The organism is Niveibacterium microcysteis (genome assembly GCF_017161445.1).
Classification (GTDB): domain Bacteria; phylum Pseudomonadota; class Gammaproteobacteria; order Burkholderiales; family Rhodocyclaceae; genus Niveibacterium; species Niveibacterium microcysteis.
In genome coordinates this window covers 2,120,576-2,235,918 of the sequence record NZ_CP071060.1, presented here as the reverse complement: position 1 = coordinate 2,235,918, position 115,343 = coordinate 2,120,576, and the positions used below count along the sequence as shown (strand labels likewise).

The 115,343-nt window shown below is 64.1% G+C and carries 99 protein-coding genes and 1 tRNA gene (2 of these 100 running past the window's edge); 51 read left to right on the top strand and 49 right to left on the bottom strand.

The genetic code is table 11. The features are described 5' to 3' along the window. Window positions 1-211 carry the end of a bifunctional aconitate hydratase 2/2-methylisocitrate dehydratase gene (gene acnB, locus JY500_RS10125; RefSeq protein ID WP_206256263.1) on the top strand. The gene continues 2,381 nt to the left of window position 1, outside the view, so the window shows 211 of its 2,592 coding nt (coding positions 2,382-2,592); the start codon falls outside the window, past its left edge; it ends in the stop codon at window positions 209-211. A 64-nt stretch (window positions 212-275) separates the two neighbouring features. Here acnB and JY500_RS10120 read toward each other — a convergent pair whose 3' ends face one another. The 9 genes from JY500_RS10120 to folE all read right to left on the bottom strand — a co-directional run bounded on the left by JY500_RS10120 (window position 276) and on the right by folE (window position 11,548). Beyond that, window positions 276-1,490: a CaiB/BaiF CoA transferase family protein gene (locus JY500_RS10120; RefSeq protein WP_206256450.1), complete on the bottom strand. Its 1,215-nt coding sequence runs from the start codon at window positions 1,488-1,490 to the stop codon at window positions 276-278. 136 nt (window positions 1,491-1,626) lie between these two features. Continuing rightward, on the bottom strand, window positions 1,627-2,667 hold the full coding sequence (pstS, locus tag JY500_RS10115) for a phosphate ABC transporter substrate-binding protein PstS (protein ID WP_206256262.1): 1,041 nt from the start codon (window positions 2,665-2,667) through the stop codon (window positions 1,627-1,629). Between the two features lie 48 nt (window positions 2,668-2,715). Then, window positions 2,716-3,750: a sulfate ABC transporter substrate-binding protein gene (locus JY500_RS10110; protein ID WP_206256261.1), complete on the bottom strand. Its 1,035-nt coding sequence runs from the start codon at window positions 3,748-3,750 to the stop codon at window positions 2,716-2,718. A gap of 36 nt (window positions 3,751-3,786) precedes the next feature. Next, window positions 3,787-4,233, bottom strand: a complete 447-nt coding sequence (locus JY500_RS10105) for a chemotaxis protein CheX (RefSeq protein WP_172199588.1) — start codon at window positions 4,231-4,233, stop codon at window positions 3,787-3,789. Then, entirely contained in the window at window positions 4,226-4,603 is a 378-nt protein-coding gene (locus JY500_RS10100) for a response regulator (protein ID WP_172199586.1), read from the bottom strand. Before JY500_RS10100 ends, JY500_RS10105 begins: the two co-directional genes overlap by 8 nt. After that, window positions 4,603-6,750, bottom strand: coding sequence for an ATP-binding protein (locus JY500_RS10095; RefSeq protein WP_206256260.1), 2,148 nt, complete (start codon window positions 6,748-6,750; stop codon window positions 4,603-4,605). Before JY500_RS10095 ends, JY500_RS10100 begins: the two co-directional genes overlap by 1 nt. Window positions 6,751-7,416: 666 nt before the next feature. Continuing rightward, a complete protein-coding gene (locus JY500_RS10090; RefSeq protein WP_206256259.1) occupies window positions 7,417-10,059 on the bottom strand; it encodes an alpha-amylase family glycosyl hydrolase in 2,643 nt (880 codons plus the stop codon). Window positions 10,060-10,401: 342 nt separating this feature from the next. Further along, window positions 10,402-10,827 (bottom strand): BLUF domain-containing protein, encoded by a 426-nt coding sequence (locus JY500_RS10085; protein WP_172199577.1) that lies wholly within the window; start codon window positions 10,825-10,827, stop codon window positions 10,402-10,404. Window positions 10,828-10,834: 7 nt separating this feature from the next. Next, entirely contained in the window at window positions 10,835-11,548 is a 714-nt protein-coding gene (gene folE, locus JY500_RS10080; RefSeq protein ID WP_172199574.1) for a GTP cyclohydrolase I, read from the bottom strand. 293 nt (window positions 11,549-11,841) lie between these two features. On the opposite strand from folE, the gene JY500_RS10075 reads away from it, so the two are divergent. Beyond that, complete coding sequence (locus tag JY500_RS10075; RefSeq protein ID WP_206256258.1) at window positions 11,842-13,047, top strand: hypothetical protein; 1,206 nt, start codon at window positions 11,842-11,844, stop codon at window positions 13,045-13,047. Between the two features lie 19 nt (window positions 13,048-13,066). On the opposite strand, the gene JY500_RS10070 is transcribed toward JY500_RS10075, so the two are convergent. The 6 genes from JY500_RS10070 to JY500_RS10045 all read right to left on the bottom strand — a co-directional run bounded on the left by JY500_RS10070 (window position 13,067) and on the right by JY500_RS10045 (window position 22,753). Next, complete coding sequence (locus JY500_RS10070) at window positions 13,067-16,201, bottom strand: error-prone DNA polymerase (protein ID WP_206256257.1); 3,135 nt, start codon at window positions 16,199-16,201, stop codon at window positions 13,067-13,069. Continuing rightward, complete coding sequence (locus JY500_RS10065) at window positions 16,198-17,589, bottom strand: Y-family DNA polymerase (protein WP_246479856.1); 1,392 nt, start codon at window positions 17,587-17,589, stop codon at window positions 16,198-16,200. The genes JY500_RS10070 and JY500_RS10065 overlap by 4 nt, the downstream gene beginning before the upstream one ends. A gap of 83 nt (window positions 17,590-17,672) precedes the next feature. Further along, window positions 17,673-18,431, bottom strand: a complete 759-nt coding sequence (gene imuA / locus JY500_RS10060) for a translesion DNA synthesis-associated protein ImuA (protein ID WP_172199562.1) — start codon at window positions 18,429-18,431, stop codon at window positions 17,673-17,675. Window positions 18,432-18,693: 262 nt separating this feature from the next. Then, window positions 18,694-19,041 carry a GFA family protein gene (locus JY500_RS10055; protein WP_172199558.1) on the bottom strand — a complete coding sequence of 116 codons (348 nt, stop codon included), beginning with the start codon at window positions 19,039-19,041 and terminating at the stop codon, window positions 18,694-18,696. 105 nt (window positions 19,042-19,146) lie between these two features. Continuing rightward, complete coding sequence (locus JY500_RS10050; RefSeq protein WP_246479855.1) at window positions 19,147-21,264, bottom strand: carboxy terminal-processing peptidase; 2,118 nt, start codon at window positions 21,262-21,264, stop codon at window positions 19,147-19,149. Window positions 21,265-21,436: 172 nt separating this feature from the next. Continuing rightward, window positions 21,437-22,753 (bottom strand): hypothetical protein, encoded by a 1,317-nt coding sequence (locus JY500_RS10045; protein ID WP_206256254.1) that lies wholly within the window; start codon window positions 22,751-22,753, stop codon window positions 21,437-21,439. A gap of 306 nt (window positions 22,754-23,059) precedes the next feature. Between JY500_RS10045 and JY500_RS10040 the strand changes: the two genes are divergently transcribed. The 7 genes from JY500_RS10040 (at window position 23,060) to JY500_RS10010 (ending at window position 28,695) form a co-directional block, all read left to right on the top strand. Beyond that, window positions 23,060-25,216, top strand: coding sequence for a YgiQ family radical SAM protein (locus JY500_RS10040; RefSeq protein ID WP_218044787.1), 2,157 nt, complete (start codon window positions 23,060-23,062; stop codon window positions 25,214-25,216). A 19-nt stretch (window positions 25,217-25,235) separates the two neighbouring features. Then, complete coding sequence (locus JY500_RS10035) at window positions 25,236-25,589, top strand: YkgJ family cysteine cluster protein (RefSeq protein WP_206256252.1); 354 nt, start codon at window positions 25,236-25,238, stop codon at window positions 25,587-25,589. 39 nt (window positions 25,590-25,628) lie between these two features. Further along, window positions 25,629-26,273, top strand: coding sequence for a Crp/Fnr family transcriptional regulator (locus JY500_RS10030; RefSeq protein WP_172199394.1), 645 nt, complete (start codon window positions 25,629-25,631; stop codon window positions 26,271-26,273). Between the two features lie 157 nt (window positions 26,274-26,430). Then, window positions 26,431-27,156, top strand: coding sequence for a GNAT family N-acetyltransferase (locus JY500_RS10025; protein ID WP_206256251.1), 726 nt, complete (start codon window positions 26,431-26,433; stop codon window positions 27,154-27,156). A 193-nt stretch (window positions 27,157-27,349) separates the two neighbouring features. Beyond that, window positions 27,350-28,000, top strand: coding sequence for a GNAT family N-acetyltransferase (locus JY500_RS10020; RefSeq protein ID WP_206256250.1), 651 nt, complete (start codon window positions 27,350-27,352; stop codon window positions 27,998-28,000). A 43-nt stretch (window positions 28,001-28,043) separates the two neighbouring features. Further along, complete coding sequence (locus JY500_RS10015; protein ID WP_172199385.1) at window positions 28,044-28,292, top strand: hypothetical protein; 249 nt, start codon at window positions 28,044-28,046, stop codon at window positions 28,290-28,292. A 193-nt stretch (window positions 28,293-28,485) separates the two neighbouring features. Then, on the top strand, window positions 28,486-28,695 hold the full coding sequence (locus JY500_RS10010) for a hypothetical protein (RefSeq protein WP_206256249.1): 210 nt from the start codon (window positions 28,486-28,488) through the stop codon (window positions 28,693-28,695). Here JY500_RS10010 and JY500_RS10005 read toward each other — a convergent pair. Then, complete coding sequence (locus JY500_RS10005; protein ID WP_206256248.1) at window positions 28,692-30,569, bottom strand: patatin-like phospholipase family protein; 1,878 nt, start codon at window positions 30,567-30,569, stop codon at window positions 28,692-28,694. The two genes, JY500_RS10010 and JY500_RS10005, sit on opposite strands and share 4 nt — an antisense overlap. Before the next feature lie 335 nt (window positions 30,570-30,904). Between JY500_RS10005 and JY500_RS10000 the strand changes: the two genes are divergently transcribed. Together JY500_RS10000 and JY500_RS09995 are read left to right on the top strand one after the other, a co-directional pair. Continuing rightward, entirely contained in the window at window positions 30,905-31,732 is an 828-nt protein-coding gene (locus JY500_RS10000; RefSeq protein WP_206256247.1) for a crotonase/enoyl-CoA hydratase family protein, read from the top strand. 96 nt (window positions 31,733-31,828) lie between these two features. Beyond that, complete coding sequence (locus JY500_RS09995) at window positions 31,829-33,079, top strand: hypothetical protein (protein ID WP_206256246.1); 1,251 nt, start codon at window positions 31,829-31,831, stop codon at window positions 33,077-33,079. On the opposite strand, the gene JY500_RS09990 is transcribed toward JY500_RS09995, so the two are convergent. Beyond that, complete coding sequence (locus JY500_RS09990; protein ID WP_206256245.1) at window positions 33,057-33,815, bottom strand: pseudouridine synthase; 759 nt, start codon at window positions 33,813-33,815, stop codon at window positions 33,057-33,059. The genes JY500_RS09995 and JY500_RS09990 overlap by 23 nt on opposite strands. On the opposite strand from JY500_RS09990, the gene JY500_RS09985 reads away from it, so the two are divergent. The 5 genes from JY500_RS09985 to JY500_RS09965 all read left to right on the top strand — a co-directional run bounded on the left by JY500_RS09985 (window position 33,814) and on the right by JY500_RS09965 (window position 40,129). Next, window positions 33,814-34,575: a DUF4136 domain-containing protein gene (locus JY500_RS09985; protein ID WP_206256244.1), complete on the top strand. Its 762-nt coding sequence runs from the start codon at window positions 33,814-33,816 to the stop codon at window positions 34,573-34,575. The genes JY500_RS09990 and JY500_RS09985 overlap by 2 nt on opposite strands. 164 nt (window positions 34,576-34,739) lie before the next feature. Beyond that, entirely contained in the window at window positions 34,740-35,609 is an 870-nt protein-coding gene (locus JY500_RS09980; protein WP_206256243.1) for a putative selenate ABC transporter substrate-binding protein, read from the top strand. Between the two features lie 69 nt (window positions 35,610-35,678). Further along, entirely contained in the window at window positions 35,679-36,494 is an 816-nt protein-coding gene (locus JY500_RS09975) for a phosphonate ABC transporter ATP-binding protein (protein WP_206256242.1), read from the top strand. Then, on the top strand, window positions 36,485-38,092 hold the full coding sequence (phnE, locus tag JY500_RS09970; RefSeq protein WP_218044786.1) for a phosphonate ABC transporter, permease protein PhnE: 1,608 nt from the start codon (window positions 36,485-36,487) through the stop codon (window positions 38,090-38,092). Before JY500_RS09975 ends, phnE begins: the two co-directional genes overlap by 10 nt. 165 nt (window positions 38,093-38,257) lie before the next feature. Next, the gene (locus tag JY500_RS09965; protein ID WP_206256241.1) at window positions 38,258-40,129 is read left to right on the top strand and encodes a DUF3857 domain-containing transglutaminase family protein; all 1,872 of its coding nucleotides are present in this window, start codon (window positions 38,258-38,260) and stop codon (window positions 40,127-40,129) included. Between the two features lie 78 nt (window positions 40,130-40,207). Here the strand turns inward: JY500_RS09965 and JY500_RS09960 are convergent, their stop codons facing one another. After that, complete coding sequence (locus JY500_RS09960) at window positions 40,208-41,530, bottom strand: sigma-54 interaction domain-containing protein (RefSeq protein ID WP_206256240.1); 1,323 nt, start codon at window positions 41,528-41,530, stop codon at window positions 40,208-40,210. A 367-nt stretch (window positions 41,531-41,897) separates the two neighbouring features. On the opposite strand from JY500_RS09960, the gene JY500_RS09955 reads away from it, so the two are divergent. Further along, window positions 41,898-42,521 (top strand): Crp/Fnr family transcriptional regulator, encoded by a 624-nt coding sequence (locus JY500_RS09955; RefSeq protein WP_206256239.1) that lies wholly within the window; start codon window positions 41,898-41,900, stop codon window positions 42,519-42,521. After that, window positions 42,407-43,333 carry a cupin domain-containing protein gene (locus tag JY500_RS09950; RefSeq protein WP_425493199.1) on the top strand — a complete coding sequence of 309 codons (927 nt, stop codon included), beginning with the start codon at window positions 42,407-42,409 and terminating at the stop codon, window positions 43,331-43,333. Before JY500_RS09955 ends, JY500_RS09950 begins: the two co-directional genes overlap by 115 nt. Window positions 43,334-43,343: 10 nt before the next feature. Here JY500_RS09950 and JY500_RS09945 read toward each other — a convergent pair whose 3' ends face one another. Then, entirely contained in the window at window positions 43,344-44,045 is a 702-nt protein-coding gene (locus JY500_RS09945) for an ABC transporter ATP-binding protein (RefSeq protein ID WP_425493198.1), read from the bottom strand. Between JY500_RS09945 and JY500_RS09940 the strand changes: the two genes are divergently transcribed. Then, entirely contained in the window at window positions 44,044-44,649 is a 606-nt protein-coding gene (locus tag JY500_RS09940) for an arylesterase (protein ID WP_206256236.1), read from the top strand. The two genes, JY500_RS09945 and JY500_RS09940, sit on opposite strands and share 2 nt — an antisense overlap. 15 nt (window positions 44,650-44,664) lie before the next feature. Here the strand turns inward: JY500_RS09940 and selD are convergent, their stop codons facing one another. Next, a complete protein-coding gene (gene selD / locus JY500_RS09935) occupies window positions 44,665-45,702 on the bottom strand; it encodes a selenide, water dikinase SelD (protein ID WP_206256235.1) in 1,038 nt (345 codons plus the stop codon). 67 nt (window positions 45,703-45,769) lie between these two features. Here selD and mnmH point away from each other — a divergent pair, with 67 nt between their 5' ends. After that, window positions 45,770-46,825 (top strand): tRNA 2-selenouridine(34) synthase MnmH, encoded by a 1,056-nt coding sequence (gene mnmH, locus JY500_RS09930; RefSeq protein WP_206256234.1) that lies wholly within the window; start codon window positions 45,770-45,772, stop codon window positions 46,823-46,825. On the opposite strand, the gene JY500_RS09925 is transcribed toward mnmH, so the two are convergent. After that, on the bottom strand, window positions 46,818-47,054 hold the full coding sequence (locus tag JY500_RS09925; RefSeq protein WP_172199331.1) for an RNA recognition motif domain-containing protein: 237 nt from the start codon (window positions 47,052-47,054) through the stop codon (window positions 46,818-46,820). The genes mnmH and JY500_RS09925 overlap by 8 nt on opposite strands. Window positions 47,055-47,087: 33 nt before the next feature. After that, complete coding sequence (locus tag JY500_RS09920) at window positions 47,088-47,666, bottom strand: class I SAM-dependent methyltransferase (protein ID WP_246479853.1); 579 nt, start codon at window positions 47,664-47,666, stop codon at window positions 47,088-47,090. A 165-nt stretch (window positions 47,667-47,831) separates the two neighbouring features. Between JY500_RS09920 and JY500_RS09915 the strand changes: the two genes are divergently transcribed. The 13 genes from JY500_RS09915 (at window position 47,832) to mobA (ending at window position 62,649) form a co-directional block, all read left to right on the top strand. After that, window positions 47,832-50,537, top strand: a complete 2,706-nt coding sequence (locus JY500_RS09915; RefSeq protein ID WP_172199328.1) for a bifunctional acetate--CoA ligase family protein/GNAT family N-acetyltransferase — start codon at window positions 47,832-47,834, stop codon at window positions 50,535-50,537. Continuing rightward, on the top strand, window positions 50,534-50,845 hold the full coding sequence (locus tag JY500_RS09910; RefSeq protein WP_172199325.1) for a putative quinol monooxygenase: 312 nt from the start codon (window positions 50,534-50,536) through the stop codon (window positions 50,843-50,845). Before JY500_RS09915 ends, JY500_RS09910 begins: the two co-directional genes overlap by 4 nt. Before the next feature lie 5 nt (window positions 50,846-50,850). Further along, window positions 50,851-51,441, top strand: coding sequence for a DNA-3-methyladenine glycosylase I (locus JY500_RS09905; RefSeq protein WP_206256233.1), 591 nt, complete (start codon window positions 50,851-50,853; stop codon window positions 51,439-51,441). Window positions 51,442-51,454: 13 nt separating this feature from the next. Beyond that, entirely contained in the window at window positions 51,455-52,300 is an 846-nt protein-coding gene (locus tag JY500_RS09900) for a D-hexose-6-phosphate mutarotase (protein WP_206256232.1), read from the top strand. Between the two features lie 64 nt (window positions 52,301-52,364). Beyond that, window positions 52,365-53,174: a phosphatase PAP2 family protein gene (locus JY500_RS09895; protein WP_206256231.1), complete on the top strand. Its 810-nt coding sequence runs from the start codon at window positions 52,365-52,367 to the stop codon at window positions 53,172-53,174. Then, the gene (locus JY500_RS09890; RefSeq protein ID WP_206256230.1) at window positions 53,171-54,088 is read left to right on the top strand and encodes a lysylphosphatidylglycerol synthase transmembrane domain-containing protein; all 918 of its coding nucleotides are present in this window, start codon (window positions 53,171-53,173) and stop codon (window positions 54,086-54,088) included. Before JY500_RS09895 ends, JY500_RS09890 begins: the two co-directional genes overlap by 4 nt. After that, window positions 54,085-55,137 carry a glycosyltransferase family 2 protein gene (locus tag JY500_RS09885; RefSeq protein ID WP_172199310.1) on the top strand — a complete coding sequence of 351 codons (1,053 nt, stop codon included), beginning with the start codon at window positions 54,085-54,087 and terminating at the stop codon, window positions 55,135-55,137. Before JY500_RS09890 ends, JY500_RS09885 begins: the two co-directional genes overlap by 4 nt. Continuing rightward, window positions 55,134-56,681, top strand: a complete 1,548-nt coding sequence (locus JY500_RS09880) for an ArnT family glycosyltransferase (protein WP_206256229.1) — start codon at window positions 55,134-55,136, stop codon at window positions 56,679-56,681. Before JY500_RS09885 ends, JY500_RS09880 begins: the two co-directional genes overlap by 4 nt. Then, window positions 56,678-58,159, top strand: coding sequence for a glycosyltransferase family 39 protein (locus tag JY500_RS09875; protein WP_206256228.1), 1,482 nt, complete (start codon window positions 56,678-56,680; stop codon window positions 58,157-58,159). Before JY500_RS09880 ends, JY500_RS09875 begins: the two co-directional genes overlap by 4 nt. Next, window positions 58,159-58,860: a phosphatase PAP2 family protein gene (locus JY500_RS09870; RefSeq protein WP_206256227.1), complete on the top strand. Its 702-nt coding sequence runs from the start codon at window positions 58,159-58,161 to the stop codon at window positions 58,858-58,860. Before JY500_RS09875 ends, JY500_RS09870 begins: the two co-directional genes overlap by 1 nt. Before the next feature lie 143 nt (window positions 58,861-59,003). Then, complete coding sequence (locus JY500_RS09865) at window positions 59,004-60,881, top strand: methyl-accepting chemotaxis protein (protein ID WP_172199298.1); 1,878 nt, start codon at window positions 59,004-59,006, stop codon at window positions 60,879-60,881. Between the two features lie 119 nt (window positions 60,882-61,000). Continuing rightward, window positions 61,001-62,083, top strand: coding sequence for a GTP 3',8-cyclase MoaA (gene moaA / locus JY500_RS09860; RefSeq protein WP_343073473.1), 1,083 nt, complete (start codon window positions 61,001-61,003; stop codon window positions 62,081-62,083). Beyond that, window positions 62,080-62,649, top strand: a complete 570-nt coding sequence (gene mobA / locus JY500_RS09855) for a molybdenum cofactor guanylyltransferase MobA (RefSeq protein WP_206256226.1) — start codon at window positions 62,080-62,082, stop codon at window positions 62,647-62,649. Before moaA ends, mobA begins: the two co-directional genes overlap by 4 nt. 3 nt (window positions 62,650-62,652) lie before the next feature. Here the strand turns inward: mobA and malE are convergent, their stop codons facing one another. From malE to JY500_RS09835, 4 genes are all read right to left on the bottom strand, one after another. After that, the gene (gene malE, locus JY500_RS09850) at window positions 62,653-63,846 is read right to left on the bottom strand and encodes a maltose/maltodextrin ABC transporter substrate-binding protein MalE (protein WP_206256225.1); all 1,194 of its coding nucleotides are present in this window, start codon (window positions 63,844-63,846) and stop codon (window positions 62,653-62,655) included. A 10-nt stretch (window positions 63,847-63,856) separates the two neighbouring features. After that, window positions 63,857-65,473, bottom strand: coding sequence for a methyl-accepting chemotaxis protein (locus JY500_RS09845; RefSeq protein WP_206256224.1), 1,617 nt, complete (start codon window positions 65,471-65,473; stop codon window positions 63,857-63,859). A 135-nt stretch (window positions 65,474-65,608) separates the two neighbouring features. Then, window positions 65,609-66,115 carry a DUF1993 domain-containing protein gene (locus JY500_RS09840; protein ID WP_172199283.1) on the bottom strand — a complete coding sequence of 169 codons (507 nt, stop codon included), beginning with the start codon at window positions 66,113-66,115 and terminating at the stop codon, window positions 65,609-65,611. Between the two features lie 31 nt (window positions 66,116-66,146). After that, window positions 66,147-67,550: a DNA recombination protein RmuC gene (locus JY500_RS09835; RefSeq protein ID WP_206256223.1), complete on the bottom strand. Its 1,404-nt coding sequence runs from the start codon at window positions 67,548-67,550 to the stop codon at window positions 66,147-66,149. A gap of 115 nt (window positions 67,551-67,665) precedes the next feature. Between JY500_RS09835 and JY500_RS09830 the strand changes: the two genes are divergently transcribed. After that, complete coding sequence (locus JY500_RS09830; protein ID WP_206256222.1) at window positions 67,666-69,465, top strand: ATP-binding protein; 1,800 nt, start codon at window positions 67,666-67,668, stop codon at window positions 69,463-69,465. Window positions 69,466-69,702: 237 nt separating this feature from the next. On the opposite strand, the gene JY500_RS09825 is transcribed toward JY500_RS09830, so the two are convergent. Continuing rightward, window positions 69,703-72,198: an ABC transporter permease gene (locus tag JY500_RS09825; RefSeq protein WP_206256221.1), complete on the bottom strand. Its 2,496-nt coding sequence runs from the start codon at window positions 72,196-72,198 to the stop codon at window positions 69,703-69,705. Between the two features lie 237 nt (window positions 72,199-72,435). Between JY500_RS09825 and JY500_RS09820 the strand changes: the two genes are divergently transcribed. From JY500_RS09820 to JY500_RS09810, 3 genes are all read left to right on the top strand, one after another. Next, window positions 72,436-73,311, top strand: a complete 876-nt coding sequence (locus tag JY500_RS09820; RefSeq protein WP_206256220.1) for a PEP-CTERM sorting domain-containing protein — start codon at window positions 72,436-72,438, stop codon at window positions 73,309-73,311. Between the two features lie 69 nt (window positions 73,312-73,380). Next, the gene (gene mnmL, locus JY500_RS09815; protein WP_206256219.1) at window positions 73,381-74,337 is read left to right on the top strand and encodes a tRNA modification radical SAM protein MnmL/YtqA; all 957 of its coding nucleotides are present in this window, start codon (window positions 73,381-73,383) and stop codon (window positions 74,335-74,337) included. Window positions 74,338-74,494: 157 nt separating this feature from the next. Beyond that, window positions 74,495-76,183 carry an alpha-amylase family glycosyl hydrolase gene (locus JY500_RS09810; RefSeq protein WP_206256218.1) on the top strand — a complete coding sequence of 563 codons (1,689 nt, stop codon included), beginning with the start codon at window positions 74,495-74,497 and terminating at the stop codon, window positions 76,181-76,183. 51 nt (window positions 76,184-76,234) lie between these two features. Here the strand turns inward: JY500_RS09810 and JY500_RS09805 are convergent, their stop codons facing one another. The 3 genes from JY500_RS09805 to JY500_RS09795 form a co-directional block, all read right to left on the bottom strand. Next, on the bottom strand, window positions 76,235-77,563 hold the full coding sequence (locus JY500_RS09805; RefSeq protein WP_206256217.1) for a glutamine synthetase family protein: 1,329 nt from the start codon (window positions 77,561-77,563) through the stop codon (window positions 76,235-76,237). Between the two features lie 174 nt (window positions 77,564-77,737). After that, window positions 77,738-79,414 (bottom strand): DEAD/DEAH box helicase, encoded by a 1,677-nt coding sequence (locus tag JY500_RS09800; protein WP_172199259.1) that lies wholly within the window; start codon window positions 79,412-79,414, stop codon window positions 77,738-77,740. 289 nt (window positions 79,415-79,703) lie between these two features. Continuing rightward, on the bottom strand, window positions 79,704-80,240 hold the full coding sequence (locus JY500_RS09795; protein WP_172199256.1) for a GNAT family N-acetyltransferase: 537 nt from the start codon (window positions 80,238-80,240) through the stop codon (window positions 79,704-79,706). A 189-nt stretch (window positions 80,241-80,429) separates the two neighbouring features. Between JY500_RS09795 and JY500_RS09790 the strand changes: the two genes are divergently transcribed. After that, entirely contained in the window at window positions 80,430-80,882 is a 453-nt protein-coding gene (locus tag JY500_RS09790) for an Mpo1 family 2-hydroxy fatty acid dioxygenase (protein ID WP_172199253.1), read from the top strand. A gap of 110 nt (window positions 80,883-80,992) precedes the next feature. Here the strand turns inward: JY500_RS09790 and JY500_RS09785 are convergent, their stop codons facing one another. Together JY500_RS09785 and JY500_RS09780 are read right to left on the bottom strand one after the other, a co-directional pair. Continuing rightward, window positions 80,993-81,661 carry an HAD family hydrolase gene (locus JY500_RS09785; protein WP_206256216.1) on the bottom strand — a complete coding sequence of 223 codons (669 nt, stop codon included), beginning with the start codon at window positions 81,659-81,661 and terminating at the stop codon, window positions 80,993-80,995. Between the two features lie 11 nt (window positions 81,662-81,672). Further along, the gene (locus JY500_RS09780) at window positions 81,673-82,752 is read right to left on the bottom strand and encodes a protein kinase family protein (protein WP_206256215.1); all 1,080 of its coding nucleotides are present in this window, start codon (window positions 82,750-82,752) and stop codon (window positions 81,673-81,675) included. A gap of 112 nt (window positions 82,753-82,864) precedes the next feature. Between JY500_RS09780 and JY500_RS09775 the strand changes: the two genes are divergently transcribed. From JY500_RS09775 to JY500_RS09765, 3 genes are all read left to right on the top strand, one after another. Continuing rightward, on the top strand, window positions 82,865-85,282 hold the full coding sequence (locus tag JY500_RS09775; protein ID WP_206256214.1) for a LuxR family transcriptional regulator: 2,418 nt from the start codon (window positions 82,865-82,867) through the stop codon (window positions 85,280-85,282). A gap of 108 nt (window positions 85,283-85,390) precedes the next feature. Continuing rightward, entirely contained in the window at window positions 85,391-85,930 is a 540-nt protein-coding gene (locus JY500_RS09770) for a CHAP domain-containing protein (RefSeq protein WP_206256213.1), read from the top strand. Further along, window positions 85,911-86,483, top strand: coding sequence for a hypothetical protein (locus JY500_RS09765; protein ID WP_206256212.1), 573 nt, complete (start codon window positions 85,911-85,913; stop codon window positions 86,481-86,483). Before JY500_RS09770 ends, JY500_RS09765 begins: the two co-directional genes overlap by 20 nt. Here the strand turns inward: JY500_RS09765 and frdD are convergent. From frdD to JY500_RS09725, 8 genes are all read right to left on the bottom strand, one after another. Beyond that, the gene (gene frdD, locus JY500_RS09760) at window positions 86,480-86,839 is read right to left on the bottom strand and encodes a fumarate reductase subunit FrdD (RefSeq protein WP_206256211.1); all 360 of its coding nucleotides are present in this window, start codon (window positions 86,837-86,839) and stop codon (window positions 86,480-86,482) included. The two genes, JY500_RS09765 and frdD, sit on opposite strands and share 4 nt — an antisense overlap. Next, on the bottom strand, window positions 86,836-87,234 hold the full coding sequence (locus tag JY500_RS09755) for a fumarate reductase subunit C (RefSeq protein WP_206256210.1): 399 nt from the start codon (window positions 87,232-87,234) through the stop codon (window positions 86,836-86,838). Before JY500_RS09755 ends, frdD begins: the two co-directional genes overlap by 4 nt. Next, window positions 87,231-87,992 carry a succinate dehydrogenase/fumarate reductase iron-sulfur subunit gene (locus JY500_RS09750; RefSeq protein WP_206256209.1) on the bottom strand — a complete coding sequence of 254 codons (762 nt, stop codon included), beginning with the start codon at window positions 87,990-87,992 and terminating at the stop codon, window positions 87,231-87,233. The genes JY500_RS09755 and JY500_RS09750 overlap by 4 nt, the downstream gene beginning before the upstream one ends. Beyond that, window positions 87,985-89,769 carry a fumarate reductase (quinol) flavoprotein subunit gene (gene frdA, locus JY500_RS09745; RefSeq protein ID WP_206256208.1) on the bottom strand — a complete coding sequence of 595 codons (1,785 nt, stop codon included), beginning with the start codon at window positions 89,767-89,769 and terminating at the stop codon, window positions 87,985-87,987. Before frdA ends, JY500_RS09750 begins: the two co-directional genes overlap by 8 nt. 147 nt (window positions 89,770-89,916) lie before the next feature. After that, window positions 89,917-90,345: a PaaI family thioesterase gene (locus JY500_RS09740; RefSeq protein WP_172199229.1), complete on the bottom strand. Its 429-nt coding sequence runs from the start codon at window positions 90,343-90,345 to the stop codon at window positions 89,917-89,919. 57 nt (window positions 90,346-90,402) lie between these two features. Beyond that, a complete protein-coding gene (gene alaS, locus JY500_RS09735; protein ID WP_206256207.1) occupies window positions 90,403-93,030 on the bottom strand; it encodes an alanine--tRNA ligase in 2,628 nt (875 codons plus the stop codon). Window positions 93,031-93,147: 117 nt separating this feature from the next. Further along, window positions 93,148-93,885 (bottom strand): glycerophosphodiester phosphodiesterase, encoded by a 738-nt coding sequence (gene ugpQ, locus JY500_RS09730; protein WP_206256206.1) that lies wholly within the window; start codon window positions 93,883-93,885, stop codon window positions 93,148-93,150. Window positions 93,886-93,893: 8 nt separating this feature from the next. Continuing rightward, window positions 93,894-95,171: an extracellular solute-binding protein gene (locus JY500_RS09725; protein ID WP_172199220.1), complete on the bottom strand. Its 1,278-nt coding sequence runs from the start codon at window positions 95,169-95,171 to the stop codon at window positions 93,894-93,896. A 146-nt stretch (window positions 95,172-95,317) separates the two neighbouring features. Here JY500_RS09725 and JY500_RS09720 point away from each other — a divergent pair, with 146 nt between their 5' ends. Next, a complete protein-coding gene (locus tag JY500_RS09720) occupies window positions 95,318-95,785 on the top strand; it encodes a hypothetical protein (protein ID WP_206256205.1) in 468 nt (155 codons plus the stop codon). A 26-nt stretch (window positions 95,786-95,811) separates the two neighbouring features. Here the strand turns inward: JY500_RS09720 and JY500_RS09715 are convergent, their stop codons facing one another. Together JY500_RS09715 and JY500_RS09710 are read right to left on the bottom strand one after the other, a co-directional pair. Next, a complete protein-coding gene (locus JY500_RS09715) occupies window positions 95,812-97,617 on the bottom strand; it encodes a putative bifunctional diguanylate cyclase/phosphodiesterase (protein ID WP_206256204.1) in 1,806 nt (601 codons plus the stop codon). Further along, window positions 97,614-99,119 carry a cyclic di-GMP phosphodiesterase gene (locus tag JY500_RS09710; RefSeq protein WP_206256203.1) on the bottom strand — a complete coding sequence of 502 codons (1,506 nt, stop codon included), beginning with the start codon at window positions 99,117-99,119 and terminating at the stop codon, window positions 97,614-97,616. Before JY500_RS09710 ends, JY500_RS09715 begins: the two co-directional genes overlap by 4 nt. A 71-nt stretch (window positions 99,120-99,190) precedes the next feature. Between JY500_RS09710 and rlmM the strand changes: the two genes are divergently transcribed. Next, the gene (rlmM, locus tag JY500_RS09705) at window positions 99,191-100,261 is read left to right on the top strand and encodes a 23S rRNA (cytidine(2498)-2'-O)-methyltransferase RlmM (RefSeq protein ID WP_206256202.1); all 1,071 of its coding nucleotides are present in this window, start codon (window positions 99,191-99,193) and stop codon (window positions 100,259-100,261) included. Then, window positions 100,258-100,641: a YchJ family protein gene (locus tag JY500_RS09700; protein WP_206256201.1), complete on the top strand. Its 384-nt coding sequence runs from the start codon at window positions 100,258-100,260 to the stop codon at window positions 100,639-100,641. The genes rlmM and JY500_RS09700 overlap by 4 nt, the downstream gene beginning before the upstream one ends. 359 nt (window positions 100,642-101,000) lie before the next feature. Here the strand turns inward: JY500_RS09700 and gltX are convergent, their stop codons facing one another. Then, window positions 101,001-102,398 (bottom strand): glutamate--tRNA ligase, encoded by a 1,398-nt coding sequence (gene gltX, locus JY500_RS09695; RefSeq protein ID WP_206256200.1) that lies wholly within the window; start codon window positions 102,396-102,398, stop codon window positions 101,001-101,003. Window positions 102,399-102,516: 118 nt separating this feature from the next. Here gltX and JY500_RS09690 point away from each other — a divergent pair. Further along, a tRNA-Val gene (locus tag JY500_RS09690) sits at window positions 102,517-102,591 on the top strand. Window positions 102,592-102,711: 120 nt separating this feature from the next. On the opposite strand, the gene tal is transcribed toward JY500_RS09690, so the two are convergent. The 4 genes from tal to xylB all read right to left on the bottom strand — a co-directional run bounded on the left by tal (window position 102,712) and on the right by xylB (window position 108,771). Further along, on the bottom strand, window positions 102,712-103,779 hold the full coding sequence (tal, locus tag JY500_RS09685) for a transaldolase (protein ID WP_206256199.1): 1,068 nt from the start codon (window positions 103,777-103,779) through the stop codon (window positions 102,712-102,714). Continuing rightward, window positions 103,776-105,773, bottom strand: a complete 1,998-nt coding sequence (tkt, locus tag JY500_RS09680; protein WP_206256198.1) for a transketolase — start codon at window positions 105,771-105,773, stop codon at window positions 103,776-103,778. The genes tal and tkt overlap by 4 nt, the downstream gene beginning before the upstream one ends. Before the next feature lie 181 nt (window positions 105,774-105,954). After that, window positions 105,955-107,268: a xylose isomerase gene (xylA, locus tag JY500_RS09675; protein WP_183632858.1), complete on the bottom strand. Its 1,314-nt coding sequence runs from the start codon at window positions 107,266-107,268 to the stop codon at window positions 105,955-105,957. 36 nt (window positions 107,269-107,304) lie between these two features. Then, window positions 107,305-108,771, bottom strand: coding sequence for a xylulokinase (xylB, locus tag JY500_RS09670; RefSeq protein ID WP_206256197.1), 1,467 nt, complete (start codon window positions 108,769-108,771; stop codon window positions 107,305-107,307). A 250-nt stretch (window positions 108,772-109,021) separates the two neighbouring features. On the opposite strand from xylB, the gene JY500_RS09665 reads away from it, so the two are divergent. Continuing rightward, complete coding sequence (locus JY500_RS09665; RefSeq protein ID WP_172199187.1) at window positions 109,022-110,131, top strand: AIR synthase-related protein; 1,110 nt, start codon at window positions 109,022-109,024, stop codon at window positions 110,129-110,131. A gap of 3 nt (window positions 110,132-110,134) precedes the next feature. Here the strand turns inward: JY500_RS09665 and JY500_RS09660 are convergent, their stop codons facing one another. Together JY500_RS09660 and JY500_RS09655 are read right to left on the bottom strand one after the other, a co-directional pair. Next, window positions 110,135-110,923 carry an SIR2 family NAD-dependent protein deacylase gene (locus JY500_RS09660; RefSeq protein WP_206256196.1) on the bottom strand — a complete coding sequence of 263 codons (789 nt, stop codon included), beginning with the start codon at window positions 110,921-110,923 and terminating at the stop codon, window positions 110,135-110,137. A gap of 3 nt (window positions 110,924-110,926) precedes the next feature. Next, window positions 110,927-111,652, bottom strand: a complete 726-nt coding sequence (locus tag JY500_RS09655) for an MgtC/SapB family protein (protein WP_172199183.1) — start codon at window positions 111,650-111,652, stop codon at window positions 110,927-110,929. Between the two features lie 177 nt (window positions 111,653-111,829). Here JY500_RS09655 and JY500_RS09650 point away from each other — a divergent pair, with 177 nt between their 5' ends. The 5 genes from JY500_RS09650 to JY500_RS09630 all read left to right on the top strand — a co-directional run. Then, window positions 111,830-112,519 (top strand): HdaA/DnaA family protein, encoded by a 690-nt coding sequence (locus JY500_RS09650; protein ID WP_206256195.1) that lies wholly within the window; start codon window positions 111,830-111,832, stop codon window positions 112,517-112,519. Next, the gene (locus tag JY500_RS09645; RefSeq protein WP_206256194.1) at window positions 112,516-113,181 is read left to right on the top strand and encodes a histidinol-phosphatase; all 666 of its coding nucleotides are present in this window, start codon (window positions 112,516-112,518) and stop codon (window positions 113,179-113,181) included. Before JY500_RS09650 ends, JY500_RS09645 begins: the two co-directional genes overlap by 4 nt. Before the next feature lie 58 nt (window positions 113,182-113,239). Beyond that, window positions 113,240-114,598, top strand: coding sequence for a polynucleotide adenylyltransferase PcnB (gene pcnB / locus JY500_RS09640; protein ID WP_172199177.1), 1,359 nt, complete (start codon window positions 113,240-113,242; stop codon window positions 114,596-114,598). Then, a complete protein-coding gene (gene folK / locus JY500_RS09635) occupies window positions 114,595-115,083 on the top strand; it encodes a 2-amino-4-hydroxy-6-hydroxymethyldihydropteridine diphosphokinase (RefSeq protein WP_206256193.1) in 489 nt (162 codons plus the stop codon). The genes pcnB and folK overlap by 4 nt, the downstream gene beginning before the upstream one ends. Window positions 115,084-115,177: 94 nt before the next feature. Next, a protein-coding gene (locus tag JY500_RS09630) for a deoxynucleoside kinase (protein ID WP_172199173.1) crosses the window boundary here: on the top strand, window positions 115,178-115,343 show its 5' end (the start). Its footprint extends 470 nt past the window's final position; 166 of the gene's 636 nt are visible here — the first part of the coding sequence; its start codon is at window positions 115,178-115,180; its stop codon lies off the right edge, out of view.

Genomic DNA, 115,343 nt, shown 5'->3' with positions numbered 1-115,343 from the left:
CTTCCCGAACCGCTTGGGCAAGAACACCAACGTGTATCTGGCTTCGGCCGAGTTGGCCGCGATCGCATCGAAGCTCGGACGCATCCCGACGGTCGAGGAGTACCACGCTGACATGGGCGTGATCAACGCTGACGGCAGCAAGATCTACAAGTATATGAACTTCGATCAGATCGCCGAGTACCAGGACGCAGCAAAGGCCGTCGTAGTCTGACCGCCAACGACCTGAGCCTGAACGCCCTGCATCGCGAGATGCGGGGCGTTTTTCTTTTGTTCCTTCAGATCACGCCTTGCTCGTGCAGTGCATCGAGCTGCGGGCGCTCCCTACCCAGCAGCCGCGCCAACAGGTCGCGCGTATCGCTACCGAGGTTTGGCGGCGCGCGGCGGTAGGTGGGCGGCGTTTTCGACATACGGATCGGGCTCCCTACCAGCGCTACCTTGCCAGCGGACGGATGCGCCATTTCGATGCGCATGCCGCGGTGGCGAACCTGGGGATCATCGAAGACCTGCGGAATCGTGTTGATCGGGCCGCAGGGTACGCCCGCCGCCTCCAGCGCTGCGATCCACTCGGCGGTGGTGCGCCTTCGGGTGACGTCATGTATCAGTGGAACCAGAACATCGCGATGGCGTACCCGCGCCGCGTTACTCCCGAAGCGTGCGTCACCGAGCCAATCGGTGCGGGCCTCGATACAGAAGCGCGCAAACTGAGCGTCATTACCGATCGCAAGGATCATGTGGCCGTCGGCGGTTGGGCACGCGTCGTAAGGGACGATGTTCGGATGGGCGTTGCCGACACGTGCTGGCGCTTTGCCGCTTGAAAGGTAATTGAGCGCCTGATTGGCCAGCGCAGCCACTTGCACATCCAGCATGCCGAGATCGATATGCTGCCCTTCCCCGCTACGCTCGCGCCACGCCAATGCGGCGAGAATCGCGTTGCTGGCATAGAGCCCGGTCATGACATCGGCCAGTGCGACACCGACCTTGGTCGGCGTGCCATCCGGCGCGCCCGTGATGCTCATCAGCCCGCCCATGCCCTGAATCAGGAAATCGTAGCCCGAACGCTCCGCGTAAGGCCCATCCTGACCGAAGCCGGTGATCGAGCAGTAGATCAGGCGCGGGTTGATTGCCGCGAGCGTTTCGTAATCGAGGCCGTAGCGCGCGAGCGTACCGACCTTGAAGTTCTCGACCAGCACATCGGATTGCGCGGCCAGTTCGCGCAGCAGTGCCTGACCCTCGGCGCGGGTGAAGTCGACAGTGATCGATTCCTTGTTTCGGTTCGCGCACAGGGAGTAGGCGGAGACATCGGTGTCTTCGCCCGCTTCGTCCTTCGCCCACGGCGGCCCGTAGGTGCGCGTGTCGTCGCCGCGGCCGGGCCGTTCGATCTTGATGACCTCGGCGCCAAGATCGCCGAGCAACTGCGTCGCCCACGGGCCCGCCAGCACGCGCGACAGATCCAGCACCCGCACGTGCGAGAGGGCGCCGACCGGGCGCATCGGCGCGCTCGCCTGCGCGCCCTTCTTGCGCACCCCTTTACGGGGCAAGACACCCCTGAGTGCCGGATCAGTCTCCAACATGCTTACCTCGTCTTCCGCGTTCGCGATGCAGTTGTCTTCTCAGCGTCGCGCACCATCACTCCAACGTTGCGATGGTCTTGCCGGCGGGGTCCTTGATGCGCTGCCACGCGGCGCCGAGCTGGTTCACCGTTTCGCCCGGCAGCGGAACATAGCCGCCGTCCAACGCAAACTTGCCGCCGTTCTGGCAAGACCAGCCAAAGAACTTCACAACGGCGGCCGCCTGCGCAAGCTTGTCCGTCGTGCGCTGCAGCATCACGAAGCTGGCGCCTGCGATCGGCCAGGCCTCGGGTGCCGACTGGTCGCTCAGCACCTCGCCGAAGGCGCTCTTGTCCCATGCGGCACTGCGCGCTGCGGCCGCAAGGCTCTTCTCATCCGGGGCAACGAACGCGCCGCTGCGGTTCTGCATGCTCACGTGGGCCAGTTTGTTCGCGCGGGCGTAGCCGTACTCCACATAGCCAATGGCACCCGGCAAACGCCTGACGAAGTTGGCGACGCCTTCATCACCCTTACCCCCAAGGCCAACGGGCCACTGCACGGCGCTGCCCACCCCAATGCTGTCGCGCCACTCCGGGCTCACCTTGGCGAGGTAGTGCGTGAGGAAGTACGAAACGCCGGCGCCATCGTCACGCCGCACGACAACGATCGACATGGCCGGCAAGGACACGCCCGGATTGATGTCTGCAATGCGCGGGTCGTCCCAGCGGGTCAGGCGGCCGCGGAAAATGTCTGCCAGTAGCGGCCCGGTCAGGCGCAGTTCGCCGGCCGCCACTTTGGGCAGGTTCACGAAGGGCACCGCGGCGCCAACGAGTACTGGAAACTGCACCAGGCCACGTTTGTCGAGTTCGGATTCGGTCAGCGGAATATCGGACGCGCCGAAGTCCACGCTCTTCGAAGTCACTTCCTTCACGCCGCCGCCAGAACCGATCGATTGGTAGCGAATGGTGTTGCCGGTTGCCTTGCCGTAGGCCTCCGCCCACTTCAGGTACACCAGCCGCGGCGACGATGCGCCGGCCCCCGTCACCTCCGCCGCCTGAACGATGATCGAAACCCCGGCGATCGCGCATGCCGCGACGGCCCGACACAACAGCGTTTTCATTGTCGTTCCTTTCCGTTTCCGTTCCACCCGGCCTGCCCGATCGCGCGCTTACGACGCATTGCGATACGGGTCGTAGACCTGATCCAGCACGCCACCATCGCTGAAGTGCGTCTTGAACGCCTGCTGCCAGCTGCCGAAGACCTCATCCACCCGGAACAGGCTCAGGGGCTTGAAGCGTTTGCTGTACTTCTCGGCGATTGCGGCGTCTGCGGGCCGGTAGTAGTACTTCACCAGCAGCTCTTGCGCCTCGGGCGAGTACAGGTAGTTAAGGTAGGCGTCGGCAAGCTTCCGCGTGCCCCGCTTCTCGACCATCTTGTCGACCAGCGCAACCGGCGGCTCGGCCACGATCGATACGCTCGGGACCACGATCTCGTAGTCGTCCGGCGCAGCTGCAACGAGCTGAAGCGCCTCGCTCTCCCACGTGATCATCACGTCACCGATCTTGTTTTTCGTGAAAGCGTTGTTGGCGCCACGCGCGGTGTACTCAAGTACGCGGTTGTTGCCGTACAGGCGCTTGAGGAAGAGCTTCGCGCTCGCATCGTTGCCACCCGGCTGCTTGAGTGCATAGCCATAGGCCGCCAGATGCCCCCAGCGCGCAATGCCGGAGCTCTTGGGATTCGACGTGACGACGTTGATGCCCCAGCGCACGAGGTCGTTCCAGTCCTTGATCTGGCGCGGATTGCCACGGCGCACGAGGAACACCACGGTCGACGTGAAGGGCGACGAGTGGTTAGCCAGCCGGCCTTGCCAATCGCTCGGCATGAGGCCCGCGGCGGCGATTGTGTCGATATCCAGTGACACCGCCAGCGTCACCACATCCGCCTCTTCGCCGTTGCGAATCCGCGCGACCTGGTTGGTGGATTGCGCGTGTGTCTGCTTGATCGTCACCGCCTCGCCGGTCTTCCCGCGCCAGTAGCGCGTGAACGCGGCGTTGTACTCCTGGAACATCTCCTGATTGATGTTCGACGAAGCGTTGATCAGGGTGGTGTCGGCACGGGCAGTTGCGCCCGCGCCGCACACACCCACAAGCCCCAGTACCAACCCAACCTGCCACACCCTTGCTCTTGCTGCCCAGCTTGTCATGTTCCGTCTCCTGGCTTGACCCTGCGCGTTGCCGAACTACTGAAGGCTCACGACCAGTGCCGCCTCAAACTTGTGCCACCGCAGTGGCAGGATGTAGGCCTTGACGCTGCGCGGCACCTGGATCGCACGCGCGTTGCCCGACACGACGACCGGCACCGAGATCATGAAATCCGGCCCGAAGTAACGACGTGCGTTGCCCGAAATGGTGTTGGCCACCTCGCCAACGAGATCGCAGAGATTGGTATCCGACACATCGGCCTCACCCACGTGCAGCAACAGTTGCCGCAACAGATCGCGATGCGCGGTGACGTACACGCAGCCCTGGCGCTCGCCGGAGATACCGATCACGCCGGTAAAGTCGTAGATCGGCAGCGCGCTTGCATCGCCCAGATACGGGCTTCCGACCTCCGGCGCCTTGCCCGTCTGGCGCTCGAAGTACTGGCTCACGATGTCGATGAAGACACGCAGTTGTTGCTCATCCATGAGCGTCCTCTCCCAGAAGTTCCTCCATCGCCTCGGTGAGGTCGGTTTCGGAGAACGGTTTGCACAGGAAACCCTGAGCGCCTTCCTTTAGGGCCTGGATCGCTGTGGCCTTGTCCGCCAGCGCTGAGACCACAAGGATGCTGATGCCCGGGTCGATCTTGCGTAACGCGCGGATGCACTCCAGCCCGTCCATGCGCGGCATGGTCAGATCCATCGTCACGACATCCGGTTTGTGGGCACCGAACAGCTTGACGGCTTCCTCGCCGTTGCTTGCCGTTGCCACCACTTGCATATCGTGTTGCGTGAGCGTTCGGGTGATCTTGCTGCGGATGATGTTCGAGTCATCCACGATCATGAGCTTGAGTGCCATCAGGCCACCTCCTTGATCGGGGCATCAATGTGGTCGTCGCGCGGCTCCACTTTGACCGGCAGCTGCACACGGAAATGGCAGTACTCACCACTGGTCGTGCCGATGCGGATCCGGCCGCCGAGCCGGGTAATCAGGTCTTTCACGGCATCAAGGCCGACGCCGCGCCCTGCGTCTTCATCCACCTGATCGCGGGTGGAAAGGCCGGGCTCAAAGATCATCAGCGTCAGCTGGCGCGCATCGAGCGCCTTCGCCGCGTCGGCCGCGATGCGCCCGGAGCGGATGGCAGCAGCGCGGATCTTTTCAGGGTTGATGCCGCGTCCGTCATCACGGAAGCTCAGCTCGATCGTGCCGTCGCCTTGGTCTGAGACGTACACCGAAAGCCGCCCCGCCTCGGACTTGCCACGCATCTTGCGATCCGCCGGTTTCTCGACCCCGTGCACCACGGCGTTGCGGATGAACTGATTCACCGTTGTATTCACCGCGTCGCGCAACTGCGGGTTGAGCAGTTCGATATCGAGGCCTTGATAACTCAGCTCGACTTGCTTTTCATGCCGCTGCGCGAGCTGTTGCGCGAAGCCGCGCCACTGCCGCACGAAGGCCTGGGCCGCCAGTTCGGGGTCATGCGCCGGTTTGGGCGGCTCGACACTGACGACGCCACGCACCTGACCGATGCGTGCAATGACATCCTGGATTGCCGCGATCTCGGCATACAGCCCCTTCACCCGCACCGCGACGGGCAGCAAGTCTTCACTGGAGCGGCGAGTCAGCACACGCAACTCCTGAAGCACGTTCTCGAAGGCGTGCAGTGACTGCGACACCGCTTCCAGCTGCAACGCCGCGGCGTCGCCCTTCAAGCGGTGGGCGATGCGCATCATGGCGTCGACCCGCGGCGTGGATACGCCGGTCGTCGGGCTCGCGGTGCGCAGATCCTCGTTGATCTGATTGAGACCGTCGCTCGCAGCACGCAGGAAGTCCTGCAACTGTCGCGGATCAGCCTGGAGGATGTTGACCATCATGCCCATCTGATCCTGCACGCGGCGCTCGCTGTCCTTCAGCTCGCGCTCGAGCTTCACGCGGCGAGTAATGTCGTTGACCGTAACCAGCAGGTGCGTGACCTTGTTGCCCTGCAGCACCCGGTTGAAGCGGATCTGCAGGAAGCGCGACTCCACCGCCCCGCTCGGCTTCACAGCGCTGATTTCAATGCAGTCGAGCGGGTTGAGGCTGGCGACGAGCTTTTCCTTCACGTCGTGCCGCAGCAGCAGCTCGATGTACTCCTTGGTGGTGTCGTAAGTCTTCGGTGTCACCAAAGGCTTGAGCAGATCGAGGAAGTTTTCGCCGCCCTTCGCCTCCACGCCGATGATGCGCGACAGCGCGTGCGAGGTTTGCGACCCCATGCGGAAATCCGGGTCGAGCAGGAAGAGCCCCTCCTGCGTGGTCCGCAGGATGTCTTCGGTTTCACGCTGCGCGCGCTCCACCGCCTGGTCGCTCTTGCGCAACTGGCCGAGGAAGCTATAGAGGATGAAGGCGAAGTTGATCAACGCGGCTGCCATGCCGGCCATCTGCACCGCGCGCAGCCTTGCGGCCTTTGCCGCAGACAGGGCTTCGAGGCGGCTCGTCAGCAGATGCGAGCTTGCCAGCAGGTTCAAGTTGTTCGGAATCAGCACCTGCAATAGCGGGCCGACATCAGGACGGTGGCCATCCTTTGGCTGATTCAGCGACTGCACTTCGCTGTTGATCGGCGCCCAGAGATCCTTCACCAAGGCGAACATCGCGGCCGCCTGCTCGTCCTGGCTCGGGGTCAGCGCCAGTTCTTCGGCCATGTCCGGTAGCTTCGCGCCGCCATCAAACGTGTTGATGATCGCGTTGAAGCGATCGGCGGTTGCGATGAGGTCCTTGACCTCGTTCAGGCTCGATCGGCCGCTGCTGTCAAAGGTGCCCTGGGTGGCATCCTGATCGATCAGCAGCGCTGTCTTGGCGAGCTTTTGCACCAGATAACGGTGCTGGCCAGCGAGGTTGATCGAGATCGCATCCGCCGTCAGCTGGCGGGATATCACGAAGGTCATCCCGAGCACGCCAACGTCGAACACCAGAAACAGCGTGATCAGAACGACGATCGAGCGGTATTTGCCCAATCCAAGTTTCAGCATTGCCTACGCCCCTTCCATGAAGGCGGCGCCCTTGCGATTCGTCGTGCGCGGCAAAGTCCGTGCAGCGATCGAACCGCCCCATCCAACGGTTTATCGAAAGAAACCACCTTGCGAACCCGCCACGCAAAGTGCCTTCAATTGCAAACCGTCAGCTCAAACGAGCGCCTCCATTCTGATTTAGGCGTGAATATTTAACGCCGCTTGTCGAATTAATTGCGAAGCGACAAACGGCACTTTATGACGAATGAACGGTCGCGCTTTTGCACCACGAAATGACACAGAGCGTCATTCAATTTGAGCAATCCGGCACCCATCAAGGCGAGTAGAAGAACAAATAAAGCACTGTTTTTAATGACTTTACTTGTCGTACTCCGCCTAGTAAAGCTACTTTGTACTGCACGGCAAATGAACACCAAAACCATAAATATGGGCGCATATCCCATTTATATGTCATTTTCCGTTTTCTGAATTGGCGTGTAGGTATTTATCCGTCATGCATGGATATCAATTCCTACAGTTGTTACTCAAAATCAGGAAGCACAAAGTATTAATCACCCTTATTCGTTTCGTTTGCAAAACCAACCAATTCCGAATTACCTCTCGTTAATTGCCAAAAAACAGGGCGCCGATGGCGCCCTGTTTTTTCAGCAGAAGAACCGACACCAGTCAGGGCAAACTGATCACCGTCGTGTCGTCCATCACCAGCGGGTCAGTCGCACCATTACCGCCCCAGAACGCCCATTCCTGGGTTGTTGGCGACAAGCCACGATAGCCACCGTCATAGTCCCAGGTCGTCACGTAGACCTTCACGCCAGACAGCGACGACAGCTTCCCAAGCGACGCGTCGGGCAGGATGAAGCTGACCGTATTCGTCGCGGTATCCACCTTCAAGCCGGCGGCGGGCGAGGCGTTCGTCCCCTCGTTACTGGCACTTGCGCCCGCTGAAGTGAAGATGGCGTTCGACCACCCGTGCGCACGAAGGCGGTAATGCCACTTCATCCCGCCTGGCAACACAGCGTTCTGCAAAGGCATCGCTGTCACACCGCCCGCCTTTCCGGGCACTTCGATGAAGATCGTAAAGGCCACGTGATCAAAGCCGTTCGCCGGATTCCAGACGGTTGTGACCTTGTTCGTCTGCACGTCGATGCGCATCGCCCCACCAGCGCCGGATACCGTGACTTTGCGCAAGTCGAGCTGGCGGTTGCTGCCCCAGGAATCATTGGTTGGGTATTTGTAGACGCCCGTCGGCCCAACATCATCACCGGCCGGGTCCACCACCTCGGCAAGCTTCACGAACGGACGATCGACGAAGAAGCTACCGCTGTTAGAGAGCACGGCGGAGGTTTCGCTCCAGGCGACGATGCTGTGGCGGATCGTCGGGTCGATCATCGTTGCGGTGTCCACCGTTGCCGACCAGCTGCCGTCGCCCGCCGGGGTAACGGTCTGAGCGTGCGCCACATCGCCGTCGATCACCAGCTTGAAGTTCGTGAGTTCGGTTGAGACACCGCTGACGATGAAATCACCCGCCTCTTTCACGTCATTCAGAGCCGTCATGCTGATCGTGGCGGTCGGGTCCACCACACTCGCTGTGTCCGCCGTCGCAAGCCAGACGTAGGCACTGCGGGCGGGCAGCTTCATCGAGAGGCGACCGTTCTTGTCCGCGACGGCCTGCGTTGCGGTGCCACTTGCTGCAAACAGCGGCTTCAGCACGGCGTGAGCCGCAAGCCCGGTTTCAAGGTTGTCGAGCAAGGTTTCGCCGTCGGCGGTGTTGAACACCACAAAGGCGGTCGTGCCGTTCCAGCTCATCTTGTAGGCGAACACGCCAGCGGCAGCGCCGTTCTCCTTCAGCACCGTCGGCGTACCGCGCGAAAACACCTTGTTCGCCTTGCGCAGCGCACTGACTTGCGCGATGTACTGGTACAGCGGGGCGGTAGTGTCGAAGTTGTCCTTCCCACCCGACTTGTAGCCCGCCTTGAACATCGCGGCGCGCTGTTCCTTGAAGGCTTGCTCGGTGCCGTAGTAAATCACCGGGATGCCAGGCAGCGTCATCATCATCAACAGGTTCTGCTTGAGCCCGGCCTCTGAACCCCCTGCGAGGAATCGATCCACATCATGGTTGTCGAGGAAGCTCGGCATCAGGTGGGGCCGCTTGTGCGTGGTCATCACGTCGCGTATGCGGTAGCCGAGTTCCGCAGTCGGGCGACCACGCGCAAACACATCGCCTGCCGACGTGTAGAGCGGGAAGTTGATCATGCCCGGCAGGATCGTCTCGCCGGTGGCCGGATCGGTCATGTAGCTGTCGATCTTCTTCGCCTTCGTGTCTTCATAGGCACGATCGGATGCGAACCCCTCGCCGAAGGAGAGGAAGTTCTCGCGGCCCGTTGCCTTGGCGGCAGCGACGATGCCGGGGTTGGTCGTGTCGGTCGAGTACAGGAAGTCCTTGAAGGTGTCGGGGGGTACGTAGAACGCAGTGTCGATGCGGAATCCGTCGACACCCACCTCCTTGATCCAGTACGCGTAACTCTTGCGCAGCGCGTCGCGCACCGCAGGGTTCTCGGTGTTCAGGTCGTCGAGGTCGGAGAGTTGATAGTTCTTCTCCTGCGTCGCGTCCTGGAAGTCGCTGATGCTGGGCGTCCAGTGGTAGATGCCCGCCTTCACGTGGTCGGCGTTGCGCGGATCGTTCAGATCAAAAGGCGACTGCGTTGGCGCGGCGCCGGGTTTGGACGCGGTGTTCATCACAAGAAATTTGGTCGGGTCTGCCGCGTCGTAGCCACCCCGATAGCTGAAGAAATTGCCGGTGTGGTTCAGCACAACGTCCTGAATCAGGTACATGCCCGACTTGTGCAATGAAGACGACAGGCTCTTGTAATCGGCCAACGTCCCCATGTGCTTGTCGACTTCCATGAAGTTGCTGGCCCAGTAACCGTGGTAGCCGCCGTAGTTGTTGAGCGGATCCCACCACTGGTTCGCCACCGGCGGGGTCACCCACACCGCCGTTGCCCCCAGGCCCTTGATGTAGTCGATCTTGGCTTCTACGCCGCGGAGATCACCACCGCTGTACTTCGCGCCGTCAGCCGGATCAAACTCACCGGCGCCCTGGTCGTTGTTACTCGGGTCGCCGTCGTTGAAGCGATCGGTCATCACGAAGTAGACGATCTGGTCCTGCCATTCAGGCGAGGCCACATGCAACAGTTGCGCAGGCGGAGGTGGATCGCAGCACGGAAGATCGCTGTTGTCGCCGCACGACGCAAGCAGCGCCGCTGCAACGGCGGTCATGGCCACAGTGGGCCAAGGATGGAAACGCTTCATTCAGCTTCACTCCTCTGGATTGAACGAAACGGGGCAACTGGCCCCTGCGTGCCGGAATGACCGGCATCGCTACGCGTAATCGGGAGTGGCGTCCGCCGCGGCGACCTGCGCGCAGCGAGCAACCCGGCATGACCGTTCCGGGCGACGAGGACGACGCGCATGGCCGAGCACGAACCGTAGTCCGTTCCCGATGATCCGCGCGCCGGATATGCTTTTTGAATTATCGAGTGGAGTCTATTTGGAGGACGATGGGCTTGCAAGCAGCATTTGCACGGTCTGCATTGCTTCAACGGCGATCAGACCAGGCCGGCGCATTGCACGCCGGCCCTTTGAGTCCAAGGATCAACAGCGACCGATGACCGACGCCGTTGCAATCAGCTCATCGAGTAGCGCCATCGATGCGCGCCCCGAGCAGGCAAACGGATCGAGTACCGGGCGTTCGGCGTACTTGAGCAAGAGCGAAGGATTCACGCGGGCGATGTTCACATGGCCCATGGTCCATGCGCCGAAGCGCCGTTCCGGGATCTCCTCGAAACTCAGGATTCGGACCTTGGTGTGCCGATCGTCGCGAACGATCGTGTTGAACAGCTCGCACACCTCATCACGCCCGCCTTCCAGCACCTGCAGAAAAAGGTCGTCGCTGTAGCAGAGCATGCCGGTGATGCCGAGCTTGGGGTTGTGGTCGCGCGACTGCGCGAGGATCGCGTCCACCACGGGAGCAGTAAGCGGCGATGCCGCGCGGCTGGCGTAGAGCAAACGAACAAGCATCGGAGCCTCAGTTTTTCAGGTTGATGAGTGAGAGAAACTCGCGGCGCAGCGCTGCATCCTTGAGGAAGGAACCGCGCATGACGCTGTTGATCATCTTGGTCTCAGAATCCTTCACTCCGCGCCAGTGCATGCAGAAGTGGTCCGCCTCCATGACCACCGCAAGGCCATCCGGGCTCACCTTGCGCATCAACAATTCAGCCATCTGCGTGATCGCCTCTTCCTGGATCTGCGGCCGGCTCATGACCCATTCGGCGAGTCGCGAGTACTTCGACAAGCCGATCAGGTTCGAGTGTTCGTTGGGCATCAGCCCGATCCACAGCCGCCCCATGATCGGGCAGAAGTGATGGCTGCAGGCGCTGCGGACCGTGATCGGGCCAACGATCATCAGTTCATTGAGGCGCTCGGCGTTCGGGAACTCGGTTACCGCCGGGGCCGGCATGTAGCGCCCCCGAAAGACTTCCGTGAGGTACATCTTTGCAACACGGCGTGCGGTGTCCTGTGTGTTGTGGTCGCTCTCGGTATCGATCACAAGGCTTTCGAGCACGCCTCGCATCTTGCCTTCCACTTCGTCCAGCAAGGCTTCGAGATCGCCGGGCTCAAGGAAGGCGGAGATGTTGTCGTTTGCGTGAAAGCGCTGTTTTGCGCGATAGATCCGCTCGCGAATCCGCGCCGACACGGGCTGGATCGCAGCGGTATCGGGCTTCTGTAAGGCTTCGCTCATGATGGGCCGTCGTGATGTGGTGATTGATGGAGTGTCGTACAACGGCGGTTCGACCGCAAACCAGCCGCCCGCGTTCCATCGCGACTGCACCACGCTGCGCTCCGCGCTATCCAGCGGCCTGCTGAGGCGCGTCAACCGGGCAGGCGCCGCGCGCTGGCATTGCGTTTCGCTACGACCCACAATCAAGTAGGAGGCGGCTGTCCGGTGTGTCGTCCATTGTTGAGCGGCACCGATCCAGCGCGTGCCAGGCCGACGACGGATTCGATCGAGTTCGGGGATAGACCAGAATGAGAATGAGCGAGCACACACCGCATCACGAGGTTCTCCGGGACCCGGCCGACTTCTCGCTCGTGCTGGGCGGCCCGCTTTTCCAGGCACTGCGCCGTGCGCATCTGTCTGACAATGAATTGCACCTTGTTGGTCAGCGTATTGGTGTGATCGCGCTGTTCTGCTGGCTGCCGCTGCTGGTGCTGTCAGCGCTTCAGGGCAATCTGCTGCAGGGCAGGCTGGCGGTTCCCTTTCTCTACGATTTCGAAGCCCACGGTCGATTTCTGGTTGTCGTTCCGCTGCTGATCATTGCCGAACTGATTGTTCATCAGCGCATGCGGGTGCTGGTCAAGCAGTTTGTCGAGCGCAAGCTGATCCCCGCAGGCGCCATGGAACGCTTCAATGCGGCGATCGATTCAGCGCTGCGGCTACGCAACTCGACCGCGGCCGAAGTGCTGCTTTTGGCAGTGGTGTATGGCGTCGGGGTTCAACTGATCTGGCGGCAATACACCGCGCTGGACGCGAATACCTGGTACTCGACGGCGTCGGCGGACGGCTCGCAGCTGACGCTTGCCGGGGTCTGGCTAGGCTATGTGAGCCTGCCAGTCTTCCAGTTCCTGCTGCTGCGTTGGTACTTCCGCCTGTTTATCTGGATGCGCTTCCTGTGGCAGGTGTCGCGCATCGAGCTTGTGCTGTCGCCGATCCATCCGGATCGGCTCGGTGGCCTGGGCTTTCTTGCCGGCACCACGTTCGCATTCATGCCGCTCCTGCTGGCACACGGCGCATTGCTTGCCGGCAATCTCGCCAATCGCATCCTCTACCTCGGCGCGCCGTTGCTGTCGTTCAAGTACGAGATCATTGCGCTGGTCATTGTGCTGCTGGCCGTTGTGCTGGTGCCGCTGCTGGTGTTTGCGCCGCGACTCGCGGAAGTGAAGCGCACCGGCTTGCTGGAATACGGCGCCCTCGCCCAGCACTATGCGCAGGAGTTCGATAGCAAGTGGCTGCGTGGCGGCGCGCCGGCGAACGAATCGCTGCTCGGCAGCCCCGACATCCAGTCACTCTCCGATCTGAACAACAGCCTGCAGATCATTGCCGGCATGCGCGTCGCACCGATTACGCGCGACACCCTGATTCGGCTGGCCGCTGCGATCGTCGCACCACTAAGTCCGCTCGTGCTGACAATGATGCCGCTGGAAGAGTTGATCTCCCGTCTGGTCAAGATACTGTTCTAGCGCCAGCTGCGCTCGTAACTCAATGAAAGTCGCGGCTCGCTGTAGGTAGCGCGCCAAGCCAGGGCGTGAGGTCCACCAGACGCTTGGCCAGCACGTGCACGACTTCGCCCTCACGCTGCAATTGCCCATACACACCCAGCAAGCGTGCGCCGAGCAACTCGCGGCGCTGGCGCTCGGAAAGATCGGCATAAACGACGATATTCGCCTGCCCGGTTTCGTCTTCCAGCGTCACGAAAATCACGCCACGCGCCGTGCCAGGGCGCTGACGGCCGATGACGATGCCTGCCGCGCGCACCAGCGCACGGTGCTGCATCTCACGAATCGTGCTCGCTGCCAGGAAGCGCCGCGCACTCAGGCGATCACGCAAGAGCGCGAGCGGATGGCGGCCGAGTGACAAACCCGTGGCGGCGAAATCCGCAACGATCTCCTCCCCTTCGCGCGGTGCAGCGAATTGCACTGGCGCCTCGGCTGGCGGCGCGCTGTCGAACAGATCGCCCTGCCGCTGCACGCCGCTGACCTGCCAGGCCGCTTGTCGCCGGTGCCCGGCGAGCGGCTTCAGCGCGCCCGCGCCGGCCAACAATTCCAGCTCACGTGCGCCTTGCATCGCGCGGTGCGCGAGATCGTCGACGCAGCTGAACGCACCCCGTTCGCGTGCGGCGACGACACGCGCTGCCGCTGCTTGCGGGTAGCCACGGATCTCGCGCAAGCCCAGCCGCACCCCGGGCCGCCGCGCACCGGGCAGGTACTCGAAACCGCTCTCCCAGCCGCTCTTCATCACATCCACCGGCAGCACTTGTACGCCATGGCGGCGCGCATCCTGCACCAGTTGAGACGGCGCATAGAAACCCATCGGCTGGCTGTTGAGCAGCCCACAGAGAAAGGCTTCCGGCTCATGTCGTTTCATCCAGGCCGAGCTGTAGGCCAGCAGCGCAAAGCTTGCCGCGTGCGACTCAGGGAAGCCGTAGTCGCCGAAGCCTTCGATCTGCCGGCACAGCGCTTCGGCAAATTCAGGCGGATGCCCCTTGGCGGCCATGCCGGCGCGCAGTTTGTCCTTGAAGCGGTCGATATGCCCCTTATGCCGCCATGAGGCCATCGCGCGCCGCAGTTGGTCAGCCTCGCCAGGCGTGAAGCCGGCGGCCACCTCGGCGAGCTTCATCACCTGTTCCTGGAAGATCGGCACGCCGCAGGTGCGCGTCAGCACATCGGCCACCTCTTTCGGCAGGCGATTCATGGCGGCCTGCGCCATGGCGGGGTCGGCACGATAGGCGAGGTAGGGATGCACCATGTCGCCCTGGATCGGCCCCGGCCGCACGATCGCCACCTGCACCACCAGGTCGTAGTAAGTGCGCGGTTTGAGGCGCGGCAGCATGCTCATCTGTGCGCGTGATTCGACCTGGAAAACGCCCACCGAATCAGCGTGGCACAGCATCTCGAAGGTCGCGGCATCCTTGGGCGGGATGTCCTGCAAGGCGAAGGGGCGCCCGCGCCGCTGGCTGACCAGATCGAGCGATCGCTTGAGCGCGGTGAGCATGCCCAGCGCCAGCACATCCACCTTCAGCAGGCCGAGTGTTTCCAGATCTTCCTTGTCCCACTGGATCACCGAGCGATCCGGCATCGCGGCGTTTTCCACCGGCACCAGGCGGGCCAAGGGCCCCTGCGAAATCACGAAGCCGCCCACATGCTGCGAGAGGTGGCGAGGGAAACCGAGCAGCATGTTGGTGAGCGCCAGCCACTTCGATACGCGCGGGCTTTTCGCATCGAGCCCGATTTCGGCGAGCCGTTCGGGCAGGTGCTCGCGCTTGTCCCACCATGCCAGTGAGCCGGACAGCGCGTCGATCTGCTCGATGCCGAAACCCAACGCCCGCCCCGCGTCACGCAGTGCGCCCTTGGTGCGGTAGCGGATCAGTGTCGCGGCCAGCGCGGCGCGCTCCCGTGTGTATTTCCGATAGATGTACTGGATCACGATTTCGCGCCGCTCGTGCTCGAAGTCGACATCGATATCCGGTGGCTCGTCTCGTTCGCGCGACATGAAACGCCCGAACAGCAGGAAGGCACGCATCGGGTCGACCTCGGTGATGCCCAGCGCGTAGCAGACGATGGAATTGGCAGCCGAGCCGCGCCCCTGGCACAGGATGCCCTCGCGCTTCGCGAAGCAGACGATGTCGTACACCGTGAGGAAGAAGGGCTCGTATTTGAGCTCTGCGATCAGCGCGAGTTCGTTTTCGACGTCACCCAGCACCTTCTCCGGCACGCCGTCCGGATAGCGCCTCGCGAGGCCGGCGAAGGTTTCGCGCCGCAGGTAGCTGGTCGGCGTTTCGCCGTGCGGCACGATTTCGTCCGGGTATTCGTAACGCAATTCGTCCAGCGTGAAATTGCACTGTGCTGCGATACGGGCCGATTCCTCCAGCATCGCAGCGGGGTACAGACGCGATAGCCGCAGCGGCTGCCGCAGGTGACGTTCGGCATTCGGGTAGAGCTTGTCGCCCGCCTCGAACACCGTGGTGTTCAGGCGGATCGCGGTCAGCACATCCTGCAACGGGCGGCGCAGACGCGCATGCATGTGCACGTCACCACTCGCCACGCAGGGCATGCCGCAGGCTTCGGCCAGCGCCTGCAGTGCAGCCAACCGCGCCGCGTCATCCGGCCCGCTGTGCAGTTCCACCGCCAACCAGATGCGGCCTGGGAAGCGCTGCGCGAGCCAGCGGCCGTCTTCCACACTCAGGCGCTCATCCGGCACCCATAGCGCAAAACAGTCCGGCACTGCGCCGCTGGGCGACACGGATTCCAGATCCCCACGCACCAGGCGGTACTCCCCCTTTTCGGCCCGCCGCCGGCCTAGCGTGATAAGCGCCGAGAGGTTGCCGTAGCCGGCGCGGTTCTTCGCCAGCAGCACCAGCTTCAGGCCGCACTCGAAGCGAAACTCGGCGCCATGGATCAGTCGGAAGTCGAAATCGTCGCCCGCCGCCTCACGCAGTTGCCGCCAGGCATCGAAGGCGCGCACCGCGCCGGCAAACGAGCACTCGTCGGTAATCGCCAGCGCGGTATAGCCAAGCCGGTAGGCGCGCTCGACCAGTTCTTCCGGATGCGAAGCACCACGCAGAAAACTGAAGTTCGAAATGCAGTGAAGTTCGGCGTAGGCCGGTAGCGGCTTCATGCGAACAGCCCCTGCAACCACCACCCGCTGGCGTCGCGGTAGATCCACAGCCACTCGCCACGAACCGAGCGGGCGACGTGGTAATCGCGCCGGATATCGCCCAGCCCTTCCCCGGTATCCCACCAGCCGCTCTCGATCCGTTCGGGGCGGGTGAGCAATTGCAGCGGGCCATCGTGATGCGGTCGCCCGGCTTGTTCTTGCAAGGGGCGCGGCTCACGCAAGAGCCATAGCGGGCGCAGTGGCGCCTCGCTGGATGCGGTTTCCTGCGGCCAATCAAGCGCGACAGTGCTGCATTCCGGCCGATGCCCGGCCACCGTTGCAATGCCATGCACGGCCTCACGCCCCAAGCGTGCGCGCAGGCGCTCGATCACCGGTGCTATGCCTTGCGTGCCCGCCTCGCCAAACATGGGCACGCTCTCACCCGGCATCGCCTCGATCCGCTCCGCGACAAGACGTAGCCCCACCACCGGCGCGACGAGTTCAAGCCGATCGAGCCGCTCGCGCAGCACCCGCACCAGACGCTCGCCATCGCGGGTGGGTGCGGCAAAGCCAAGGACCAGCCGCGAGTCGTCCTTGTCCTCGTGTTCAAGCTCAAGCACGCATTGCTGCAAGCCCGCACCGCGCGCGTTGAGCCACCCAGCCAGCGCCTGCAGAAGCCGGCGTGCGCCGAACAGCAGCATCGGCGCCTGCTCGACACGCGCCGGCAATTCAAGGTATTCGGAGAAACATTCCGGAAAGTCGAAACATCGACGCAGATCGGGTAACTCGCCGCGCGCCTGTGCCAACTGCATCGGCAAGGCGGGGCCGAAACGGCGCGCAAGCGATGCGGCAGGCAAGGCCTGCAACGTGCCTACGCGCTCGATCCCGAGCACCGCAAGCCGGCGCGCCGAACGCTCGTCCAAGCCCAACACCGCGACCGGCAATTCCGCCAACTGCGTCTGTTCGTCAGCGGGGCGTTGTGTCAGTTCAGGTGCCACACCGGCGCGCGCAAACCACTGCGCAGCCAGCGGCGTGCTCGCCAACCCGAGACTGACCGAGTAAGCCTCGGCTGCAACGCCGGCCGCGGCTTGCTGCAGCAAGGGGGCGAGCCCTCCGAACAGACGCAGGCTGCCACCGATATCAATCAGCAACTCGTCTGGCGGCGCGAGGCAGACCTGCGGGCTGAAGCGGCCGGCCCAGCAAGCCAGACGGGCCAGGGCAGCCGATTCGCGCAGCAGATCGCGCTCGCAGGCTGCCAGTTGCGGCGCCAGCCCCAAGGCACTCGACAACTTCTGCCCCGGTAGCACGCCGAGCGCCTCAGCCGCCGCGTCCGCTGCCTGCACGCGGCCGCGCGTCACCGCGACAGCCGGGGCTCGTGCGGCGAAGACTTCGATCGGAAGGCGAAACATACGGAGTGCTAGCCAGCGCATCGGGAACCTCCAGAAGCCAGGATCACGAGCCGGAAAAACGCTTGCTGGCAGGCCGCCGACGATTAAGCCCGGGCTGCATCTGCCGCATTGACCACCCGCCCCTCAGGGGCGCCTCCCCGCGTCACCACGGCCGGTTGCCGCGATGCAAGAACTTGCCGTGCAGCCAGTCGCGCCCAACTGACCGGACGCTCGACCTGCAGGGTCAGCGGCGCAGCCAGCGGTGGCCCACGGCGTTTGACGATGTGCAGCTTCAGGCCCGCTTCATCTGCTTCCAGTGAAATCCGAAGTGGTGCTGGGGATGCACTGCCAACAACTTGATCGGGGCGAAACACAAACGCGAGCGTCTGTTGCCCCGCCATTGCCAATTGCAACCGACGCAGCGCTTTTGCATCCGAGTCTGGCAACCAAGCCAGCAACGCAGCAACCGAGCCGCTGGCGAGCAGTTGTTCGCACGCCCAGGCGGCATCGTCGCGAGCGGCCTCCACCACGAGCAGTCGTGACAGGCCGGGGCCGAAGCCTTGCCACGCGGGTGCGAGTGGCCGCCAGGGTGGCGACACCAGCAACACCCAGCCCGCATCCGCGTCCAACGCCTTCAGCGCAGGCCGCAGCAAGGCCAACTCACCAAGGCCGCCCCCCAATCCGGCGCGCGGCAAAAGCAATTCGGTCAGCGCCCCCCGCGGCCAGCCACCACCGGGCAGCAGGGCATCAAGGCTTGCGAAGCCGCTCGCCACCCCCGCCTGCTCCGCACTGCCGAGCGCGTCCCCACGCCACACATCGGCGCGCTGCAACAGAGCAGAAAGAGGAAGCGGAACGGCAGACATGGCAGGAAGGCAATGCGGGCTTGGATACTGGCGGTATGGAGATCAGCAAGCTCGGCCCGCTCATGGCGCTGTGGCCGGCCCAGTCAGGCTTGCACGCAACGCCGCAGCAATGCCTCGTCGACATGCGGGCAGGCTGGCGCTTTCGATAACGGATCGGCGCGCGAACATGGCGGGCGCAGATTTCCAGGTACCCGTATCGGAGTCCGGGTTTTTTGCCTGCATCACGGTGCGCGCCCTTGCCACAGCGTCCCGACAGGTGTCGTTAGAAGCTGCGCCCGTCCACCTGCACGCGCGGCACGCTGGCCAGATCAAAGTCCTGCAGGCAGCGCAGGTTGACGGCCGCCGTTTCCTTGCCGTCCGGCGAACGACCAAAACCAAAGGGTGAACAGCCGCAGACCGGGCAGAAGTGATGTTGGATCACATGCCGGTTGAAGGTGTAGGTACTCATCGCGCTCGGCGGAGTCAGCAGACGAACCTGCTCGCGCGAAACGAACCAAAGGCAATAGCCCTTGCGGCTGCAATGCGAGCAGTTGCACTCGATGCCCTGCTCGACTTCGCCTTCGACTTCGTAGGCGATCCGCCCACAGTGACAACTGCCGTGATAGTGCATGTTCGCTGCTCCGCTCGATACCGCGCCACGGAGGCGGCGCGACAACTGTATTTTATTACAGTATTCGAGCGAAGCAAGCGGTAGTTTTATACGACAGGCTTCGCGTTACGGATTGCCTGCTGTCACAGCCGCTCGTGGCAGTACCTTGGCGGCCAAGCGTGCGTCACCCTTGAGCAGGCTGACCTCGTCGCTGAGGATCCGCGCGCTCTCAGTCAGCAGAACATCCGGCTCTTCACGTTTCTTCTTGGCTTTGTCGGTGCGCGTCTGGCCAGCCGGGCGCTCGCTATCGAGCAAGCCGTCATCAGCGTCATCCGGATCAACAGCTGCCGCACCGCGTGTGGCAGTTTTGCCGGCGCCGGCCTTGCCGCTGGCTCGCGCGTCTTCCGCGGCGCGCTGCTTCTGGCGGGCTTCTTGCGCGTCACGTTCGGCGCGACGTTCCGCTTCGTTCAGCGACACCGTTGTCCGTTTGCGCAACGCGGCAATCTCATCCGCATCCTCGTTCAAACGCTTGAGCGCACGGTCGCTTCCAAGGCGCAACTGATAGCGCGAGCGCAGGTCCGGAATCAGCCCGTCCAACTCGCCCGCCGGCGCAAAACTGGCCGGTTTGATCTGGATCGCCGGCAAGGCGTTATCGAAGCTGGATTCCCCCAGATGCTCGATGTCGCTGAGTACCGGGAAGGCAATATCAGGCTTGACGCCCCGCAGCTGGGTGGTATCGCCATTTACGCGGAAGAACTCCGCCACCGTGAGCTTGACCTCGCCATAGACCGGCTTCTCTGACTTGAGCAACTGATCGAGGCTGACCACCGTCTGCACCGTGCCCTTGCCAAAGCTCGGCTCGCCCAGCACCACGCCGCGTCCGTAATCCTGAATCGCTGCAGCAAAGATCTCCGACGCCGACGCTGAGAAGCGGTTGATCAGCACCGCCATCGGCCCACTCCACGCAAAGCCGGGGCGCGTATCCGACTCCACCACTACCTTGCCCTGCGCATCGCGCTGCTGCACCACCGGACCCTGGTCGATGAACAGGCCGGTAATTTCAACCGCTTGCCGCAAAGAACCGCCGCCGTTGTTACGCAGATCGACCACCACGCCGTCGACCTTGTCCTTCTTCAGCTCACCCAGCAGGCGCGCGACGTCGCGCGATGCACTGCGGAATTCCTTGTCGCCCTGACGTCGCGCCTCGAAATCCTCGTAGAAGGACGGCAGCGTAATCACGCCGATCTTGCGTACCGAAGCACCCTCCTTCACTTCGATGATCGTCTTGCGGGCCGCCTGCTCCTCGATACTGATCTTCTTCCGCGTCAGCTGAATCAGCTTGCGCTTGCCATCAAGCCCCGCATCACCCGGCAATACATCGAGCACCACCACCGTATCGAGCTTGCCGCGGATCTGGCTGACCACATCGTCCAGCCGCCAGCCAAGCACTTCGGTCACCGGTGCAGTCGTGCCCTGCCCCACGCCGACGATGCGGTCACCCACCTTGAGCTTGCCCGACAGCGCTGCCGGACCGCCTGGCACCAGCTCGCGGATCGTCGTGTATTCGTCACGGGTCTGAAGCACTGTTCCGATACCCACGAGCGAGAGCTTCATCGAAATATCGAACTCCTCCGATGCACGCGGGCCGAGATAGTTGGTATGCGGATCCACGGCCGTTGCGTAGGCATCCATGAAGACCTGGAACACGTCGCTCGCGTTGGTCTTGTCGATACGGCTGAGGAAGCCTTCGTAGCGTTTGTCCAGCGTGGTGCGGATCGCGTCGTCCTTCTGCCCGGCGAGGCGCAGCCTCAACCAGTCGTTCTTGACGCGCTTGCGCCACAGATCGCGCAACTCCTCCTGTGTGCGCGGCCAGTCGGCGGCCTTGCGGTCATAGTCCAGCGTCTCCTTCTCGGTGAAGTCGAAGCCGGCCTTGAGCAACTGCCTGGAATACGTGTAGCGCTCGATCTGACGATCCCGATAAGTGTTAAACAGCGCGAATGGCACCCGCATGTCTTCGGCAAGGATCGCGTCATCCAGACGCTTACGGGCCGCAGAGTAGAGATCCACATCGCGCTGCAGGAAAAGCACCCGCTCGGAATCCAGCGATTCCAGATAATGGTCGAACACCTTCACCGACAAGGCGTCATCCAGCGGCGGCGCCGAATAGTGATAACGCGACAACAAGGTCGCGACCATCTTGGCCGTCGAAGCCTGATGCTGCTGAGGCGTAAGCGGCGTGCGCATCGGCAACTCCAGCGCCGAAGCCTCCGACAAGCAAAGCAACCACAACAGAGACCAAAGAAGCCACATCCTTATTCGCATTAACAAACTCCACTAACTTGTACGCCCCAAAACCTATCCAGACTCGTTGGCGCTTCCGTGATAGCGATCCTCGCCTTCGCAGAGCGCGCAATATTCAGAGCGAAGCACTCAACGGTTTGCAGTCGAAACATGGTGACATGTTAGCGCCTCCCGCCTGTTTGCAGCGCGCGGATGCTTCTTCAAAGGTGTACATCGGCGCGATCTTCACCGGGTCGAAACACAGATCCATCTGCGCCAGTGCACAGATCGTCAGGCGGTCGTTCGGGTCCGGCGGGTTGGGAGCGCCGTCGCCGTTGGGGGCGCCGAACCAGCGCATGCAGGCGGCTTCCTTTGCGGCCTGTGGGTCGAAGGCTTTGCCGTGCGCGACGGCATCGGCGTAGAGGCTCAGCCAGGTCGCGGCGACGAGGTCCTGTGCCTCGTACTTCTGGATGTTCGGGATCTTCGACGGATCGCTGGTGCACTGGCCGGTCACCCCCGCCGCGATCATGTGGTTGGCGATCATGTAGGGGGTTTGTTTCGGACTGTCCGGGTTCAGGCGCACGAGCCCCACCTGCAGCACCTCTACCGTGGGGGAGCCGTTCTGATCCTTCGGCAGCAGCGCCTTGTAGCGGGTACGGAACCAGCCCGGCGCCTGCGGATCGTAGAGCGGCGAACCGCACACCAGCAGCGGTAGCGTCAGCGGGTTGGATGCGTTCGCTGGCGGGTTGAGCATCAGCTCCAGCATCGACCGCACGTAGGTGAGGCCATGCTTCTCGTCGTCGAAGAACTGCGATGTCAGGTTGATCGGAAAGTAGTCGTTGGGGTATTCGCTCTCCCCCGAACCGGGCGCGGCGATCGGGTTCACATCCAGGATTGAGTGATACAAGCTCGTCTCCTGGTTGCCGACGCAAGTGAGCAGCTGCGCCCAGCGTCGCAGCGTCATGTTGTTGAGGTAGTCCGCAGTGCGGTACGCGACGATCGGCGGGTAGTGCATCAGGGATACCGCACGCTGATTGGCGATCGGCATGCCAAGCGGCAGACAGGGCAACCATTCCGAAGGGCCATCACTGCGATTCACCGGGAAGCCGGCCATCGGATTCCAGGCGGGTGTGCGCTTGCAGGCGTCCGCCCCCTTGAGCGCGAGGCCAAAGTGGGCCTCATCGAGCATCGCGACATGCATCGCCTTGAACTGCTCGGCCTGTGACTCGAAGCCGACCATTGGCTCAAAGCGTATGCGGTACCCCGCCTCACCACGGATGACCTTCAGCGAGTCGGGCTTGATGGCGATCCCGTCCTGCGCGAGGGAACTCGCGGTGAAGTGCGCGATCACTTCGGCGAAGGTCTTCAGACCAACGTCCGGTTTGAGCAACAAGGGATTCGGATACAGCTTTTCCTGGTAGCCGCGGCGGCCCGGCAGCAAATACTCGATCATGGGTCTTGTCTCTCTGTCTGTTTTGGGGTGGCGATCGGCTGCTGCGCACATGAACACGCCACGCGCACGCCGGACCGTTGCAGTCTATGTACCCCCACGGGCGCCCGCCAGTACATTTTCACGTTGACGCATGTCACTGACGCGAAAAGGGTTTTTAACCTGCCCTGCATGCCTTCTGCCCCTCATCACTTACGGCGCGAGGCCTCGCATTCCCGTACAATCCGCCCCCTCATGCGAGCTGAAGCCCCCTCCCTTCTCGACTACCCGCGCCACCGCAGACTGAAGCGTCGCGCGCCCTTCCTGCCGATGTCGCGTGCCGAGATGGACGCGCTGGGCTGGGACGTGTGCGACATCATCCTGGTGACCGGCGACGCCTACATCGACCACCCGAGCTTCGGCATGGCGCTGATCGGGCGTGCGCTGGAGGCGCAGGGCTTCCGCGTCGGCATCATCGCGCAGCCGGACTGGACCTCGGCCGAGCCCTTCCGGGCGCTGGGCCGCCCGGCGATGTTCTTCGGCGTAACCGCCGGGAACATGGATTCGATGATCAACCGCTACACCGCGGACCGGAAGATCCGCTCGGACGACGCCTACACGCCACACGGCGAGGCTGGCAAGCGCCCGGACCGCGCCGTGACCGTGTATGCCCAGCGCGCTCGTGAGGCCTATCCCGACGCGAATATCGTGATCGGCTCGATCGAGGCGAGCCTGCGCCGCATCGCGCACTACGACTACTGGTCGGACAAGGTGCGCCGCTCGGTGCTGCCGGATTCGAAAGCCGACCTGCTGATCTTCGGCAGCGCCGAACGCGCGATCATCGACCTTGCACATCGCCTCGCCGCCGGTGAGGCGATCGAGAACATCCGCGACCTGCGCGGGACCGCCTTCATGGTCAAGCGCGGTTGGAAACCTTCAGAAGACTGGGTCGAGCAGGACTCGACCGATCTGGACCGCCCCGGCCGCATCGACCCGCACCCCGATCCCTACGCGATGGAGCCGCAGCAGACGGCCAGCGCGCCGAACGCCGATGGTTCGATGCCGGTGCGCATCGTGCCGGCAGCCGAGCGCGTCGCGGCTCGCAAGGCGCAGCGCGCAAAAACCGTGATCCGCCTGCCGGCCTTTGAGCAGGTGAAGGACGACGCGGTGCTGTACGCGCATACCTCTCGCGTGTTCCACCTCGAATCCAACCCCGGCAACGCGCGTGCGCTGGTGCAAGGGCATGGGGATCGCGACGTGTGGCTCAACCCGCCGCCGGTGCCGCTCACCACCGAGGAGATGGACTGGGTCTTCGATCAGCCCTACGCCCGCGCGCCGCACCCGGTGTATGGCGATGCGCACATTCCGGCGTGGGAGATGATCCGCTTCTCGATCAACATCATGCGCGGCTGCTTCGGCGGCTGCACCTTCTGCTCGATCACCGAGCACGAGGGTCGCATCATCCAGAGCCGCTCGCACGAATCGATCCTCAAGGAAATCGAGGAGATCCGCGACAAGATCCCCGAGTTCCGTGGCCACATCACCGATCTGGGCGGCCCGACGGCCAACATGTACCGCATGGCCTGCAAGGACCCGAAGATCGAGTCCTCGTGCCGGCGCCTCTCATGCGTGTACCCCGGCATCTGCGAGAACCTGAACACGGACCACTCGTCACTCATCGAGCTCTACCGCAAGGCGCGGCGGATTCCGGGCGTCAAGAAGATCACCATCGGTTCGGGCCTGCGTTACGACCTCGCGGTGCGCTCGCCGGAGTACGTGAAGGAGCTGGTGACGCACCACGTCAGCGGGCTTCTGAAGATTGCGCCGGAACACACCGAAGAGAACACGCTGTCGAAGATGATGAAGCCGGGCATCGGCACCTACGACAAATTCAAGCGCCTGTTCGACAAGTTCTCGAAGGAGGCCGGCAAGAAGCAGCACCTCGTGCCCTACTTCATCGCCGCCCACCCCGGCACCACCGACGAGGACATGCTGAACCTCGCGCTGTGGCTCAAGGCCAACGACTTCCGCCCGGACCAGGTGCAGACCTTCACGCCGACGCCGCTGGCGATGGCGACCGCGATGTACCACACGCGCAGGAACCCTTTGCGCAAGGTCAGTCGCGATTCGGAGATCGTCGAGACCGCGCGCTCCGGTGTGCAGCGCAAGCTGCACAAGGCGTTGCTGCGTTACCACGACCCGGCCGGACATGAGCTGATCCGCGAGTACCTGCATTCGATCGGGCGCGACGACCTGATCGGCAACGGCCCGCACCACCTGGTGCCGCGCGCTGCGCCAGCGCGCCTGCAACGCGCCGGCCTGAAGCCGCGGGGCAACGATTTCGTGCACGCCATTACCCCGAACGGGCGTGGCAAGCCGGCTACGCCGCCCGCAGCCAAAGCCGGCGGGCGCTCAGCGCAAAAAGCGCCACCCAAAGCGCAAACAGCGCGCAATGCACCGCGCAACAAGCAAGGACGTCCACGCTGATTCCATTTCGTTTCTGGAAATGAGCTCTACGAACACTGCCAATAACCCCTGTCTGGATTGCGGCGCGTGCTGCGCGCACTTCCGAGTCTCGTTCTACTGGTCAGAGGCCGAAGCCGGCGGCTTGCCGGCTTCGCTCACCGAACAGATCAACCCATTCTTCGCCTGCATGGCGGGCACCAACAACCCGGCAGCCCCCCGCTGTGTTGCGCTGCGCGGAACCATTGGTGAGCAAGTCGCCTGCACGGTCTACGCGCAACGCCCTTCCGCCTGCAAGGAAGTCGAGGCCGGCGACGACAAGTGCAACCGCGCACGCGGACGCTACGGCCTCAACCCCTTGCCCAGACAGGAAAAACAGACTGCCAACGCGGCCTGAGCTTGCGGTATCGTTGTCGGCCCCCGACTGAACCGCAACATGAAAAACGACGCTCCGCTTTCTCCGTCCGTGCTGAAGGACGACATCCTCGAAGCCATCGCCGCGCACGGCGGTGTGCGCACCTTTCCGGCTCATTCAGTTCTGATCAACGAGGAAGACGAAACCGACTCGATCTTCATCCTGCTCTCGGGCCGGGTGAAGGTGTTCGGCGCATCTGCGCAAGGCCGCGAGGTGATCTACAACACCCTCGGGCCGGGCGAGTACTTCGGCGAGATGTCGCTGGACGGCGGCCCGCGCTCCGCATCGGTGATGACGCTTGAACCCACCACCTGCGTCGTGGTGGCCGGCAGCAAGGTGCGCGACTTTCTAGGCAAGCACCCGGACTTTGCGTTGCACCTGATCCGCAAGTTGATCGGGCTCGTGCGCCACTCCACCGACAACGTAAAAAGCCTCGCGCTGGACGATGTGTATAGCCGCGTCGCGCGCCTGCTGAACGATCGCGCCCGTGAAGTTGATGGTCGCCTGATGGTGGCCGACAGACTGACCCAGCAGGACATCGCGGACCACGTGGGCTCGTCGCGCGAGATGATCAGTCGTATCTTCAAGCAGCTCACCACCGGTGGCTACATCGCACTGGAAGGCAAGCAGATCGTTCTCTTGAAAAAGCTGCCTGCGGGCTGGTAACAGTCGCCTCGCTGCGCCCTTGTGAAAATGTCACAGGGCGCATGCGACAAGCTGCGAGGAAGTAACAAAGCGGTTTCCCTAAAGTCTCTCCATGCCAAGCGCACCGAAAGAACGGTGCAAGGGCACCCGGTAAATCCCCCCGACCGAGGAGAGCATCATGCAAGCCACCCTGCGCGAAGCAACGACTTACAGCATCCACGCCTACCCGGCCCATCTGATCAACTCGATTTCGCTGCGTCGCGGCCGCCGCGCCACGCTGCGCCCGGTGCTGCCGCAAGACGCGCCGCTGGAACAGAAGTTCGTCGCCACCCTGTCGCAAGGGGCACGCTTCAACCGCTTCCACGGCAACCTCTGTGGCCTGAGCGAGAAGGTGGCGGCACAGATCACCTGCATCGACTACGTGCGCCAGATGGGCTTCGTCGTCACGCTGCCGGAAGGCGACGAGGAAGTCGTGATTGCCGACGCCTGCTACGTGTTGAGCGACGACGGCGACACCGCCGAATTCGCGATCGCGGTATCGGACACCTGGCAGCGCCAAGGCCTCGGCAGCCAGTTGATCGACGCGCTGTGCGATGCCGCCCGCCGCGGGGGCGCCCGCTGGCTGTACGGTGAAGTGCTCGCCTCCAACACCAGCATGCTTGGGCTGATGATTCGTTGCGGCTTCACGGTACGCCCGCACCCCGGTGACGAGCGCCTCGTGCGGGTTGAGCGCAGCGTGACTGGCCCGGCCAAAACGCGCCGCACAGCGCGCCGGCCGAACCGCCTGCTCGCAGCGCTGAACCACGCCCTGCCGCGTTGGCTGCAGCGCGTGCAAGGCATCACCGCAAGTCCGACGCCGAGCGGGCGCAGCTATGAACGCCAGTTGCTCGGCCGCGTCATGTGAATGGACGCACGCGCCCCACGAAAAGGCCGCCTCCGGGCGGCTTTGTCGTTCACCCGGCGGCGTGTGAATAAGTCACAAAATCCGAGCGACTTGCTCCTGCGAACCGTTTTCCGCGCCCGTCTAAAGTTTGTTCCATGCCGAAGCGACACCGCAAAGGCGATTCAGAGCAGACCACCGAAAACGGGAGAACCCCATGAAAGTCCACGCACACCGCACGGCAAAGACCACCGTCCATGCCTACCCGGCCGAGCTGATCGAGGCAATCACCCTCAAGGACGACCAGCAAGCCGCGCCGCAAGGCGCCCCCGCTCGCGGCCTGGCAGCCGCCCGCTTCGCGCGCTGCGACAGCCACACTGGCGAACGGCCGGCTGCCACCACCGACGCACTGATCTGCCTCGATGCCACGGACCAGATGGGCTTCGTCATCACCGCCTTCGACGGAGATCGCGAGATCCTGGTTGCCGAGGCCTGCTACGTGATCGCCGACGACGGCGACAGCGCCGAGTTCGCGTTGTCGGTCACTGAAGGCTGGCGCGGCCGTGGCTTCGGCAAGCAACTGATGGCCGCGCTCTGCAGCGCGACGCGGCAAGCCGGGGTGAAGCGCCTGATCGGTGAAGTGCCGGTCGGTAACGGCGCCATGCTCGCGCTGATGCTGCGTTGCGGATTCTCGGTGCGCCCGCAGGCGGACGACGACCGTTACCTGCGTGTCGAGCGCCGCCTCGTCACCGCCCAGCCGGGCGGCCAGACCGGCACAGCACGCCGGGCCCAAACGAGCTCGCACGTGTTCGAGACGATCCAGCACGCCTGGCCGCAGTGGCTCTTGCCCACGCGTTTCGCGTTCTGAGCCGATTTCGGTAATCGCACTTTGCCCAGCGAAGGAGCTGATCATGAGACTGCATGCCACCCTGCCGCATATCGAAGCGCCCATCGCGCTGCACGACCATGACACGCTGATCCGGGCGATTGCGACGATCCGCAGCAACCTGGCTGCGCTGGCGCCGCACTGGCCGCGCAACCTGGACGAGGAACGAAGCTACTTCCTCTCGCAGGCGATCAACCACGAAGACCTCGAACTGCGTATCCGGGCCTGGGATGCCTGGCAAGCGCGGATACACACGATGCCACCTGCGCTCTGATCCAAACCACCGATTGCAAACGCCGGCCGGGCCAGAAACCCCGCCGGCGTTTGGCTTTTCAGCGGGAAGAGTCGCGGATGTGAATTGGTCACATAAACGGCGCGACAAGCGACATCGTCGCTCCCGCGACAGAGTCATAAAGTGGTCTCACGTTGATGACCCCCACCAACGACAAGAACATCAGGAGACCACCATGAAACCCAATCGCCTCGACGACCAGCTGAATTCCATTCTCGTTGCAGCCTTCATCGGCATGAGCGTATTCACCGCCGCAGACGTGCTTGGCGGCGCGAGCTTTGGCCGCCAGCTCAACAACCTGCCGCAAGCCACCGCGCAGGCTCACACACCGTCGAAGAGCGTGGCCCACACCGGCCGCGGCGTAACCGTGGTGGCAGCACGCTAACGGCGTGTCGCCTGCATCAGCGCCAGGGGCTCGGCACCGAACTCGGCCAGCACCTGCTGCGCATGCGCATAGCCCTGCTCGACGATCTGGTCGAACTTGCTCCACTGCAGCAAGCCGACCCGTTCGAGCGGGGGGTTGAAGTAGAGGTCGGTGCGCCGTTGTGCATCCCGCTGGCGCGACATGCTGTACAAAATCGTCACGTTCATCAGGTAGGCCGATAGCGAAGGCAGGCGATAGCGGCGCCGGCTCCGCGGTACCAGCCGATCGCGCAACAGCGCCCAGGTACCCGGCACCTCGTCGAAATCCATTCGACGCGGCTTCTTGAAGTTGAGATCAATCCCGATCACCTTGCCTACCCCGCGCATGCCCTGCATCACATCGACCGGGAAGTTGTTGAAGGTGCCGCCGTCGCACAGCAAATCGCCGTCGATGATCACGGGCGGCAAGGCACCGGGAATCGAGATGCTCGCGCGCAGCGATTTCTCCAGCTTGCCGTGGTGCAGCGGCTGCTCGCGCGCCTGCGAATAGTTGGTGGCGACACAGAAGTAGTTCTTCCACAAATCTTCGATATCAATCTCGCGCCCGAAGAGTTCGTCCATCGCGCCCTTGATGATGCCGCGCAGACGTTGCCCCTTGATCAGCGAGAGCATCGGCAACCAGTTGAAGTCGCTGGTCGGATTGGTGCGGAAAGCCTTGCGAGCAACCTCGATCGCTCGCGGCAGGGGCTGGTCACATGCCACCAGCGTTGCCATCACGGCGCCGATGCTGGTGCCGCCCACGTAGTCGATCTCCACGCCACGTTCCTGCAGCGCCTTGACGATGCCGAGGTGGGCGAAGCCACGGGCACCCCCACCCGCCAGTACGAGGCCAATCGCCGCTCGGCACTGGATGCGCGCCAGGCGCCCGATATCGCGGTCCAGCTCCGGACGAATATGCACATGGTCGGCCACAGCACGTCGCGCCAACCAGTGTCTCGTCCCCGCCGGGCAGGCTTGATCGGCTGGGTGCAAGAGCACGAGTACCTCTGCTGCCTCCGCGTGTTTGGGACGGTTTGCGAGGCAATGCGATTCGATCGGATGAATTGCGGGCGCCTGAGTGGCGTCGGCAAACAGCAGAATCTCGTCACAGTGCCGGCTGCAGCGCTGCGTCCACGGCGTCGGCGTGGGGTCGCTGAGCAAAAGCACGAAGTCATTGGCGGCCTCAATCTCGTCGAGCAGCAGCGCGATCCGCCGGTTGAGCTCGGCATCCTCAGCGCCGCCGTTCGCAGCACCCGGTTGCCCCAGCTCGCGGTCGATCGCCGCGGCGTCAACCAGCCGTACCTTGCCGTAAAGGCTCATGGCTTCGGCCAAGCGCACACCCAGGCCGGCGAGATCAATGCCATCGGTGATCGGAAATAGCCCGATCGTGACCGGCAAGGCGAGCGGATTGCGCTGATGCTCGGTCTGCAGACGACTGATGATCTGCCGCGTCAGTGCCATCGACACCTGCGGACTGTGCGCCAGCAGCGCGTGGAATTGGGACTTGTCGAGCCGCACCAGCACCGAGTCGCGAATGGCCACCACCGTCGCCGAGCGCGGCGCATCGGTGTAGAGGCTCATCTCGCCGATGATCTGCCCGCGCCCCATTTCGCGCACCATGCGGGGCACGCCGTCGTCGCCATGGACATAGGCCCGTAAGCGCCCGCTCACCGACAGGTACATCGCATCGCCCGGATCGCCCTGCCTGATCAGCGTCTCGCCGCCCGCCACTTCCACCCACTCCAGCTGTGACAAGAGCAAGCTCATCGCCGCAGGCTCGATCTCGCCAAGGAAGTCGTTGAGATAGCGAACCAACAACGGATCGAGATGGGGCGAACGGGCAGATGTCTGACTCATTGGGTGGCCTCAGTCCTGCCGCAGCGGGTGCACGACAGATTGGTGGGTACGGATGGATCGGGACATCAAAAGCCGTCGGAGCACGCCGGTTTCAAACGCGTGGCGCTCCGATGTGCCGCAAACAATATCGGCAAAAGATCGGCAGCGGTCAAACGCTTTGCACGGTAAGCAGCGATCGAACCGGACGGCTCGAAAATCGGCGCTGCGAGCCATTCCGCGCCCGCCCGCCGCGTGCTAGCGTGCGCCATCTCAGCGCAAACCCGGCCGCCACATCCGGCTGCCCTCCCCCCTCGTTTGCCCGCATCTGCATCCACCCACTCGAGGAGGCCAACGCCATGAACGAAATCATCCCAACGCTGCAAACCGTGACGCTGTCGCTGGATTCCGGCATTGCGCGCATCACGCTGAATCGCCCGGACAAGCTCAATGCCCTCAATGACGAGATGTGGCGCGAATTGCGCGAGGCGTTCACCTGGGCCGACAGCACCTCTGCGGCGCGCGTCGTGATCCTCAGCGGGAATGGCCGCGCGTTTTCCACCGGCATTGACTTGGCGATGCTCGCCGGCCTGCGCGAACGTATCCGCCACGCCGATCTGGCGCGCAGCCAGGAACTGCTGCGGGCGCTGATTCTCGATCTGCAGGATTGCGTCAGCAGCATCGAACGCTGCCGCAAGCCGGTAATAGCAGCGATTCACGGGCCCTGCATCGGCGGCGCCGTGGACATCATCAGCGCCTGCGACATGCGTTACGCCAGCGCCAACGCGATCTTCTCGGTCCGCGAGATCGACATCGGCATGGCGGCTGATGTCGGCACGCTGCAACGTCTGCCGCGCATCATCCCGGACGGCATCGCGCGCGAGCTGGCCTACACCGGCCGCAACGTGCTCGCCGAAGAAGCCAAGGAATTCGGCCTCGTGAACCGCGTGTTCGACACGCCTGATCAGTTGCTCGAAGGCGTGGGCGAAGTGGCCGCTACCGTCGCAGCAAAGTCGCCGCTGGCGATCCGCGGCGTGAAGGAAATGCTCAACTACGGACGCGACCATTCGGTCGAGGATGGCCTGCGCTACGTCGCCACCTGGAACGCGTCGGCACTGCTCTCCGAAGACCTGCAAGAAAGCGTTGCGGCGATGATGCAGAAGCGCGCCCCCAGCTACCGGGACTAGCCCAAAAATCGACGCACGGCGCCCCGCGTAACTGGCAATTCGCGCGGGGCGGACCAGAATGAAACGGGGAGTCGTGTTCATTCAAGGGGAGCCATCATGCGTCGATCACTCATTGCTGTCGCAGTCGGCAGCGCACTGCTCGCGCTTGCCGGAAATGCCAGTGCGCAAGGCAAGGCAAGCAAGACCACCCAGGTCGTCAAACCGCCGGTCGCACAAGCCTGGATCGATGTCGCCACCTTTTCCGGAATGATGGGCGGCATGCCGGGCGCCGGCGTAATGGAAGGGCTCTCGGGCCTCTTTGGTGGCAAGAAGGATGGCGGCAACCGCTTTGGCATGACCCAGGCTGGCAGCAGCGGCCGATGGCTGGATGTGACCTTGTCCACGCGCAAGAACCCGTCACTCACCGAAGGCCTGCAGTCGGTACCGACCGGAAGCAAGCTCGCGCCAACGCTGGCCCTCGTGGCAACGCCACCGGACAAGCCCAAGGCGGTGCCGGAATCGGACGACGAAGTGAGCGAACCGGAGCCGATGGAGCGCCCGAAGGGCAAGATCTACTTCTACTGGGGCTGCGGCGAAACGGTGCGCAGCGGGCAACCCAAGGTGCTCGACATGAGCAAGGCGTCGCCGACCGACTTTGCCAAATTCTTCCAGGCACGGCGTGCCACGCAGCGCGGCGCCCACCAGGGTGCCGGCAAGCCGGTATGGCCAAACGCACGTGACACGCGAAAAGTACCTGAGGGCGCGTCGCTGGTTGGCGAACACGCTTTCAGCGGCGACGGCGTACCGGAAAGCTTCCGCTTCCCGATCGGCGCGCAGCAGGACTTCATGCCGGCCATTGACCTGAAACAGCGCGACAGCGGTAACGCCACCCAGCTTGAGTGGACCGCATTGCCAACGGCGCGCGCCTACTTCCTCTCAGCGATGGGCGCCCGCGGCGAGCAGGAAATGGTGTTCTGGTCGTCCAGCGAGGTACCGGAAACGGGCTTTGGCCTGATGGACTACCAGACCAACCCTGCGGTCGACCGCTGGCTCGGCGAGAAGGTGCTGCTCCCCCCCAGCACGCAGAAATGCGCGATACCGAAGGAAGTGTTCGGCGACAAGGGCGCGATGCTGCGGATGATCGCCTACGGCAACGAGGCCTCGGTCGCCTACCCACCGCGCCCGAGCGATCCGAAGATCGCATGGGAACCGGAGTGGTCCGCGCGGATCCGGGTCAAATCAGTGACGAATACGATGCTGGGCATGCCTGGCATGGGTGACGCGATGCGCGGCGAAGAGTCGGGCCAGAAGCCTCAGCAGCAAAGCCCCGGCGCGCTCGATCTGCTCAAGGGGATTCTGGGCCGCTAAGCGTGCCGGCGACCTGAGCCTGTTCGCGATCCCATCCGAAGCGTTCGAGCAGACGCTGGTAGTCACCGCTCACCTTCGCGCGCAGGGCGAGCGGCTGCCCGCTGCGCGGGTGTTGCAGCGTCATCGCGGCGCAGTGCAGCAGCAGCCGCGCGCAGCCGAGCTGATCGGCGAACATGCGGTTGTGCCGCCCCTTGCCGTAGGTGGCGTCGCCGATCACTGGATGCGAGATATGCTTGAGATGGCGCCGGATCTGGTGGCGCCGCCCGGTCTCTGGGGCGAGCTCCAGCCACGCATAGCGGCTGGTGGGGTGCCGATCGTCGGGGACCGGTAGCTCGATCGTGGCGAGGCGCCGGAATGCTGTGCGGGCCTCCTGAGGTGGCGCCAGGCCGTCGATCGGCAGCTCGTACTCGTCACGTAAGATCTTGAGCGGATGTTCAATCACCCCCGACTCCGCCGGCCAGCCGCGCACCACCGCGAGGTAGCGTTTCTCCACCGCCCGCGTTTCGAACTGCGCAGCCAGCGCCGCGGCAGTCTCGCGCTCGAACGCAAACACCAGCACGCCGGAGGTGCCCTTGTCGAGCCTGTGCACCGGAATCACGCGGCGGCCGATCTGGTCGCGCAGGAGTTGCACCGCGAAGCGGGTCTCGTGGCGATCCAGCATCGAACGGTGCACGAGGAGACCGGGCGGTTTGTCGATTGCGACGAGGTCATCGTCCAGGTGAAGCAGCTTGAGCATGCGGGTAACACTCGGATACAGAGTTCGGATGTTACGGCAGCAACAAGCCTTGTCGGTGCCCGGCGCAGGCGGGATACTCGACACATCACAATCCGCGGAGGCCCATGCCATGAACGCAGACTTACCGACGCTGGCCCGCCGAGCGGCGATTGGCCTTGTAGCGACGCTCATGTTGGCCGGCTGTGCATCGACCCGGCTGACGAGTGCCTGGCGCGACAGTGACTACGCCGGCCCGCCGCTAAAGAAACTGGTCGTGATCGGCGTTTCGGACGAAATCGCGGCCCGCCGTGTGTTCGAGGACGACTTCGCCAAGGCTCTGTCCGATGCCGGTGTCGAAGCGATCCCGGGCTATCGCCTGCTGCCCGACAAACCGCAGCGCAATGTTGAAGAGATGCGCGAAGCCGTCGCCAAAAGCGGTGCCGACGGCATTCTGGTGGCGCGCGCCTTGAGGGTGGAGAAACGTACCCAGTATTCGCCCGGCACGATGACAATGATGCCCGCCTACGGTTATGGCTACCGCAGCTTCTGGGGCTACTACGGCGCGGGCGCAATGATCAGCGAACCACGCCTCTACCAGTACGATGTGGTGACGATTGAGACCAACCTGTGGCCCGCACCGGAAGGCAAAGTCATGTGGTCCGGGCTAAGCGAGACGACCGATCCGGCCAGCATCAAGAAATCAACTGCCGAACTGGCGAAGATCGTAATCGGTGCCCTCAAGGAGCAGCGGCTTATCGTAGGCGGCACGCCCAACAAGTAAGCCCGCACTCTCCGCCCACAAACAAGGCGCCACCGTGGCGCCTTGTTCGCTTGTGGCGCCCGGTATAATCCGCCCGCGCGGTCTGAGTACCGCACCGAAGCAAGATCCCAACGCGTAAACCCCGGCGCATGGCCCCGTGCCGAGGTGGTTTTTCTGGAGCCAACATGCTGACCCATTTCCGTCGCCACGCCCTGCGTGGTCTGGCGGCGTTCGCCTTTACGGCGCTCGCCCTCCCCGCCTTCGCTCAGATGAAGGAACTCAAGGTTTCGGCCATCCCGGACGAAGCGCCCACCGAACTGCAGCGCAAGTTCGCGCCGCTCGGCAAGTATCTCGAGAAAGAAATCGGCATTCCGGTGAGTTTCGTGCCGGTTACCGACTACGCCGGCGTGGTGGAAGCGCTGGCAGCCAAACGCATCGACATGGCGTGGCTGGGCGGCTTTACCTTCGTGCAAGCCAAGCTGCGCACCGGCGGCACTGCAATTCCGCTGGTGCAACGCGCGGAAGACGAGAAGTTCACCAGCCGCTTCATCACTGCGGACCCGGCGATCAAGTCCTTCGCTGACCTCAAGGGCAAGACCTTTGCGTTCGGCTCGGCCTCGTCGACGTCCGGCCACCTGATGCCGCGCTACTTCCTGCTGCAGGCCGGCCTCACGCCGGAGAAGGATTTCAAGACCGTCGCGTTCTCCGGCGCGCATGACGCCACCGTGGCCTTCGTGGCCTCGGGCCGCGCAGACGCAGGCGTGCTGAACGCTTCGGTGTGGGACAAGCTGGTCGAGAGCGGCAAGGTTGATACCAGCAAGGTGCGCGTGTTCACCACCACGCCAGCCTACTTTGACTACAACTGGACAGTGCGCGGTGACCTTGATCCGGCAGTCATGAAGAAACTGCGTGACGCCTTCCTCAAGCTCGATCCGACCAACCCGGAGCACAAGGAAATCATGGCGCTGCAACGCGCCACCCGCTTCGTGCCGACAAAACCAGAGAACTACCACAGCATCGAACAGGCCGCCCAGGCCGCCGGTCTGCTGCGCTAACGCCCTGCCCCGTCCCGGCCGCGTTCAGCGCGGCCGGGCTTCGTTTTTCCCAGAGTCCGGTAGCCCCTCATGGACCTTCGTATTTCGGCTCTGCGCATCGATTACGGCGCGGATCAGCCTGGCCTGGCCGGCGTAGACCTCGATATTGCCGCAGGCGAACAGGTCGCAATCATCGGCCCGTCTGGCGCCGGCAAGACAAGCCTGCTGCGCTGCCTCGGCACCGCCCTGCGCCCCAGCAGCGGAAGCATCGAGGTCGGCCGCGTACAGCCATGGCAGATCAGCCGCGCGGCCCTGCGCAGCTTGCGCAGCCGAATCGGCACCGTGCATCAGGCACCGCCGCTGCCACCGCGGCAACGTGTCGTCACCGCAACGCTGTCCGGGCGCCTGGGCCAGTGGCCCGCGTGGAAATCCTTGCTGTCATTGCTCGCTCCGCAAGACATTGCCGGAGCGCGCGCGGCGCTTGAACGCGTCGACCTGCAAGACAAGCTATTCGAGCGCTGCGACCAACTCTCTGGCGGACAGCTTCAGCGGGTCGGCATCGCACGCGTGCTGTACCAGGCGCCCGCCTTGATTCTGGCGGACGAACCGGTTTCAGCACTTGACCCTTCCCTCGCCGATCACACGCTCGCCGTGCTTTGCGACGACGCACGCACCCGCGGCGCCACGCTGATCGCCAGCCTTCACGCCGTGGAACTCGCGCTCGCGCGCTTTCCGCGCATTGTCGGCGTGCGCGATGGCCGCATCGCATTCGACAAGCCCGCCAGCGCGGTAAGCGAAGACGACCTCAAGTCGCTCTACGCATCGGAACGAGTTACGCCGGGCGAGCCAGGTGCCGCCCACGTCGTGACGCCGCGCGTCAGCGCAACCGGCCTGCCATGTTGCTGAACAGCGACGTGCGCGATCCTGCGCTCACGCACCGGCTGCTGCTCAGCATGCTGGCGCTCATGCTGGCATGGCCGATCGGTCATGTCGCCGGCGTCAATCCCGCGGCCCTGGTTGAGCCCGCCAACCTGCGCGTCGTCAGCAGCTTTATCGCCGGCTTCTGGCCGCTGGCGCACGACAGCTTCTTCCTCGGTCTGCTCGGCGACGCTGTGCTCCAGACGCTCGCAATCGCCACGGTCGGCACGCTGCTCGCATTGCTGATAGCGATACCGCTCGCGATTGGCAGCACCGCCGCGCTTTCCGTCACCGCGATCGGCCCGTCACCAAGCGGCCTGTGGCGCCCTGCGTTGCGACAAGCGCTGCGTGCGCTGACCCTGTTGCTGCGTGGCGTTCCTGAGCTTGTATGGGCTTTGCTTTTCGTACGCGTGTTCGGCCTTGGGCCCAGTGCCGCCGTGCTTGCACTCGCGCTGACTTACGGCGGCATGCTCGCCAAGGTGTTCGGCGAGATCCTCGACTCCGCCGACCGCCGGCCCGCCAAGGCGATCCTTGCCGCCGGCGGCAGCCGTCTCGACGCGTTGATGTACGGCTTGCTACCCGTTGCCGCAGCCGAGTTGCTGTCCTACACGGTCTATCGTTGGGAGTGCGCGCTGCGCGCAGCCGTGGTGATGGGGCTGGTCGGCGCGGGCGGCCTTGGCCAGTTGATGGACCAGTCGATGAAGGCCTTCAACGGCGGCGAGATCGCCAGCATCCTGACTGCCTTCCTTCTGCTGGTGCTGTTCGCCGATGCCTTGTCTGACGTGCTGCGCCGCTGGATGGCCAACACCCGCACGGATGGCCGTCGCCGGGCGCTGAACGGCTGGGCGCTTGGCCTGATCGCGGCCTTGGCCTGCCTGGCATCGTGGCGCCATATCGGGCTCGATCTCGGTGCGCTGTTCGGCGATCGCGCGGGCAGCGACATTGCGCGCTTTCTTCGCGAGTTCCTGCCGCCGGCCCACGACACCACACTGCTGGCAAAGATCGGCAGCGGTGCCGTCGAAACACTGGCCACGTCCCTGGTCGGCACCGTGCTCGCCGCGCTCATCGGCATCGCGCTCGCCCTGCCGGCTGCAGGTCGCATCGGTGCCGTAGCCAAAGCACTGACCCGCTTCGTCCTGAACCTGCTGCGGGCAGTACCTGAGCTGGTTTGGGCAACGATCACGGTGCTCGCGGCTGGACTCGGCCCCTTCGCGGGTGCGCTCGCCCTTGCATTGCATACCGGCGGCGTACTCGGTAGGCTCTATGCCGAAGCACTGGAGAACGCGCCGCCGGCAGCCGAGGCTGCACTAAGGGCCAGCGGCGCCCCGCGCGCGCTCGCGTTCCTCTATGGCGCGCTGCCGGAAGTAGCGCCTCAATGGCTTGCCTACACGCTCTACCGCTGGGAGATCAATATCCGCATGGCGGCGGTGATGGGCTTTGTTGGGGCCGGCGGGCTGGGTCAACTGCTCTATTACGAGCTCTCGCTGTTCCGCCTCGACAATGCCTGCAGTGTCATCGTCGCCATGCTCGCGCTCGCGCTCGTGGTCGACCAAGCCAGCGCAATCCTGCGGCGCAGAATGGGTTGAACCGCCGACGCTAATCACGGCAATCAGGAGGTTGAGGCGCCTGGGCGTGAAGCATTCGCTTCGCTCCAGCGCCCCGACCGGCGCAAGATCAGGCGTCCGGTGTTTTGTGTCACCTACCCTAATTCCTTTCGCACGCCCCCCTGCTGCCGCGTACCCCCCACAACCATGCCTCAATTGATCCGCATTGCCCTGGTGCTGCTGACCTGCTGCACAACGCTGTCCGTACGCGCCAACGAATCCGCACCGCCGCAAGGCCACTTCGCCGTCGACCGCTACGATGTCCATTACACGCTCGGCTCAAGTGGTGACTACATCGCCGAGGCCGAAGAAACGACCCATGCCCTCACGCCGGATGGCGCCCGAATGCTGGGCAAGCGGATGTTCTCGCACAGCACGAAACAACAGGCATTCGATGTGCTCATCGCGGAAACGATCAAGAGCGACGGTCGCAGAATTCCGGTAAAGCCTGACGCCATCGAGACGCAGGACGGGATTCTCGGCGAGAAGACTTTCCGTGACCATCAAGTCACGTCGATCACTTTTCCCGACCTCGCACCGGGCGACCGCGTTCATCTGAAATGGCGCCACACGCAAAAGGAACCCGTGCTGAAAGGGGTACTTTCGCTGGTAGAGTCCGTTTCGGACTCCGTACCAATTGGCGCCGCCACCGTGACCGTCGACGCACCACCCGGGCTTGCCTTGCAGGTCGAAGCACACCGTGTGCTGCTGGTGCGTGACGAGAGCGATGCCACAGGCCGCCACCTGCGCTGGACCTACACGAACAAGGAAATCCGAACGCCCGAGCAAGCCGAGGCCGACGCCACCCTTGAGAATCCGCATGTGTTCGTCGGCAACCTGAAATCGTGGGATGAGATCGGTGTTGCGTACGCAGCCGAGCACCGCCCTAGCGTCGTAATGTCGCCCGCAGTGCATGCGCTCGCCAGCAAAATCACACAAGGTGCGACAGAACCTCGCGCCAAGGCGCAGCAAATTTATGACTGGGTGCGCAAGAACATCCGTTACGTTGCCACCTATATCGGTAACGGCGCATGGCGGCCCCATTCGACCGACTGGATACTCGAGAACCGGTATGGCGACTGCAAGGATCACGTCGTCATCCTTGAAGCCTTGCTGCGCGCTGCCGGCATTGAGAGCAGCCCCGCGCTGATCTTCGCGGGCCCGGACGAATACCGCCTTCCGGGCATCCCGCTGCTCCGCTTCGACCATGTCATCACCCACATCCCCGCGCTGGGCCTCTACGTGGACGCCACCGCGGAAACCGTGCCGTTCGGACTGCTCCCAGCGAATGAAATCGACAAGCCGGTCATCCTTGCCTACCGCGCGGACAACCCGGCGCGCACTCCGATGGACACGCCCGAGAACAACACCGAAATCCGGACAACCCATGTGACCGTCCATAGCGACGGCTCGGGCGAGCGAAGCACCGAGGTCAGCGCACACGGCATTTCAAGCGTGATGGTTCGGAATTGGTACCGTGGCCTTGGCCAAGGCAAACAAAAGGAATGGGCCGAAGAGCAGTTGCGGCGTTACCGTCTGAGCGGAACGGCCGACCTCGTCGAGATTTCCGACGACCAACAGTCCAGGGTCAGCTACCGCAACACCCAACACATCGAGAATTTCCTCAGCGGAGAGGAGATCGGCGTGATGTCACTCGATGCTGCATTCTCAGGGTCCGTTGCGGTACCCGTGCTGCTCGGACGCTTCTACGCGACCACTCGCACGCGCCCCGGTGTGTGTCGCCCGGTCAAGGTGGATGAGACCATCACAGTCCGATTCGATACCGGCGTCTCCGTCCTGCGCCTGCCGCGCGACCGACATATCTCGGCCAACGGTATGCAGTTCGATGCAAGCTATAAACAGACCAACGACATCGTGACCGCGAAACGCACGTTCGTATGGAATCCGCCGCATAGCGACTGCAGCGCGGCCGAATTCACGGCGCTTGCGCCCACCGCGAAGAAGATCGTCAGTGCGTTGAACACGGGCCTGGCGTACCAGCGCGCGATCGCCGATTGATCACCCTCCGGCGGCCGATTGCGCGACGCTGACGCAAGCAGACAGAACGAACGGCGACCGGACGACGCCCGCGCCGACTCAGGTCAAGCCGTCCGACGCCAATTTGCCGGCCGCCCGCAACTCGCTGATTCGCCGATAGAGCGTTCGCTCGCTGAGCCCCAGCGACCGGGCGAGCGCCTTGCGCGACCCCGAGTAAGCGGCCAGCATTGCTACCAGCCTGTCGTCACTCACGGGCTCGACGCGAAGCGCCGTAGTCGGCAAGGCGCCCGACTCAAGCATGTCGGGCAAGTGTTCCGGCGTAATGGTGTCGCCATCGCACATCAGACTCGCCCGTTCGAGCAAATTCCGCAATTCGCGAACGTTGCCCGGATAGTCATAGCGCTCAAGCTTCTGCATGGCGTGAGCCGATAGCGCCAGATTGCGCTGCGGCGCTACCCGCTTGAGCAAAGCCGGCACCAGGGCGGCAATGTCGGAACGGCGTTCGCGCAACGCTGGCACGCGAATCGGGAACGTATTGAGCCGATAGTAGAGATCAGCGCGGAATTGCTGCGCGCCGACCATCTCTCGCAGCGATCGATTGGTTGCCGAAACGACGCGAAGATCTGCACGCCGCCCCTCGGTTGCGCCGACACGGCGATAGGTGCCCGTCTCCAGCAGACGAAGCAGCTTCACCTGCATCGTCAGCGGGATTTCGCCAACCTCGTCAAGAAACAGCGTGCCACCGTTCGCGGCTTCCACAAGCCCGGCGCGCGCAGTGTTGGCGCCGGTAAAAGCGCCCCGCTCGTGCCCAAACAGCTCGCTCTCGAACAGACTCTCCGGAATACCTGAGCAGTCGACCGGCACAAAGGGCCCAGTGGCCCGCCGGCTGCCATCGTGAATCGCTTGTGCCACCAATTCCTTGCCGGCGCCGGACTCACCTTCAAGCAGTACCGTGGCGTCGGAACCGGCGACGCGTGCGACGAGCTCGAGCATCTGCATGAAGGCCGGCGCGCTGCCGATCAAACCGTGCTGGCTCCCGGGCGCGCGCGGCACCGGCAAGGCTGCGATCCGCTCGACGAAGTAGCGGATCTGGCCGCTGGCGTCCCGAATTGGCGTCAGCTCGATATCAACATGCTCTTCCCCGCGCGGCGTGTGATGCAGATGGAGCACACGCTCGCGCTGGCCGGATTGGCGGCTGCGCGCCAGCGGACACACCTCGCCGGCTTGGTCGCAAGGCACCTTGAACTGGTGGAAGGCCTCAAAGCAACGCAGGCCGACCACGTTTCGCCCATCCGCAAGCTGTGCGCGGTACGCGGCGTTCGCCGCGAGAATCCGGCAATGCGAATCGAGTACCACATGCGGATCAGGGGCCGCATCCAGCAAGGACATCAGTTCCGCAATGGGCTGCTCGGGTGGGGTCATGACAAATCCATCAGGTGGCAGCCAGCATGATGACACTTACTGCCATTCACTGCCAGGAACTGCCACACGCTGCCAATACCCCGCCTTCGGCAGCGCCCGTACTTTGGCAAACGCCGGCATGAAACGCTAAGCCATTGGCGCAACAAACAATTCTAAACACACCCTGAACTCGCCCGCATTTTGCTTAGACAGCGATACGCCCGGCACTGGATGGCGTGACGCGTGGTGCGCCGCATCGGCGAAGCACGCTTCCGATCAGTGCCGATTTCGCCGACATGCTCGGCCCAAGACAGATCCGGATTCGCAGCAATCCGCAACGGGTTCGCACCTCCGGGCAAGCACCCCGCGCAGCAGTGGAGTACGAGGCATGTCCCTCCAGACCTTGCAGGCCAAGCCAACGGCCGCACTCAATCGCCCATGCAGGATTCGCCGCATCACGCGCGGACAGTGCATCTATTTCGAAGGCGACAGGGGACAGCCGTGGCAGCTGGTCTCAGGCATCGTTCGCCTCGATCGCAGCGAGCAAGGCGAAAACCAGTTCGCGAGTCTCGCACTCGCCGGTGACCTGTTGGGGATAGAAACGCTGCTCGACGCAAACTACGCCTTCCAGGCGACCGCCCTGACTGAATGCGCAATCGAGCCGTGGCGCATGCCGCTCGCGGACGCCGGTAAACGCGCAGTGCTCCGGACACTCATCTCCGCCGAGCAGCGTGCCGCCGATCTAATCGCAATTCGCACCGGTCAACCGCTCGAACGGGTACGTCGCCTGATGTTGCTGCTCGCAGGTGGCAGTAACGCTGGCCTGCTACCGACGAAGCTTGCCCTGCCAAAGCTTTGCGACATGGCAGACATCACCGGCCTGGCTTCCGAAACGGTGTGCCGATCGATCAGCGAGCTCCGCCGCCAAGGCGTGCTGACACGCAAGGGGCAGCGCAGCGCCCTGGTATCGATGGTCGACTTGTCCGAACTGGAGTGTCCGACCGAACAGTAGTCGCAAGATGGCCGCGGGCTTCGGTCTCATTCAGGAACCGCGAGCCAATCCACCTGTCTGCTTCCTGTCGGCACCGCAGAACCAGCCGACCCTTGCCGCTTGGTCGGCGCCCGCAGTTTGCACATTCAAGGCAATTCAAATTGAACCTTCACGCTGACTTGCGCCAACGTGCTGTTGTGCTGCCTGACGATACCGGCTGGGTTGCGTCACCCTCCGTGGGCATTGAGCGACGCATGCTGGATCGGAACGGCAAAGAACAAGGGCGCGCGACCTCCGTCGTCCGCTACGCAGCCGGCTCAGCCTTCCCGCCCCATGACCATCCGGGCGGCGAAGAAATTCTGGTACTTGAAGGCGTGTTCTCGGACGAACGCGGCAACTACACCGCCGGCACTTACATCCGGAACCCCGTCGGATCACGCCACGGGCCTTACAGCGACCTGGGCTGCACGCTGTTTGTGAAACTCTGCCAGTTCGACCCCGAGGATTCGCAGCGCGTGGTGATCGACACCGAGCAGGCGGGTTGGCATCCGGGCCTCGTTCCCGGTTTGAGTGTGCTTCCACTGCACAGCTTCGGCACGGAACATGTGGCGCTGGTGCGCTGGGCGCCCGGCACGCAGTTCAAGCGGCATTGCCACTGGGGAGGCGAGGAAATTCTGGTGCTCGAAGGTACATTTCAGGACGAGCACGGCAGCTACCCCGCCGGTAGTTGGCTACGCAGTCCGCACCAGTCCGAGCACACGCCGTTCAGCGATGAGGGTTGCCTGATCTTCGTGAAGACGGGGCATCTCGCCCGCGAGAGTCTGAGCCCCTAACGCCCGAGCATCACGCCGCAGCGGCGAGCGTGTCGCTCAAAAGCTGCCCGGCAGCAAGACGAATCACGCGGGAGCAACGCGCTGCAAGGCGTTCGTCATGTGTTACGAGCACCAGCGTCGTGCCGGCCTCGCGGTTCATGTCGAACATGAGATCGGCAATTTGCAGGCCGGTAGCCGCATCAAGGTTTCCAGTGGGCTCGTCCGCCAGCAGCACCGCGGGCTGCACGGCGAAGGCGCGCGCGAGCGCAACGCGCTGCTGCTCGCCCCCCGAAAGATGCTTCGGATAGTGGCCAACCCGGTGCGACAACCCGACCCGATCGAGCCAACGGTTCGCCACCGGGGTGGGGTCACGCCGTCCGGCAAGCTCGAGCGGCATCATGACGTTTTCCAGCGCCGTCAGCGCGGGCAGCAACTGGAAGGATTGGAATACGAAGCCGAGCGCCTCGCCACGCATGCGAGCACGATCGTCTTCGTTCAACAGGAACAAATCTGTTCCACGCAACTTGACGGTCCCCGACGATGGAACATCGAGGCCGGCAAGCAGACCCAGCAAGGTGCTCTTGCCCGAACCCGACTCGCCCACCACCGCCACCGTCTCGCCTGCACCCACCGAAAAGCTGATCTGCTGCAAAATCGTCAGCTCGCCGTCGACGCCGTCGACGCGCTTGAGCAGATCCACCGCTTCCAACACCAGCGAGGTATTCGGGTTCATGTTGCGTTCCATTGTTGCGCTTGTCTGTCTGTGCTCCGGAGTGTGCCATGCGGCCACGATTCTCGTGTTTGGCGACAGCCTGTCCGCCGGCTTCGGTCTGCGCACTCAGGACGAAGCCTGGGCAAGTCTGCTCCAGAAGCGCCTCGACACATCCGGTTACCGCTACACCGTCGTGAATGCCAGTGTCAGCGGCGAAACCACAGCCGGCGGTCGCACACGCCTGCCAGCCGCTCTTGCACAGCACAAACCAGCAATCGTGATTCTCGAACTTGGCGCCAACGACGGCCTGCGCGGCCTTCCGCTCAAACCCATGCAAGAGAACCTCAGCGAGATGGTTCGCCTGGCGAAAAAGTCCGGCGCCAAGGTCGTCGTTGTGGGCATGCGCCTGCCGCCGAACTACGGCCCCGACTACACGGAAAAGTTCCGGAACACGTTTGCCGACGTCGCAAAAGCCGAAGGGACGCCGCTCGTGCCCTTCCTCATGGAAGGTTTTGCGCAGACAAACACATACTTTCAGGCAGACGGCCTGCACCCCACGGCCGCAGCGCAACCGCGGGTGCTCGACAATATCTGGCCAGCGCTCAAACCGTTGCTCAAGCGCTGAGCGATCGCGCTGCGATCACGCGATGCGGACCAAGGGCGGCCCTTCCAGCAACTGACCGATTACCGCAGCCTCACCAAAGCCATCGGCGCGAAAGGCTGCCAGTACCGCTTCGACACCGTCAGGCGCGCAGCTCACAAGCAACCCACCTGAGGTTTGCGGGTCTGTCACCAGCGTGCGCTGCCAGGGCTCGAAACCGTCAGGCGTCAGCACGTCGGCGCCATAGCCGTTCCAGTTGCGCCCGGTCGCACCGGTGGCCATGCCCTCCTTCGCAAACGCCACCGCCTGCTCAATCAGCGGCAATGCATCAAACGCAACCGCGGCGGCAAGCCGCGATCCGCGGGCGATCTCAAGCAGATGCCCGGCAAGACCGAAGCCGGTGACGTCGGTCAGTGCGTGCACGAAGTCCATCTTCGCAAGCTGCACGCCAACCCGGTTGAGCTTTGTCGTATGGCGGATCATCTCGGCGTAGCCAGCGCTATCAAGCCGACCTTTCTTCAAGGCGGCGCTGAGAACACCAACACCCAACGGCTTGCCAAGGATCAACACGTCACCCGCCTGCGCATCGGCGTTGCGCTTGACCTGGTCCGGATGCACCAAACCCAGCGCCACCAAGCCGTAGATCGGTTCGGGGATGTCGATCGAATGGCCGCCGGCGATCGGAATGCCGGCCTCGCGGCATACCGCCGCACCACCTTCGAGGATGCGCCCGACCACTTCAAGCGGCAGTTTGTCGAGCGGCATGCCGACCAAGGAGAGCGCCATGATCGGCTGACCACCCATCGCGTAAACGTCAGAGATCGCGTTGGTCGCCGCGATGCGGCCGAAGTCGTATGGGTCGTCGACGATAGGCGTGAAGAAGTCCGTCGTCGCGACCAGCGCTTGCTCGTCGTTGAGGCGATACACCGCCGCATCGTCTGAGGTTTCGTTGCCCACCATCAGTGCGGGCGGCACAATTCCAGCGGGTGCGCTGGCGAGCAGACGCGACAGCACCGCCGGCGCGATTTTGCAGCCGCAGCCGCCGCCATGGGAAAATTGCGTAAGTTTGATATCCATATCCGGACCTTGGCGGAGAATCCGCTGATTTTACCTGCCTGCCGCACACCCGCTTTCCGGAGTTTTCATGCAGACACCCCGCGGCATTGCCCGCATTGCCGATCTCGCGAACTTCGACGCGATTATCGACGTCCGTTCGCCAGCCGAGTTCGCTGACGATCACATCCCCGGCGCGATCAACTGCCCGGTGCTGGACAACGAACAACGTGCCCAGGTGGGCACGATCTACAAACAGGTATCGGCATTCGAGGCACGCAAACTCGGCGCCGCGATGGTGGCGGAGAACATTGCCCGCCATCTCTACAAGCATTTCCAGGACAAGCCCAAGGACTGGCGGCCGCTGCTCTACTGCTGGCGCGGCGGGCAGCGCAGTGGCAGCTTCACGACCTGGATGCGCATGATCGGCTGGGATGCCTGCCAACTCGAAGGCGGCTACAAGGTGTTCCGCCGCCATGTCATCGATCGTATTGAAGCGCTGCCACCTACGCTGCGTTTTGTCGTCGTCTGTGGCGCCACGGGCAGTGGCAAGACCCGCCTGCTCGACGCGCTCTCCGAACAGGGCGCACAGGTGCTGGATCTGGAGGGGCTCGCGAAACACAAGGGATCGGTCCTCGGGCGCCTGCCAGGCATCGACCAGCCAAGCCAGAAAGCCTTCGAGACAGCGCTCTGTGAGCAACTATCCCGCTTCGCGCCGGAGCGGCCGGTCTTCGTCGAAGCCGAGAGCCGCAAGATCGGCGTCATTCAGGTGCCAGAGCCGCTGATCGAGCGGATGCGCGCGAGTGAGTGTGTGGCGGTAGAAGCAAGCCGCGACGCCCGGATCGACTTCCTGCTTGGCGACTACGCCTACCTCGGTGACGACGTCGAAGACCTGCAGCAACGCATCGATTGCCTGCGGAGTTTTCACAGCAACGCCACGCTGGACGAGTGGAAGCAGCTCGCCGCCGCCGGCAATCTGCCGGAGCTCTTCGCTGCGTTCATCGACCAGCATTACGACCCGCTCTACAAGCGCTCGCAGAACAAGAACTACGGGCGCTTTGCGGATGCACGCCCGGTTGTCCTCAACGATCTTTCGCCGGCCAGCCTGGCGGCCGCGGCCGGCGAGTTGATCAAGGCACTTACATGATCTGAACGCTGATCGTTCGATCTTTCCAGAACATGCCGTGCAGGCGTTTCTGAAACTCTTGCAGCACGGTGTTGTTGACGTCGGGAAAGATCAACTGGGCGGCCGGGCGGCTACCGTCGCCCGGTTCACGGCGGATTTCGGGCACTTCGATACCGCAGTACTTGCGGACCAGTTCGCGAATGTCGTCGTCCGTAGCCTCGGGGTTAATGTTCGCAATCCATAAGCTCATCGCATCGCTCCGTTGTGGAAGGGGTATCGCCCCTTAGATCATAGTCCCGGGCGAAGGCCGGCGCGCGCACAGACGCTGCACGCACGCGGGGCGCGGCACAGTCTGCTCGCCTTGTTCGAAGGCCAACACATCGAGCCCGCACTCAATCGCCCAGTGATGCAACTCGTCGGGCGCGAGCAGGAAATCCGGGTTGCTCGGCCGGCCAAACCGCGCCTGCCCCAGCATGAATGTCTCGTAGATCAGCACTGCGCCCGGCAGTAGCATGGCCGCAAGGCTCGGAAGATGGGGCCGGTAGAGGTAGTTCGTCACAACCACGCCGGCGAATACCTGCCCGGCGAGCGGCCAGCGCTCGCCCTCCAGGTCGCAGCACAGCGTCTCGACGCCCGGCACATCTGCAAGGCCATCCAGGGCCAGCGAGTCGCGATCAACCGCCAGAACCGGCCAACCCTTTGCCGCCAGCCAGCGCGCGTGCCGCCCACAACCACACGCGAGATCAAGCACCCGGCCCTGCGGCAGCAGGCCCGCTTGAGCCACCACCCAGGGCGAAGGTTCACCGATGGTTTGGCCGCTGCCTTGCAGAGCGGAATCCTTGTTTAACATTGCCGCCACCATTTTCTTTGCCGCCCGCCTGCGCAAGACTAAGCAGGCGCGCGCCAAACCGAAGACAATAGCCTTGCGCGGCCGACCCGGCCCGCAACCTCGGCCGGATGACCCATCGCAAGTGTGCTGTCAGCCGCGCCGCCTACGATGCCGCCAACAACCGGATCGGGTGTCAGCATGGACGAGCAACACTACCTCACACCACTCTTTGCGCCACAGGTGGTCGCAATCATCGGCGCCACGCCGCGCGAGGGCGCGCTCGGCCAAGTGCTCGTCAAGAACATGCAGGAGAGCGGCTTCAAGGGCAAGCTCTACGCGGTCAACCCGAAATACCAGGACGTTCTTGGCGCGCCCTGCGTGCACAGCATTGGCGATGTGCCGCAACGGGTCGACCTCGCCGTCATCGCCACGCCAGCGCCAACCGTGCCCGATGTGGTTGCCGCATGCGGCAAGGCTCGGGTACGCACCGCAGTCATCCTTTCCGCGGGTTTCTCCGAAAGCGGTGCTGATGGCGCCGCGATGGAACGCGACATCGTGCGCCTTGCGGAAAAGCACGGCGTGCGCATCCTCGGCCCCAACAGCCTTGGCATTGCGCGTGCGATTGCCGGGCTCAACGCCACCTTTGCCCACGCCGCCCCGAAGGCAGGCAGTATCGGTTTCGTCTCGCAATCTGGCGCGCTGTGCGCTGCGATTCTCGATTGGGCCAAGACCACCGGCGTCGGCTTCTCCAACGTGGTGTCGCTCGGCGGCTCGTGCGATCTGGATTTCGGCGAGATCCTCGATTACCTGATCTGGGACTTCCGCACCGAGAGCATCCTGCTGTACATCGAAGGTATCCGCGATGCACGGCGTTTCATGAGTTCGCTGCGGACCGCCGCCCGTGCCAAACCGATCATGGTGATCAAGGTGGGCCGGCATCCTTCCGGCTCGCGCGCGGCGCACTCGCATACCGGTGCAATCGTTGGCGAGGACATCGTGTTCGACGCGGCGCTGCGCCGTGCGGGTGTGATCCGGTTGAAATATCTGACGCAGATGTTCGCCGCCACGCAGGCGCTGTTCACCCGCTTCCGCCCGCGTGGCAACCGTCTGGCGATCATCACCAACGGCGGCGGCCCGGGGGTCATGGCTGCCGACCGCGCCGGAGACCTCGGCATTCCGCTGGCGGAGCTCTCACCGCAAACGGTGGCCACGCTGAACCGCGATCTGCCGCGCGCCTGGTCGCACGACAATCCTATCGACATGGTCGGCGACGCGGACCCGGACCGCTACGCGCGCACGCTTGAGACCGTCCTTGCCGACCCTGGCGTCGACGGGGTGCTGGCGATCCTGACGCCGCAGGCGATGACCTTGCCGATCGAAGTGGCCCAACGTGTCGTCGAGATCGACAAGAAGGCGGAGAAGCCCATTCTTTGCTGCTGGATGGGCGAATCGCAGGTGGCCGCCGCGCGTGAATTGTTCGTCGCCGCGGGTATCCCGAGCTTCCGCACGCCAGAGCCGGCAATCGACCTCTTCTCGCAGATCTCGGCCTACTACCAGAACCAGAAGTTGCTGACTCAGGTGCCGGCACCGCTCTCGAACCTCGAGCCGCCGGACGTTGCCGGCGCGCGCGCCGTGATCGAGAACGCGATCGAAACCGGCCGCACCACGCTTACCCGAAGCGAAGCCCGCCAGGTGCTGGCCGCATTCCGCATCCCGGTTCGGCGCACGCTGGTTGCGCAAACCGCGGCGCAAGCGGTGACGATGGCTTACGACATCGGCTTCCCGGTGACCATGCGGCCCAACGCCATGCTGCAGCAGCGCATCAGCGCGGGCCCGAAACGCTTCCCGGCAAGCGCGGTGGCGACACACCTTGCCTTTGAAGAACTGATGGACGATCTGCGCAGTCGCGACGACGAAAGCACGTCGTACGGCATCACGATCGAACCGCGGATCGATATCGCAAGCGCCCGTGGGCTGCTGCTCGGCGTATCGCGCGACCCGGTGTTCGGGCCGGTCATTTCGTTCGGCGAACACGGCGTTGATGCGGAAAGCCTAGAAGGCCGCACCGTCGCACTGCCGCCGTTGAACGATTTTCTCGCCAAGGATCTGGTGCGGTCTCACCGCATCGCGGCCAAGCTGGGCGATTGGCGTGGTCTGCCGGCGATCGCGATGGAGCGGCTCGAATTCGTCCTGCTGCGCCTGTCGGAAATGGTCTGCGAGCTGCCCTGGGTGCGCTCGGTCGATATCCAACCGCTGGTTGCCGATGAGCAGGAAGTCGTCGCGGTCGATGTGCGTATCGTCGTTGGCCGCGTGCCGAAGAAGGCCGGGCGCTACGATCACATGGCGATCCACCCCTACCCCGGCAACCTCGTGCAGCACGTCAGCTTGCGCGACGGCACGCCCGTGGTGGTGCGGCCGATCATGCCGGAGGACGCGGTGCTCGAGCAGGCATTCGTACGCCGCCTCTCGCCCGAGACGAAGTACTACCGCTTCATGAGCGCGCTGTCGGAGCTTCCTCCGCAGATGCTCGCGAAACTCACGCAGATCGACTACGACCGCGAGATGGCCTTCGTCGCAACCACGGAGCGCGACGGCGCCGAATACGAACTGGGCGTGTGCCGCTACGCCGCAAACCCGGACGGCAAGAGCTGCGAGTTCGCCATCGTGGTGTCCGACGACGCCAAGGGCAGCGGCCTCGCGCAACGCCTGATGGACATCCTGATCCTGAGCGCGAAAGAGCGCGGCCTGCTCGAAATGAAGGGCATCTTCCTGACCGACAACGACCGCATGCTGCGGTTCGTGCGCAAGATCGGATTCAAGCTCACGAACGATCCGGAAGACACCTCGATTAAACTCGGTAGCCTCGATATCCAGGCCTACCAATCCCCCGGAGCCCCCGAATGAGCAAGCCCCGCATCCACGTCATCACCCTGGCCGAGATCGTGCCCCAGCACGAATCCGAGGTCATCCAGGTGCTGCGCACTGCGGCCGTACTGACCCGCCAGGAGGACGGCTGCCTGCGCTACGACCTGTATCGCGACACCACCAACCCGATGCGGATCAACACCATCGAGGTGTGGGCCGACGAGGCCTCCCTCAATCGCCACATGAATGCCCCGCATGTAAAGCAAGCGATCATGACCCTGATCGGCAAGCTCGCAGGCATTCCGCAGTTCCGCGTGCTGCAAGTGGTCGACGAGTTCGAGATCTGATCGCGATGTGCGACGCGCCCGCCCGCTGCACCTGGGTCACGAGCGATCCGCTGTACCTGGACTATCACGACACCGAATGGGGTGTGCCGCTCGCCGACGCCAACGCGCTGTTCGAATGCCTCACGCTGGAAGGTGCGCAAGCGGGGTTGTCGTGGCTGACGATTCTGCGCAAGCGGGAAGGCTATCGGCGCGCGTTCGCGGGGTTCGATCCGGCCAAGGTCGCGCGTTTCAGCGACGACGACGTCACCCGCCTTCTCGCGGACCCGGGCATCGTGCGCCATCGCGGCAAGATCGAGGCAACCATCGGCAACGCGCGCGCCTGGCTTGCGCTGCAGAATGGTGGCGTGGATCCAGTGAAATGGCTGTGGTCTTTCGTCGATGGACGCCCGCAATCCCCGGCCCCCGGTGCCGCGCCGCAGGCGACCAATGCAGTATCCGACCAGATGAGTCGCGCGCTGCGCAAAGCCGGCTTCCGCTTTGTCGGCAGCACCACCTGCTACGCCTTCATGCAGGCCGTTGGCATGGTGAATGACCACGCCGAGGGTTGTTTCCGCCGGAACGAGGTCGCACAATCCGCGGCCAGCTTCAGTCTTTAAGGATTCACCCCGAATGAACGACGCCGTCCAGCACATCGAATTCAACGGCCTGCCCGCTATCCGCCTGACCGCCCGTGACGGGGCGCAGGTCACGATCATGCGCCACGGTGCGCAGGTGATCAGCTGGATCCCGGCTGGCGGCGAAGAGCGCCTGTTCCTCAGCGAACGCGCGCGCTTCGAGGCGGGTGTACCGATCCGCGGCGGCATCCCGGTCTGTTTCCCGCAGTTTGGTTCGCGGGGCCCACTGCCCAAACACGGTTTCGTGCGCACAGTCGCGTGGGATGTCGACGCCGCACGCGCCGAGAAGGATTTCGCCACCGCTACGCTCTCGATCAGTGACGATGACATCTCGCGGGCCATCTGGCCCCACGCCTTCCGCGCGGAGCTGACCGTCGTCGTGACCGGCCAAAGACTGGACGTGGAACTGGGCGTGCACAACCCGGGCGACGAACCGCTGCGTTTCACCTGTGCGCTTCACAGCTACCTCGCAACCAAGGAAGTCGAAGAGAGCAAGATCGAAGGCCTGCGTGGCCTGCGCTACCTCGACGCCACCCGCGGCACCGAGCACAAGGAGACCGGCACCGAACTGATGATCGAGGCGGAGACCGACCGGATCTACTTCGACGCAACGAAGCCCTTGTTGCTCAGCGAGCATCGCCGCGCGCTGGGGGTTTCTGCCGAAAACCTGCCCGACGCCGTGATCTGGAACCCTTGGGAGCATCTGTCGGCGGCGCTCCCGGACATGACACCGCTGGGCTTCCGCCGCATGCTGTGTATCGAGCACGGCGCGATCGGCAAGCCGGTGGAACTTGCCCCCGGCGGGGAATGGTGGGGCCGCCAGAGTCTCGTCGCGCTCTGATCGGCAAACCGGGCCCGGCGGGCTCCGATGTTAGAATTAACGGTTTTTCCGACATTCTGAGTCGATGCCCGAATCCGACGCGCCCGCGGCGCCCACCACACTGCTGCGCCCCCTGCTGATCTGGCTGCCGCCAGCCATCTTGCTGGGCGCGGCGGTCTGGCTGCTCATGGCCGGCGCCAACGTCCCGGTTTTCGTTGCGCTCAATGCCGCCGCCCAATCGCTGCCGGAGCACTTCTGGTCATGGGCGACGGCACTCGGCACCGGCGCCTGCGCCTACGCGCTGATCGCCCCGACGCTGCCCAAGCACCCGCGTCTGATGGCCGCCGCGCTGCTGACCGGCGCCTTCGGCGGCATCTTTACGCACACCATCAAGCCGCTGCTCAATGCCGCCCGCCCCGCCGCGGTGCTCGCAGCGGATCAGATCCACGTGATCGGCGATACGCTGACCCGCAACTCGTTTCCGTCGGGCCACGCGATGACGGCCTTCGCGTTTGCCGCGACCCTTGTGTTCTTCAGCCAGCGACCCGGTCGGCTGGCGCTGGTGCTGCTGCCGGTGGCGATCGTGGTTGCCCTGTCACGCATCGCGGTTGGCGCACACTGGCCGCTTGATGTACTGGTTGGGGCCGCTGGCGGCTGGCTGTCCGGCGCGGCCGGCGAAGCAGTGTCACGTCGCTGGCTGATCTGGCAACGCCCTGCCATGCAGGCAGTGATGGCGACCGCTCTGGTGATCATGGGCGCCAGCCTGGCATTCACGAACCTCGGTTATCCGCAGGCAGACTTGCTGAAGTGGGCGCTGTCTGCGCTCGCCTTCGTCAGCGGCCTTGTGGCGCTGCGCGAGCAGTGGGCGCAACGAGCGCAGAAGGTGGCGCCATGATCAAACGCGTGATCGCCCTCGCCATCTCGCTGGCTCTGCTCGGCTGGCTTGCCGCCAGCGGCAACTGGCGCGACGTCGGCAGCCGGCTCGCAACCATTCCGCCCGCCACGCTGGCCCTCGCGCTCAGCGGATTTCTGGTGAGCTACCTGCTGCGTGCAGCCCGTATCCGGGACGAGTTCGCCGACGTCGCGACGGGGCACTTCTGGGCCATGGCGCGCGTCACCACCGCGCATAACGCCGCCATCAACGTGGTGCCGTTCCGCGGCGGAGAGATTGCACTACCAGTGCTGCTGCAACGCGAATTCGGCGTGCCGATGGGCCGCGCGCTGGTCTCGCTCCTCTGGCTGCGCATGCAGGACGCCTTCGTCGTGCTACTGCTGGCGGCCTGGGTCTGGCCCGGGCTCGATATCGTTTTGCGTGCGCTGTGGAGCATTGCGGTGCTCGTCGCAGCCTGGGCGGTGCCCGCTTGGGCGCGCGCCCATCCGATCGGCGCGGAACCGCTTCCGGGTTGGCAAGGCAAGCTCGCCAAAGTCCGTATTGCGCTCGCGCACTCGACGCGCGGCGCGGTTCGCAGCTGGGCCTGGACGCTCTCGAACTGGATCGTGAAGCTCTCGGCGCAAACCCTGCTCCTCGGCGCACTGCTCGGCCAGGCCGGCCTGCTCGCCAGTGCAGGCGTGCTTGGCGGCGAGTTGGCCGCGATCCTTCCGGTGCAGGGCGTGGCCGGTTTCGGCACTTACGAAGCCGGCGTTGCTGCCGCACTGACGCCGCACGGCATTACACTCGCAAACGGGCTGCAAGCCGCGCTCGCGTTGCACCTCGTCATCATCGCGGTCGCGGTCAGCGCCGGCGCGGCGGCATTCGTCGCGCTCCCGGCAGGGCCCCATTCGGCCAATGCAAACGGAAAATCACAATGAACACTGTCGCCACACCGGCCACAAGCCAGGCTCCCGTATCCATTCCGCCGCACCGTCTGTCGGTCGTGGTGCCGATGTACAACGAGGCCGAAAACGTCGCGCCGCTCGCCAAGCGCGTGCATGAAGCACTGCACGACTACGCGTATCCGTGGGAACTAATTCTCGTCGACGACGGCAGCTCCGACGGCACCCCCGGTGAGCTTGAGGCGGCCGCGCGGCACTACGGCCCACATGTGCGCGTCGTGTCACTGATGCGCAACTTCAAGCAGACCGCGGCGATGCAGGCTGGCGTTGACGCTGCGCGCGGCGACGTGATCGTGACGATGGACGGCGACCTCCAGAACGACCCGATCGACATCCCGCGCATGGTCGGCCGCCTGCTGAACGAGAACCTCGACCTCGTCGCCGGCTGGCGCAAGAACCGCAAGGACGGCATGGTGCTGCGCAAGATTCCGTCGCGCATCGCCAACCGCCTGATCGCCCGTATCACCGGCGTCAAGCTCAACGACTACGGCTGCAGCCTCAAGGCCTTCCGCGCCAGCGTGATCAAGAACGTGCGGCTGTACGGCGAAATGCACCGATTCATCCCGGCCTGGCTCGCAACCGTCACAACCCCTCGCCGTATCGCCGAGGAAGTGGTGACGCACCATGCGCGCCAGTTCGGCCAGAGCAAGTACGGCATCTCGCGCACCTTCCGCGTGATCCTGGATCTGATCTCGGTGTTCTTCTTCATGCGCTACCGCGCTCGCCCCGGCCACTTCTTCGGCGGCATCGGCCTCGGCATGGGGGTGATTGGCGGCCTGATACTCAGCTGGCTCGCAGCGCTCAAACTGTTCACCGGCGCATCGATCGGCCAGCGCCCTTTGTTGCAGCTGGGTTTCTTCCTGATCATCGCGTCGTTCCAGTTCATCTCGACCGGCGTGCTGGCGGAAACGCTTGCGCGGATCTACTTCGAATCCGGCGCCGCCTCGCAGTACCGGGTGCGCGATCCCGATGAACCCGACGAAGGCGACGCCTGGCACAAACCCGGACAGGCCGAGGCCGAATGAGCGCCACCTTGCCGGCGCCGACTTTACGCGACCGGCTGGTACTGTTCCTTGTACCAGCCGTCCTGCTGTTGCTGAACCTGGGTGGTGCGCCGCTGTTCGATGTGGACGAAGGCGCCTTCTCTGAAGCGACCCGCGAGATGTTCGAGCGCGGCGACTTCCTCTCCACCTGGCTCAACGGCGTACCGCGGTTCGATAAGCCGATCCTGATCTATTGGCTGCAGGCAATTCCGGTGGGGCTGTTCGGCGTATCGGAATGGGCCTTCCGCTTACCTTCCGCCCTGGCCGCGGCACTTTGGTGTGCGGTGATCGGCAACTTCGCATGGCGTCGGTTCGGCCGTGAAACGGCGCAGTTGGCGGCCCTCGTGGCAGCCACCAGCGTTGGGGTATTTGTGATCGGCCGCGCCGCCACGGCGGACGCGCTGCTGAACCTGCTACTCGCGCTCGCGCTGACCGATGCATGGCGTCATCTCGAATCCGGAACGCGCGCGCCGCTGCGGCGGATGTACCTATGGATCGCGCTGGGGGTGCTGACCAAAGGGCCGATCGCACTGGCGATCCCGGGAGCCGTAACGCTCGCCTACTGCGTCAGCCGCGGCGACTTCAAAACCTGGCTGCGTGCAGTCGTCGATCCGGTTGGCTGGGTGATTCTCATCGCCGTGGCGGCACCATGGTACGCCGCGGCGCTGATGATCCACGGCCAAGCCTTCATCGACGGCTTCATCATGAAGCACAACGTCGGCCGCTTCTCGGGTCCGATGGAAGGCCACGGCGGCAGCCTCTTCTACTATCCGGTCATCGTGCCGCTGCTGCTGCTGCCCTGGATTGCGCCGCTGCTGCGCGCAGTCAACGCCGTGCGCAGCGACACCGCCGATCCGCTGCGCCGCTTCCTGTGGATCTGGTTCGGTTTCGTGCTGGTGTTCTTCTCGCTTTCAGGCACGAAGCTGCCGCACTACGCGCTCTATGGTTGCTCGCCACTGTTCCTGCTGGTAGCGCTGCATCGCGAGCGCTTGAAAACCGTCGCGCTCGGCGTGCTGCCGGCGATCCTTGCGCTCGCGTTCTTCGCCGCGTTGCCGTCGCTCGTCCAACAACTACTGGCAAACGGCCGAATCGCTGATCCGTACTACGTGGCCCAGCTCTCAAGGGCGGGTGAAGCGGCCGGGTTCTCGTATCACCTAGCGACCCTCGGCGCACTGGTCGCGGCAGTGTTGATCACCATGCTCTGGCGCACCGCCGCATGGCGGCGGCTCGCTGCCATTGCGGCGATTCAGGGCGTGCTGCTTGCCACCGTGGTGACTCCGTACGTGGGCGACCTGCTGCAAGGTCCGGTCAAGCGCGCCGCACTCGCGGCACGCACCATGCCGGAGCCCGGCGTGCAGTGGAACTTCTTCCAGCCGAGTTTTGCGGTGTACCGCGAACGTCAGGCGCCAGCTCGTGCACCGCTGCCGGGTGAAATCGCTCTGACGCGCGCCGACCGCATCCCGGCCGACGCAACTATCGACGTGCTCTACAGCGAAGGCGGCGTACGCCTGGTTCGACAACGATGAGCATGACACGCATGTTTTCCGAAGACCGCCCCAGCACGCCTGCCGGCCCCGCGCTCGCAGCGCTGATGGTCGCAATCGTGCTGCTGACGATATGGCGGATCTGGGTCATCACACACTCAGGCGCAACGCTCTACGTTGACGAGGCCTACTACTGGGGCTGGTCACAAGCGCTCGCGTGGGGCTACTTTTCAAAGCCGCCGCTCGTCGCCGCCGTGATCAAGGCAAGCACTGCCTGGCTGGGTGACGGGCTGGTCGGCGTCAAAGCGGGTTCGCTGCTGCTCTACCCCGCAACCGCCCTGCTGCTGTTTGGTCTCGGGCGCCGGCTCTACGACACGCGCACCGCGCTGGTCGCGGCACTGGCCTTCCTGACGCTGCCGATCACGACCGCGCTGAGCCTCTTCATCTCGACCGACGCGCTATTGCTGTTCTTCTGGACAGCCTCGCTGTGGGCACTGCATACCGCCCTGGAGCGCAATCGCGCGCGCGACTGGGTACTGCTCGGTCTGACCTGCGGCCTGGGCCTGATGTCGAAGTACACGATGGCCGCCTTCGCGCTGACGGCTGCCCTGCTCCTGCTGACCAGCCCTGAAGGGCGTCGCAAGCTGGTGAGTCCCGGCCCCTGGATCACGGCCCTGGTCGCGCTCGCCGTGCTCGCCCCGAACCTGTGGTGGAACTGGGCAAATGGCTTTCCGACGTTCCGCCACACCGCGGAGATCACGCAGCAGCACAAGGACGCCAACCTGCTGGAGTTCATCGGGGCGCAAATCGGTTCGATCGGCCCGCTGCTGGCCATCGGCTTCATCGGCGCGATCGTCACACTGCGCAGCACTTGGCGCAGTGACGCCGACCGCCTGTTGTTCGCCGGTTCGGTACCGCTGCTGCTGCTGGTGATGGCCCAGGCCAGCTCCAGCGAGGCCAATGCAAACTGGGCCGGCCCGATCTTCGCCGGCGGCACGCTGCTGGCGGTTGCATGGCTCTCCCGCACATCGGGTCGCCGCAAGCTGCTCGCTGCCGCGATAGGCCTGAACGTGCTGGTTGCCGTGGTGGTGTATCAATGGCCACAGATCCTGTCTGCGGTGCATCGGCCGCTCACCGCGAAGATCGATCCATTCAAGCGCATGAAGGGCTGGGATTCGCTGGCCCGCGGCGTCGCCCCCTGGATCGCCGCAAATCCCGACGCCTATGTCGTCGCCGATGAGCGGACGCTGCTTGCCCACGTCGCCTACACGCTGCGCGCGCAGTCGCCACGCATTGCAAGTTGGAACCCTGCGCACGCGGTGCATGACCAGTACCAGCTGACCCACTCATTGCCGGATACCAAGGGCATCACCATTCTGTTCCTTGCCCAAGGTGACCCAGCGGAAGTGGCCGCGCGCTTCGAGCATGTCGAGAAGGTCGGCATGCTCAAGGTTCAAACGCACCCGGATTTCGCGCTGCGGACCGACGTGTGGTTGATGCAAGGCTTCAAGGGGTACTGATGCCCAGCCGCGTCGAGGCCGCACTGCTCGCGGCGGTATTCGCGCTGGCCGCGCTGGTGTTCACGGTGTGGCCGCAGCTGGATCTGCAGATCACCAGCCTCTTTTTCACGGCGCAGGACGGTTTTGCGCTCGACCGCCTCGCCGTCGTCAAGGCGATCTATTGGGGCGTATGGGGCGGCTCGCGCCTCGCCGTAATCACCGTGATCCTGCTGTGGCTTGCGAGCTTCGTCGTGCGTAACGGTTGGCTGGCCACGCGTCGACGCTGGTTTGGCTTTCTCGCGCTGGCTTTTGCATTGGGGCCGGGGCTGATCGCCGACGCAGGGCTCAAAAATCACTGGGGCCGTGCACGCCCGCATCAGATCGAGGCCTTCGGCGGCACCCGCCATTTCACGCCGGCACTGGCACCCGCCGCAGAGTGCGATCGCAATTGCTCGTTTGTCAGCGGACATGCAACGGGCGCCTTTGCGCTGATGGCCTTCGGCTGGCTGGCCGCCCCGCGCCGACGCGCGCTTTGGCTCGGCATCGCGGCCGTATCCGGCACCGTTGTCGGGTTCGTACGCGTCATTCAGGGCGGGCATTTCGCCAGCGACGTCGTGTTCGCCTTCTACGCCGTGTGGCTGGGCTGCTGGCTCGCGTCCACGATCCTGAGGCGCGTCGGTTGGCTCCCGGCCGGCGAACAGATTCCCGCCACGCTGCGCTGACGCCGCAACCGGCGCGGCGCGGTGCGACATTCCGCACGCCCCGCCGCTACTCCCTCTCAGTGCCCCCTCAAGTCGCAATCCCATGATGACGTTATGGTCATGCTGGGTTCTTTCTCCGCTTACAACTGGTGAGGCTTGCGATGATGAATACGCTGAGAGGGAAGCTGATCGCCGTTACCGCCGCGCTGATGCTCGCGGCGCTGCTGTCGGTGACGCTGGCGATCTACGTGATGATGCGCGCCGAATTGATCCAGCGGATGGATGCCGAGATCCGCGGCGTTGCGCGCGCGACGGCAGCCGCAACCGGCGAATGGATCGCGTCGCGCTCACAGGTAACCCAAGCCGGCGCCGGGGCGGCGCTGGCGGCCGATCCAATGCCGGTACTGATGCAAGCCAAGGCGTCGGGCCAGTTCGATCTCTTCTACGTCGGGTTCCCCGACAAGAAGATCCTCTTCACTGACAACCAACAACTGCCTGCGGGCTACGACGCCACGCAGCGCCCGTGGTACACCGCGGCCGTCGCGAGCGACAAGCCGATCATGACCGCACCTTACGTGGATGCGTCGACCGGGCAGCTCGTCGTGTCCTTCGCCTATGCCGCCAAGGAAGGCGGCAACCTGAAAGGGGTTGTTGCCGCGGACATCACCCTTGATCGGGTGGTGCAGCAGATCCTCGCGGTGCGCTTCAGCGCCAAGGGTTACGCAATGCTGATCGGCAAGGACGGCAAGATCCTGGTGCACCCGAGCAAGGAGCTCCTGCAGAAGTCCGCGACCGAACTCGCACCTGAGCTCACGGCCGAAGCGATTCTCGGCGCCTACAAGAACGAGCAGGCAAGCGACCTCAAGGTGCAAGGCGTTGCGAGCTTCGTCGAGATGTTCCCGGTCCCAGGAACAGATCTGACACTGGGCGTGGTGGTGGACAAGGGCAGTGCGCTGGCACCGCTGGACAAGTTGCTCGGTACCGCGCTCGGCATCCTCGTGCTGGCACTGGCGATTGCGCTGCCGCTGCTGATCGCGGTGCTGACTCGAATGCTCGGCCGCCTGGCGACGCTGCGCGACCTGATGAAGGAGATCTCGGCCGGCGGCGGTGATCTGACGCGGACGCTCAACGTTTCCGGCAACGACGAAATCGCGGAAACCTCAGCCGCCTTCAACCGCTTCCTGGATACGCTACGGACCATGTTCCTCGAAGTGCGTAATGAGGCGGAACGGCTGTCGAATGGCGTCGAGAACATTGATGGCACCGTTCAGCGCCTCGCCCAGCACTCGACCAGCCTTTCAGACACTGCAAGTGCGAACGCTGCAACGATTGAAGAAATCACCGTTTCGGTGGCGCACATTGCCGACAGCGCTGCGGTGGCGAACGGATTGGTGCAACAGACCGGGCAGATGTCCGAACACGGCGCGAAGACCATCGCGCAGGTTTCTCAGGAGTTCTCGCACTCGTCCGAATCGGTGCGTGCGCTGGGCGAGATGATCCACACCGTCAGCAGCCGCGCCAACGAAATCAGCGGGATCGTCAACGTCATCAAGGAAATCGCCGACCAAACCAATCTGCTGGCGCTCAATGCGGCAATCGAAGCCGCCCGTGCCGGCGAACAGGGGCGCGGTTTCGCGGTCGTGGCCGACGAAGTCCGCAAGCTCGCAGAACGCACGGCAAAGGCCACGCTCGAAATCACCCACATGATCAGCGGCATGAACGAGGACACACGGCGCGCGTTCTCTGGCATGGAAGGCACCATCGAAACGGTCGGCAAGGGCGCATCCGCCAGTGAGGAAGCAGCACGGCAGATGACCGAGATCCAGCAGAAGATGACAGAAGCCGTCGCGCGGATCGACGAGATCGCCGCCTCCACCAGCGAGCAGCAGCAGGCAACGACGCTGATGGCACAGTCCGCCGAACAGATCACGGGACGCATGCACGAAAACGACGCCGCGATTCAGGGCGTGCGCGACACGCTGGGCGGGCTGCACGAAGTGGCCAACACGATGCGCAAGCTCATCTCCGGCTTCCGCCTGTAATCGACCGCCGGGCCCCGAGCAGGAAGGGGCCCGCCGTTCTTGAGCGGAATCATTCGCCGGCCTTCGGCGCAGCGGCTAAACTTCATCCACCGCCGCTCGCTGCGCCTCGCGCCGACTCCATGAACGCCCGCCCGCCGATTCCGATCTTCCCCGTCGCAGCGCCCTCGCCAGCGCCCATGGCGCTGTCGCCAGACGACCCTGCCCACGCTGCAGTGGATCAACTTGGCCGTGCGATGCACGATCTGCGGATCTCGGTTACCGACCGCTGCAACTTCCGCTGCACCTACTGTATGCCCAAGGACGTGTTCGACCGCGACCACGCCTTTCTGCCCCGCTCGGCACTGTTGAGCTTCGAGGAAATCACCCGCATCGCCCAACTGTTCGTTAACCAAGGCGTGCGAAAGATCCGCATCACGGGCGGCGAACCACTGCTGCGCAAACAGCTGGAACGGCTGATCGAGCAACTGGCGCGGCTGGACGTAGAAGTGACCTTGACCACCAACGGCGCGCTACTCGCACAAAAGGCGCGCAGCCTTGCCGACGCTGGCCTGCGGCGCGTGACGGTGAGTCTGGACGCGCTGGACGACGAGGTGTTTCGCCGCATGAACGACGTCGGCTTCCCGGTTGAACGGGTGCTCGCCGGCATTGCCGCGGCGGCTGATGCCGGGCTCGGGCCGGTCAAGGTGAACTGCGTGGTCAAGCGGGGTACCAACGATGGCGAAATTCTGCCGCTCGCGCGCCACTTTCGCGGCAGCGGCCACATCCTGCGCTTCATCGAGTTCATGGACGTCGGCAGCCACAACGGCTGGAACCTCGACGCCGTGCTGCCGTCGCGCGAGGTGGTGGCCCGTATCGCGGCCGAGTTTCCGCTCGATGCGCTGGATGCGAACTACACCGGGGAGGTGGCGGAACGCTGGCGCTACCGCGATGGCAGCGGCGAGATCGGCGTGATCGCATCCGTCAGCCACGCCTTCTGCCGCGATTGCACCCGCATGCGCCTCTCGCCTGAGGGGCAACTCTTCACTTGCCTCTTCGCTGATCGCGGGCACGACCTGCGTGCGCTGCTTCGTTCGGGGGCCGACGATGGCGCACTCACCGCCCGCATCCGACAGGTCTGGCGAAGCCGCGACGACCGCTACTCAGAGCTTCGCGGCGAGGCCAATCGCGCCGCGAAGGTTGAGATGTCCTACATCGGCGGATGACAGCCGCGCAGCCAACCAGCGGGCTGATCCTCGCCGGCGGCGCCGGGCAGCGTATGGGCGGCGCAGACAAAGGCTGGATCCACCATCAAGGCCGGCCCCTGGTCGAACTGGTGTTCGAACGCGTTGCGCCGCAGGTCGACCAGATGCTGATCAGTGCCAACCGTAATCTCGCGCGCTACGCGGCATTCGGCGTTCCGGTGCTGGAAGACAGCGACGCCGATTTCTGCGGGCCTTTGGCAGGCATCGAAGCTGGTCTGCACAACGCGGCTGCGGGCTGGTTGCTGTGCGTACCCTGTGACAGCCCCGCCCTGCCCCGCGACCTGGCGCAGCGACTCCATGCCGGCGTCGCGGGCGGCAAGGCTGCGGTGGTCACCCTTGCTGGCCGTTGGCAGCCGGTCTTCTGCCTGCTGCACACTAGCCTCGCAGACTCACTGAGCGCCTACCTCGCGCGCGGCGATCGCAAGGTGGCGAATTGGCTCGCGTCGGTTGACGCACGCACGGTGGACTTCAGTGACCAAGCCACCGCGTTCGCAAACCTCAACTCCCCGGAAATGCTCAGCCCCTGAGCCTCACTTCGGTGGTGGAGGCGGGGCGAGCATGTCCTTTGCGGCTTGCGCGAGAGCCTCGTCCGATTTCTTCTTGCCGTCGGCGATCTGCTTGAGCGCAAGCGTGAAAGAGGTCCAGAAACGGCCCATCTCTGGGTTGGATGGCATCGGCCGGCCGAAGGTGACGCCATCCATCGAGATGCGGATCTTTTCGTCACTCATCAGCGACCAGAACAGCTTCTTGTTCAGCGGCACACCGATCGGCTTGTCGGCGTTAACCGTCTTGAGCCCCTCCTCGGTCATCAGGAACTCTTCGATGAACTTCGTCGCCAGATCGCGGTTTGGCGTATCGGCCACGACCATCGCCCCAAGTACCCCGACGAAGGGGCGCGCGGGCTTGCCCTGAAGCGTCGGCAGCGGCGCCACGCCGAAATCGATGCCGGCCTTGCGCAGCGCATCCCATGCCCAGGGGCCGTTGATCCACATGGCCTGCTTGCCGCTGGTCATGGCCTTTTCAGCGTCGCCGTACGGCAGGCCACCCTTGGGTAAGACCCCCGCGGCAATGTAATCGGCGAGCAACCGCCCACCGGCCAGCGCACCAGGGGTGGCGACCCCAACGTCGCCCGCGCTGTAGCTACCACTGCTCTCGCGCTTGAACACGTAGCCGCCGTTGGCGGCCATCAGGGGCCAGGTGAAGTACGAGTTGGTGTAATCCCAGCCGATCGCCTTCACGTCCTTGGCGGCGAGCTCCTTGTCGAGCGCAATGATCTCCTCGAAGGTCGCCGGTGGCTTCGGCACAAGCTTCTTGTTGTAAAGCAACATGATCGCTTCAGCGCCGACCGGGTAACCCCAGACCTTGCCGTTCACGGTGAAGGCGTCCCAGCCCACCGACACCAGCTCCTTGCGCAGCTTCTCGGGCGGCGACACTTCGCTGATCAGGCCCTTGCCGATCCAGTCGCCGATGCGATCGTGCGCCCACAGGAACACATCGGGGCCATTGCCACCCTTGGCGGTTTCCTCGAACTTCTTGGTCGGGTCATCCGGGTGTTCGACCTTCGCGGTCACGCCGTACTTCTTGCCGAACGCGTCGGCGACCTGTTGCAGGCCGGTGTAGCCTTTGTCACCGTTAATCCAGATGAGCAGCTTGCCCTTTTCGCCGGCAAACGCGGGCGTCACCAACAGCAGGGCCGCCAGGCCAGTAATGATCTGTGCGCGCATGCGAATGCCCTCAGTAACGGTAACGGGAGATCGCACCGACCATCTTCTCGGCCAGCGCGTTCAGATCGGATGCGGACGACGCCGTAACGCGCGCGCTCGCCGTAGTCTCCTCGGTCATCGTCGCGATGCGTTCCACCTGCTGCGCGATCGAGGTGCTGGCTGCACTCTGCTCGCGGATTGCGTCGGTGATGTCGCTGACCATTTCGACCGCCTGATCCGACGAACCGCGAATCGTGCGAATCGCCTCGCCGGCGGCCACCGCTTCGCTCGCCCCTTCCTTCACCGTGGCGACGGTGCGCTGCATGCGCTGCACCACCTGCTGCGCACCCGACTGGATGCGCGCCACCATCTCGGTGATCTCGCTGGTCGACTTGGCCGTGCGCTCGGCCAGACCACGCACCTCGTCCGCCACCACGGCGAAGCCGCGACCCTGTTCGCCCGCCCGTGCGGCTTCGATTGCCGCATTGAGCGCGAGCAGATTGGTCTGCTCCGCCACATCGCGGATGACTCCCACCACCGAAGAGATCCGCGCCGTCTCGCCTTGCAGGGCGTCCAGGCTCGCTGCCGTCTGGTCTACTTCGTTTGCGATGGTGCCAAAGCGCTGCACCGTTGCACCGACGACCGCTTCACCGGAACCCGCGCTGCGGCTCGCATCGGCGGACAGCGCAGCGGCGTCCTGCGCACGTTCGGCGACATGGTTGATGCTGACGGTCACCTCCTCCACCGCCGCAGCCATTGCCGACGCCGAATCGGCCTGCACGCCAGCGCCGTGGGCCAGCTGCTGCGAGGTCTTTTCCATGCCGCGTGCCGCCTCACCAACACGCTTCGCGCTCTGAGCCAGTTCGGCGAACGAGGCTTGCACCGATTCCACCATCGTATTGAACGCCGTCACGGTCTGGCCGATCTCGTCGCGCCCGCGCGACGGGATGCGTCGAGTGAAGTCCAAGGAGCTGCCAATCTCGACCACGGTATTGCGCAGCGCGGTGAGCGGCCGGGTTATCGAGGTGGCGAGCAGCCAACCAAGGATCACCATGCCCACGACCACCAGCGCGATCAGCCCAGCCAGCACACCAAAGGCGGTCTTGTACGTCGCGGCAGAGGCTTCGCGGGTGCGGCTGACGCGCTCGGAAGCTTCCTTCGCAAGCGTGCCGAGGATCTCGTTGCTGAGGACGGCGGCGTCTTCGATGAAGGGGCTTACCGCCAGTTCCATCGCCGCTTCGGTCTGGTTCTGGCGCGACCGCGTCAGCGCGGTTTCGCACACCAGCAGGTAGGCCGCGACGGTCTTTCGGAATTCCGTGACGCGTGCACGCGCGGTGGCGTCTTCGAGCCGGCTCTCAAAGCGCTGGATGTCCTGCTCCAGCGCCGCGCCCTTGGTCTTGAGTTCGCTGTCGAGCGCGGCCTTGCGCTGCAGATCGGGGTCTGCAATATGCCGGAAGATCAGCGTACGCAGTTCGTGGTAGCGGGTTTCGAAGCCTTTGACGGCTTCCAGCGCCGGCACTTCCTGTTCGGTGACCTGTCGCACCGAAGCGTTCAGTCGCCCCAGTTGCACCAAGCCGATTGCGCCCACCACGAGCAGCGCAAGAATGGCCCCGCCGATCAGACTGGCGAGCCGGGTCGTAATGGTCATGAAGATCTCCCCCGAGTCGACCTACCCGCTTCGCTACGCCTGCGGCGCGCAAAGGGCAACGTCGCAACTCAAGGGATTACGGCATCAGAGGCAGGCGACTTGAGCGTCGCCCGCTCACGCCTCGCAATATCGCGATCAAACGTCGCCGATGAAGTCGCGTTTACCGATTGCCAGGCCCGCGTGCCGAAGCAGGTCGTAGGCCGTGGTGTAGTGGAAATAGAAGTTCGGCAGCGCAAAATCGACGAGGTAGGTTGCACCATCCATGCGCAGCGTCCGTTCGCGCAGCGGAATCACGACGGTGCGCGTGTCGGCACCGACGAAGTCCGCCTGCGACAGCCCGCGCAGGAAACCCATGGTTTTGTTCACGCGCACGCGCAGATCCTCGAAGGTCTGCTCGTCGTCTTCGTACTTCGGCACCTCGACACCGGCGAGCCGCGCGCCGGCGCCTTTGGCGAAGTCACAGGCGATCTGAACCTGACGCTTGAAGTCGAACATGTCCGGGGCAAGCCGTGCGCCAAGGAGCTCTTGCGGGTCGACCGCGTGCTCGGCGCAGTGCGCGAGGGCGCGGTTGAGCAAGGCGTCAATGTGTTCGAGATGACGCTGGAAGGTGCCAACCGAAAGCCGATAGAGATCAATGGACATGGCGAGATTCCCCCTTGAATGTGGTCAGGCCCTACTGTGAATCGTCTTCGCTGAGTGCGCGTGGCAGGTCTTCAAGCTGTACCTGTTCGATTCGCGTGAAGTGGCCGGAGATCTTCTTGCTTGACGTATGAACGTCCTGAACATCTTCGTGCGCCTGGCGAATATGCGTGGCGAGCTTCTGCATGCGCTCGTCGAAACGGGTGAAGTCCTTGGCGAGCTTGCCGAGCGCATCCTTGATCACATGGATCTGTTTGCGCGTCTCGACGTCCTTGAGCACGGCGCGCGCTGTATTCAGAACGGCCATCAGCGTGGTCGGCGAAACGATCCACACGCGGCGCGCGAGCGCAAACTGGACGACCTCCGGGTGATAGGCGTGGATCTCGGCGAACACCGCCTCGGCCGGCACGAACATGACCGCTCCATCGGAGGTTTCACCTGGAATGATGTACTTCGACGCAATCGCCTCAACGTGGCGCTTCACATCGGCACGGAAGGCCGTCTGGGCTGACTTGCGTTCGACATCACCGACATCGGTGTCGAACATGCGGTGGTAGTTCTCAAGCGGGAACTTGGCATCCACTGCCACGCGGCCGGTCGGCTCCGGCAGGTTAAGCACGCAGTCGGCCCGTACGCCGCTGGCCAGCTGGACCTGGAAGGCATAACCATCGGGCGGCAGCGCGTTCTTCACCAATGCCTCGAGCTGCACCTCGCCAAACGCGCCACGCGATCGTTTGTCGCCCAACAACTCCTGCAAGCTGACCACATTGGTGGTGAGGCCATCGATCTTTTTCTGTGCCTCATCGATCGTCGCCAGGCGGGCCATCACGCTGGCGAAGGTCTCGTTGGTCTTCTTGAAGCCCTCGTCGAGGCGCTGGTGCACCACGCCGGTGATCGCATCGAGTCGCTCGCTCAGCACCCGCATCAGCGCCTCGTTGCTGGTCGCCATCTGCAGTGAGGCTGCCTTGAGGCCTTCCTGCAACAATTCGCGATCGGCGCGCGCCTGCTCCGCCACGCTCTTGAGCATCGCCTCGGTCAGCTGTCCGCGCAGTTGCTCGTGCCGTGTTGCAGTGGCCTGAGTCAACTCGGCAAGGCGGGCGGCAAGGTCTTCGCGTTGCAGCGCCCCACCCTGCTCCACAGTGCGCCGCGTATCGGCCACCGCATCGCCCGTGGCCCGCAGGGCTTCGAACACCTGCGATCGAAGCCGCTCGGCGGTTTCGACCTGCGTACCGGCAAGCCTTTCGACTTGCCGCTCGAAACCCGCCGCGAGATCGGTCTCGGTCAAACGCAGCGCCTGTACCAATGTGCTTTCAAGGCGCTGGATACGCGCCTCAGCATTCTGTTCAGCAGCAGCCAGTGCCGCGCGGATCGTCAGCGCCAACCAAGCGACGGCAGCAAGCGTCAGCATGGCGGCGAGCAAGGGCAGGAATTCGGTCATCGGCACTCCGGTTTCAACCCCAAGAGTATAGCCGGCAGCGCTCTTGCGCCCTCGGGCGCAGGAGCCCAGATCAGATGGCGCTAAAGCTCACGGTTCAAAGCTCCGTTAGCAGGACATGGCATCCCGCGAATCCGTCGCCCCCACCGCACCGCCGCCGCGCAGCACCTCGGCCTGGCGATGGCTGAGTGCGCTCGCGCAGGCGTTGATTGTTGTACTGATTGGCGAGACCGGCGTGCAGCTGGAACTCGCACGCCAAACCGAAGAGCAGCGCGCGCTGGTGCTCGCCTACGTCGCCGGGGTGCGTGCACGGCTTGAGACTGAGCTCAATTCGACCCTGTACCTGTCCTCAGGGCTTGTCGCGTTCGCCAGCGCCCGCGCAGACCTTCTCGACGTCGCACATGTGACCGACCTGTTGTCAGCGCTCTACAAGACGGGCCGCAATGTCCGCAACATCGTGATCGCGCCGGACAACCGCGTGAAGTGGGTCTATCCGCTTGCCGGCAATGAGCGCGTAATCGGCCTCTATTACCCGAACAATCCGCAGCAGTGGCCCGCGGTGGAGCGTGCAATCAAGCGGCGCGGCACCATTGTCGCCGGCCCCGTTGACCTGGTGCAGGGCGGGCGCGGACTCGTTTCGCGCACCCCGATCTTCCGATCCAACGGCGAATACTGGGGCCTGCTGAGTCTCGTGATCGACTGGGACTCACTGCAAAAGACGGCAGGCCTGGAAGCGGAATCCTCCGAGTATCGGCTGGCGATCCGAGGCAAGGACGCCGAAGGGGCGCGCGGTGCGGTGTTCTTCGGCAGCGAGCAAGTGTTTGCCATGCGGCCAGTGGAATCCCAACTCGAACTGCCCGGCGGTAGCTGGACGATCGCCGCGATCCCCGCCGGAGGCTGGACAACACCGTCAATACGAATCCAGGCGCTGCGCCTGCTTTACTGCGTGATCGCGGCGATGATCGGCTCGCTGGCCTATCGATTGATGCAGGAGAAGCACGAGCGCGAGCTGGCGCGTGACGAACTCGCGCGTCTGAACAACGAACTCGAAGCCCACATCAACGCACGGACGGCCGAGCTGCGCAGCGCGAACGACGAGCTCGCCCGAATGGTGCAGACGCTGCGCAAAACCCAGAGCGACCTGGTGCGCAGCGAAAAGCTCGCCGCCCTCGGCGCGCTCGTTGCAGGCATCGCGCACGAACTCAACACCCCGGTCGGCAACAGCCTGCTCGCGGCTAGTACCTTGATGGAGAAGCTGCGACAACTCACAAAGGGCGACGCCAACCTGAAACGCTCGGAGTGGACTGCAGCGCTGGCACAGATGCATGAGGCCAGCGACATCATCCAGCGTAGCCTCGGGCGGGCCAGCGAGCTGATCAGCAGCTTCAAGCAGGTTGCGACCGACCGCACCACCGCGCAGCGGCGACGCTTCACACTTGCCGGCGCCATCCACGACCTCGTCGTGACCCTCCAGCCGAGCTTGCGGCGTTCGGGCGTCAGCATCGATGAGGCCGAGATTCCGGACACCAAACTCGACAGCTACCCGGGCCCGCTCGATCAGGTATTGATGAACCTGATTCAGAACGCGGTGCTGCACGCCTATCCGAGCGGAGGGCCGGGCCGCATTCGCCTGTCGGCCACGTTGGACGGCGCTTGGGTCTGCATCGCCGTCGAGGATTTCGGCTGCGGGATTGCGCCAGAGAACCTGTCGCGCGTGTTTGACCCCTTCTTCACGACGCGCCTTGGCCAAGGCGGCACCGGCCTGGGCCTCCACATCGTCCACAACATCGTCACCGGCACCCTTGGTGGCGAAATCGACGTGAAGTCCGAGCCCGGTCGCGGCAGCTGCTTCACGATTCGGCTACCGCTGCACGCACCGCTGCAGCCGGACGACCCCTCAGACCACGCGGCCCATTAGTTCGACCCTTGTTCGCGCCGCGCACTGCGCGTCGCCGCATTCACACACGGACACGCGATAGCGCCACCACTCACGCCTCTGCCAAGCACTGAAGCAGCGTGGCGAGCACGAAACGCCCACTTCCACGGCTACTCCTTGCCCGCACTCCCGTCGGCAAAGCGCGGTTGGCGACGAAACAAAACGGCCACCTCAGCGCGCACAACTCCGAAACAGCGCCAGGCAGGCGCCGCCGGTTGTTCACGCCAAGGCCCGCAGGCTGGCAAGCGGCGGAGTGCGGAGCACACGGCGCGTGCCAGCCCAACCCGCCACAACCACCGCCACCACCGCCACCGCAGCGGCGGCCGCAAACGCACCGAGGCTGGGGGCATAGGCAAACTGGAACACCTGTGTCGCAAGCGCCCAGCCAACACCCAGCGCACCGCAACACCCCAGCAAGGCAGCGACCAGACCGAGCGCCGCGAACTCGGCCAGCAGTGCAGATCGCAATTGGCCATCTCGAGCACCCAGTGTGCGCAGGATCGCCAGCTCATGCGCACGCTCGTCATGCGTGGCCTGCAAGGCCGCCGCCATGACGATCAGGCCGGCGACCAGTGCGAGCCCGAACACCAGCTTGACCGCACCAATCAACGTATCCGTCGTCTGCTGCATCTGGCCAAGAATGGCGCTGGTATCGATGATCGTGAGGTTCGGATAGTCACGCACCAGCGCGGTTGTCAGCGCGTTGTGCTGCGGCGGCAGGTAAAAGCTGGTGATGTAGCTTGTCGGTTGTCCGGCCAGCAAACCAGGGGAGCCGATCACGAAAAAGTTAACGCGCATCGAATCCCACTCCAGCGCGCGCAGACTGGTGACCGGCGCTTCGACCGGCGTGCCTGCAATATCGAATCGCAAACGATCACCAATCTTGAGCCCCAGCGTCTTTGCGATGCCCTGCTCAACCGAGAATTCCGGTTTTTCGGTATTGCCATGCCACGCGCCGGCCACCACGCGGTTGCCTTCTTGCATGCGCGCGCTGTGGCTCAGGTTGAACTCGCGCTCGGCGAGCCGCTGTGCGCGGCCATCTTCATACGCGCCGGGGTCGACCGCACGGCCGTTGATGGTAACCAAACGACCGCGGATCATCGGCATCAGATCGGGTGGCGCGAGCCGAACGCTCTCAAAGCGCTGTCGGATGCCATCGAGCTGCTCGGGCTGGATATTGATGATGAAGCGATTCGGCGCGTCCGGCGGCAGCTTCCGCCGCCAGCCGTCTAACAGATCGCCATGCCCGACTGAAAGCAGCAGCATCGCGGTTACACCGAGCGCGAGCGACACCGCCTGCACGGTTGCACCGAGCGAACGGCGGCCAAGCGAGGCCAGCCCATACCGCCATCCGCCGCCCGCAGCGCCGGTGAGGCGCCGGGTACGCGCGAAGAGCCCGATCGCCAAGCGTGCAACGAGCCCATACCCGAGGAGCGCCACTGCAAACCCACCTGCCACCCATGCTCCCAAACGCCAGTCACGCGCCACCCATAACATCAGCGCAGTCAGGGCCAGGCCCGCAGCGAGCCAAGCAAGGCTGCCTGTTGCTTCAAAGCTCGCCCATTCGCGTCGCAGAACGCGCAGCGTGGACACCCGCCCCAGTCGCAGCAATTGGGGCATCGAGAAACCAAGCAGCAAGACGAGGCTGGCCACCATGCCCTGCAACGCAGGCCATACGGAGGGCAAAGGTAGGTCCGTGGCAATCAGCGTGCTGAGCGCCACGGCCAGAAGCAGATGAGCCAGCAAGCCCAGCACCGCCCCAAGGACAGCGGCGAGCAAACCCAGCAGCACGAATTCGGACAGAAACACGCTGAGCAAAGTCCGCTGCGTCGCACCGAAGCACCGCATGACGGCGCATCCATCTACATGACGCAGTACGAAGCGGCGCGTCGCGAGCCCAACTGCAACGGCCGACAACACCACCGCAAGCAAGGCTGCAAGTGACAGGAAGCGATGCGCGCGTTCAAGCATCTCACGCAACTCCGGACGCGCATTGGCGATCGATTCGATCGATTCCCCGCGAGTCAGCCGCGGCTTGCTGGCTCGTTCAAACGCTGCGACCGTCGGAGCGTCGCCCGCCACATGCAATCGGTAAGTCACGCGGCTACCCGGCTGTACAAGGCCGCTAGCCGGTACATCGTCGAGGTTCATCATCAAGCGCGGCGCAAGCGCAAAGAAGTTGGTGCCGCGGTCCGGTTCATAGCTCAAGATCGCGGCCACGCGCAGCTTCAGAAGGCCAACGCCAACCTCATCCCCGACACGCACACCGAGTGCCGCGATCAGGCGTTCATCCAGCCATGCCTCGCCGCGGGCTGGCCCTGTCGTGACAGGGCGCTCTGGCGCGGCCATGTCCGCACGCACGCGCAGGCCACCTCGCAAAGGGTAGTCCGCGCTCGCTGCCTTGACGCCGGCGAGCTGCGCCTGTTCGGCCGTGCTGACCATGCTCGAGAACAGCCAAGTTTGCGCCTGTCGCAAACCCCTGGCACGGGCATCGTTCGTGAACACCGGCGGCAGCGGGTGATCCGCCACCAGCAGCATGTCACCGCCCAGCAACTGGTTGGCATCGCGATCCAGCGCCCGGCCCACTCGATCGGTCAGGAACGCCACGCTGGTGAGGCTGGCAACCGCAAGGACCAGCGCGACGAGCAACAGATTCAGTTCACCCGCACGCAGGTCACGGCGAAGCGTGTTCAACGCCAGTCGCAATAATGCCATTGGTATTTCCGGTTAAACAACAAAGTTTCTGAAAGCGGCGTAGCGATTAGGTTCCAGACATCGTGACGAAGATCACTCGCGCCGATCCGTTTCACGGTTTTTAACAAGCCTCGCGGCACAGGGTTTCTTTAGGCTACACAGCAGCAGAGCCGATGCTTTGCTGCGTACGCAGATACCGCCCCCCCGCCTCGTGCGAACGGTCTCAGCGTACGCGACACCAAACCGAGGAAAGACATCATGCACAAAAAGATCGCCGCCGGGCTGCTCGCCCTGTCGGCTGGCGCCGCGGGCACAGCCGCGGCTGCGCCGATCAGCAGTTTGATCGGCACCACCACTACGCCGCAGGTCCAGATGGGCCCAGAGTGGTTCAGCCGCTTCGACGCGTCGCTGATCACCAGCAGCCAGTTCAATGCGCTCAAGACAAGCCCGGCAGCACCGCTGGGGCTGTTCGCCACGTCCGAAAAGGTGCGCGTCACCTATGTCGGCACGGGCGCTGCGCGGGATTCCAATCTCTTCCTGGCAAGCGATGGCGGCGGTTTCGACACCGCCGCGTTCTGGAATCCGATCTACGCCAGCGGTGGCACCAACAACCTGAGCATCTACAACCCGGTCAACAGTTCCAACCAACTGTTCCAGACTCGTGCTGGTTGTTCCTATCAGACCGCCAAGGCCGGTAACACCTGCCTTGCGACGCAGATCGGCATGTCGCGCGACATCACCGGTCTGACGGTCGGCAGCCAGCTGGTGTTCGGCCTGCAGACCCAGCGTCTCGTCTACGACGGCATCAACCTGCCGAACGTCGAGTACTTCTTCACCGGCCCGGGCAGCACCAATGACGACCCGCGCGGTTGGAACGACGACGCGATCCATGCCCGCGCGTTCGCGCTGGATATCGGCGACGACCGCCTGCTGGTCGGCTTCGAAGACACTTGGCTCGGCGCCGGTAGCAGGAGCGACCGCGATTTCAACGACATGGTCTTCATCTTCGAAGGTGTCGCGGTTGAGCATCCAGTGCCGCAGGACAACCCCGTTCCTGCTCCGTCCTCCGCCGCACTGCTAGGCCTCGGCCTTGGATTGATGGCGTGGCACCAGCGCCGGCGAGTCACGCGCTAAGCAGTCAGGAGCGCCTTGATCCGACCCGGATCAAGGCGCAGTCAGCGCGTTGCCGGGAAAATCCGCCAGATGGATGCTCCCGACAACGCCTCACCCTTCGGCAAACGCCGCTACAACGCCTACAACGACTGGATCGCTCGCACCCACGGCGGTCGCATCCAGAAAGTGTCCGTCTCAGCCGGATTTACCTGCCCCAATCGCGACGGTACCGTCGGCACCGGAGGCTGCAGTTTCTGCAACAACGCCGGCTTCACGCCAGGCTATCTTGATGCGCGCGCCGACATCCACGCACAGATCGACACTGGCATCGGCTTCCTGAGCCGTCGTTATCCAAACACGCGCCGCTACCTCGCTTACTTCCAGACCTACAGCAACACCTACGGCGAACTCGCGCGCTTGCGGGCCTGCTATGAGGCTGCTTTGGCGCACCCCGCAATCAGCGGTCTGGCGATTGGCACCCGGCCGGACTGCCTCTCCGATGCCGTACTCGACTACCTGGCCGGGCTCGCCGAACAAACGCAGATCGAGCTTGAGATCGGCATCGAATCGACCTCCGATGCGGCACTCACGCGCGTCAATCGCGGGCACGATTTCGCTTGCAGCGTCGATGCCATTCAGCGCGCCGCCGCGCGAGGGCTGTTCATCACGGGGCACCTGATATTCGGCCTGCCGGGTGAGTCGCGCGAAGACATGCTCACCGGCGCATCCCGCCTTTCGGCACTACCGCTCCATGCGATCAAATTCCATCAACTCCAGTTGGTGCGCGGCACCGCTCTGGCCCGCGAATGGCAATCGGATCCAGCCAAGGTCCCCCTGTTCGGCGAGGACGAGTATCTGGCCTTGCTCGCTGACTTCGTCGAACGCCTGGCGCCACGAATCCTGATTCAGCGACTCGGAAGCGAAGTACCGCCGCGCTTGAAGCTCGCGCCGCACTGGAACCTGCGCCTGTCGGAACTGGCGCCACGACTGGAAGCCCTGCTTACCGAACGCGGCACCCATCAAGGCTTCCGCTATCACGAAATGTGAATTCGGTAAAAAACCACAAAAACCGACAAGACGCTCCTGCAAAGCCCCCTTAGCTTAGCGCCCACACGCAGAAGCGCGCCCGCCCGAAGGCGGCAGCGACGCCAGGGAGGCTCGGGCATCTCAGCCCGGATCCACATCAATCAGGAGCAACAAACCCATGCGCAGCACCCTGTTCAAGCAGATCCCGATCGCCGTCGCACTCTCGCTCGCCCTCGGCGCTTGCGGCGGCGGTGGCGGCGGTAGCGACACCACCACCCCGACGACGCCGACTACCCCGACCACACCGACCGACGGCGCGATCACCATTTCGGCCGCCGCAGCCAGCGCCGACAGCCGCCTCGCATGCTTCAAAGGCACTGCCAGCGCTGAGTGCGGACTTCGCGTCTACCAGATCATGGTGGAGTCCTTTGTCGACGGTGATTCAAGCGCGGACTACAACGCCGGCTACGGCTCCAGCCACCACAAGGGCGATCTGCAGGGCATCATCAATTCGCTCGACTACATCAAGAGCACCGGCTCGAACGCGATTTGGCTGACGCCGATTTTCGAATCGATCCCCAAGGCGGGTCAGGACATCTGGGCGACGCGCCTCGACGCAACGGGCTACTTCACCAGCAACTACTTCAAGGTGGACCCGAAGTTCGGCACGCTCGACCAAGCCAAAACGCTCGTCGCCGAGGCCCACAAACGCGGCCTGTATGTGTTCTTTGATGGCGTTTTCGGGCATCACAAGGATAACGTCGTCGCGTCTCCGGTCACCGGGAATAGACCTAGCGGCAGCGCGAACCCAGTGAGCTACCCGGGTAGCTACGACTTCTACGCCGAGGTCGCGACTTACTGGATCAAGGAGCTGAAGATCGACGGCTGGCGTCTTGACCAAGCCTATCAGGTGCCAGTTGATCAGTGGGCCAAGCTGCGCGCGGCGGTCCAGCAGGCGTCGGCAGGAGTGAGTTACACGAACGCATCGGGCGCCACCGTGAACCCGCTGGGCTACATGGTAGGAGAGATCTGGGATTCCGCCGATGCAATAACCCGAAGCGGCTACGGCACCGCCACGCAACCGGGTCTTCTGTCCAACTTCAATTTCCCAGGGCGATACGCATTGGTAAAAACGCTCGCTACCCAGGAAGACACATCCCAATCTTGGGCGAAGCTTCAGCCGGCGACGACACTCAGGGACGCATTCCCCGCGGCCTACCCTGCCCATGCCATGCCGAACCTGATGCTGACCAACCACGACCTGGTCCGCTTCGGTGATCTGCTGCAGCGTGGCGGCATCGCCCAGCCGTCGGATGACGCGTACTGGAATCGTCACAAGCTGGCGTTCTCGTTCATGGCTGCATACAGCGGCCCGATCACGCTGTACTACGGCGACGAAATCGGTCAGGAAGTCGCTGGCTTCGCGGCGAAGCAACCCGATTCCACCTGTGCCGCAATGGGTCTCTGCGACGACCACGTCAGCCGTGACAGCGCCGTCATAGATGGCGTGGCGACCACCGTGGGTGGCTCGGTCGGTGCACTCAACGCGCGCCAAAGCGATCTGAAGAGCTACGTTTCAAAGCTCTGGGCGCTGCGCGACAGCAACCCGGCGCTCGCCTTCGGTTCGCGCACCCATATCTACGCCGACAGCACCCTGTACGTCGATCGCAAGGACGCCGGCGCCAACCGTGTCCTGGTGATCCTCAACACGGGCAGCAGCGAAGCCACGATCAAGCTCGACAGCAAGGCCATCAGTGGTGTGACAACCGATCTGAGCGACCTGCTCGCCAGCAGCACGATCAGCGCAGCGGACGGGATCTATACGATCAAGGTGCCGGCACTCAGCGCCCGTTTCCTGAAGTTCTGATCCGCCAAGGCAATCGACAGAAGGGCCGGAGTAATCCGGCCCTTTTTTTGTTCACACCTGCAATGCGAGGTGCCTGCGCTCCCAAGCGCCAACCTCGCCCATGAATGAATCGAGCTCAGTCTGCTTGACGCCGCAGTACGCCCGCAGAAATCCGGCGCCGAGCATCTCCGCGGCCGGCACGCTGCCGCGCAACTGCTGCAGCGCAGCCTCCATGCCCAGCGGGAGTTCGCGCGGGAAGGCATAGCCGGAACGCGCGCCGATCGACTCACGACGCGTCAAACCCTCCTCGATCCCGCGTAGCCCACAGGCGAGCGAAGCGGCAATGACGAGATAGGGGTTCGCGTCGCTCCCCGCGAGGCGATTCTCGACCCGCCTCGCCACAGGCGCTGCGCTGGGAACACGCAGGGCCACGGTACGGTTGTCCTCGGCCCACTCCAGATTTACGGGCGCCTGGGATCCGTTGACGTAACGTCGCCACGAATTGATGAAAGGCGCGAACACCAGCATCAGATCTGGCAGGTAGCGCTGCAGGCCACCCATGAAAGCGCGAAATGCGTCGCTGTCCGAACCGTCGCTCGCAGCAAAGATGTTGTTGCCCGCCGAATCGACAACGCTCTGATGCAGATGCATCGAGCTACCCGGCTGACCGCCCAACGGCTTGGCCATGAAGACCGCAAGCAAGCCGTGGCGCGCAGCCACTTCCCGCAGGGCCATCTTGAAATAGATCACCTGATCGGCGAGATCCATCGGATCGCCATGCAGCAGATTGATCTCATACTGAGACGCCCCCACCTCATGCAGCCAGGTATCCGTGCGCACCCCCAGCCCGTCCAACGTGGCAGCAAGTTCGTCCCAGAAGGCGGCGTGCTCGTTGGCCGCGTCAAGGCTGTAACCGGCGGGCGTTTGTTCAGTCACACCGCCGCGTCCGCGCGGTGCCTCAAACCCACGCTCGACACGATCATTGCGGTCGAACAGGTAGAACTCGATTTCCGGCGCTACCACGGCTTGCAAGCCAAGCTGCCGGTATGCCTCCAGCACACGCCGCAGTACGGCTCGCGACGCGAAATCCGACGCTCGGCCATCGCCGTGGACAGCGTCGTGGATCGCGATCGCACGGTTCGGCCGCCAGGGCAGCACGCGCAGACTGCGCGGGTCGGCGATCAGCCGGATGTCCTGGTCCGCATCGCCGGTGATGTCGTCATCCGGATAGTTGCCGTCGATCGTATGCAGGCCGATTGCTTCCGCAATACGCAGTTCTGCGCCATTCCGGAAATCGCGCAGCGGCCGGATCTTGCCTCTCGGCACCGCGTTCACATCGGGAAACATGCAGGCAACGTCCCGCACCGCGGCAAGGTCGATCGTTCGGGTCTGGTAGGACATGGCAGCGGCCTCAATCGAGGCGTCGGCGGATGAAACGCGACAGCCTACGCGCCAATCGACCGGGTCGCGAGAGCCAATTGCGCGCACGCCGACACACCACCGCGCCGTCAGAAACGACCGCTACAAAGAAAAACGGCCGGGATATCCCGGCCGTTTCTGGCAATCAGCGTGCGATCAGTCGAACTTGCGACGCGGGCGCTCGGCACCGAAGGGCTTGCTATCGCCCCAGGACTTGCGCGGTGCATCCGGACGACGGTCGGCAAAGCTGCGCTCGCCGCTCGGGCGAGCTTCGCGTTGCGGACGATCGCCGTAGGGCGCGGCATCGCGCGCCGGACGATCACCAAAGCTACGCGGCGCCTCGTCACGACGGAAGCCTTCACGCTTCGGGTAGCCGTCACGATTGCCGAAGCCTTCACGGCTGGCCGGGCGTTCGCTGTTGCCGAAGCCTTCGCGATTGCCGAAGCTCTCGCCGCGCGGCGCGCGGTCGCCAAAGCTGCGCGGTTCGCTCGCGAACGGACGACGGTCGCCAAAGCTACGCTCACCCTGCGGACGGCGGTCACCAAAGCTGCGCTCGCCCTGCGGACGACGATCACCGAAGTTGCGATCGCCGAACGGGCGGCCTTCACGGCGCTCGCCTTGCGGGCGACGCTCATCCCACTTGCGCGGCGCCGGGCGACGACCGTCACCACGGGCACCCGGCTTGAACTCGGCAACCATGCCTTCGACTTCGGTGATCTTCACCGGGCGGCCGATGAAGCGCTCGATGCCGCGCAGTGCGCCCACATCGTCGCGACCAACAAAGGACACCGCGGTACCCGTGGCGCCAGCGCGGCCAGTACGGCCGATACGGTGCACATAGTCTTCAGCGAACTTCGGCAAATCGAAGTTGAACACATGGGTGATTGCCGGCACATCGATGCCGCGGGCGGCGACATCGGTTGCCACCAGCACGCGCACTTCACCGCGACGCAGCTGGTTGAGCATGCGGGTACGTTGGCGCTGCTGCAGGTCGCCGTGCAAGGCAGCCGTGGCATGACCTTCAGCATCCAGCGCGGCGGCGAGTTCGTCGGCGCTACGCTTGGTCGAGGTGAACACGACGGCTTGGCCGCTGGCTTCGCCGTTGAGCCAATGGCTCAGCAGGCGGCGCTTGTGGCCGAAGTTGTCGACGAAAACGATCTGCTGGTCGATTGCATCGGTGCGAGCGACTTCGGCCTTCACTTCGATCGTCTGCGGATTCTTCTGCAGTTGCGACGACAGCGACAGCACGGTACGCGACATCGTGGCGGTAAAGCACACGGTCTGGCGATCGGTCGGCAGCTTGGCGGCAATCGCCATCACGTCGTCCGAGAAGCCCATGTCGAGCATGCGGTCAGCTTCATCGAGCACGAACACTTCGAGGCGCGAGAAGTCCAGACGGCCCGATTGCATCTGGTCCATCAAGCGACCCGGCGTCGCAACGAGGATCTCGTGCGGCGTCGAGATGGCGCGGTTCTGTTCGCGGTACGACTCGCCACCGGTCACGCAGATCGTCTTGACGCGATTGAGCTGGCGCGAAAACTGTTTTGCAGCGTTGGCAACCTGTTGCGCGAGTTCGCGGGTCGGCGTCAGGACCAGGATGCGCGGACCGATGCTCTTGGTCTTCGGCGCTTCGGTCAGGCGGGCCAGGGCGGGAAGCAGGAAAGCGGCAGTCTTGCCGGTTCCGGTCGGCGCGGACGCAATCAGGTCGGCGCCTTGCAGCAGCATCGGGATTGCTTTCTGCTGCACGGGGGTCGGTTGAGTCAGGCCTTGCGAGGCAAGGGTGGACTCGAGGGTTTGGCCAAGGCCAAGGTCGGCGAAGCCGATATCGGACATTCAATTCTCCAGTTCGGACAAACAAAAGCCGCCTCGGCGCATGAATCGAACATTCGATTCAGTGGCGCAGAGCCAATGAGGGCTTGCCAGGAGGCAACCCGGGATGGCGCATCGCAATAAACATCGATGCCAACCGGGTATGTCGAACGGGAGAGTCCGGAAACGACGGGAAGCTGGAAATCGATGCGTGCCGGAGGTGAAACTAACCGGCAGCCGAGACGAAGGGGCGGATTATGCCACGGTGCGCAGGAAACACCAGCTTTATTTTGCTCAGCAGCGATTCAGACCTTCAGCTACCGCGCAATCGACCAGTCTGGCCTGCGCGCAAACCACGGATACTCGGCCCTTCGAGTTCGCGCTCGCCGCGCATGAACACGTTGTCGCGCACCATCGCGAAGCCGAGCGCGTTTGCAAGGCTGGTCATCGGGAGATTTGAAGCCAAACAACACAAGCGCACCCGCCGCGCGCCCTGCGCAGCGAGCATGCGGAGCATCCGCTCGCCAAGTCGCCGCGCAAAGCCGTTGCGCTGCGCGCGCGGCAGCACGGAGAAACTCAACTCCCATGCACCGTCCCACTCCGGTGCCGCTTGGGCCAGGGCGACCAGATCGCCATCGGGCGAAACCATGCCGCAAAAAAGATCGCTGGAGAAATCGAGATCTTCTGCAAATCGCAGCAGGGTGGCGTCCGGAAGGATGTGCCCGAAACGCTTGTAGCGCGCGCCCGCCGGCAGCGACAACCAGTGCCGCGCGATCGCTTCGGTGTCAGCGTCGGAGAGGCGTCGCAGTTCCCATTCCCGGCGCGGAGGCGTTTGGCTCGGCCAACTCATGATGCTGCGCATGATCCACCAAAATGCAGAGCGCGACCACCTCGCCGCGCACCGCCGCTGACGCGGATCAGTTTGACCGTGCAAAGTGTTCCGGACGCCGCCGCACACACTGTCGCCGAAACGATCACTGCACCGGCCGCAAAGCCCTAAGCTTGGCCAAACAACGCCCAGAACCAACGGAGTCACCCGATGCAGCCAAGCAACTCGACCGCTTCAACACGCGAAGTGGACCGCTTGCTCACGCATTACGGCGAAAGCCACCGTAACCCGATCAACGAACGGATCCACCTGGTCTGCATCCCGCTCATCCTCGCCAGCCTGGTTGGGCTGATGTGGGCAGGCAGCCCGTGGCTTGCGATCGGTTTCATCGGAGCAAGCCTGGTGTACTACGCCCGGCTATCGGTGCCCTTCCTGGTGGCGATGGCACTTGTCAGCGCCATCGTACTCGGGCTCGTGATCGCACTGGGCGAACATCTGCTGCCGGTCTCGCTGGGGGTGTTCGTACTCGCCTGGATCGGCCAATTCATTGGTCACCGCATCGAGGGCAAGAAGCCGTCGTTCTTCGAGGATCTGCGCTATCTGTGGGTTGGGCCGCTCTTCTGCCTGAGCTTCGCGTTCCGCGCCCTGGGGCTGCGCTGGTAAGCGTTGATCCACAGAATATGTGCGTGGCCCTGTGGATAAGCACTGCAACACTGCGCCAAGCGTTTGAAGCAAATGGGTTTTGCCGACTTGCTCAAGAATGAGGCAGGCAGTCAGGCCTCCGCCGTCTCGCGCGAAATCTGCGCCAGCCAGTCGTCATAGTCACGCGCAACCCAGCGCGCGCCAGCGGTGGCAGCGTCGCTTGCCGACAAACCGGTGAGCATGGCGGCAACCGGGCAACCCGCCGCCACCCCCGCCTGGATGCCAAGACGCGAGTCCTCGTGAACCAAGGCGTCGGTCGCAGCCACCCCAAGGCGCAAACAGGCTTCGATGAACGGGTCGGGATGCGGTTTGCCGCGCTCCACATCCTCGGCCCCAAGCGTGAGCGGAAACGCACCTTCTAGACCGAGCTCCGCGAGCGTGAAATCGATGTTGATACGGGGGGCGTTGGTCACCAGGGCAGCCGGAATGCTCCGCGCGGACAACCAGCGCAGATAGCGCGACAGCCCCGGCAGCGCGGTCATGCGGCCACGCGCGATCGCATGAAAGCGGTGCTCCTTGTCGTCGTGCAGGCGTTGCGCTTCGTCGCCGACCACGTCGCGCCCAAGTACCGCGCGCACCACATCGATCGTCCGCCCCGGCACGAGGCGCGGATCGCCAGGTGCCAGCCCGCCACCGGCATGCGCTTGGGCGAAGGCGTCCCACGCGGCGTCGTGAAACGCTGTGCTGTCTGTGATCGTGCCATCCATATCGAACAACACCGCCTTAAAGGGGAAGTGCATACCGTCTCCGTTCAGGTCACAATCTGCCAACGTACCGCGTTTTCGCGGTCGGCTGCCAGTTGATCAAGCAAGGCTTCACGCGATTGGCCGACGTCGTGCCAGAAGAAGGCATCTAGCGAACGCAGCGCATCGAAGTGTTGATCGACCGCATCAAGCAGCCAGTCAGTACGTGCCAGCGTGCGGCGCGTGCAAGTCTGCCCCCGCAGATCGTCGTCCAGGTCCAGGCGATGGGAACGCCAGCCCTCGGCAAGGTAGAGCGCAGCCGGATCCTCCCGCAGCGCACGCGTCCACCGGCCGATGATTGCGGTGAACTGATCAATCACGGCGCTGCTCGCGTTCATTGCGCGAAGCCCACTGACCAAGCGTTCATAGGCGGAGAGCGCAATCCGCTTCTCGAGCACGAAGTCCTTAAGGGCAGCATCCTGCCCTTGCGCCTTCTCCTGCTCCAACAAGACCGCGAAGTAGTTGCGTGTTTCGAAGCGCTCGGCCGGATGAAAGAGGAGCGCTTCAAGCCCGTTCGAATTGAAGTCGACCCGCGGGTCGAAGCGATACATGTAGCCAAAGTCGAACATCCACAGTCGCGTGCCATCATCGACCAGATTCCCCGGCGATACGTCCCACTCGAAGAAGCCGCGCAGGTACAGATCGACGAGCAAGTCGAACAGACTCGACAGCGTCCGCTCGTCCCAACGTTTCGCAATCTCACCCTCGATCCACGGTGAGACAATCAAGCCCTTTCGGAACGAGGCGTAGCGCGTCCGCACCACGCCGGCCGGGCAGTCGTTACCAAGGGCTTCGAGTTCGCAGCGACGCTGAACTTCGTTGAGAAAGGACGTCTGACCATCCGGGTTCTGCACCAGGCTGGAACTGCGGGCGCGCTTGATGTTCCAGTCACCGTGTGAGGTGCGAAGTCGGTACACGAATCCGGTCAGGCCGCCGGTGTGCGCCTCCACCACGTCGGGGTGAGTCTCGTCGAGGGCAAGCAACTGATCGAGCGGCAAGGGCAAGCTGCTCGCGTCGCCCAAACCGATTTCCTCGTTGCTCGCAGCAAAGGCCAGTTGCGCGGCCTGACGTGCTTCATCACGGGTCATGATTGCTCCAGATCTGTGTTGCGGTTTCCCTGTGGCAACCATGCTCCGCTTGCGCAGAAATGAAGTCGTCAAACCCTGAGGTTGATTGTCGCGGTACGATGCTCGGATGCAGATGGATACCCTCCACCCACCCGCACCCTACCGCCCCGACATGCCGCGCCCACGCGTATCGGCAGCCCTGCAAGCGGCACTGCAGCGACCGCTGGTGACCGTGCTGGCACCCGGCGGTTACGGTAAGACCTGTGCCTTGCGCGGCTTCTGGCACGACTGGCATGGTTCGCGCGCCTGGATTACGGCCAAGCGCGAAGCGGCAGGATTCCTGAAGGCCCTGCGCCGCGCCATTGACGCCCTTGGCGACGATGGCCTGCTGGTCGTCGACGCAATCGACGCGCTTGATCCCCAAGGCGCTGACACGCTGGCAACGCTGGTCGATAGCCTGCCCCGCACGGCCAGGCTGGTCCTCGCCGGCCGAAGTGCGGGCTCGCTTCCGGTTTCGCTGTGGCGATCGCAAGGGCGGCTTTCTGCCCTCAATGCGCACCACCTGGCCCTTTCGCCTGACGAATGGCGTAGCGCCGGGCTGGAAGGCAACGCTGACACCTGGGCGGGCTGGTGGGGCGCCCGGCAGGCGACGGTACACCCGGACGCCGCCTGGGACGACGAGTTGGCGCGATGGCTGGATCTGGCCTGGCTCAACGACTTGAGCGATGCGCAGATTGCCACCCTCGGCCGTGCCGCCCTGCTGCCGGAATCGCGCCCGGAATGGCTGATGGCGCTCGGCATCGGCGCCAAGCCACAAGCCGACGCGGCAATGCTTCAGGTGGCCACGCTGGCCGGGCCGCTCTGCAACGCAGGCGGCGGCGTCCGGCTCGCTGCGCGCTTCCGCCCCTATCTCGTTGCTGCTTGGCGTGCGCGAGAACCCGAGGCCTGGCGCGCCGCGCTCGACAACGGCAGCGCTGCGCTGCTCGCACGCGGCGAGCACGCCCCCGCTGCCATGCTGGCGCTCGATGCGGGCGATCCGTCGCTGTGTCTGAGCGTCATCGAAGCGGCGGGCTGGCGCATGCTGTTCGATCGCAACCGCGACCTGCTGCGAACCCTGCTCGACGCGACCGCCACCGAGACCGAGCACGCGCCTCGCGCGTTGCTGGACGCAGCGTGGAAGGTAGAAGTCAGCAAGTTGCCGCACGAGGCCGACGCACAAGTCAGCCGACTGTGCGAACACCCGGACGCTGCGATTGCCGCACCAGCACGCGCACTCGCAGCGTCGATCTCGTTCCAGTACGACGGCTTCGCCTGTGCGGCCGGCCATGCCGATGCGGCGTTGAAGGCTTTGCATGAGGATCTCCACCCCAGCTTCGCCCTGGCCGAATACGTCGCGGCTGGCTGCGCGTTGGCGCTGGGCGACCTGGAGCATGCGCAACACGCACTCACCCACATGCAGGCATGTGCTGATCGCGACCGACTCGACTGGCTGCAATTCGAAGCACTGCACCGCCGCGCAGCCTTGATGCTTGAGCGCGGCGACCTCGACACGGCGATGCGCTGGTCGATCGAGCGCCGCAAACGGGTGCGGATTGCGGGACTCGAATCCGCTGCCGCGCTGGACCCGAGCGTACGCCTCGAAGCCACAATCCACCTGCGTCGCCTCGACACGTCGTCCGCACGGCGCCTGCTGCAAGCGGGCACCGACGCCGCGTGCACATACGGTGAATACTGGAGCTTCACCTACGGCACGTTGCAGACGATCAGCTCCTTGATCGAGGGGCGCAGCGACGAAGCGGCTGAAGGCGTCACCTGGCTTGAAGGGCAACTCGCGGAGCGCTTCCTGTGCCTGAAATGGCGTGCCGAGGCGATGTTGCCGCGCATCTGGCTACGCGCGCGTGAGGCGGACCGGGAACGTCTGCTTGAGATCGCCGTCCGCGCCGAAGCCGAACCCTGGCCCGAGTGCCTCTACCGCGACCGGCGCGACCTGCTCTGCGCGGCTGCACGCCTCCTGGCGGGCGAAGCACTGGATACCGGCACACTGGCCGAGCGCGTCAATCGACTCGAACAAGGCGGCGCAGCAGACCTGGCGACCTTGGGCCATCGCCTGATGGCGCTGCAATCTGGCGACAGCGCCGCCTTGCTGCGCGCCGTCCGCCAGGCCGCTGCACATAATGACCGCCTCGATTGGCTTTGGCTCGCACCGCGCGCGCTCGGCCCGCTTGAAGCGCTCTTGGGCGATACCTCGCTCGCTGCTGACACGCTGACGCGCAACTTTCTGCGCGAGCTGGTTCAACGGCTGCTGGAGCGGCGGCGCGACGCCCGGCCGCAAGAAGACGCCGAGGCCAGCACGGACGCCCCACCGCCCGCTGGGCTGACCGCCAAGGAGTGGCAGATTCTTCAGTTGATCGGCGAGCAGCTCACCAACGAGCAGATTGCCACCCGGCTGCACGTCTCCCTTGCAACGGTGAAGACGCATATCAATCACGTCTACTCCAAGCTGGGCATCCGTACGCGCACTGAAGCAGTTCACCGCGCGCGGACGCTCTGAGGCGGATCGCGATAGCCACGCAGCGTGGCGCGCGCTAGCATCGTCGCCACTCGCAGTCGCGATACCGCGCGCATAAGATCGGCGCACCGAGCGAATCAGGAGGAGCACATGGCTGGCGCACGTACCCCGGGCCCCGCAGGCATCGGCAGCAACACCCCGCTCGCCGACGATGGCACGCTTGCTTTGATGGAAACGCCCCCACCGGGGCCCACCACAGCACCTGAGGCCCCTGTCACCGCGCCGGCTGCCATCAGCCCCGCCACCACGGCGACCAGCCGCGTCAACATCGATGACATGATCAAGCATCTGGACGCGCACGCCCACGCGACCAGCCAGGGGCAATGCGCAAAGTACGTACGGCTGGCGATTGAGGCCGGCGGTATCACGATCGATCCGCCACGCCCGGTCTATGCGAAGGACTACGGTGCGAAACTGGCGTCGCTAGGATTTACCAAGGTTGAAGCCGAGGGCTATACCCCACAGAAGGGTGACGTGGTCGTGATGCAGCCGCCCGCAGGGCAGACCGCCGGCCATATCCAGATCTACAACGGTACGACCTGGGTATCGGATTTCGTGCAGGGAACCGGGATCTATCCCGGCCCCGCTTATCGCAAAGAGAAGGTTGCGTATGAAGTCTATCGTCCGTAACGCCCTGCGGTGTGCCGCGCTGGCGCTCTCGCTGAGCGGCACGGTCGCCGTCGCCGACGGCGGCACGGCGATGATGACCGATCCCCTGCTCGGTCTGTCTTTCAGTCCGGACACCGTTCGCTTCCCAACCTGGCAGGACAGTCATGCGACCCGCCGGGATCTGGGCAGCGGTCGAAAATGGGTGTTTGGCTGCGCGCAATCTGGCGATGCCAGCACCTGCGTGATTGCGGGCATGCGCACAGTCAAAAGCGATGGCGGTGGTGAAGCGGTGAGCGAGCCTGACTTCGGCGCCGTCGTCTATCGCCGCGGGACCATGCAACAAGTGCTTGGCACGCCCGATCGCATGTTCGACGCAAAACCGATCGTGTCGGAACGCGTCCGCAAGGCCTTGCTCAACGATGCCGTTGCCCGCTATATCCGCGCGTTTGGCGGACAGCAGGCGCTGCAGGCGCAGATCAATGCGCAGCGGCTCACGCGTGAGGCACTGCCCGCCCCCACGGCCGAAGCGCTGCAAGCCGGCGGTATCACCGTACCGGCCGAGGCCCCTCGTTAGAAGCCAATCGCTAACAAAGCCGCAGCGGCCAGCACCGTCGCGGCGGCAGGCACGCCGTAGCAGATCGCGCGCGCGACACCGCCCGCATGAATGCCGAAGTCGTGCAGGCTGTGGAAGATGCGATGTCCGGCGTGCCACAGGAACAACGACACCACAAGGAACAGGAGCCCCTTTCCGAACCAGTGCTGTGCCAGCGCATGCGCCCGCTCGTAACGCAGCGCATCCGGCGCGATCATCAGCCCAAGCGGCACTGCCAGCCCAGTAATGATGACCAACGCCGGGCCAACCAAGGCCGAGAACATGCCCCCGGCCCCGAACAGCAGCCAGAAGATGGGTTCATTGCTGCGCTTGGTCATTGCAGGACTCCCCAGGCAAGCCCGATTACCAATGCACTCGCGATCATCGCGGCCAGCAAACCGCCACCGGTAATCGCGCCTGCGGACAGGCGTTTGCCCCCCACCACAACCGGCGGCAAGGTCTTGGGCATGATCTTGAACCAGGTGTAGCTGTGGTAACACATCGCCAGCAGCATCACGCCATGCGCGACGATCGACCACGGGCTACGCAACACAGCGAGCCACAGGTTCCATGCCGCTTCGCCTTGCACAAGGCACAACAACCCGCTCAGCAACACCAACGCATACGCCGCCACAAAGCAGGCCGTCGCCTCATGGATGACGTATTCAACGAAGTACGGATTCTTGCACCACCACCCCTGCATCGGGCGCTTGTATGGGCGTCGGGCCGTCATTCGCAGTCTCCCTTTGCCTTGGGTCGCACGAAACGCAGGAAGTAGTCCTGCGCCACTTTGGTCTTATTCACATTGACCGCGTTGGCCGGATCCACGCCCTTCGGGCAGACCTCGGAGCAGTAGCCCACGGCCGTGCAGTTGAACACCCCCTCGTGGCCGTGGATCTCCTGCATCCGCTCGGCTTCCGCGCCGTCGCGCGAATCGGTGTTGTAGCGGTGGAGCAAGGCGATGATGCCGGGCCCGAGAAACTTGTCGTTCAGCCCATATTGCGGACAGGCCGCGTAACACAGCATGCAGTTGATGCACGACGAAAACTGTTCATACACATCCAGCTCCGCAGGGGTCTGGATGTATTCGCCCTGCTCCAGCGTGCGTGCTTCCTTGGGGATGATCCAGGGTTTGATGCGTTGGAGCTTTTCGATGAAGTCGTCAGCAACGATCACCAGATCCCGCTCGATCGGGAAGTGAGCCAGCGCCTCGATTCGCACCCGGTTTGGGTAGTAGTCGCGCAGGAAGGTCTTGCAGGCGAGCTTCGGTACGCCGTCCACCATCATTCCGCAGCTGCCGCAGATCGCCATGCGGCAGGACCAGCGATAGCTGAGCGTGCCGTCCAGCCAATCCTTGATGTACTGAATGCCCTGCAGTACGGACATATCATCGGTGAATGGCACCTTGAAGACTTGCGGCACCGGTTTCTCGTCCTGCTCCGGGCGATAACGCAGCACCTCGATCTCGATGATCTTTTGCTGTTCAGACACCGGCAGCACTCCTTTCCTGCTCGACGCGCTCCCCTTCGGCCCCGTACGCGCGTACGCCCGGCGGCAGGTGTGTGATCTTCACCGGCCCATACTCGATTCGCGGCGCCTCGCGCCCGTTGTAGATCGCGAGCGAATGCGCCAGGAAATTGACGTCGTCGCGCGTCTCGTAGCCGTCGAGGCGTTGGTGGGCCCCGCGCGACTCGCGCCGCTCCAGTGCCGAATGTGCCATCGCCTGCGCCACTTCGAGCTGGTAGCCCAACTCGATTGCGAGCAACCATTCGGAATTCCAGACCCGGGATCTGTCATCGAGCTTCACGCGGCGGAAGCGCTCACGCAGTTCGGCAAGTTTGTCGCAGGTGGCCTGCATCTCGTTACCGAGTCGGTAAATGCCGCAGCCCTGCTCCATGGTCTGCGCCATTTCGGTTCGCAGGGTGGCGATCCGTTCGTTCCCCTCGTTGTCGACAAAAGCCCTTACACGGCCTTCGACATCGGATGCCTGCTCGGCAAGGTGATTGCGCCGCAAGGGCGCCGAGTCTTGCGCGAATCGCGCTGCGGATTCGCCGGCGACCTTGCCGAACACGCATAGCTCGGCCAGGGAATTCGAACCGAGGCGGTTCGCCCCGTGGATGCCGACGCTGGAGCACTCACCCGCAGCGAACAAGCCCCGCAACGGCGCCGCACACGCGCCATCAACCAGGATGCCCCCCATCGTGTAGTGCACTGCCGGCCGAACCGGGATCGGCGCCTTGGCCGGATCAATGCCGAGGAACTCTTCGGCCAGCTCGCAGATCTGCGGCAGGCGCTCACGCAGCTTCCTCTCGCCCAGGTGACGCAAGTCCAGATTGACGACGGAGCCGTGCGGCCCATCAATCGTTCTACCCTTGCGTTCTTCATGCCAGAAAGCTTGTGACAGCCTGTCGCGTGGCCCGAGCTCCATCGCCTTCTTGCGCGGCCAGGGGTCGGCCGGGCCGAGCCCATAGTCCTGCAGGTAGCGATAGCCGTCCCGGTTGGTCAGGATGCCGCCCTCACCGCGGCAGCCTTCGGTAAACAGCAGCCCGGTGCCCGGCATACAGGTCGGGTGGTATTGCATGAATTCCATGTCGCGCAGCGGCACGCCGTGGCGATAGGCCAGCGCCATACCGTCGCCGGTGACGATACCGCCGTTGGTATTCTGGCGAAACACGCGGCCCGCCCCGCCGGTTGCCAACACGACTGACGGCGCCTGTATCTGCACCAGTTCGCCGCTCGCGATTTGGATGGCGACCACCCCACCGCAACGGCCCTCATCGACGAGCAGGTCGGCGCAGAAATACTCATCGAAACGTTTGATCGACGGGTACTTCATCGAGGTCTGGAACAAGGTGTGCAGCATGTGGAAGCCGGTCTTGTCGGCAGCGAACCAGGTACGCTCGATCTTCATGCCGCCAAAGGCGCGCACGTTGATATGGCCGTCGTCCTTGCGGCTCCAAGGGCAGCCCCAGTGCTCCATCTGCACCATCTCTTCGGCGCAGTGTGCGACGAAGTAGTCGACCACGTCCTGCTCGCAGAGCCAATCGCCGCCAGCAACGGTATCGTGGAAATGGTGTTCGAGACTGTCGTGCGCCTGGACCACCGCCGCTGAACCGCCTTCGGCGGCCACGGTGTGGCTGCGCATCGGGTAGACCTTGGAGACCAGCGCGACCCGCAGGCGCGGGTCCAGCTCGGCGACCGCGATTGCGGCCCTCAGACCGGCACCGCCGGCACCGACGATGACGACGTCGGCCTGATAAGTCTGCATGCCCAGCCCTTTCCTGTGGCGTCGCAGGTGGGCACCGAAACACTCACCGGCGGCAGGGAGCCCCAGTGTGCGCGCCGCGGCAGCGCTATCTTTTCGTCTGGATCAAATACGGTTGTCGATTGTTGATGCGCTCGGCATCGTCCGGCCTCAGGGCTTGGGCCACAGAATCATCTGAGTACAACGGAACAACGCGATCTTGCTGCCATCGCTTCTGCGTACTTCCGCGTCCCAGACCTGGGTTGTGCGCCCGAGATGCACTGCACGCGCCTCGCACAGCACCTCGCCCTCTTTCGCGGTGGAGAGGAAGTTGGTCTTGAGCTCGATCGTGGTGAAGTTGCTGGCACCTTCGGGCAGATGAGCAATCGCACCGTAGCCGCAAGCCGAGTCCGCCAGCAGCACAACGCTTGCCGCATGCAGGAAGCCGTTTGGCGCCATCACCTCTGGGCCAAGCGGAAGTTTCGCGATCAGGCGCCCCTGTTCAAGCTCCAGCACTTCAAAGCCATGGTGCCCGGGCAGGCAGCCGGGGCTCCAGGCATTGAGTTTGTCGACCGTCATGTCGGCGCGCAGTCGCGTCATAGCGTGCTCCACAAATGAAAAGGGCCGCCCTCAGGCGGCCCTCTGATTCAAACGCGATCAGAGCTTCGAATCTAGCAACTGCAAGACAGTCTCAAATGCCTCCGGCAACTTCTCAGGTTGCGTGCCGCCAGCCTGGGCCATGTCCGCACGGCCACCGCCCTTGCCGCCGACTACCTGAGCGGCGGCGCCGACGATCTCACCAGCCTTGAGTCGGTCAGTCAGCGACTTCGTCACCATCGCCACCAGCGACACCTTGCCGTCAGTGACCGCAGCGGCAACCACGACGCCTTCACCCAGACGATCACGCGCCTTGTCGGCCACGTCACGCAGCGCTGCGGCATCGACATTATCGAGGCGCATCGCAACGATCTTCACGCCCTTGATGGTGCGCATACCCGCCGCAACGAGCTCGTCAAGCCGCATCACGACCATTTCGCTCTTGAGCTTGGCGAGTTCCTTCTCAGTCGCCTTAAGCTGCTCCTGCAACTGCCCGACTCGTGCTACCGCCTCGGCAGCCGGCAGCTTCAGCTTGGCGGACAGGTCCGCCAGCATTGCATCCTGCGCCTGCACGATCGCAAACGCCGCCTCGCCAGTAACGGCCTCGACGCGGCGAATGCCGGCTGCGACGCCGCCCTGGCCCACGATCTTGAAGAGGCCGATGTCACCGGTACGGCCGACGTGCGTGCCACCGCACAGTTCGCGCGACGAACCGATGTCGAGCACGCGTACTTCGTCGCCATACTTCTCGCCGAACAGCATCATCGCGCCGGTCTTCTGCGCTTCCGCGATCGGCAGCACGCGGGCCTGCGTTGCGGCATTGGCGAGGATCTCGCGATTGACGATGGCCTCGACCTTGCGGATTTCCTCATCGGTCATCGGGCCATTGTGAGCAAAGTCGAAGCGGGTCTTCTCGGCATCAACTTGCGAGCCCTTTTGCTGAACATGCTCGCCGAGCACTTCGCGCAGCGCCTTGTGCATCAGGTGGGTGGCCGAGTGGTTGCGCATGATGCGCGCGCGCGACTCGCCATCGACCTTGGCATTCAGCAGATCACCGACGCGCACGGTGCCTTCGACAATCTGACCGTGGTGGCCGAATACGTCGGCCTGGATCTTCTGGGTATCTTCGACGACCACTCGCGTCGTGCCGTTCTGCAGCACGCCAGCGTCGCCAACCTGACCACCGGACTCAGCATAGAACGGGGTGTTGTCGAGCACGATCACCGCGTCCTGCCCGGCCACCGCCACGTCGACCGAAGCGCCATCCACATACACCGCCGTCACGCGTGCGCCATCCACGTTGAGCTTGTCGTAGCCGTGGAAGGTCGTGGCGCTGCCGTTGTATTCGAGCGCCGCAGCCATCTTGAATTTGCCGGCCGCACGAGCCTGCTCACGCTGGCGCGCCATCGCAGCATCAAAACCCGCCGCATCCACGGTGTAGTTGCGTTCGCGACAGATGTCCGCGGTCAGGTCAAGCGGGAATCCGTAGGTGTCGTGCAGCTTGAAGGCGACTTCGCCGTCGAGCTCGGTGCGCCCGTTGGTATCCATCACCGCCAGCGTGGCGTCGAGGATCTCCATGCCGTTCTGGATGGTGCGGAAGAAGCTGTCTTCCTCTTCCTTCAGGATCGCCGTGACCTTCGCCTGTTCCTTGACCAACTCGGGATACGCCTCGCCCATTTCGGCGACGAGATCCGGCACCATCTTGTGGAAGAACGCGGCGCGCGCGCCGAGTTTGTAGCCGTGGCGGATCGCGCGGCGGATGATCCGGCGCAGCACATAGCCGCGGCCGGCGTTACCCGGAATCACACCATCGGCGATCAGGAACGAGCAGGCGCGGATGTGATCGGCCAGAACCTTGAGCGACGGGCTGTCCATGTCCGCGCTGCGGGTTTCGCGCGCAGCGGCCTTGATCAGACTCTGGAACAGGTCGATCTCATAGTTGGCATGCACATGCTGCAGCACTGCCGAGATGCGCTCGAGGCCCATGCCGGTATCCACGCTGGGCTTGGGCAGCGGGTGCATCACGCCGGCCTCGTCGCGGTTGAACTGCATGAACACGTTGTTCCAGATCTCGATGTAACGGTCGCCGTCTTCGTCCGGGCTTCCCGGTGGGCCGCCCCAGATCTGCTCGCCGTGGTCGTAGAAGATCTCGGTGCACGGGCCGCACGGGCCGGTGTCACCCATCATCCAGAAGTTGTCGGATGCGTAGCGCGCACCCTTGTTGTCGCCGATACGGATCACCCGTTCGGCCGGCACGCCGACTTCCTTCGTCCAGATGTCGTAGGCCTCGTCGTCCTCGGCATACACCGTGACCCACAGCTTCTCGGTCGGCAGCTTGTAGACCTCAGTCAGCAACTCCCAGGCGTACTTGATCGCGTCGCGCTTGAAGTAGTCACCGAAGCTGAAGTTGCCCAGCATCTCGAAGAAGGTGTGGTGGCGGGCGGTGTAGCCAACGTTTTCAAGGTCGTTGTGCTTGCCACCGGCACGAACACACTTTTGCGACGTGGTCGCACGGGTGTAGGGCCGCTTGTCGAAACCGAGGAAGACGTCCTTGAACTGGTTCATCCCGGCATTGGTGAACAGCAGGGTCGGGTCGTCGCCCGGCACCAGCGAGCTGGATGAAACGATCTGGTGGCCCTTGGAGGCGAAGAATTCAAGGAACTGGCGGCGGATCTCTGCGCTTTTCATGGCGTTCCGTGCGGTGCTCGCGCGCTGGCGCGATTCGTTAACTGGAAACGCGGGATTGTAACTGAAAGCCCCGGCCGGCCATGCACCACCGGGCCTCGCGCCAATCAGGCGCAACGTTCAGGATGCTGCGGTAACGAGATCGGGCCGATCGGTGATCACCGAATCGACACCAAAGTCGAAGAGTTGCCGCGCGCGCAGCGGATCGTTTTCGGTGTAGACGGCGAGGCCGAAGCCGTGCTGTTTGACCGCAGCGGCCGTTGCCGCATCAAGACGATTCGCGTTGCAGACGACGCCAACTGCGCCAAGCGCCCTGACCTGTTCAAGCCAGTCCGGCGCAAGCGCGTCGAACAGAATCGCGCGTGGCAAATGCGGCGCCGCTTCTGCGGCGGCCGCGAGGGCGGTGACACTGAACGACGACAGCAATGGCAGCCGATCAGCCCCTGCCCAACCGGCCGCGGCTACTGCAGCGGCGACGCGACCGGTGGCCAGTTCAAAACCTTCCGCCGGCTTGATCTCGACGTTTGCCGCAATACCCAACGCACGGCAGCGCCGAATCGCATCAGCAAACAAGGGGACTCGCTCACCGGCAAAGCGGCCCGAGTGCCACGCACCTGCGTCGAGGCCCAACAATGCGGCATCCGGTGTATCGCAAACGCGACCGAAGCCGGTCGTGGTGCGATCGAGGGTTTCATCGTGGATCAGTATCGGTGTACCGCTGCCGGAAAGCATGACATCGAACTCGACGCCAAAGCAGCGGTGCGCGACCGCGAACTCAAGCCCGATCAGCGTGTTCTCGGGCGCCAGTGTGCCGCCACAGCGATGCGCGAGCACCCGCGGTAGCGGCCACTGGTTCATGGCAGTGCTCAGCGAATGCCCAGCGCGCGGATGCGGGCAACCGCTTCATCCAGCGCCAACTTGGCCGCCTTGCCCTGGTTCCACACGGAATCGAGCTCGTCATTCAGAACCTGCAAGACGCGCGGGCTGCTGCCCAGCACCGTGGCGCGCGAGTTCGCCGTCGCCGGCGTTGCAATCAACTGGTCAACGGCAATCTTGATGTGGCCGAGTTCTGCACCCAGCGTACGGCTGCTCGCCGCAAAATAGCCTGCGCGGTTAAGCGGCAAGTAGCCGGTGGCACGCATCCAATCAACCTGTTGCGTCGGCTCAAGCCAGAATGCGACGAAGCGTGCAATCGTCTTGTATTCGGCGGCACTGCGACCGGCCGAAACCCACAGCGCGGGGCCGTCGGCGATGGTGTTCTGGTGCGCACCGGGAACGTCCTGGTAGTACGGCAGCGCACTCACGCCGATCGAAAAGCCACCCTTGCTGGCCACCGGCATCGCGGACTGCGGCGCAATCAGCATCGCGCAGCTACCGCTCGCAAAGCGATCGACAGCTTCGTCACCGTGACCAAACAGCTGCAGGTAGCGCGATTTCTGCCACGACGCCATGCGGGCAAGGTGGCGGACATAGCTGAGGCCGTTGACCGCGACTTCACCCTTCGCGTTCACGAAGGCCTCGTTGTGCCAGGCCGCGGTGTTCTCGAGCAATACCGTTGCCGGGCGAGCCACGGTCAGCGGGCATGCGACGCCGGCGTCGATCAGTTTGCCGGCAGTGTCCTGCACTTCCGCCCAGGTATGCGGCACGGCCGCCGGATCAAGCCCATTCTTGCGGAACACGTCCTGATTGATGAAGAAGACCGGAGTCGCGAGACCGATCGGCAGCCCCAGCAAACGGCCCTTGGCATCGATTGCCACCGGCGCGACCACCGGCGACGCGCGCTCCGCCACGTCGAGCTTGACGCCTGCGTCCTTCACCACCGCGAAGAGCGGCTTGTAACGCTGCTTGCCGGTGAGGAATGCATCCTCGCTGGCGCCGTCGAGAATCTGGGCTGCAGCGGGCGCGCCCGCATCCCATGCGCGATCAGTCAGAACGATGCGCGCGCCCTTGTTGCTCTCGTTGAAACGCGCGATCAGCGCCTGCAGCGCCTCCTGCTTGTCCTTGGGCAGTTGGCTGGAGATTTCGATGTCCGCCGAGGCTGCGGCCGGCGCGGCTGGTTTGGCGGACTTAGGCGCGGCGAAGGCCGGGGCGGCAAAAAGGGCCAGCGACAAGGCGATCGGCGTGATCAGGCTACGTGTATTCATGGTTGTGCGACTCAATGAAGACGGCATGGAGAGCCGCGATTATAGGCGCGACAAACGTCATAAATGTCCTTGACACGAGAATTCGGTCAAGTTCTGCCCGCGGGGGACGTAATCATTGCTGGAAGACCTTGCTCCGGAGCCCTGTCATGCAACGCCGCCGCCCGATCCTGACCTTGATTACCGCGATTGCGCTGGGCGCCTTGAGCGGCTGCGAACAGTTGGGGCTTGAGGACGGCAAGGCGGTAGAGGCCGAAGGCAAGGCAATCGGTGCCGCCTGCCGGCACGCAGGCCGAGCCCTTGAAGATTGCTATCAGATCAATCCGAAAGCGCCGAAGGCTGCGATCTTCAACGGCTGGAAGGAAATGAACGACTACATGACCGAGCAGAAGCTCGAAATCATCAAACCGTCTCTCCCCCCGCCGCTTCCGAAATCGCGCAAGAAGACCGAAGCGGAATCCGACACCGAAACGGAATCCGAAACACCCAGCAAGCCGGCCTCCACCGAGGCTTCAGCCCCCGAAGGCAGCACCGAGGCTGACGCGAAGAAACCCGCCGAGGGGGAAGCAAGCAAGGCCGCCACCAAGACGCCCGCGCGAAAATCCGCCGCGCATTGACGCGGGCCTTTTTCACCCCGCAGCGTTCAGCCCGAGACGGGTGGCCAGGCTGCCTGATGCTCGCTATTCCAGTGCCGCCACCAGGCAACAAAGGCGTCCACTGGCATTGGCCTAGCAATATGAAATCCCTGGGCAGCATCGCAGCCCATCGCACGCAGCATCTGCAAGTGCTCTTCGCGCTCAACCCCCTCAGCGATCACGCTCAAACCCAAGCCCTGGGCAAGCTGTACGACTGAGCGCACGATGGCTCTATCCTGCGCAGTTTCCGGCATCTTCTGCACGAACATCTTGTCGATTTTCAGGCGCGTTGCCGGCAGCCGGCGTAGCCACGCAAGGGACGAGTAACCGGTGCCGAAATCGTCCAGCGCAACACCGTGGCCCGCGTCGCGCAAGCGCGCGATCACGCTCATCGTTTGCGCATCGTCAGCGATCATCGAGCCCTCGGTCAGCTCCAACGTCAGTCGCTGAGGCGCGATGCGCCAGGTCGCAATCGCCTGGGAAATGAACTCGGGCAGTTCCGGATCGCGCAGGTCGCTGCCTGCCAGATTGACGGCGAGCCCGATCGGCACACCCTGCACACTCAGTTCGCTCAACATCGCCGTTGCGCGCTGGACAACGAGACGCGTGAGCTGCTGCATCAGACCAAATTGCTCAGCCATCGCCACCAGCAAGAGTGGCGACACCGCGCTGCCATCGGCCCGCTGCCAGCGAAGCAAAGCCTCGGCCGCGGCGCACTCACCGTCGGAAAGCTGGATCACCGGCTGCAGGTGCAGGTCAAACGCATTGTTGCGCAGCGCCTCGATGAACTCGCGTTCGATCTGCACACGCTCGGCGCGTTCAAGCTCCAGTTCCGGACCCGCGATGCGGATCGTTCGACCCTCGCGCAGCGCAGCGGCGCGCGCGCGCCGGGCAGCGTTGAACACTTTGTCGGAGGTCCCTCCGTCCTCGGGCGTCAGCGCACCACCGACGGCCAGTGTCGCGTGCGCGGCAAGACCGACATTGCGCATCGCCTGCTCACCAGCCTCCAGCAACGCGGCGGCCGCAAGTTGCGGGCGTACCCCGGCACCAATGCCAGGCGCCCACAACACCCATTCATCGTCACCAACGCGACACAGCGAATCCCCCGCGCGGGCCCGTTTGGCCAACGCGCGGCCGACTTCGATGCGAGCGCGGTCGCGATCCGCGCTATTGAGGACGATCGCACTCCCGCCCCACATCAGCGCGACGGCAAGCATCGCACTCGATGGCTCATCCGCCTCGGCGGGCAAGAAGATCTGCTCCAGCGCAGCACGATTCGGCAAGCCCGAATCCGGCTCAACGTACTCCGCCAGCAACCGCGCCTGGGCTTCTGCCACGCTGGCGGCGCCGTCGAGCAAACCAACGAGAAAGAAGCCTATCCGCGACACAATCGGGATCAGCATCGCGTCGAGCGCCGACAGACTCGCTCGCTGCGCCGCGAGGTCCGTTTGCAAGGTTGTCACCACAACCGACGCCACCCGCGCGGAAAGGCCGACTGGCACCGCGGCAAGCTGGAGCGCCAGCCATTGCGCGCGCATACGTTCTGGCCACGCCGGGTCGAGTTCCCAGCCGACCACGTCAAGACAGGCGTTGAAAAACTTCGCGGCCAGCGCATCGCCGGCCCGCATCGCTGCGTCGGCCTCAAGCGGCTCGAGTGCTGCATGCAAACGATCCCGCAGCGCCGCCATATCGGTGCTATGCCAGAGTGCGCGCAGCGCAGACTGCTCCAGCCCGCTCAATCCATGAGCCGCCAGGTCGTCCGCAACCTCGGTCGGCACCGGCACGAACGGCAGAATGTCGTAGAGTCGATTCATGCGAGGTAAAACTGCGCTGGGTCGATGCCAAAGGCGCGCTCAGGCAGCGAACGCACGATCCGGTAGGTTTCCTCCCGCCCGGGCACCGCGGGGTCGTAGAGCAGATCCAGCGTGTGCGGATTGGCGTTGGGCGTACGGTCGCTCGCGAGCAGCACCATGACGCGTGGCTTGAGGCGCCGGATCCGGTTCTGCGCCACGACCACCGCGACCTCGCCGGAATTGAGCTCAACCAGCGTACCGGCCGGGTAGATGCCGATGCACTGAACAAACTGATCGATCAGGCCCGCGCTGAAACGCTCGTCCCGCAGACCGATCAGCGCCTCCAACCCTTGCTGCGACGACACCGCCGGCCGCCATGAGCGATGGCGAGTCATTGCGCAGAAGCTATCGACAATGCCCGCCATTTCACCGAACACACCAATTGCCTCGCCAGACAAGCCGCGCGGGTAGCCGCTGCCATCGATGCGTTCATGGTGAAGTGCAACAACTTCGACCAGCGCGGGATCGATCGAGGCGTCGGCCCGGAGAATCTTCATTGCGGATTCGACGTGCGTCTTGAACAGGTCGTATTCAAGTGGCGTAAGCGCCGTTGTCTTGGCCAGCAAGCGCGCGGAAAGCGTCAGCTTGCCAATATCCAGCAGCATGCCAGCCATGCCCAGCATCGCGATGCGGTCCTGCGGCAGGCCGAGGTGGCGCGCAAACACCATCATGTAGGTGCTGCAGTCGAGCGCGTGATCGTAGGTGTAGCGATCGGTCCGCTTGAGCCGCGTGAGCCACAGCAGCGCATCGGGATGGCGCGTCACGCTGTGCATCATGTCCTGCACCACCTCGCGCGCGCGCCCCAGATCGGGCGGCGCCTGGCGTTCAACATCTCGCAGGATGTCCTTTACCGCCAGCATCGCCTCGGCATGGATCGGCGCGGCCGCAAGCAACTCCTGTTCGAGCGGAACGTCGATCGGATAGGGGTGATCGGTGGTCGGCTCATCCGATTCGTCCGAAACCTGGTCCGCCGGCGCCTCACGCCGACGAAGCCGGCGCGCGCGCGCACGCAGCCAGCCCCAGACGCCACCACGCTCGGCGGGCTCGGATTCGTCAGCCCCGCCACCAAAGCCACCCACCGCGGTTCGCGATGGCGACCACGCGAAGACAGGCGCCTCGCCGCGCGCGGCAGCAGGCGCCTCGCTGTCGTATGCCTTGAGCAACTTCAGAAGCTGGAAGAAATCAGTCGGCGCCGACTGCCGCACCATCGTCAGTGGCCGCTCCGAAGCAACCGACGTTGGCGCGGGGTCGCGCGGCGTGGCCGCCGGCGCGCGCATGTGTCGCGACTCGGAGCGTTCGCGGTCGATCAGCACGATGCGGCAAAGGCCGCGCAGCTGAGCAAGCTGCTGCTCTGACTCGATCAGAAAGCCTTGCATCAGGAAAGGTGTCTCCAGCCATGGACGATCGAGCTCAGCCACGAACATCCCAAGCTCGAGATCCGACGCCGCAAGAAACTCCTTCAAATCAAGCTCTCCTCAAGTTCTGCCCGGCCCATCGGGTAACATCACAGGCCTGCTTCCGCAATGGATCCACCATGGACTTTACCAGCCGCGCCATCGCCTACTGCCGCCCGGGCTTCGAAAAAGATCTTGCCGCCGAGTTCGCGGCACGCTGCGCAAAATCCGGCGTCGCAGGCCACTCGCTGGCCACGCCGGATAGCGGCTTCGTGCTGCATGAATTCGACGCACCGCTCGAAGAGGCGCAGCGCGTCGTCTCGTACGACCATCTGATCTTCGCGCGCCAGTTGGTATGGGTGCGCGAATCGCTCGAAGACCTGCCCGAGAAGGACCGGCTGACGCCGATCCTGGCTGCGATCAACCGCGTACATGGCCGCTTCGGTCGCGTGTGGGCGGAGACGGCGGATACCAACGAGGCAAAGACGCTGTCGTCCTTCCTCAAACGCTTCATGCCGCACCTTGAACGCGCGCTGCACGAAGGCCGCCGCCTGGTGGATCGGAACGATGCACCCAACCTGCATTTGTTCTTCATCGATTCTTCGCATGTGTTCATCTGCACATCCGACCCCGCCAACGCATCGCCATGGCCGATGGGTATCGCACGCCTGCGTATGCCGCGCGAAGCGCCCAGCCGCTCGACGCTCAAGCTCGCCGAGGCGTTCTTCGGGCTGCTCAGCGAGGACGAACGCAACTCATCGCTGCGTGCAGGGCTGCGCGCGGTCGACCTCGGCGCCGCACCCGGTGGCTGGACCTGGCAGTTCGTTAGCCGTGGCCTGTTGGTCACTGCTGTAGATAACGGCCCGATGAGCGAAAGCGTTAGGGCAACCGGCCTGGTCGAACATGTGCGCGCGGACGGCTTCGTATGGAAGCCATCGAAACCGGTCGAATGGATGGTCTGTGACATGGTCGAGCAGCCTTCGCGCGTTGCGCAGCTGGTCGCCGAATGGGTGGCCTCGGGCCGCTGCCGGCGCTCGATGTTCAACCTCAAACTGCCGATGAAGAAGCGCCACGACGCGATCGAGCAGGCGCGCAACTTGATCTACAAGCGGATGTCGGTTTCCGGCCGCGACTGGACGCTGCGCTTCAAGCACCTGTACCACGACCGCGAAGAAGTCACCGGCTATCTCGCCTCAATCAAGCACGGATGAAAACAACCGTCGATTGCCCCTGCGGTGGCGGCCGCTACACCGCCTGCTGTGGGCGCTGGCACGCTGGGGCGCCTGCCCCTACCGCAGTCGACCTGATGCGGTCGCGCTATAGCGCCTTCGTGCTCGGACTTGCCGACTACCTGCTCGCAACCTGGCACCCGGATAAGCGGCCCGCAGCGCTTGATCTGGACGAGTCCCCGGCACCGAAATGGATCGGCCTCGATGTACGAGCCCACGCGGAAGACGGCGATCAGGCAAGCGTCGAATTTGTGGCGCGCTACAAGGTGGGCGGTCGCGCACACCGGCTCCATGAAACAAGCCGCTTTCTGCGCATCGAGGGCAAATGGTTCTACCTCGACGGCATCATCGACGAGACCTGACGACTGCCCTAAAGTGCATCAGCGTAACCCGGCTCAGACGGGGCGGTCGATAGGCCGCGCTACCCACAGCTTACCCACAGAGTCATGCACAGCTTTTGTGGATAAGCCAAACGAATAATCTCGGAAACATTTCGTCACCTTATCTGGCGCTAAAGTCCGGCCGGATGCGGCCGTCAATGCACACACAGGCAACGATGCGTTGCCTGACAGAAATAGACGGAAACGGAAACGATCCAAACCGGTTCAACCGGTCAGCAACAAAAAGGGCCGCGGCCAACCCCGCGGCCCTTTCACGTTCTGGCGGCAGCAAGAAAAAAGGGCCGCACAAGCGGCCCTCTTCAGTGAAGCACTGCAACGCCTCAGGCGATGCGCGCCAGGCGCGCCAGCACGCGCTCGCGGCCGATCACTTCCAGCACCGCATCGATCGCCGGCGTCTGCGCCACGCCCAACAACGCAACGCGCAGCGGGATCGCCACTTGCGGCATCTTCAGACCATGCTCGGTGCAGGTCTCCTTGATCGCTGCACTCAGCGCGGCCTTGTCCCAAGCGACGTCCGCAAGACGGGCACGCAGCGACGCCAGTGCCGCCTTCGCAGCGTCAGTAAAGTGCTGCGCGGAGAGTTCCTCCGACGGCGTCACATCGATGTAGTAAGGCTCCACTGAGTCAGCCAACTGCACCAGGGTATTCACCCGCTCGCGGTAAAGCGCGATGACCGCCTCCAGCGCCGGGCCAGCGGCCAGCGATACACCACGTTGCGTCAGCCGGCGCGCGGCGTCGGTGACCAAGGTCGCGATGTCGGCCTGCTTGATGTAGTGCGCGTTGAGCCAGTCAAGCTTATCGAAGTTGAATTGCGCGGCCGACGGCGTAATGCGATCGAGATCGAACCATTCGACAAACTGCTCGCGCGAGAAGATCTCGTCATCACCGTGGCTCCAGCCCAGGCGCGCGAGGTAGTTGATCACCGCATCGCGCAGGTAGCCGTCGTCGTCATACTGCATCACGCTGACCGCGCCGTGGCGCTTGGAGAGCTTCTGACCGTCGTCGCCGAGGATCATCGACAGGTGGCCGTACTGCGGCACCTCGGCGCCGAGCGCGCGCAGGATGTTGATCTGGCGCGGCGTGTTGTTCACATGGTCGTCGCCGCGAATCACGTGGGTGATGCCCATGTCCCAGTCGTCCACCACCACGCAGAAGTTGTAGGTGGGCGTGCCGTCCGGGCGCGCGATGATCAGGTCATCCAGTTCGGCGTTGTCGAATTCGATTTCGCCCTTCACGACGTCGGTCCATGCCACCTTGCCAGATGTCGGGTTCTTGAAGCGCACCACCGGCTTCACGCCTTCGGGCGGTGTCGGCAGCACCTTACCCGGCTCCGGACGCCAGCGGCCGTCGTAGCGCGGCTTGTCGCCACGAGCGCGCTGCGCCTCGCGAATCGCATCCAGCTCTTCGGGCGTGGTGTAGCAGTAGTAAGCAGTGCCCGCCTCCAGCATCTGGCCGATCACCTGCTTGTAACGCTCCATGCGCTGCATCTGGTAGAACGGACCCTCGTCCCATTCCAGGCCCAACCAGTTCATGCCGTCCAGGATCGCCTGCACCGCCTCGGGGGTCGAACGCGCAACATCGGTGTCCTCGATCCGTAGGATGAAGTCGCCGCCGTGATGGCGGGCATAGGCCCACGAGAACAGCGCAGTGCGCGCACCGCCAATGTGAAGGAAGCCGGTCGGGCTGGGAGCGAATCGGGTACGGATGCGTCGAGTCATGGCAATGAATGGCCGGAATCGGAAAAGACCGCCATTCTACCGGAGCGGAGCTGCGCATCACGCAGAGTATTGACCTGCAAATTCGAGCACGGTATAGTTGCGGACTTCGCTGCACGTTGGGCAGTTAGCTCAGCGGTAGAGCACTGCCTTCACACGGCAGGGGTCACTGGTTCGATCCCAGTACTGCCCACCACCAACTGCACGAAACGCAAAGCCCAGCCTCGCTGGGCTTTTTGCTTTTCTGGTCACCGTCAGCACAAAAGAAGAACGGCAGCGCGAAGGCTGCCGTTCTTACGTTCGCGTCAATCAGGGATCAGGCGCCGACGGATCCGAGCAAGGTTTCGAAGGCCTGCTCGAACAGCACCAACCCCTCGTTCTGCAACTGCTCACCCACGGCGTTGATGTCGACGCCCGCTTCCGCCAGCGCCTTCAGCGTCGCACGCGCCTCAGCCGGATCCTGCGCCAGCGTTGCGGCCGCATGGCCGTGATCGCGGAACGCGTTGAGCGTCGCCTCGGGCACAGTGTTCACCGTATCGGGACCGATCAGCGTCTCGACGTACAGCACATCGGAATACGCCGGATTCTTGGTGCCGGTGCTCGCCCACAGCAACCACTGCGGATGCGCGCCGGCCGCCGCCAACGCGGCGAAGCGGTCGCCGGTTGCGCTCCAGTGCGCCTGCCAATCAGCGTAGGCGGCACGGGCGGATGCAATCGCCACCTTGCCCTTCAGCGCATCGCTTACCTGCGGGTCGATCTTGCTGTCGACGCGCGAGATGAAGACGCTGGCCACCGAGCGGATCTGCCCCACCGGCAGGCCGGCGGCTACGCGATCAGCCAGGCCCGACGCATGCGCCTGCGCCACCGCTTCGACATGGGCAGGCGAGAACATCAGCGTGACGTTGATGTTGATGCCGGCAGCGATCGACTTGCGAATCGCGACCAAGCCTTCAGGCGTGGCCGGGATCTTGATCATCACGTTTGGCCGAGCGATCGCATTCCACAGACGCTGCGCAGCCGCGAAGGTGCCTTCCGCATCGCGCGACAGGCGCGGCGACACTTCGAAACTGACGAAGCCCTTGTTGCCGTGGCTCGCGTCGAACAGCGGCAGGAAGGCATCGCAGGCCGCCTGGATGTCCGGCAACGCGAGCGCCTCGAAACGCGCTTCGGCATCCGTCAGCGTTGCAGGCAGAGCCGCCTTGGCCGCCGCATATGCCGGGTCCTTCGCGAGAGCCTGCTGGAAGATCGCCGGATTGGAGGTCACGCCCGAGATGCCGTCCTCGGCAATCAGTCGGGCCAGTTCGCCGCTTTCGATCAGCTTGCGCGAGATCGAATCGAGCCAGACCTGCTGGCCGAGGGCACTAATCGCTTTCAGACGACTCATGCTGCTTCCCTGACGAGTGAGAGCACCACCTCGACCACGCGGGCGGAGGTAATGCCGAAGTGTTCGTACAAAACGGGCGCCGGCGCCGATTCGCCGAAGGTGTCGATACCGATCACCGCCCCCTCAAGGCCGACATACTTGCGCCAGCCGTCGGTGACGCCGGCCTCCACCGCCACCCGCGGCACGCCGCGCGGCAGAACGGAGGCACGATAGTCTGCACTTTGCCGGTCGAACGCAAACGTCGATGGCATAGATACGACACGCACGGCGACGCCTTGTTCCTGCAATCGCTGCTGGGCCTCCACCGCCAGCGCCACTTCCGAGCCGGTCGCGATCAGCACGGCCTGCGGCGCACCGTCGCAATCGCTCAGCACATAGCCACCCCGCGCGATCGCGCCGATCTGCGCTGCGCTGCGCGGCTGATGCGGCAGGTTCTGGCGCGACAGGATCAGGCAGGTCGGCGATGCACGATGCTCGACCGCGGTACGCCACGCGACAAAGGTCTCCACCGCATCGCAGGGGCGCCAGACGTCAAGGTTGGGCACCATGCGCAGCGTGGCGGTTTGCTCCACCGGCTGATGCGTCGGGCCATCCTCACCCAGGCCGATCGAGTCGTGGGTGAACACCCAGATCGGATTGGCCTTCATCAGCGCCGCCATGCGGATCGCGTTGCGGGCGTATTCACTGAACATCAGGAAGGTGCCGGCAAATGGGCGGAAGCCGCCGTGCAGCGCGATGCCGTTCATGATCGCGCCCATGCCGAACTCGCGCACGCCGTAGTTCAAGTAGTTGCCACCCGCCTCGCGCACCGGCACGCAGCCCTTCCACATCGTCAGATTGGACGGCGCCAGATCCGCGGAACCACCGAGGAATTCCGGCAGCAGCGGCGCGAGCGCCTGGATCGCGTTCTGCGAGGCCTTGCGGCTGGCGATTGTCTCGGCCTTGGCGTCGATCTCTTTCAGCGCGGCGTCGGCACGGGCGGCGAAATCAGCCGGCAATGCGCCACTGGTACGGCGCAGGAATTCCGCGGCCTCGGCCGGATAGGCCGCCTGATAGCGCGCGAACAGATCGGCCCACGCCGCCTGTGCTGCGCCACCCTGCTCCCGCGCATTCCAGATCGCGCGCACTGAATCCGACACCTCGAAGGGGCCGGCGGTGATACCCAAAGCAGCACGCGTCGCCGCGATTTCGTCGGCACCGAGCGGCGAGCCATGCACATCATGCGTGCCGGCCTTGTTCGGCGAGCCCTTGCCAATCACGGTCTTGCAGCAGATCAGTGTCGGCCGTTCGTCCTGCGCGCGCGCCTGGCGCAACGCGAGATCCACTGCGTCAATGCTGTGCCCGTCCACATCGCGGATCACGTTCCAGCCGTAGGCTTCGAAACGCTTGGGCGTGTCATCCGAGAACCACGGTTCGACGTGGCCGTCGATCGAGATGCCGTTGTCGTCGTAGAGCGCGATCAGCTTGCCGAGCTTCCAGGTGCCAGCCAGCGCACAGGCTTCGTGCGACACACCTTCCATCATGCAACCGTCGCCGAGGAACACGTAAGTGCGGTGATCGACGACCGGAAAGCCCTCGCGGTTGAATTCCGCCGCGAGCAGGCGTTCGGCCATCGCAAAGCCAACAGCATTGGCAATCCCTTGCCCCAGCGGACCAGTGGTCGTTTCAACGCCCGGGGTGTAGCCGTACTCGGGGTGACCAGGCGTCCTGCTGTGCAACTGCCGGAAACGCTTGAGCTCATCCAGTGGCAGGTCGTAGCCGCTCAGGTGCAGCAGCGCGTAGAGCAGCATCGAGCCATGGCCGTTCGAGAGCACGAAGCGATCGCGGTTGGCCCACTTTGGGTCAGCGGGGTTATGGCGCAGATGGCGGTGCCACAGCGCAACGGCCACCTCTGCCATGCCCATCGGCATGCCGGGGTGGCCCGAGTTGGCGGCCTGTACGCCGTCCATCGCGAGGATGCGAAGGGCGTCGGCGAGAGATTGGGATGTAATCATCGGGAGCGTCTTTTCAGGTTCGGCGTCAGAAGCGTAGCGCAGCCCCACCCGCCGGAAACGCCGCCCAGCCGGGATCAGCTTTTCCGTCCATCGATTCGGGAAAGGAATGCAGCCAACATCGTTGGCGGCGAGCCGAGGAACCCCGGCCCGCCCCTTCACGCGGCCGCTAGCCGCGCGTGGCTCAGATGTAGCTGTTGAGCAGGTTTTCGATCAGTTCCTGACGGCCAGACTTCGGCGCGACGTCGACATTGCGGTCGATCACGCGCTGCGCCACAGCATCCAGGCCCAGCTTGCCTGCCAGCACTTGCTGGCCGAACTCGTCGCGCCAGCCGGCGTAACGATCCTGGGTGATCTGCGCGAACTTGCCATCGGTAATCATCTTCTCGGCGATCAGCAGCGCGCGGGCCGACACGTCCATGCCACCGATGTGGCCGTAGAACAGGTCTTCGGCATCGATCGACTGACGGCGCACCTTGGCGTCGAAGTTCAGGCCGCCGGTCGTGAAGCCGCCGCCCTGCAGGATGTAATACATCGCCAGTGCAGTTTCCGGGATGTTGTTCGGGAACTGGTCTGTATCCCAACCGCATTGCATGTCGCCGCGGTTCATGTCGATCGAACCGAAGATGCCCAGCGCGATCGCCGTGCTGATTTCGTGCTCGAAACTATGGCCCGACAGCGTGGCGTGGTTGGCTTCGATGTTGACCTTGACGTCGTTTTCCAGACCGTACTGCTTGAGGAAACCGTACACCGTCGCGGTGTCGAAATCGTACTGGTGCTTCGACGGCTCGCGCGGCTTCGGCTCGATCAGGATCGGGCCCTTGAGGCCGATCTTGTGCTTGTAGTCGACCGCCATGCTGAGGAAGCGACCCATCTGCGCCAGTTCGCTCTTCAGATCGGTATTGAGCAGGGTCTCGTAACCTTCACGGCCGCCCCACATGACATAGTTGGCGCCGCCCAGCTTCACCGTGGCGTCCATCGCCTCCTTCACCTGCAGCGCGGCCATCGCGAAGATTTCCGGATCCGGGTTGGTCGAGGCGCCGGACATGAAACGACGGTGGCTGAACAGGTTGGCCGTGCCCCACAGCAGCTTCATGCCGGTCTCTTCCTGCTTCTGGCCGAGGATGTCGACGATGCGATGCAGGTTCGAAACGCTTTCGCGCGGGGTCGCGCCTTCCGGGGCCACATCACGGTCGTGGAAGCAGTAGAACGGTACGCCCACCTTCGAGAAGAAGTCGAAGGCGACGTCGGCCTTCACCATCGCCGCTTCCATGGCGTTCGGGATCTGGTGCCAGGGGCGCTGGAAGGTGTCACCGCCGAACGGGTCAAGCCCGTTCCAGCAGAAGGTATGCCAGTAGCAGGCGGCAAAACGCAGGTGGTCTTCCATGCGCTTGCCAAGCACCAGGCGGTCCTTGTCGTAGTACTTGAACGCCAGCGGGTTCTGCGAATCCGGGCCCTCGTATTTGATCTTGTCGATGTTCTGGAAGTAGGCAGCCATTTTGAGTCTCCTTTTGCTTTGGTGTAGGGGGCCGCGTCAGCGTGCGAAGAGGTCGCGAATACGCGGATAGAGCTGAGTGAATCGTTGATAGCGCGGCAGCAGGCGCGCGCGTTGTTCCATGTTCGAGGTATAGCGTGCGCGGATCGCCGGCGCGCGACAGACTTCCGCCTCAACACCGCCAGCGGCAAGCCAACCCAGACGTGCCGCGCCAAGCGCACCACCGGTTTCGCTGCCTTCGAGGGTGACGATTTCGGTATCGAGCAGGCTTGCCAGCAACTGGGCCCATTCGGCGCTGCGCGAACCGCCGCCGACCAGCGCAAGCCGGCCAACCTGGGTGCCGGCTGCTTGCAGCGCGGCAAGGCCATCCATGGTGCCGAAGGCCACGCCTTCGATCACCGAGTAGGCCAGGTGGGCGGCCGTCGTGTCGTGATTGAGGCCGAAGAACACGCCCTGCGCCTGGGCGTCGTTGTGCGGCGTACGTTCGCCCGACAGATAAGGCAGGAAGATCGGTGCAGCGTCGCGCTGCGCATCGGTCAGCGCATTGGCCTGCGCGAGCAATTCGCCCTCGTTGGCCGCACCCACCAGATGCGTCACCCAGCTCAGGCAGCTCGCCGCCGACAGCATCACGCTCATCTGGTGCCAGCGCCCCGGCACCGCGTGGCAGAAGGCATGCACTGCCGACGCCGGATTCGGGCGGAACTTGTCGGTGACGACAAACAGCACACCGCTGGTGCCGAGCGACAGGAAGCCGTCACCCGGAGCGACCGCGCCGATGCCCACCGCACTGGCCGCATTGTCACCACCGCCGCCGGCGACGATCACATCGCGCGAAAGGCCCCATGCTTCGGCCACCGCGGGCATCAGCTTGCCTGAGGCCTCGCCGCCTTCCACGAGGCGCGGCATCTGCTCGCGAGTCAGACCGGTCGCAGCGAGCAGTTCATCGGACCAATCCCGCTTGGCCACATCCAGCCACAGCGTGCCGGCCGCGTCGGACATTTCCGACACCTTCTCGCCGGTCATCAGCAGCCGCAGGTAATCCTTCGGCAGCAGCACGCTGGCCACTTTCTTGAATACGTCCGGCTCATGTTTCGCAACCCACAGCAACTTGGGCGCGGTGAAGCCCGGCATCGCGAGGTTGCCGGCGATCTGCGGCAGCGCCGGCAAGCGGCTCATCAGCTCAGCGCATTCAGCGGCGGAACGGGTGTCGTTCCACAGGATGGCCGGGCGCAGCACCTGGTCTTCGGCACCCAACAAGGTCGCGCCATGCATCTGGCCCGACAGGCCGATCGCCTTTACCGCGGCATAGTCGTTCGGCACGAGTTTGCGCAGCGCCGCCATCGCGCGGCCGGTGGCCGACCACCACTCCGCCGGATCTTGCTCCGACCAATGGGGTTGCGGGCGTGAAAGCCCAATCTTCTCGCCCGCTGTTGCGACGATGCGGTGATCGTCCGCCAGCAGCAGAACTTTCACTTCCGAGGTGCCGAGGTCAATGCCGAGATACATGGTCCAAGCGTCCTTTAATGCCGGTGCAACCCTGCGCCGGTGCCGTTGATTGAAATTTAGACCTCTTTTGTTCGACCGTCAAACTAATTGTTCGTGCATTTACAAAAAGTCTGAAACAAGCGTTTAAAAGCTGCTCCGATCTGCCTCAAAGCCCTAGTGCATTTGCATAGCGTATCGCCATCCGGCGTGTTGCTGGCTGCGGCGGTGCCGGTCGCGATAGAATCGCGGCCTTATTTGCGCAGGACCCGCCATGAGCCAGACCCCCCTCGACTACACCGCCGCCGGTGTCGACTACAGCAAGATCGACCCGCTCAAGATTCTCGCCCAACAGGCCGCCAGTGCCACAAAGGGTAACCTCACCGCGCACGGCGTGAGCGAAATCCCCGCTTCGCGTGGCGAATCGGCGTACGTGATGGACGTGGGCGGCGTGCTGATCGCATCGATCACCGAATGCCTCGGCACCAAGGCATTGGTCGCCGATGCCGTGCGCCCGATTACCGGCCGTACGCACTACGACTCCATCGCGCAGGACACGATAGCGATGGCCGTCAACGATTTGATTACAGTCGGCGCCACGCCGATGTCGATCCACGCCTACTGGTCGGCGGGCGGTAGTGACTGGTTTGCTGACGAGCAACGCATGCGCGACCTGGTCAACGGCTGGCAGCGCGCCTGCGATGTCTGCAAGGTGAGCTGGGGTGGCGGCGAAACGCCGGCCCTCGCGGGCGTGGTGGAGGCCGGCCGCATCGATCTGGCCGCTTCGTCGGTTGGCATCGTGCGCTCACGCGAACACCTGACGCTGGGCGACAAGCTCGCCGACGGCGACGCGATCGTGTTCCTCGCCTCCAGCGGCATCCACGCCAATGGCGTGAGCCTGGCTCGCAAGCTGGTCGAGCGCCTGCCCGACGGCTACGCAAGCAAACTGTCGGATGGCCGCCTCTACGGCGAAGCGCTTCTGGACCCTACCGCGCTGTATGTGCCGGTGACCGAAGCGCTGTTCGCTGCCGGCATCATTCCGCACTACTGCGCCAACATCACCGGCCATGGCTGGCGCAAGATCATGCGTCACCCCGGCAGCTTCACTTACCGCATCCATACGCTGCCGCCGGTACCGCCGGTCCTCGCCTTCATCCAGGAGAAGGCCGGCATCGACGACCGCGAAGCCTACGGCAGCCTGAACATGGGTGCGGGTTTTGCGCTCTATGTCGCGGCAGAGGACGCCGAGCGCACCGCGGAAATCGCGCGTGCGGCAGGCATTGAGGCATGGGTGGCTGGCCGCGTCGAAGCGGGCCCGAAGCAGGTTGTGATCGAACCGCTGTCCCTGACCTACGCGGCAGACGAACTGCACCTGCGCGCGTAAGCCTCAGCCGACCTCGTCAAAGCCAAGGGCGCTGCGCGCAAGCAGCGCCCTCATTGCTTCTGCGGCCCGCAGTGGCAATCGATAGCGCACATACGGGCTGATCTGGGTTTCCTGTGGGTTGATTTCGACCGTAGGCACCCCTGCCCGGATCGCCCAGGCAACCGGCTCCACGATGTACGGAAACGTGCTGGTGGTGCCAATGCTGAAAACCAGATCGAAGCCCTCGGCGATCTCAGAGTAAAGGCGTTCGAGGTTACGCTCGTCGAGCCGTTCGCCGAAGAGCACCACCTCGGGCCGCATCAGCGCGCCACAGTGGTGACAGACGGGCGGCAGTGGTCGCCCAATCAAGGTATCGACCGTTTCGCGACCGCCGCACTGAAGGCAGCGCAAGCGGCGCAGGTTTCCATGAATCTCGATCAGGTTCTGGCTGCCCGCAGCATGGTGCAGGCCATCAATGTTCTGCGTCAGCACCAGCGAATACGTACCGCTCGCCTCGATCATGCTCAGCGCGCGGTGTGCGTCATTCGGGGCAGCGCCGTGGCATGCGGCCTCGATCTGGGCGAGGTACTTCCAAGTCAGATCCGGGCGTTGGCGGAGCATTTCACCGGAGAGCATGTCTTCGATATCAAGCCCCTCTTCCGTCGCCTGACCGTCGTAGAGCCCATTGATGCCGCGGTACGTGGGCAAGCCGGAATCCGCTGAGATGCCAGCGCCGGTGATGAACAGCACGCGCTGCGCCCGACGCAAATGGGCGGCGATCGCGGAGAGTTCGGGTTCCAGGTTGGACAACATGGCTCAGTCTCGCTGTGGGGATAGCCGGAATTCCAGCACATCGGCATTCGCCGCCAGATCGTGCGCCAGATCCGCACTGCGGCCCTTGCCGTATGACTTCAAAGCGACCTGGTATTCGAAGTAGTTGCCACCGTCACCAAGCCGATACGAGGTTTCCAGCAGCGAGAACCCGTGCCGCTCGGCCAGATTGCGCAGCGCTTGCTCGTCGGGCGTGCGCGCTCGTGGAAAACGCACATTCAGATGCGTCAGGGTCTGACGCGGCAGTCGCCGCTCCAGCCAGTGCATGCCGCTCAGCAGCGAAACCGTCAGGATCGCCGAGACAATCGCCGCGAGGTGAAAACCCAACCCGAGCAAGACACCCACGGCGGAAGTCACCCAGATCGACGCTGCGGTGGACAAGCCCTTGATCGTCAGCCCTTCACGCACGATCATGCCGGCGCCGAGAAATCCGATGCCAGTGACGATGCCCTGGATCACACGCGTCGGGTCACCACCTCCGCCCAAAGGGAACTTGCCGCCGTACCAGACCTCGGGAAACCCCAGCACGGCGGTCAGCGCGGTCGATGCCAGGCACACCAGCGCATAAGTGCGCATGCCAGCAGCGCGCCCATGGAAGGACCGCTCGTAACCGATCAACGAGCCGAGCAGACACGCGGCGACGAGGTGCAGCAGCACGAAGACGTTCGCGCTGATGAATGTAGCCGACCAGTGGTGACTGAGGAGTTCCATAGCCGCCATCCTAATCATTCACGGGCTTGCCTGCGAAATGCCGCACGCTTTGCCAAGGCGGCCGGTACTTACCGAAACGTTCAGGTTGAGTCAGCCGATTCGCCCGTCTACAGTTATGGGTTTTCCGTCGCCAGCCCACTCGAAACCGTCGCGGCCTCGCCGCACACAGCCCCCGCCGTGAGACAACTCACCCTAGACCTGCGCCCGGAGCGCACGCCACGCTTCGACAACTTCGTCGTCGGCGCGAATGGCGAAGCGCTCGACACTGTCCGCCTGCTCGCGAGCTTCGGGCAGCCGGCGGCCGTCTATCTGTGGGGTGAATCCGGCAGCGGCTGCAGCCATCTGCTGGCGGCCGCGCTGGCTGAAACGCGCGCGGCCGGGCGCGAAGCGGCCCTCGCCGGCCCGGTTGTCGAAGATGCCGACTACCCACTGCCCGAACGCGGGCTGCTGTGCGTCGACAACGCGCAGGATCTGGACGCCGCAGGCGCTGCCGCGCTGTTTCGCGCCTTCATCCGCGCCCCCGCCCGCCAATGCGCCTTGCTGATCGCCGGCAAGGTGCCGCCTTCGGGCCTGCGGCTGCGCGAAGACGTTCGAACGCGCATCGGCCAGTGCTTGATCTTCGAACTCAAGGCGCTCGATGACGGCCAGAAGCAAGAGATGCTGGCGCTCTACGGGCTGAGCCGAGGCCTGATGCTCGAGCCGGACCTGATCGGCTGGCTGCTGCGGCACGGGCGCCGCGATCTGCCCTCACTGCTCGCGGCCATCGATCAGCTTGACGACGTGTCGCTGGCCCGCCACCGCAACCCCACCCTGCCCCTGCTGCGTGACCTGATGCAGGGCGAGCAGTACCCGCCGGAGGATTCATGAATCTCGCGCTGTTCGATCTCGACAACACACTGCTCGCTGGCGACAGCGACTATGAGTGGGGTCAGTTCATCGTCGATCACGGTCTGGTCGACCGCACCGAGTACGAAGCGCGCAATGCCGAGTTTTACGAGCAGTACAAAGCCGGCACGATGAACATCTTCGAATACCTCGCGTTCGCGCTCGGGCCCCTTGCCAAGCGCCCTCGCGCTGAACTCGAAGTCTTGCACGAGCAGTTCATGCGCGAGCGGGTCGACGGCATGTGGCTGCCCGCAGCCCAGGCGCTGGTCGACCAGCACATCGCCGCGGGCGACATGTGCGCGGTGGTCACGGCCACCAATGCCTTCGTCACCGGCCCGATCGTGCGCAAGCTGGGCGTACCGCACATGGTTGCCACCACGCCGGCCCAGGAAGCTGGCGAATTCACCGGCGCGCCGCGCGGCACACCCGCCTTCCAGGCAGGCAAGATCGAGCGCGTGGAAAACTGGCTCGAATCGATGGGCCTGCACTGGGGCAGTTTCGAGCGCACCTGGTTCTACAGCGATTCGCGCAACGACCTGCCCCTGCTGGAGCGCGTCAGCGACCCGGTCGCGGTTGATCCGGACCCAACCTTGCGCGCACACGCCGAGCGCCATGGCTGGAAGATCCTGAGCCTGCGTGGTTAATCCGCCCCAGCTGTTACAATTAGTGGATTTTTCAAAGAAAAAGACGAATAGCCACCCAATGATCCGCAAGCTTCTGCGCCGTGTTTTCCGCCGCGATCCGGTAACCGCCACCGCGCTTCGCTCCATCGAACCGGCCATCATTCCGGTTGCCCAGCACGGCATTACGCGCGATCGCATTTCGCCGGCGTCCCGGCGTGTATGCGGCACGCTGCAGGAAGCGGGTTTCAAGGCCTTCGTTGTGGGCGGCGCAGTACGCGACCTGATCGCCGGCATCACGCCGAAGGATTACGACGTCGCCACCGATGCCACGCCCGATCAGGTGCGCGAGCTGTTCCGCCGCTCGCGCATCATCGGCCGCCGCTTCCGCATCGTGCATGTGATGAGCGGGCCAGAAACGATCGAAGTCTCCACCTTCCGCGCGTCGCAGAGCGAAGACACCAACACCGACGAACACGGCCGCATCCTCGCCGACAACGTGTGGGGCTCGCAGGCCGAAGACGCGACGCGACGCGATTTCACGATCAACGCGCTGTACTACGACCCGAGCAGCGAAACGGTGATCGACTATCACCACGGCGTCGGCGACCTCAAGCAGAAGACGCTGCGCATGATCGGCGACCCGGTCACCCGCTACCGCGAAGACCCGGTGCGCATGCTTCGCGCAGTGCGCATGGCGGCCAAGCTGGGCTTGGTCATCGACCCTGCCGCGCGCAAGCCGATCCTGGAACTGGCCGAGCTGCTCGAAAACGTACCGCCGGCCCGGCTGTTCGACGAAATGCTCAAGCTGCTGACCAGCGGACACGCCGTCGCGTGCCTCAAGCAGTTGCGCGAGGAAGGCCTGCATACCGGCCTGCTGCCCTTGCTGGACGTGATCCTTCAGCAGCCGATGGGCGAGCGTTTCGTCTGGCTTGCGCTGGAGAACACCGACGATCGCGTGCGTGCCGGCAAACCGGTATCGCCCGGTTTCCTGTTCGCCACCCTGCTGTGGCACGAAGCACTGGCCAGTTGGGAAGCACGCAAGGCACGCGGCGAGCCCTCGCAGGCCGCGCTCTTCGACGCGATGTCGGAGGTGCTGGATCAGCAAGCCGAGAAGCTTGCGATCACTCGCAAGATTTCGGCCGACATCAAGGAAATCTGGGCCCTGCAGCCGCGCTTCGAGCGGCGCGCAGGCAAGGCGCCACATCGCCTGCTCGAACAGCCGCGCTATCGCGCTGGTTACGACTTCCTGCGGCTGCGCGCGCTGAGCGGCGAAGTGCCGATGGAACTCGCCGAATGGTGGAATGATTTTGCCGACGCCAATCCGGATTCGCGCGAGACCATGCTGGTGCCCGACCGCGACGGCATTGCCAAGAAGCGTCGCCGCCGTCGCCGCAAACCGGGCGGTGCCGCCGACAACGCCGCGTCAGGCAAGGAATGATTCCGCTGGTGCGCGCCTGGGTCGCGCTGGGCGCCAACCTTGGCGAACCACGCGCGGCGCTCGATCGCGCATTCGAATCGCTTGCGCGCCTGCCGCAAAGCCGGCTGGTGGCGCGCTCGTCGCACTACCGCACCGCTCCGGTCGATGCCCCGGGCCAGCCCGACTACTGGAACGCCGTCGCGGCGCTCGACACCGGCCTGGAACCGCTGTCCTTGCTGCGTGCACTGCAAACGATCGAGACCAGCAACGGCCGCGAACGCAGTTTCCGCAATGCGCCGCGCACGCTTGACCTCGATCTGCTGCTCTACGGCGACATCACGCTCGACACCCCGGAACTGATCCTACCGCACCCACGCATGCACCAACGCGCTTTCGTGCTTGTGCCGCTGGCCGAGATCGACCCCGACCTGCGCCTGCCCGGCCACGGCCGCGTTTCGGCCCTGCTGCCATCGGTGCGGGATCAAAGAATCGAGCGGATCGAGTAAGTACGCCGCATGGCGCCAGCATGTCAAAGCAGCGAACGGCCGGCTTGTGTATGCTTGGCGAGGTCTAAATCAACAGTTCAGGACGCAGGACAGCATGCTCGACAAGGCGCGCCATATCGTCGTGGAAGGTCCGATCGGTGCTGGCAAGACCAGCTTCGCACAGCGGCTCGCACGCCGGCTCGATGCCGATCTGATGCTCGAACAACCCGAGCTGAATCCGTTCCTTGAACGCTTCTACGACAACATGGATCGTTGGGCGC

Bases quoted from the DNA above. Each gene is read 5' to 3' on its own strand.
- JY500_RS09955 (WP_206256239.1), top strand. From the start codon at position 41,898: ATGTCCCTCCAGACCTTGCAGGCCAAGCCAACGGCCGCACTCAATCGC.
- mnmL (WP_206256219.1), top strand. From the start codon at position 73,381: ATGGATGCTCCCGACAACGCCTCACCCTTCGGCAAACGCCGCTACAAC.
- JY500_RS09755 (WP_206256210.1), bottom strand. From the start codon at position 87,234: ATGACGGCCCGACGCCCATACAAGCGCCCGATGCAGGGGTGGTGGTGC.
- JY500_RS09845 (WP_206256224.1), bottom strand. From the start codon at position 65,473: ATGACCATTACGACCCGGCTCGCCAGTCTGATCGGCGGGGCCATTCTT.
- JY500_RS09800 (WP_172199259.1), bottom strand. From the start codon at position 79,414: ATGTCCGATATCGGCTTCGCCGACCTTGGCCTTGGCCAAACCCTCGAG.
- JY500_RS09980 (WP_206256243.1), top strand. From the start codon at position 34,740: ATGCTGACCCATTTCCGTCGCCACGCCCTGCGTGGTCTGGCGGCGTTC.
- frdA (WP_206256208.1), bottom strand. From the start codon at position 89,769: ATGCAGACTTATCAGGCCGACGTCGTCATCGTCGGTGCCGGCGGTGCC.
- JY500_RS10030 (WP_172199394.1), top strand. From the start codon at position 25,629: ATGAAAAACGACGCTCCGCTTTCTCCGTCCGTGCTGAAGGACGACATC.
- JY500_RS10045 (WP_206256254.1), bottom strand. From the start codon at position 22,753: ATGATCGAGTATTTGCTGCCGGGCCGCCGCGGCTACCAGGAAAAGCTG.
- mobA (WP_206256226.1), top strand. From the start codon at position 62,080: ATGACAGCCGCGCAGCCAACCAGCGGGCTGATCCTCGCCGGCGGCGCC.
- JY500_RS09790 (WP_172199253.1), top strand. From the start codon at position 80,430: ATGCAGCCAAGCAACTCGACCGCTTCAACACGCGAAGTGGACCGCTTG.
- JY500_RS09725 (WP_172199220.1), bottom strand. From the start codon at position 95,171: ATGAATACACGTAGCCTGATCACGCCGATCGCCTTGTCGCTGGCCCTT.
- pcnB (WP_172199177.1), top strand. From the start codon at position 113,240: ATGATCCGCAAGCTTCTGCGCCGTGTTTTCCGCCGCGATCCGGTAACC.
- JY500_RS10025 (WP_206256251.1), top strand. From the start codon at position 26,431: ATGCAAGCCACCCTGCGCGAAGCAACGACTTACAGCATCCACGCCTAC.
- JY500_RS09795 (WP_172199256.1), bottom strand. From the start codon at position 80,240: ATGAGTTGGCCGAGCCAAACGCCTCCGCGCCGGGAATGGGAACTGCGA.
- malE (WP_206256225.1), bottom strand. From the start codon at position 63,846: ATGCGCGCACAGATCATTACTGGCCTGGCGGCCCTGCTGTTGGTGACG.
- xylB (WP_206256197.1), bottom strand. From the start codon at position 108,771: ATGTATCTCGGCATTGACCTCGGCACCTCGGAAGTGAAAGTTCTGCTG.
- JY500_RS09655 (WP_172199183.1), bottom strand. From the start codon at position 111,652: ATGGAACTCCTCAGTCACCACTGGTCGGCTACATTCATCAGCGCGAAC.
- rlmM (WP_206256202.1), top strand. From the start codon at position 99,191: ATGGACTTTACCAGCCGCGCCATCGCCTACTGCCGCCCGGGCTTCGAA.
- JY500_RS09775 (WP_206256214.1), top strand. From the start codon at position 82,865: ATGGATACCCTCCACCCACCCGCACCCTACCGCCCCGACATGCCGCGC.
- JY500_RS09920 (WP_246479853.1), bottom strand. From the start codon at position 47,666: ATGGTGGCGGCAATGTTAAACAAGGATTCCGCTCTGCAAGGCAGCGGC.
- alaS (WP_206256207.1), bottom strand. From the start codon at position 93,030: ATGAAAAGCGCAGAGATCCGCCGCCAGTTCCTTGAATTCTTCGCCTCC.
- tkt (WP_206256198.1), bottom strand. From the start codon at position 105,773: ATGATTACATCCCAATCTCTCGCCGACGCCCTTCGCATCCTCGCGATG.
- JY500_RS10100 (WP_172199586.1), bottom strand. From the start codon at position 4,603: ATGGCACTCAAGCTCATGATCGTGGATGACTCGAACATCATCCGCAGC.
- JY500_RS09720 (WP_206256205.1), top strand. From the start codon at position 95,318: ATGCAACGCCGCCGCCCGATCCTGACCTTGATTACCGCGATTGCGCTG.
- JY500_RS10035 (WP_206256252.1), top strand. From the start codon at position 25,236: ATGAGCTCTACGAACACTGCCAATAACCCCTGTCTGGATTGCGGCGCG.
- JY500_RS10065 (WP_246479856.1), bottom strand. From the start codon at position 17,589: ATGTTTCGCCTTCCGATCGAAGTCTTCGCCGCACGAGCCCCGGCTGTC.
- JY500_RS09925 (WP_172199331.1), bottom strand. From the start codon at position 47,054: ATGAGCTTATGGATTGCGAACATTAACCCCGAGGCTACGGACGACGAC.
- JY500_RS09740 (WP_172199229.1), bottom strand. From the start codon at position 90,345: ATGACGCGACTGCGCGCCGACATGACGGTCGACAAACTCAATGCCTGG.
- JY500_RS10095 (WP_206256260.1), bottom strand. From the start codon at position 6,750: ATGCTGAAACTTGGATTGGGCAAATACCGCTCGATCGTCGTTCTGATC.
- JY500_RS10055 (WP_172199558.1), bottom strand. From the start codon at position 19,041: ATGCACTATCACGGCAGTTGTCACTGTGGGCGGATCGCCTACGAAGTC.
- JY500_RS10020 (WP_206256250.1), top strand. From the start codon at position 27,350: ATGAAAGTCCACGCACACCGCACGGCAAAGACCACCGTCCATGCCTAC.
- JY500_RS09965 (WP_206256241.1), top strand. From the start codon at position 38,258: ATGCCTCAATTGATCCGCATTGCCCTGGTGCTGCTGACCTGCTGCACA.
- JY500_RS09785 (WP_206256216.1), bottom strand. From the start codon at position 81,661: ATGCACTTCCCCTTTAAGGCGGTGTTGTTCGATATGGATGGCACGATC.
- JY500_RS09825 (WP_206256221.1), bottom strand. From the start codon at position 72,198: ATGGCATTATTGCGACTGGCGTTGAACACGCTTCGCCGTGACCTGCGT.
- JY500_RS10090 (WP_206256259.1), bottom strand. From the start codon at position 10,059: ATGAAGCGTTTCCATCCTTGGCCCACTGTGGCCATGACCGCCGTTGCA.
- JY500_RS09810 (WP_206256218.1), top strand. From the start codon at position 74,495: ATGCGCAGCACCCTGTTCAAGCAGATCCCGATCGCCGTCGCACTCTCG.
- ugpQ (WP_206256206.1), bottom strand. From the start codon at position 93,885: ATGAACCAGTGGCCGCTACCGCGGGTGCTCGCGCATCGCTGTGGCGGC.
- JY500_RS09840 (WP_172199283.1), bottom strand. From the start codon at position 66,115: ATGTCCATTGATCTCTATCGGCTTTCGGTTGGCACCTTCCAGCGTCAT.
- xylA (WP_183632858.1), bottom strand. From the start codon at position 107,268: ATGGCTGCCTACTTCCAGAACATCGACAAGATCAAATACGAGGGCCCG.
- JY500_RS09660 (WP_206256196.1), bottom strand. From the start codon at position 110,923: ATGTTGTCCAACCTGGAACCCGAACTCTCCGCGATCGCCGCCCATTTG.
- JY500_RS09990 (WP_206256245.1), bottom strand. From the start codon at position 33,815: ATGCTCAAGCTGCTTCACCTGGACGATGACCTCGTCGCAATCGACAAA.
- JY500_RS09995 (WP_206256246.1), top strand. From the start codon at position 31,829: ATGCGTCGATCACTCATTGCTGTCGCAGTCGGCAGCGCACTGCTCGCG.
- moaA (WP_343073473.1), top strand. From the start codon at position 61,001: ATGAACGCCCGCCCGCCGATTCCGATCTTCCCCGTCGCAGCGCCCTCG.
- JY500_RS09770 (WP_206256213.1), top strand. From the start codon at position 85,391: ATGGCTGGCGCACGTACCCCGGGCCCCGCAGGCATCGGCAGCAACACC.
- pstS (WP_206256262.1), bottom strand. From the start codon at position 2,667: ATGAAAACGCTGTTGTGTCGGGCCGTCGCGGCATGCGCGATCGCCGGG.
- JY500_RS10085 (WP_172199577.1), bottom strand. From the start codon at position 10,827: ATGCTTGTTCGTTTGCTCTACGCCAGCCGCGCGGCATCGCCGCTTACT.
- JY500_RS09895 (WP_206256231.1), top strand. From the start codon at position 52,365: ATGCCCGAATCCGACGCGCCCGCGGCGCCCACCACACTGCTGCGCCCC.
- folE (WP_172199574.1), bottom strand. From the start codon at position 11,548: ATGAGCGAAGCCTTACAGAAGCCCGATACCGCTGCGATCCAGCCCGTG.
- JY500_RS09700 (WP_206256201.1), top strand. From the start codon at position 100,258: ATGAAAACAACCGTCGATTGCCCCTGCGGTGGCGGCCGCTACACCGCC.
- mnmH (WP_206256234.1), top strand. From the start codon at position 45,770: ATGCAGACACCCCGCGGCATTGCCCGCATTGCCGATCTCGCGAACTTC.
- JY500_RS09885 (WP_172199310.1), top strand. From the start codon at position 54,085: ATGAACACTGTCGCCACACCGGCCACAAGCCAGGCTCCCGTATCCATT.
- JY500_RS09890 (WP_206256230.1), top strand. From the start codon at position 53,171: ATGATCAAACGCGTGATCGCCCTCGCCATCTCGCTGGCTCTGCTCGGC.
- JY500_RS09830 (WP_206256222.1), top strand. From the start codon at position 67,666: ATGGCATCCCGCGAATCCGTCGCCCCCACCGCACCGCCGCCGCGCAGC.
- JY500_RS10070 (WP_206256257.1), bottom strand. From the start codon at position 16,201: ATGAAGCCGCTACCGGCCTACGCCGAACTTCACTGCATTTCGAACTTC.
- JY500_RS10105 (WP_172199588.1), bottom strand. From the start codon at position 4,233: ATGGATGAGCAACAACTGCGTGTCTTCATCGACATCGTGAGCCAGTAC.
- selD (WP_206256235.1), bottom strand. From the start codon at position 45,702: ATGGATATCAAACTTACGCAATTTTCCCATGGCGGCGGCTGCGGCTGC.
- JY500_RS09905 (WP_206256233.1), top strand. From the start codon at position 50,851: ATGTGCGACGCGCCCGCCCGCTGCACCTGGGTCACGAGCGATCCGCTG.
- JY500_RS09865 (WP_172199298.1), top strand. From the start codon at position 59,004: ATGAATACGCTGAGAGGGAAGCTGATCGCCGTTACCGCCGCGCTGATG.
- gltX (WP_206256200.1), bottom strand. From the start codon at position 102,398: ATGACTCGACGCATCCGTACCCGATTCGCTCCCAGCCCGACCGGCTTC.
- JY500_RS09975 (WP_206256242.1), top strand. From the start codon at position 35,679: ATGGACCTTCGTATTTCGGCTCTGCGCATCGATTACGGCGCGGATCAG.
- JY500_RS10015 (WP_172199385.1), top strand. From the start codon at position 28,044: ATGAGACTGCATGCCACCCTGCCGCATATCGAAGCGCCCATCGCGCTG.
- JY500_RS10050 (WP_246479855.1), bottom strand. From the start codon at position 21,264: ATGCGCACGCCGCTTACGCCTCAGCAGCATCAGGCTTCGACGGCCAAG.
- frdD (WP_206256211.1), bottom strand. From the start codon at position 86,839: ATGACCAAGCGCAGCAATGAACCCATCTTCTGGCTGCTGTTCGGGGCC.
- JY500_RS10075 (WP_206256258.1), top strand. From the start codon at position 11,842: ATGAGCGAGCACACACCGCATCACGAGGTTCTCCGGGACCCGGCCGAC.
- JY500_RS09665 (WP_172199187.1), top strand. From the start codon at position 109,022: ATGAGCCAGACCCCCCTCGACTACACCGCCGCCGGTGTCGACTACAGC.
- phnE (WP_218044786.1), top strand. From the start codon at position 36,485: ATGTTGCTGAACAGCGACGTGCGCGATCCTGCGCTCACGCACCGGCTG.
- JY500_RS09875 (WP_206256228.1), top strand. From the start codon at position 56,678: ATGAGCATGACACGCATGTTTTCCGAAGACCGCCCCAGCACGCCTGCC.
- JY500_RS10120 (WP_206256450.1), bottom strand. From the start codon at position 1,490: ATGCGCCCGGTCGGCGCCCTCTCGCACGTGCGGGTGCTGGATCTGTCG.
- JY500_RS09960 (WP_206256240.1), bottom strand. From the start codon at position 41,530: ATGACCCCACCCGAGCAGCCCATTGCGGAACTGATGTCCTTGCTGGAT.
- JY500_RS09870 (WP_206256227.1), top strand. From the start codon at position 58,159: ATGCCCAGCCGCGTCGAGGCCGCACTGCTCGCGGCGGTATTCGCGCTG.
- JY500_RS09915 (WP_172199328.1), top strand. From the start codon at position 47,832: ATGGACGAGCAACACTACCTCACACCACTCTTTGCGCCACAGGTGGTC.
- JY500_RS09945 (WP_425493198.1), bottom strand. From the start codon at position 44,045: ATGAACCCGAATACCTCGCTGGTGTTGGAAGCGGTGGATCTGCTCAAG.
- JY500_RS09765 (WP_206256212.1), top strand. From the start codon at position 85,911: ATGAAGTCTATCGTCCGTAACGCCCTGCGGTGTGCCGCGCTGGCGCTC.
- JY500_RS09910 (WP_172199325.1), top strand. From the start codon at position 50,534: ATGAGCAAGCCCCGCATCCACGTCATCACCCTGGCCGAGATCGTGCCC.
- JY500_RS09940 (WP_206256236.1), top strand. From the start codon at position 44,044: ATGTTGCGTTCCATTGTTGCGCTTGTCTGTCTGTGCTCCGGAGTGTGC.
- JY500_RS10040 (WP_218044787.1), top strand. From the start codon at position 23,060: ATGTCGCGTGCCGAGATGGACGCGCTGGGCTGGGACGTGTGCGACATC.
- JY500_RS09645 (WP_206256194.1), top strand. From the start codon at position 112,516: ATGAATCTCGCGCTGTTCGATCTCGACAACACACTGCTCGCTGGCGAC.
- JY500_RS09780 (WP_206256215.1), bottom strand. From the start codon at position 82,752: ATGACCCGTGATGAAGCACGTCAGGCCGCGCAACTGGCCTTTGCTGCG.
- JY500_RS10000 (WP_206256247.1), top strand. From the start codon at position 30,905: ATGAACGAAATCATCCCAACGCTGCAAACCGTGACGCTGTCGCTGGAT.
- imuA (WP_172199562.1), bottom strand. From the start codon at position 18,431: ATGTCTGCCGTTCCGCTTCCTCTTTCTGCTCTGTTGCAGCGCGCCGAT.
- tal (WP_206256199.1), bottom strand. From the start codon at position 103,779: ATGAGTCGTCTGAAAGCGATTAGTGCCCTCGGCCAGCAGGTCTGGCTC.
- JY500_RS09900 (WP_206256232.1), top strand. From the start codon at position 51,455: ATGAACGACGCCGTCCAGCACATCGAATTCAACGGCCTGCCCGCTATC.
- JY500_RS09880 (WP_206256229.1), top strand. From the start codon at position 55,134: ATGAGCGCCACCTTGCCGGCGCCGACTTTACGCGACCGGCTGGTACTG.
- JY500_RS10005 (WP_206256248.1), bottom strand. From the start codon at position 30,569: ATGAGTCAGACATCTGCCCGTTCGCCCCATCTCGATCCGTTGTTGGTT.
- JY500_RS09985 (WP_206256244.1), top strand. From the start codon at position 33,814: ATGCGGGTAACACTCGGATACAGAGTTCGGATGTTACGGCAGCAACAA.
- folK (WP_206256193.1), top strand. From the start codon at position 114,595: ATGATTCCGCTGGTGCGCGCCTGGGTCGCGCTGGGCGCCAACCTTGGC.
- JY500_RS09820 (WP_206256220.1), top strand. From the start codon at position 72,436: ATGCACAAAAAGATCGCCGCCGGGCTGCTCGCCCTGTCGGCTGGCGCC.
- JY500_RS10010 (WP_206256249.1), top strand. From the start codon at position 28,486: ATGAAACCCAATCGCCTCGACGACCAGCTGAATTCCATTCTCGTTGCA.
- JY500_RS09835 (WP_206256223.1), bottom strand. From the start codon at position 67,550: ATGACCGAATTCCTGCCCTTGCTCGCCGCCATGCTGACGCTTGCTGCC.
- JY500_RS10110 (WP_206256261.1), bottom strand. From the start codon at position 3,750: ATGACAAGCTGGGCAGCAAGAGCAAGGGTGTGGCAGGTTGGGTTGGTA.
- JY500_RS09715 (WP_206256204.1), bottom strand. From the start codon at position 97,617: ATGAATCGACTCTACGACATTCTGCCGTTCGTGCCGGTGCCGACCGAG.
- JY500_RS09805 (WP_206256217.1), bottom strand. From the start codon at position 77,563: ATGTCCTACCAGACCCGAACGATCGACCTTGCCGCGGTGCGGGACGTT.